The organism is Arenibacter sp. 6A1, from assembly GCF_012272855.1.
In the GTDB taxonomy this organism is placed as follows: Bacteria; Bacteroidota; Bacteroidia; order Flavobacteriales; family Flavobacteriaceae; genus Arenibacter.
On record NZ_JAAXCQ010000006.1, the window covers coordinates 173,014 to 274,793 of the forward strand.

Annotated in this window: 70 protein-coding genes, 1 other RNA gene, 1 pseudogene and 1 riboswitch (1 of these 73 running past the window's edge); of the genes and pseudogenes, 38 read left to right on the plus strand and 34 right to left on the minus strand. The window is 39.0% G+C overall.

Annotated elements, in window-relative coordinates; genetic code table 11:
• The 5 genes from HCG49_RS07300 to cmk form a co-directional block, all read left to right on the plus strand.
• Positions 1-2,306, plus strand: the 3' portion of a protein-coding gene (locus HCG49_RS07300; RefSeq protein ID WP_168468880.1) for a glycoside hydrolase family 31 protein. Its footprint begins 94 nt before the window's first position; only the last 2,306 of its 2,400 coding nucleotides appear in the window; its start codon lies beyond the left edge, outside the window; it ends in the stop codon at positions 2,304-2,306.
• Between the two features lie 139 nt (positions 2,307-2,445).
• Positions 2,446-3,252: a M48 family metallopeptidase gene (locus HCG49_RS07305; protein WP_168468881.1), complete on the plus strand. Its 807-nt coding sequence runs from the start codon at positions 2,446-2,448 to the stop codon at positions 3,250-3,252.
• A 67-nt stretch (positions 3,253-3,319) separates the two neighbouring features.
• The gene (locus HCG49_RS07310) at positions 3,320-4,651 is read left to right on the plus strand and encodes an MFS transporter (RefSeq protein WP_168468882.1); all 1,332 of its coding nucleotides are present in this window, start codon (positions 3,320-3,322) and stop codon (positions 4,649-4,651) included.
• Positions 4,652-4,949: 298 nt separating this feature from the next.
• Positions 4,950-7,400, plus strand: a complete 2,451-nt coding sequence (gene lon, locus HCG49_RS07315) for an endopeptidase La (RefSeq protein WP_168468883.1) — start codon at positions 4,950-4,952, stop codon at positions 7,398-7,400.
• A 115-nt stretch (positions 7,401-7,515) separates the two neighbouring features.
• The gene (gene cmk, locus HCG49_RS07320) at positions 7,516-8,211 is read left to right on the plus strand and encodes a (d)CMP kinase (protein WP_168468884.1); all 696 of its coding nucleotides are present in this window, start codon (positions 7,516-7,518) and stop codon (positions 8,209-8,211) included.
• Positions 8,212-8,255: 44 nt separating this feature from the next.
• Here the strand turns inward: cmk and HCG49_RS07325 are convergent, their stop codons facing one another.
• Positions 8,256-8,636, minus strand: a complete 381-nt coding sequence (locus tag HCG49_RS07325; RefSeq protein ID WP_168468885.1) for a LysM peptidoglycan-binding domain-containing protein — start codon at positions 8,634-8,636, stop codon at positions 8,256-8,258.
• A gap of 267 nt (positions 8,637-8,903) precedes the next feature.
• Between HCG49_RS07325 and rpsA the strand changes: the two genes are divergently transcribed.
• From rpsA to HCG49_RS07370, 9 genes are all read left to right on the plus strand, one after another.
• Positions 8,904-10,745 (plus strand): 30S ribosomal protein S1, encoded by a 1,842-nt coding sequence (gene rpsA, locus HCG49_RS07330; protein WP_072762902.1) that lies wholly within the window; start codon positions 8,904-8,906, stop codon positions 10,743-10,745.
• 206 nt (positions 10,746-10,951) lie between these two features.
• Positions 10,952-11,491, plus strand: coding sequence for a bifunctional pyr operon transcriptional regulator/uracil phosphoribosyltransferase PyrR (pyrR, locus tag HCG49_RS07335; protein ID WP_168468886.1), 540 nt, complete (start codon positions 10,952-10,954; stop codon positions 11,489-11,491).
• Positions 11,492-11,494: 3 nt separating this feature from the next.
• Positions 11,495-12,421, plus strand: a complete 927-nt coding sequence (locus tag HCG49_RS07340) for an aspartate carbamoyltransferase catalytic subunit (protein ID WP_168468887.1) — start codon at positions 11,495-11,497, stop codon at positions 12,419-12,421.
• 7 nt (positions 12,422-12,428) lie between these two features.
• Positions 12,429-12,761 (plus strand): ribonuclease Z, encoded by a 333-nt coding sequence (locus HCG49_RS07345; protein WP_072762900.1) that lies wholly within the window; start codon positions 12,429-12,431, stop codon positions 12,759-12,761.
• 297 nt (positions 12,762-13,058) lie between these two features.
• Positions 13,059-13,964: a ribonuclease Z gene (locus HCG49_RS07350; RefSeq protein WP_168468888.1), complete on the plus strand. Its 906-nt coding sequence runs from the start codon at positions 13,059-13,061 to the stop codon at positions 13,962-13,964.
• Positions 13,965-14,547: 583 nt separating this feature from the next.
• Positions 14,548-15,195 (plus strand): pyridoxamine 5'-phosphate oxidase, encoded by a 648-nt coding sequence (gene pdxH, locus HCG49_RS07355; RefSeq protein ID WP_168468889.1) that lies wholly within the window; start codon positions 14,548-14,550, stop codon positions 15,193-15,195.
• An 81-nt stretch (positions 15,196-15,276) separates the two neighbouring features.
• Positions 15,277-15,762, plus strand: a complete 486-nt coding sequence (locus tag HCG49_RS07360; protein WP_168468890.1) for a SixA phosphatase family protein — start codon at positions 15,277-15,279, stop codon at positions 15,760-15,762.
• The gene (gene ppk1, locus HCG49_RS07365) at positions 15,763-17,841 is read left to right on the plus strand and encodes a polyphosphate kinase 1 (protein ID WP_168468891.1); all 2,079 of its coding nucleotides are present in this window, start codon (positions 15,763-15,765) and stop codon (positions 17,839-17,841) included.
• Positions 17,842-17,853: 12 nt separating this feature from the next.
• Positions 17,854-18,741 (plus strand): exopolyphosphatase, encoded by an 888-nt coding sequence (locus HCG49_RS07370; protein WP_168468892.1) that lies wholly within the window; start codon positions 17,854-17,856, stop codon positions 18,739-18,741.
• 86 nt (positions 18,742-18,827) lie between these two features.
• Here HCG49_RS07370 and HCG49_RS07375 read toward each other — a convergent pair whose 3' ends face one another.
• Complete coding sequence (locus tag HCG49_RS07375; protein WP_168468893.1) at positions 18,828-19,409, minus strand: tRNA-(ms[2]io[6]A)-hydroxylase; 582 nt, start codon at positions 19,407-19,409, stop codon at positions 18,828-18,830.
• A gap of 180 nt (positions 19,410-19,589) precedes the next feature.
• On the opposite strand from HCG49_RS07375, the gene HCG49_RS07380 reads away from it, so the two are divergent.
• Complete coding sequence (locus HCG49_RS07380) at positions 19,590-20,447, plus strand: EboA domain-containing protein (RefSeq protein WP_168468894.1); 858 nt, start codon at positions 19,590-19,592, stop codon at positions 20,445-20,447.
• 77 nt (positions 20,448-20,524) lie between these two features.
• On the opposite strand, the gene HCG49_RS07385 is transcribed toward HCG49_RS07380, so the two are convergent.
• Together HCG49_RS07385 and HCG49_RS07390 are read right to left on the minus strand one after the other, a co-directional pair.
• Entirely contained in the window at positions 20,525-22,468 is a 1,944-nt protein-coding gene (locus HCG49_RS07385) for an auracyanin family protein (protein WP_205764356.1), read from the minus strand.
• 5 nt (positions 22,469-22,473) lie between these two features.
• A complete protein-coding gene (locus HCG49_RS07390) occupies positions 22,474-24,363 on the minus strand; it encodes a family 16 glycoside hydrolase (RefSeq protein ID WP_168468895.1) in 1,890 nt (629 codons plus the stop codon).
• A gap of 424 nt (positions 24,364-24,787) precedes the next feature.
• On the opposite strand from HCG49_RS07390, the gene HCG49_RS07395 reads away from it, so the two are divergent.
• The 7 genes from HCG49_RS07395 (at position 24,788) to HCG49_RS07425 (ending at position 34,338) form a co-directional block, all read left to right on the plus strand.
• Entirely contained in the window at positions 24,788-28,138 is a 3,351-nt protein-coding gene (locus HCG49_RS07395; RefSeq protein WP_168468896.1) for a ThuA domain-containing protein, read from the plus strand.
• Positions 28,139-28,400: 262 nt separating this feature from the next.
• Positions 28,401-29,309, plus strand: coding sequence for a TatD family hydrolase (locus tag HCG49_RS07400; protein ID WP_168468897.1), 909 nt, complete (start codon positions 28,401-28,403; stop codon positions 29,307-29,309).
• Entirely contained in the window at positions 29,310-30,212 is a 903-nt protein-coding gene (eboC, locus tag HCG49_RS07405) for a UbiA-like protein EboC (protein ID WP_168468898.1), read from the plus strand. It begins immediately after the preceding gene.
• Between the two features lie 14 nt (positions 30,213-30,226).
• Positions 30,227-31,402: a 3-dehydroquinate synthase gene (locus HCG49_RS07410; protein WP_168468899.1), complete on the plus strand. Its 1,176-nt coding sequence runs from the start codon at positions 30,227-30,229 to the stop codon at positions 31,400-31,402.
• A complete protein-coding gene (gene eboE, locus HCG49_RS07415; RefSeq protein ID WP_168468900.1) occupies positions 31,402-32,595 on the plus strand; it encodes a metabolite traffic protein EboE in 1,194 nt (397 codons plus the stop codon). Before HCG49_RS07410 ends, eboE begins: the two co-directional genes overlap by 1 nt.
• Positions 32,596-32,598: 3 nt before the next feature.
• A complete protein-coding gene (locus HCG49_RS07420) occupies positions 32,599-33,975 on the plus strand; it encodes an alkaline phosphatase family protein (RefSeq protein WP_168468901.1) in 1,377 nt (458 codons plus the stop codon).
• Between the two features lie 3 nt (positions 33,976-33,978).
• Positions 33,979-34,338, plus strand: a complete 360-nt coding sequence (locus HCG49_RS07425) for a transmembrane 220 family protein (RefSeq protein WP_168468902.1) — start codon at positions 33,979-33,981, stop codon at positions 34,336-34,338.
• Between the two features lie 14 nt (positions 34,339-34,352).
• Here HCG49_RS07425 and HCG49_RS07430 read toward each other — a convergent pair.
• Positions 34,353-36,142, minus strand: a pseudogene (locus tag HCG49_RS07430) (DNA polymerase III subunit gamma/tau).
• A 133-nt stretch (positions 36,143-36,275) separates the two neighbouring features.
• On the opposite strand from HCG49_RS07430, the gene rnpB reads away from it, so the two are divergent.
• Positions 36,276-36,619: RNase P RNA component class A (rnpB, locus tag HCG49_RS07435), an RNA gene on the plus strand.
• Between the two features lie 621 nt (positions 36,620-37,240).
• Positions 37,241-37,606 carry a DUF2200 domain-containing protein gene (locus tag HCG49_RS07440; protein ID WP_168468903.1) on the plus strand — a complete coding sequence of 122 codons (366 nt, stop codon included), beginning with the start codon at positions 37,241-37,243 and terminating at the stop codon, positions 37,604-37,606.
• A 136-nt stretch (positions 37,607-37,742) separates the two neighbouring features.
• On the opposite strand, the gene HCG49_RS07445 is transcribed toward HCG49_RS07440, so the two are convergent.
• Positions 37,743-37,937 (minus strand): cold-shock protein, encoded by a 195-nt coding sequence (locus HCG49_RS07445; RefSeq protein WP_072762884.1) that lies wholly within the window; start codon positions 37,935-37,937, stop codon positions 37,743-37,745.
• A 609-nt stretch (positions 37,938-38,546) separates the two neighbouring features.
• Between HCG49_RS07445 and HCG49_RS07450 the strand changes: the two genes are divergently transcribed.
• The 6 genes from HCG49_RS07450 to HCG49_RS07475 all read left to right on the plus strand — a co-directional run bounded on the left by HCG49_RS07450 (position 38,547) and on the right by HCG49_RS07475 (position 45,529).
• On the plus strand, positions 38,547-38,972 hold the full coding sequence (locus HCG49_RS07450) for a hypothetical protein (RefSeq protein ID WP_168468904.1): 426 nt from the start codon (positions 38,547-38,549) through the stop codon (positions 38,970-38,972).
• Positions 38,973-39,090: 118 nt separating this feature from the next.
• Entirely contained in the window at positions 39,091-40,812 is a 1,722-nt protein-coding gene (locus HCG49_RS07455; RefSeq protein WP_168468905.1) for an amidohydrolase, read from the plus strand.
• 393 nt (positions 40,813-41,205) lie between these two features.
• Complete coding sequence (locus tag HCG49_RS07460; protein ID WP_168468906.1) at positions 41,206-41,721, plus strand: hypothetical protein; 516 nt, start codon at positions 41,206-41,208, stop codon at positions 41,719-41,721.
• A 930-nt stretch (positions 41,722-42,651) separates the two neighbouring features.
• A complete protein-coding gene (locus HCG49_RS07465) occupies positions 42,652-43,080 on the plus strand; it encodes a DUF1801 domain-containing protein (protein WP_168468948.1) in 429 nt (142 codons plus the stop codon).
• 363 nt (positions 43,081-43,443) lie between these two features.
• Positions 43,444-44,439, plus strand: coding sequence for a hypothetical protein (locus HCG49_RS07470; RefSeq protein WP_168468907.1), 996 nt, complete (start codon positions 43,444-43,446; stop codon positions 44,437-44,439).
• A gap of 289 nt (positions 44,440-44,728) precedes the next feature.
• Complete coding sequence (locus HCG49_RS07475) at positions 44,729-45,529, plus strand: aspartate dehydrogenase domain-containing protein (RefSeq protein WP_168468908.1); 801 nt, start codon at positions 44,729-44,731, stop codon at positions 45,527-45,529.
• On the opposite strand, the gene HCG49_RS07480 is transcribed toward HCG49_RS07475, so the two are convergent.
• From HCG49_RS07480 to HCG49_RS07510, 6 genes are all read right to left on the minus strand, one after another.
• A complete protein-coding gene (locus tag HCG49_RS07480; protein WP_168468909.1) occupies positions 45,516-46,427 on the minus strand; it encodes an NAD(P)-dependent oxidoreductase in 912 nt (303 codons plus the stop codon). The two genes, HCG49_RS07475 and HCG49_RS07480, sit on opposite strands and share 14 nt — an antisense overlap.
• A gap of 321 nt (positions 46,428-46,748) precedes the next feature.
• Complete coding sequence (locus HCG49_RS07485; protein ID WP_168468910.1) at positions 46,749-48,314, minus strand: DUF5074 domain-containing protein; 1,566 nt, start codon at positions 48,312-48,314, stop codon at positions 46,749-46,751.
• A 28-nt stretch (positions 48,315-48,342) separates the two neighbouring features.
• Complete coding sequence (locus tag HCG49_RS07490) at positions 48,343-49,893, minus strand: PKD-like domain-containing protein (RefSeq protein ID WP_205764357.1); 1,551 nt, start codon at positions 49,891-49,893, stop codon at positions 48,343-48,345.
• A 16-nt stretch (positions 49,894-49,909) separates the two neighbouring features.
• Positions 49,910-51,061 carry a YncE family protein gene (locus HCG49_RS07500; RefSeq protein WP_168468911.1) on the minus strand — a complete coding sequence of 384 codons (1,152 nt, stop codon included), beginning with the start codon at positions 51,059-51,061 and terminating at the stop codon, positions 49,910-49,912.
• 31 nt (positions 51,062-51,092) lie between these two features.
• On the minus strand, positions 51,093-53,144 hold the full coding sequence (locus HCG49_RS07505; protein ID WP_240938650.1) for a TonB-dependent receptor: 2,052 nt from the start codon (positions 53,142-53,144) through the stop codon (positions 51,093-51,095).
• Between the two features lie 100 nt (positions 53,145-53,244).
• Positions 53,245-53,476: riboswitch (cobalamin riboswitch) on the minus strand.
• A gap of 342 nt (positions 53,477-53,818) precedes the next feature.
• Positions 53,819-59,557, minus strand: coding sequence for a chondroitinase-B domain-containing protein (locus HCG49_RS07510; RefSeq protein WP_168468912.1), 5,739 nt, complete (start codon positions 59,555-59,557; stop codon positions 53,819-53,821).
• Between the two features lie 540 nt (positions 59,558-60,097).
• Between HCG49_RS07510 and HCG49_RS07515 the strand changes: the two genes are divergently transcribed.
• Positions 60,098-62,131 carry an LTA synthase family protein gene (locus HCG49_RS07515; RefSeq protein WP_168468913.1) on the plus strand — a complete coding sequence of 678 codons (2,034 nt, stop codon included), beginning with the start codon at positions 60,098-60,100 and terminating at the stop codon, positions 62,129-62,131.
• On the opposite strand, the gene HCG49_RS07520 is transcribed toward HCG49_RS07515, so the two are convergent.
• The 15 genes from HCG49_RS07520 to HCG49_RS07590 form a co-directional block, all read right to left on the minus strand.
• Positions 62,128-63,291 carry a hypothetical protein gene (locus HCG49_RS07520; protein WP_168468914.1) on the minus strand — a complete coding sequence of 388 codons (1,164 nt, stop codon included), beginning with the start codon at positions 63,289-63,291 and terminating at the stop codon, positions 62,128-62,130. The genes HCG49_RS07515 and HCG49_RS07520 overlap by 4 nt on opposite strands.
• Positions 63,292-63,296: 5 nt before the next feature.
• A complete protein-coding gene (locus HCG49_RS07525; RefSeq protein WP_240938651.1) occupies positions 63,297-64,493 on the minus strand; it encodes a YaiO family outer membrane beta-barrel protein in 1,197 nt (398 codons plus the stop codon).
• A 92-nt stretch (positions 64,494-64,585) separates the two neighbouring features.
• Positions 64,586-66,019 carry a glycosyltransferase family 2 protein gene (locus tag HCG49_RS07530; protein ID WP_168468916.1) on the minus strand — a complete coding sequence of 478 codons (1,434 nt, stop codon included), beginning with the start codon at positions 66,017-66,019 and terminating at the stop codon, positions 64,586-64,588.
• A gap of 58 nt (positions 66,020-66,077) precedes the next feature.
• Positions 66,078-67,163, minus strand: coding sequence for a HEAT repeat domain-containing protein (locus HCG49_RS07535; protein ID WP_168468917.1), 1,086 nt, complete (start codon positions 67,161-67,163; stop codon positions 66,078-66,080).
• A 35-nt stretch (positions 67,164-67,198) separates the two neighbouring features.
• Positions 67,199-67,585 (minus strand): response regulator transcription factor, encoded by a 387-nt coding sequence (locus HCG49_RS07540; protein WP_168468918.1) that lies wholly within the window; start codon positions 67,583-67,585, stop codon positions 67,199-67,201.
• A 1-nt stretch (position 67,586) separates the two neighbouring features.
• Positions 67,587-68,306, minus strand: coding sequence for an Hpt domain-containing protein (locus HCG49_RS18735; protein WP_168468919.1), 720 nt, complete (start codon positions 68,304-68,306; stop codon positions 67,587-67,589).
• A 59-nt stretch (positions 68,307-68,365) separates the two neighbouring features.
• Complete coding sequence (locus HCG49_RS07550) at positions 68,366-71,971, minus strand: PAS domain S-box protein (RefSeq protein WP_168468920.1); 3,606 nt, start codon at positions 71,969-71,971, stop codon at positions 68,366-68,368.
• Between the two features lie 358 nt (positions 71,972-72,329).
• Positions 72,330-72,857, minus strand: coding sequence for a sigma-70 family RNA polymerase sigma factor (locus HCG49_RS07555; protein ID WP_205764358.1), 528 nt, complete (start codon positions 72,855-72,857; stop codon positions 72,330-72,332).
• Positions 72,858-73,237: 380 nt separating this feature from the next.
• Entirely contained in the window at positions 73,238-75,115 is a 1,878-nt protein-coding gene (locus HCG49_RS07560) for a mechanosensitive ion channel family protein (RefSeq protein ID WP_168468921.1), read from the minus strand.
• A 275-nt stretch (positions 75,116-75,390) separates the two neighbouring features.
• Positions 75,391-76,362, minus strand: a complete 972-nt coding sequence (locus HCG49_RS07565; protein ID WP_317167462.1) for a bile acid:sodium symporter family protein — start codon at positions 76,360-76,362, stop codon at positions 75,391-75,393.
• Between the two features lie 254 nt (positions 76,363-76,616).
• Positions 76,617-77,879: a DUF2254 domain-containing protein gene (locus tag HCG49_RS07570; protein WP_168468922.1), complete on the minus strand. Its 1,263-nt coding sequence runs from the start codon at positions 77,877-77,879 to the stop codon at positions 76,617-76,619.
• Positions 77,880-78,381: 502 nt separating this feature from the next.
• Positions 78,382-79,200, minus strand: coding sequence for an alpha/beta hydrolase (locus HCG49_RS07575; RefSeq protein WP_168468923.1), 819 nt, complete (start codon positions 79,198-79,200; stop codon positions 78,382-78,384).
• Between the two features lie 92 nt (positions 79,201-79,292).
• A complete protein-coding gene (locus HCG49_RS07580; protein ID WP_168468924.1) occupies positions 79,293-79,664 on the minus strand; it encodes a VOC family protein in 372 nt (123 codons plus the stop codon).
• A 225-nt stretch (positions 79,665-79,889) separates the two neighbouring features.
• Positions 79,890-80,129, minus strand: coding sequence for a DUF1059 domain-containing protein (locus HCG49_RS07585; RefSeq protein ID WP_168468925.1), 240 nt, complete (start codon positions 80,127-80,129; stop codon positions 79,890-79,892).
• A gap of 371 nt (positions 80,130-80,500) precedes the next feature.
• A complete protein-coding gene (locus tag HCG49_RS07590) occupies positions 80,501-81,505 on the minus strand; it encodes a hypothetical protein (protein ID WP_168468926.1) in 1,005 nt (334 codons plus the stop codon).
• Positions 81,506-81,916: 411 nt separating this feature from the next.
• On the opposite strand from HCG49_RS07590, the gene HCG49_RS07595 reads away from it, so the two are divergent.
• Positions 81,917-83,107 carry a glycoside hydrolase family 88 protein gene (locus HCG49_RS07595; RefSeq protein ID WP_168468927.1) on the plus strand — a complete coding sequence of 397 codons (1,191 nt, stop codon included), beginning with the start codon at positions 81,917-81,919 and terminating at the stop codon, positions 83,105-83,107.
• Between the two features lie 278 nt (positions 83,108-83,385).
• Here the strand turns inward: HCG49_RS07595 and HCG49_RS07600 are convergent, their stop codons facing one another.
• Positions 83,386-84,543: a histidine decarboxylase gene (locus HCG49_RS07600; protein WP_168468928.1), complete on the minus strand. Its 1,158-nt coding sequence runs from the start codon at positions 84,541-84,543 to the stop codon at positions 83,386-83,388.
• Positions 84,544-84,703: 160 nt separating this feature from the next.
• On the opposite strand from HCG49_RS07600, the gene HCG49_RS07605 reads away from it, so the two are divergent.
• From HCG49_RS07605 to HCG49_RS07620, 4 genes are all read left to right on the plus strand, one after another.
• Positions 84,704-85,156: an Lrp/AsnC family transcriptional regulator gene (locus tag HCG49_RS07605; protein ID WP_168468929.1), complete on the plus strand. Its 453-nt coding sequence runs from the start codon at positions 84,704-84,706 to the stop codon at positions 85,154-85,156.
• Positions 85,157-85,255: 99 nt separating this feature from the next.
• On the plus strand, positions 85,256-86,419 hold the full coding sequence (locus HCG49_RS07610; RefSeq protein ID WP_168468930.1) for a lactonase family protein: 1,164 nt from the start codon (positions 85,256-85,258) through the stop codon (positions 86,417-86,419).
• A gap of 61 nt (positions 86,420-86,480) precedes the next feature.
• Positions 86,481-86,975 (plus strand): YqiA/YcfP family alpha/beta fold hydrolase, encoded by a 495-nt coding sequence (locus HCG49_RS07615; RefSeq protein ID WP_168468931.1) that lies wholly within the window; start codon positions 86,481-86,483, stop codon positions 86,973-86,975.
• Positions 86,976-87,142: 167 nt separating this feature from the next.
• Positions 87,143-87,745, plus strand: coding sequence for a Crp/Fnr family transcriptional regulator (locus HCG49_RS07620; RefSeq protein ID WP_168468932.1), 603 nt, complete (start codon positions 87,143-87,145; stop codon positions 87,743-87,745).
• 218 nt (positions 87,746-87,963) lie between these two features.
• Here HCG49_RS07620 and HCG49_RS07625 read toward each other — a convergent pair whose 3' ends face one another.
• Positions 87,964-88,482, minus strand: a complete 519-nt coding sequence (locus tag HCG49_RS07625; protein WP_168468933.1) for a hypothetical protein — start codon at positions 88,480-88,482, stop codon at positions 87,964-87,966.
• A 52-nt stretch (positions 88,483-88,534) separates the two neighbouring features.
• On the minus strand, positions 88,535-91,183 hold the full coding sequence (locus HCG49_RS07630) for an MGH1-like glycoside hydrolase domain-containing protein (protein WP_240938652.1): 2,649 nt from the start codon (positions 91,181-91,183) through the stop codon (positions 88,535-88,537).
• A 304-nt stretch (positions 91,184-91,487) separates the two neighbouring features.
• Between HCG49_RS07630 and HCG49_RS07635 the strand changes: the two genes are divergently transcribed.
• Both HCG49_RS07635 and HCG49_RS07640 read left to right on the plus strand, forming a co-directional pair.
• Complete coding sequence (locus HCG49_RS07635; protein WP_205764359.1) at positions 91,488-91,985, plus strand: hypothetical protein; 498 nt, start codon at positions 91,488-91,490, stop codon at positions 91,983-91,985.
• A 200-nt stretch (positions 91,986-92,185) separates the two neighbouring features.
• Positions 92,186-93,532, plus strand: coding sequence for a Gfo/Idh/MocA family protein (locus HCG49_RS07640; RefSeq protein ID WP_168468935.1), 1,347 nt, complete (start codon positions 92,186-92,188; stop codon positions 93,530-93,532).
• 188 nt (positions 93,533-93,720) lie between these two features.
• Here HCG49_RS07640 and HCG49_RS07645 read toward each other — a convergent pair whose 3' ends face one another.
• From HCG49_RS07645 to HCG49_RS07660, 4 genes are all read right to left on the minus strand, one after another.
• Positions 93,721-95,091, minus strand: coding sequence for a Gfo/Idh/MocA family protein (locus HCG49_RS07645; protein WP_168468936.1), 1,371 nt, complete (start codon positions 95,089-95,091; stop codon positions 93,721-93,723).
• Between the two features lie 771 nt (positions 95,092-95,862).
• Positions 95,863-97,572 carry a RagB/SusD family nutrient uptake outer membrane protein gene (locus HCG49_RS07650; RefSeq protein WP_168468937.1) on the minus strand — a complete coding sequence of 570 codons (1,710 nt, stop codon included), beginning with the start codon at positions 97,570-97,572 and terminating at the stop codon, positions 95,863-95,865.
• Positions 97,573-97,584: 12 nt separating this feature from the next.
• On the minus strand, positions 97,585-100,596 hold the full coding sequence (locus HCG49_RS07655) for a SusC/RagA family TonB-linked outer membrane protein (RefSeq protein ID WP_168468938.1): 3,012 nt from the start codon (positions 100,594-100,596) through the stop codon (positions 97,585-97,587).
• A 38-nt stretch (positions 100,597-100,634) separates the two neighbouring features.
• Positions 100,635-101,780 (minus strand): Gfo/Idh/MocA family protein (locus HCG49_RS07660; RefSeq protein WP_168468939.1); only part of this gene is annotated, 1,146 nt, incomplete at its 5' end.

Sequence of the window (101,780 nt, forward strand, 5' to 3'; positions counted from 1 at the left end):
CCTCTAATGGGGTTGTATTGGAAATATCCGTCCTTAGAGATAGTGCCTTTAGGTTTAGATATGCCACGGAAAATATATTTGAACCCGACTTTTCATATGCTATTAGTGAAAGCGCTAGTATAGGGTATAATAAGTTGGAGGTAGAAGAGACTGTAACCGAGTATTTGATCATTACTGCAAAACTTAAAATTCTTGTAGATAAACGAACCTTACGGATACAAATATCAGATTTAGAAGGCACCATTATCAATGAAGACGAATTAGGGTTTCATTGGGAAGAGAATTATCAGTTTGGCGGGAATACCGTAAAAATGAGTAAGATTACCCAAAATGCCGAAAGTTTTTATGGTATGGGGGATAAAGCTACTCATTCCAACCTGAAAGGGAAGCGCGTCAATAATTGGGTCACCGATCAGTATGCTTTTAGTAAGGATCAGGATCCTTTGTACAAGGCGATTCCTTTTTATATTGGTTTGCACAACAATAGTGCTTATGGGATATTTTTTGACAATACCTTTAGGACTCAATTCGATTTTGCTCACGAAAGAAGAAATGTAACTAGCTTTTGGGCCGATGGAGGAGAAATGAATTATTACTTTTTCTATGGACCAAAAATAGCAGAGGTTGTCAATTCTTATACAGATTTAACGGGTACGCCAGAATTGCCACCGATGTGGACCCTTGGTTTTCATCAGTCAAAATGGAGTTATTATCCGGAAAATAGAGTCTTGGAAATCGCTAAAAAATTTAGGGATTTACGGATTCCTTGCGATGGTATTTACCTGGATATAGATTATATGGAAGGTTTTCGATGTTTCACTTGGAACAAGGAGTATTTTCCAGATCCTAAGAAAATGGTGCAGGACTTAAAGAACGACGGATTTAAAACCATTGCAATTATAGACCCGGGTATAAGAATAGACAAAGACTATTGGGTTTACCAAGAGGCTAAGGATAATGATTATTTTTGTAAAAGAGGCGATGGTCCTGCCATGCGCGGCAAGGTGTGGCCTGGAGAATGTAATTTTCCAGATTTTACAAATCCCGAGGTACGCGAATGGTGGGCCGGACTGTACAAGGAATTGATTGCTGAAATTGGAATTAAAGGTGTTTGGAACGATATGAACGAACCTGCTGTCATGGAGGTGCCTACTAAAACTTTTCCTTTAGATGTCAGACATGACTACGATGGACATCCTTGTAGCCACAGAAAAGCGCATAATGTTTATGGTACCCAAATGGCAAGGGCTACCTATGAGGGGGTTAAGAAGTTTTCTTTTCCAAAACGTCCTTTTGTGATTACCAGAGCGGCCTATTCAGGGGCGCAACGCTATACCTCTACATGGACAGGAGATAACGTCGCTACTTGGGAACATTTGTGGATTGCCAATGTACAAATTCAGCGTATGTGTATCAGTGGGATGTCTTTTGTGGGGTCCGATATAGGTGGGTTTGCAGAACAACCTAGTGGTGAGCTCTTTGCTAGATGGATTCAGCTGGGGGTGTTCCATCCCTTTTGTAGGGTGCATTCTAGTGGGGATCACGGCGATCAAGAACCTTGGTCTTTTGATGACGAGGTAACCGATATCGTGCGTTCCTATATTGAACTCCGTTACCAATTACTGCCTTATTTGTACACCATGTTCTATAGGTATACCAAAGAAAATGTACCCATGATAAAACCTTTGGTACACTTTGATCAGGAAGACCATCAGACACATTTTAGAACCGATGAGTTTATTTTCGGGGAACAAATATTAGTATGCCCAGTGCAAGAACCAAACGCCCAAGGAAGAAGAATGTATATTCCGAGAGGGACTTGGTACAATTATTGGACTGATGAAGTGATACTAGGTGGTATGGAAAAATGGGTGGTTGCCGGTCTAGAAAAAATCCCCCTCTTTGTTAAGGAAGGCGCTATGATTCCAAAATATCCCGTACAGCAATATGTAGGAGAGGTTGAGGTTAAGGAGCTTATTATGGAGGTTTATTATAAAAATGGGGTGGAAAGATCTTCTGTTTACGAAGACGGACAAGACGGATACGATTATAAAAAAGGAAGGTTTAGTCTTCGAAACTATAAACTGACAGGAAGGGAAAATGAACTTATAATTCAGCAGTATAAAGGTGGAAGTTATATTTCGTCCTATGAAACCATAAAGTTGAATTTCCATGGACTGCCCTTTACGATAGATACCATTGAGATCGACCACGTACAAGTGCCGATAGAAGCGGTGCAGTTGGAAGGTAATAGTAGTATAGTAGTGGATAAAGGTTTTACGAATTTGCACATTTCTGGCTTTTAAATTATTTTGTCTTCAAGAATTGTAAAGGCACTTGATCAAAATCATACTATTGTCGAGATTTCAATGTACGTATGAATCACACAAAAGGCTATCTCTGAGGTAGCGGGGAACAACAAAACGAACTCATAAAATAGAACAGATGAAAAAAATAGCAATAATACTTTTGGTTTTTCTTGGTGTAGCGGCTTGTAAAACCAATCCTTTTACAGGAAAGAAAGTTTTGAATTTTTATCCAAACAGTCAGATTTTTCCAACTGCTTTCGCGCAGTACGATCAGTTTTTAGGGGAGCATAAGGTCATCAAAGAAACTGCTGAAGCCAAAATGATCACGAAAGTTGGGCAGCGTATTTCTACGGCAGCCGAGAGATGGTTAACTGCAAATGGCTATCCTGGATATTTGAAGGATTATAAATGGGAATATAACTTGGTTGATGATAAAACGGTAAACGCATGGTGTATGCCTGGCGGAAAAATTGTTTTTTATACCGGGATACTTCCGATTTGTCAGGATGAAGCCGGTATTGCCGTGGTGATGGGGCATGAGGTTGCCCACGCCTTGGCCGATCATGGCGCCCAAAGAATGAGTGCTGGAACATTACAGCAGTTAGGTGCCGTAGCAGGGAATGTTGCGATACAGGACGAAGAGAAAAGAAATATTTTTAACCAAGCCTATGGGGTAGGTACCCAATTGGGCGGAATGTTGCCTTTTAGTAGAAGTCATGAAACCGAAGCCGATAGGATTGGGTTGCAAATTATGGCTATTGCAGGCTATAATCCTGATGAAGCTGCGGAACTTTGGAAAAGAATGAAGGCTAATGGAGGACAAGCACCACCAGAGTTTTTAAGTACTCACCCTTCCAATGATACCCGTATAGCCAACCTCACCGAATGGGCACCCATGGCTAAAAAAGAAGCCGCAAAATATGGGGTAACCTCTTTCCAGTAGTGAGTAGTAGCTAAAAGTAAAATTTAAAATAAAGAAGCTGTTTTCTCATAACAGCTTCTTTTTATATATGGTCAAAAATCCCCCAATAAAAGGTAGTAGGCAATTGTTAAATGCATGGGCATTTTATGATTGGGCAAATTCAGTATACAGTTTGGTAATTACTTCGGCAATTTTCCCCATCTTTTATGGGGCCCTGTTTCGAATGGCCGAAATAGAAAAGGTGGTAGTTTTTGGGGGTGAAATAGCAAGAGGTCCCCTGATAAGTTATGTTACTTCCGCGGCCTTTCTTTTTATAGCGCTCATAACTCCAATTTTGTCAGGTATAGCCGATTATTTGGGGAACAAGCGCCTTTTTATGAAATTTTTCTGCTATGTGGGGGCTATATCCTGTGTTGGGTTGTATTGGTTTTCCCTAGAACAAATTTATTTTAGCCTAGGCTGTTACTTTTTTGGCTTGGTAGGGTTTTGGGTAAGCTTTGCCTTTAATAATTCCTATTTGCCAGATATTGCTTTTCCAGATCAGCAAGACAGGATAAGTGCTAAGGGGTTTTCCCTAGGGTATATCGGGAGTGTTCTTTTGCTGTTGGTGAATTTAGCGATGGTAATGTATCCAAGTTTATTTGGGATAGAGACAGATGCCGCTGGAGTAGCTGAAATTAAAGCGATGAGGTATTCTTTTTTAACCGTAGGTGTGTGGTGGGCATTATTCGCCCAATATACCTTTTTTAAACTGCCTAAAGGGTATAAAAAAGAAGGCGAAAGAAAACATATTCTGCTAAACGGGTTTAAAGAGCTTAAAAGTGTCTGGCATCAATTGGGCGACCAAGTGCAATTGAAGAGATATTTGGGGGCCTTCTTTGTATACAGTATGGCAGTACAGACCGTAATGTTAATTGCTACTTTTTTTGGGGAAGAAGAAATACAATGGGGATCTGATGGTGAAAGAACCACTGGGTTAATTGTTAGTATTTTGGTAATACAGTTGGTGGCAATTTTAGGAGCGACTGTAACAGCAAGGGCTTCCAAAATGTTTGGAAATATAAAAACCCTGATCGTTGTAAATGCTCTTTGGGTATTGATCTGTATTTATGCCTATTTTGTGGTTACTCCCATAGATTTTTATATTGCAGCAGGCTTTGTTGGAATAGTAATGGGAGGTATTCAGGCGCTTTCCCGATCTACGTATTCCAAATTTATTCCAGATACCACCGATACAACCTCCTTCTTTAGTTTTTTCGATGTTGCCGAAAAAATCGGGATTGTGTTGGGGACATTTATGTACGGCTATGTGGCTCAGGTCACGGGGAATATGCGAAATGCAATTATATTTCTAGGCCTTATTTTCGTGGTGGGTGCCCTAATGTTGACTAGAGTGCGTCAAACTAATAAAGAGGTATAAAAAGTACTGCAATATTTTATTGGTTAAGAGTGGTTTTTAATCAATGAAATACCTTCGCTTAGGCTCCTTGTAGGTATAAAACTCTTACCGTTATTACTGTACTATTCCTCCTAGTGAAAATTGGGGCAGGATTTTTTCTAAAAGTTTTTCCTTGTTGGCACAACAATTGCAAAAACAGAGTGGAAAACAAAGTAAGAAGTTGTCAGCCCCTATGGTTATAGGAGGTTAGCACAATGTGTCTTGAATAAATAAAAATAGTTGTACTGTCTTTCTATGACAGAATGACTGAATAAATAATATGAGTAAATTGAAGAATATAAATTTTGACAGTATGTCACTGCAAGGGCTTGATGAGGATTCGGAGCTAATTCCTTTGATGACACCGGAAGATGAGGAGGAAATAAACAATGAGGCCTTACCGGAAACCTTGCCTATTTTGCCATTGCGCAATACCGTTTTATTTCCCGGTGTCGTTATTCCGATCACTGCAGGAAGGGATAAATCTATCAAGCTAATAAAAGACGCCAATAATGGATCTAAGGTTATCGGTGTAGTTTCTCAAAAAGATGAAGAAACTGAAAACCCTGGTGTTAACGACATTAATACCTTGGGTACAGTAGCCAAGATTCTTAGGGTGCTTCAGATGCCCGATGGGAATACTACCGTTATCATTCAAGGAAAAAAACGATTCGAAGTAGCTGAGGTTCTTACTGAAAAACCTTATTTAACCGCTACGGTTAGAGAGGTGAATGAAGAAAGGCCTATGAAGGATAATAAGGAGTTTTCGGCCATAATAGAGTCTATTAAAGAGCTTTCTTTACAGATTATAAGGGATAATCCTAATATTCCTAGCGAGGCTTCTTTTGCTATTAAAAACATCCAAAGTGATTCGTTTTTAATCAATTTTGTGTCTTCTAATCTCAACTTGAGTGTTAAGGAGAAACAAGAACTTTTAGAGATTCCGAATCTTCAGGATAGGGCATTGGCAGCCTTGAAATATATGAATGTTGAACTTCAAAAATTGGAATTGAAAAATGATATTCAATCCAAAGTAAGAAGTGATATGGATCAGCAGCAGCGCGAGTATTACCTGCACCAACAAATGAAAACCATTCAGGAAGAACTGGGGGGCTTGTCTTATGAGGAAGAGGTTGAGCAAATGCGCGCCAGGGCTAAAAAGAAAAAATGGTCCAAGGAGGTTAAGGAGCATTTTGAGAAAGAATTGACAAAGATTCAGAGAATGAATCCCCAAGTTGCGGAATATTCTATTCAAAGGAATTATTTGGACCTGTTTTTAGACCTGCCTTGGAACGAGTTTTCTAAGGATAAATTCGATCTGAAAAGAGCTCAGAAAATATTGGATAGGGATCATTACGGACTAGAGGACGTAAAGAGAAGGATTATCGAATATTTGGCGGTATTGAAACTGAGAAACGATATGAAATCGCCTATATTGTGTTTATACGGACCTCCAGGAGTAGGGAAAACTTCCTTAGGGAAATCGGTAGCCGAGGCCTTGGGAAGAGAATATGTACGTATTTCATTAGGAGGGTTGCGCGATGAAGCAGAAATTCGAGGGCATCGTAAAACCTATATCGGGGCTATGCCTGGAAGAATAGTTCAAAGTCTTAAAAAGGCAGGGAAATCTAACCCTGTGTTTATTTTAGATGAGATAGATAAACTTTCCAATAGTCATCAAGGAGATCCTTCTTCGGCTATGTTGGAGGTCTTGGATCCAGAGCAAAATTCTGAATTCTATGACAATTTCCTGGAAATGGGCTATGATTTGTCTAAAGTGATGTTTATTGCTACAGCTAATAACCTTTCTGGAATTCAGCCTGCTCTTAGAGATAGAATGGAGATCATTAACGTTACCGGATACACGATAGAAGAAAAGGTAGAGATCGCCAAAAGACATTTGTTGCCTAAGCAATTAAAAGAACACGGCCTAACGGTGAAGGATCTGAAAATAGCGAAGCCACAATTAGAAAAAATTGTGGAAGGTTACACCAGAGAATCCGGAGTAAGATCCCTAGATAAACAAATAGCGAAAATGGTGCGTAATGCAGCAAAATCGATCGCTATGGAAGAAGAGTACAATCTTAAGGTGACTTTTGAGGATGTAGAAAAAGTATTGGGGCCATCGCGTATGGAACGCGATAAGTATGAAAATAATGATGTAGCAGGAGTCGTAACCGGACTAGCATGGACTAGTGTAGGTGGAGATATTCTTTTTATAGAATCTATTTTGTCAAAGGGGAAAGGTACTATGACCATTACCGGGAACCTAGGGAAAGTAATGAAAGAATCGGCGACAATAGCCATGGAGTTTATTAAGTCTAATGCCGATAGGTTTGGTATCGATCCTGAGGTATTCGATAAGTATAATGTGCATATCCACGTGCCAGAAGGGGCAACCCCAAAAGATGGTCCAAGTGCTGGGATTACTATGCTGACTTCCCTGGTGTCTTTGTTTACACAAAAGAAAGTGAAGAAAAGCTTGGCCATGACAGGTGAAATTACGCTAAGAGGTAAAGTGTTGCCTGTGGGTGGTATTAAAGAGAAAATATTAGCCGCTAAACGTGCTAGGATCAAAGAAATTATCCTTTGTGAAGACAATAGAAAGGATATTTTAGAGATTAAAGAAGAGTATGTAAGTGGATTGACTTTTCATTATGTTACCGATATGCAAGAAGTAATAGATGTTGCTATTACCGAAGAGTCGGTTAAAAACGCAAAAAGTCTCTAATAGTTTAAAGAAGGTGTCTCCATAGGATTTTCGAGACACCTTTCTTTTCATTCAGTAACCATTGGATTTATAAGGAATCCTTCGAAAATTCGTTTATTCTTTTTATTTTAACTGCATGGGAAAAATTACAATTGCAATTGATGGATTTTCATCAACGGGAAAAAGTACTATTGCCAAACAATTGGCTAAATCCTTAGGGTATATTTACGTCGATACAGGTGCTATGTACAGAGGGGTGACCCTTTTTGCGATGCGCCACGGATATGTAGGGGGTGAAGAAGATAATATTGACGGACTGATAGAGGCGCTGCCCAATATTAACCTGAAATTTGTCTATAACGAAGCCTTAGGGTTTGCGGAATTGTATCTTAACGGTGAAAATGTAGAGCGAGAAATTAGAACCCTAGCGGTTTCCAGACAGGTGAGCCGGGTTGCTACCATTGAAGCGGTACGCCTTAAATTGGTAGCCATACAACAAGAGATGGGAAAGGATAAGGGAGTTGTAATGGATGGAAGAGATATTGGGACCGTGGTTTTTCCTGATGCCGAGCTTAAAATATTTATGACGGCTTCCCCTGAAACAAGGGCGGCAAGAAGGTATAAGGAGCTTTTGGGGAAAGGTGAAAAGGTGACCTATGAAGACGTTCTTAAAAATGTACAACAAAGAGATTATATAGATTCGCACAGGGAGTTTTCTCCCTTGAAAATTGCAGAAAACTCCATAGAATTCGATAATAGTGATATGGGGCTAAAAGAGCAATTAGACAGGATCCTCAATTTTGCGCTCCGTATTATTGAAAAAGAAAAGTAACAAAAAAGGCCTCTTAAAAGAGGCTTTTTTTATTTATACACCCCTTATAAATTGGGGATTACTAAAACCTGATCAGGATGAATAACATCTGGGTTTTTTAGAATGTTGCTGTTGGCCTCAAAAATTTTATGATATTTCATAGGGTCGCCATAGTAGTGTTTGGAAATCTTACTTAAGGACTCGCCTTTTTGTACGGTATGCCTGTGATACACGCTTTCATCGGCAACAGTTATGTTTGCTTTGATATCCGAAGGCTTTTCGCCTCCGATTTCCTTTATTTTATCCCACAATAAGTTTTTTTCGTATTGGGTGTTGGCTTCTCCTTTAATCTTTAAAACACCATCTTCCTCTTTTACGTCGCCATTTTTAATCTCCAAGGCTTGGCCTAGGTTTAAAACTTCCTGATATTTTGTTTTTATGCTCATAATCGAACTTTTTTAACGGTTAATTCTTCAGTAATCAAGATAAGTAAAATTCAATTCTTTCCCGTTACATTCTACGAAATAGTTAAAATATTAATTATCAATAGGTTTTAGAGTTTGTTAAATCATTTTAAAGTTGTATTTTTGCACACCTTTTTTAAACAAAGCATCAAGAGGAGAAAGGGTATTAAAAAAAAATCTAATATAACATCTTTCACAGGTATTGTTTAACTCTTGCATCTCCGTGGAATACAAATTATTTATCAGCAAATGGCTGAAGACAAAAAAACGGCGCAGGTAGAGGAATCTACTGAGGCCACACAAGAAACAAAGGTTGCGGCCCAAGTACAAGATCCAAAAGAATTTTTGGAAAACTTTAACTGGGACAAGTATGAGCAAGGAATTGAGCGTGTAGATGATTCTAAATTAAAGGAATTTGAAATCTTGGTCGCTGAAAACTTTGTAGATACAGCAGACGAAGAAGTGGTTCAAGGTACAGTAGTATACTTAACCGAACGCGAAGCTATTATTGATATTAACGCAAAGTCTGAAGGTGTAATTTCACTGAACGAATTTCGCTACAATCCTGACTTAAAAGTTGGTGATAAAGTAGAAGTATTGATAGATATCCGTGAGGATAAAAGTGGTCAGTTAGTGCTTTCTCACAGAAAAGCAAGAACTATCATGGCTTGGGATAGAGTGAATGCTGCTCACGACAATGAAGAAATTGTTAGTGGTTTTGTAAAGTGCAGAACAAAAGGTGGTATGATCGTAGATGTTTTCGGTATCGAAGCATTCTTGCCAGGTTCTCAAATCGATGTTAAGCCTATTCGCGATTACGACCAGTATGTGAATAAGACTATGGAATTTAAGGTGGTGAAAATCAACCATGAGTTCAAAAACGTAGTTGTTTCTCATAAAGCGTTAATCGAAGCTGATATTGAAGAGCAGAAGAAAGAAATCATCGGTCAATTAGAAAAAGGACAAGTATTAGAAGGTGTTGTTAAAAACATTACTTCTTACGGTGTCTTTATCGATCTTGGTGGTGTTGATGGTCTGGTACACATTACTGACCTTTCTTGGAGCAGAATCAACCATCCAAATGAGGTGGTAGAATTGGATCAGAAGTTGAACGTTGTTATCCTTGATTTCGATGAGAACAAATCTAGAATCCAATTAGGTCTTAAGCAATTAGAGAAACATCCTTGGGATGCTCTTAGCGAAGACATTAAAATTGGTGATAAAGTTAAAGGTAAAGTAGTTGTTATTGCAGACTACGGTGCGTTTATCGAAGTTGCTGAAGGTGTTGAAGGATTGATCCACGTTTCTGAAATGTCTTGGTCTACACATTTACGTTCCGCTCAGGATTTCGTAAAAGTTGGAGATGAGGTAGAAGCTGTAGTATTGACCTTGGATAGAGAAGACCGTAAAATGTCTCTTGGAATTAAGCAATTGACTCCAGACCCATGGACTGATATTACTGATAAATATCCTGTAGGTTCTAAGCATAACGGTATCGTTAGAAACTTTACTAACTTTGGTGTATTCGTAGAATTGGAAGAAGGTATTGATGGATTGATTTACATCTCTGACCTTTCTTGGACTAAGAAAATTAAACACCCATCTGAATTTGTAACCGTAGGTGATAAATTAGATGTTGAGGTATTGGAATTAGATGTTGAAGGTCGTAAGTTAAGCTTAGGTCACAAACAAACTACTGAAAATCCTTGGGATAAGTACGAAAACGAATTTGCAGTTGATACTTTACACAAAGGTACCATTGCTGAATTAGTTGATAAAGGTGCTACTATTGAATTTAACGAAGATATCGTTGCATTCGTACCAGCTCGTCATTTAGAAAAAGAAGATGGCAAGAAATTGGTAAAAGGTGAAGAAGCAGAATTTAAAATCATTGAATTCAATAAAGAATTCAAGAGAGTTGTTGCTAGTCACACTGCAATCTTTAGAGAAGAAGAACAACGTAATGTAAAAGCTGCTGCTAAAAAAGCTGTTGCTTCTGCTGATGAGGCTAAACCTACTTTAGGGGATGCTAACGAAGCATTACAAGCGTTGAAAGAAAAAATGGAAGCTAACGACAAGAAGAAGAAATAAGCTTTCGTTAATTTTATTGGAAAAGCCTGGACAACCGTCCAGGCTTTTTTTTTGCTTTTTGTTTCATGTCTTTCAGAAGGTTAGATCGTAATTACTCTTTTGTTTAGAATAGATTGTATATTTTAGTTGCTATATTTGATAGCAAACGATTTTTTTTAGTTAGAAATTCCTATTTTTGTGAATCAAAAGCGTTGGCCAAATTGTCTATGAGTCAAAAAATATTACTCTCCTCGAAAGAAATAAATATCATCCTGCATCGCTTGGCTTGTCAGTTATTAGAAAATCATTTAGATTTTAAGGATACCGTACTAGTTGGAATACAACCCAGAGGTACCTTTCTGGCGGCAAGACTTGCAAAACTCCTAAAAGAAGAATACGGGGTAAAAGAAATAAATCTAGGCTTCCTGGATATTACCTTTTATCGGGACGATTTTAGAAGGGGAGAAAAACCCTTGGAAGCCAATAAAACCAAAATAGATTTTCTGGTAGAAGATAAGAAAGTGGTTTTTGTAGACGATGTCCTGTACACAGGACGCAGTATAAGGGCAGCTCTAACGGCAATCCAATCTTTTGGAAGACCATTGGAAATAGAGCTGTTAACGTTAATAGATCGTCGTTTTAGCAGACATTTACCAATTCAACCTAATTATAGGGGGCGTCAAGTCGATGCCATTAATGGGGAGAAAGTAAAGGTCTTGTGGCAAGAGAACGATGGGGAAGATGTTATATATTTAGTAAAAAATTAAAACATGGCTGAATTAAGTGTAAATCACTTGTTGGGAATTAAATATCTTAAAGAATCGGATATTCAGCTCATTCTAGAAACAGCAGATCATTTTAAAGAGGTTATCAACCGATCCATAAAGAAAGTACCTTCATTACGCGATATTACCATTGCAAATATCTTTTTTGAAAATAGTACGCGTACAAGACTCTCTTTTGAATTGGCAGAAAAAAGATTATCGGCCGATGTGGTCAATTTTTCTGCAGGACAATCTTCTGTGAAAAAAGGGGAAACCCTTATCGATACCGTTAACAATATTCTTTCTATGAAGGTAGATATGGTGGTGATGCGTCACCCCAATCCCGGAGCAGGAATATTTTTGTCGAAACATGTAAAGGCCGCTATTGTAAATGCTGGAGATGGCGCCCACGAACACCCTACCCAAGCCTTATTGGACTCTTATTCTATTAGGGAAAAATTAGGCGATGTCGCTGGGAAAAACGTAGTGATCGTTGGCGATATTCTACACTCAAGAGTAGCGTTGTCCAATATTTTTGCCTTAAAATTGCAGGGAGCAAACGTAAAGGTTTGTGGGCCTAAAACTTTAATGCCCAAATATATTGAGTCTTTGGGAGTGACGGTAGAAACAGATTTGCGAAAAGCTTTGAATTGGTGCGATGTTGCCAATATGCTGAGGATCCAAAATGAAAGACTCGATATAAGTTATTTTCCGACCACAAGGGAATATACCCAACAGTATGGGGTAAACAAGGCCTTGCTAGACAGCTTGGACAAGGAAATAGTGATCATGCACCCTGGACCCATCAATCGCGGTGTGGAAATAACCAGTGATGTGGCAGATTCGAAACAATCCATTATTCTAAATCAGGTAGAAAATGGTGTAGCCATTCGTATGGCAGTGATTTATTTATTGGCATCAAAAATTAAATAATGTTATTATGATTCTGACTAAAGAAGGGAATACCACAGTTGTACTTCAAGAGAATACCTCATTAAATAGTTTTTTGAGTAATCTAAATGAAGCGTATCCAAAAATTAAAAACGATCATATCGTTTTAAACCTTTTTTCATTTTCTAAACTTACTCCGGATCACGTATTAGAATTTTTGGAAATTTCCGATACCCATCGCAAATCAAAAAAATCATTTGTTTTGGTGACCGATAAGGTTTCTTATGAGGAGGTTCCAGACAAGATCTGTGTGGTGCCAACCTTGCAAGAGGCGATGGATATTATAGAGATGGAAGAAATAGAAAGAGATTTAGAGCTTTAAGTTAAGGTACTTTAATCTAACACCAATATTTCTATAATTATTTTGGTGGCCGTAGACGGCCTAAATGATGCTTGCCTTTCAACGTATGCCCTAGACCCACAAGCTGGTTTCTAAACAGAAATCAGTTGTTGATTTTCTAGTACGGGTAAGGGAAAAATATGTGTTCAGCGGAAATAATAATCGCAGTCTTTACAATTTACCTACCTTATGAAATGAGCACGACCGAAAACTGGTCGCAAATACGAATGAAGATTTGTGAATTACATATGACCGTTATAAAACAATAAATATACATAGATGAAATTAAATATACTGGGTTGTTATGCGGCTACACCAAGGTCTTTAAATAATCCGACAGCCCAAGTTCTCGAAATTAAAAATCACTTGTTTTTAATAGATTGCGGGGAAGGTACCCAAGTACAATTACGCAAGAGTAAAGTCAGGTTTTCGAGGATCAACCATATTTTTATTTCACATTTACATGGAGATCATTTTTTTGGACTACCAGGACTAGTCTCTACTTTTCGTTTGTTGGGAAGGAAGACGCCATTGCATGTATACGGCCCCAAGGGCATTAAGGAAGCTATAACCTTACTTTTAAAACTAGGGGATTCATGGACCAATTATCCGCTGTTGTTCCATGAATTGACATCTTCGGAATCAGAACTTGTTTTTGAGGACAATACAGTAACCGTTTCTACTATTCCACTACAGCATAGAGTCTATACCAATGGTTTTTTGTTCAAGGAAAAGCCGGGGCAAAGGCAATTGAATGTCGCGGCAGCCGAAAAATATAGTATAGACCGCTGCTATTACCAGAATATAAAGAATGGCAGAGATATTAGGTTAGAGGATAATAGGCTTATCGCTAATGCCGAGCTTACCTTTGATCCGCCAAAGCCAAAGAGCTATGCTTTCTGCAGCGATACAGCTTATACAACATCAATTGTTCCGCTGATTAAAGATGTAGATGTATTGTATCATGAGGCTACATTTTTGGAGACCGAAAAAGATTTGGCGCCAAAAACAAAACATGCTACGGCAAAGGAAGCAGCTAGTATTGCAAAAGCGGCCAATGTGGGGCAGCTTATTCTAGGGCATTTTTCAACCCGCTATAAATCTATAGAGCTGTTTAAAGAAGAGGCTCAGACAATTTTCTCCAATGTCGCCCTAGCCGATGACGGCAAGGAATTTCAACTGTAGGTTTGTAATCGTGCTAAGTCTTGTTAAAAGGTTTGGACGCAATTAGAAATTGTGAATTCGTAGAGTCTTTAGCATATTACTTTGGGCGTTCCCTCCTTCGTCGGGCGGGCCCTTGGCTATATCCCTTGCGGTGCTGCGGGGATGCCGCCGCGGTCCCTAACGCATAATAATCTGCAAATGTACTAAGGTCCTTAGGTGAGATAGAATGGAATTAAATTGAAATATAGTAAGGTAGATGTAACTTGTAAGCAAGGTATATAAGAGGAGGGTAAATAGGAGAAACCAGTATGCCGACCCAAGAAAAATTTGCGGCAGCTAGCAACAGATCAAATTTTAGGATAGAAGAATGTATTTTCGTGGGTTGCTCTTGCATAATGCAGCGATGAAAAAATAAAAATTATTCCCGATTCCATCTGTTAAAAATATATTCTATATCTTCTTCGTTAAAATCTTATCCTATTAATAATAGTTTGTTTTAATTAGGAAACATATCTAAAATAAACCGACGTACTTTTCGTGATTAGGTTTGTTTTGCGCAAATTTGTGTAAATACAGGTATAGTTTAAAATATTAAAGATTTCGCATGCAAAAAGACCTAGGGAATTATCGAAAATCCTATGAGAAAAGTGCCCTGACAGAAGGCACTATTTCTGCTAATCCTATGGAGTTGTTTCAAAAGTGGTTTTATGAGGTAGAGGCTTCGGAAGGAGTAGATGAGCCCAACGCTATGACGGTATCAACGGTAGGTTTAGATGGTTTTCCTAAAAATCGGGTGGTATTATTAAAGAAATACACCTATGAAGGCTTTATATTTTATACTAATTACGAAAGTGAAAAAGGAAAGGCCATCGCGCAAAATCCTAAAGTTTGTATTTCATTTTTTTGGCCTAATATGGAAAGACAAGTCATCATAAAAGGAAATGCCGAAAAAATTGCCGAAAATTTATCCGATGGCTACTTTGAGTCTAGACCGCTAGGGAGTAAATTAGGGGCTATTGTCTCTGATCAGAGTTCCGTGATTCCGGATAGGGAGTTTTTAGAGGAGAAATTAAAAGATTTGGAAAAATCTTATGAAAATAAGGAGGTAGAACGACCCTTGTATTGGGGCGGCTTTATCGTAAAGCCCGTTTCAATAGAATTTTGGCAGGGACGCCCCAACCGTTTGCACGATAGGATCCGTTATAGCCTGCAACCAGATTTTGACTGGAAAATAGAACGACTGGCACCCTAATAGTAGGTCGGTACCATCCTTGTTTCTCACGGGTGTTTTGGGAGGGAATTAGTGAATCAATAGAACCATAAAATTGTACACATGAAAACCTTAATTTTAATGAGACACGGTAAATCTTCTTGGGAATACAAGGTGTCCGATAGAGACAGGCCTTTATTGGAAAGGGGAATAAAGGATGCAGGATTGGTGGCGAGTACCTTTAGTGCTTCTCCCGTGAAAATCGATGCCGCATATTCCAGTCCGGCCAATAGGGCATTGCATACGGCCATAATTTTTTTAAGGACTGTCAATGTGCCGTTTTCGCAGTTGGAGGTGGCCCACCAACTATACGATTTTTCGGGTGAGGATGTATATCAGTTTGTAAGGAATTTGGACAATAAGTTAGAGACAGTTATGATTTTTGGTCATAATGAGGCCTTTACACATATTGCAAATTCTCTTGGAAACCAATATATAAACAATGTTTCTACCAGTGGTTTGGTGCAGTTGAAATTTGATACAAATGATTGGAATACCGTTAAAAAAGGAACTACGGTTCGAACGTTATTTCCGAAACAATTAAAATAAATGAATAAAAATAAATTCCAATATATTAACCGAGAAATCAGTTGGTTAAGTTTTAATGCTAGAGTACTGCAGGAGAGTGCAGATATAAATGTTCCCTTAATAGAGCGACTTCGTTTTTTGGGGATTTTTTCAAATAACTTGGACGAATTCTTTAAGGTGCGCTATGCAACGGTAAAAAGAATCGTAGATGCCGGTAAAACGGGAAAAAGTGTTCTGGGAGGTGAAAAGGCAAAAGATCTGTTAGAAGAAATTACCAACATAGTAATTAATCAACAAACTAGAAGTTTAGAAATACTAGGAGATATCGAAGCCGAATTGGAGACCAAGAATATTTTTCTGATCAACGAAACGGAAATATCTGAGGGGCAATCCCAGTTTATAAAAAACTACTTTCTACAAAGGGTGAGTCCTGTTTTAATGACCATTATTTTAAATGATCTTACAGAATTCCCTATGCTGAATGATACCGCGGCATATTTGGCAATAAAACTGATCTTGAAAAATTCGGATGGTGAGAGCTCGGAAAATAAAGAAAAACGCTATGCCCTTATTGAAATTCCTAAAGAAATAGACAGGTTTGTAGTCTTGCCAAAGGAGGGGGATAGAAGTTATATTATTATGTTGGACGACGTGATCCGGTATTGTTTGGGAAGTGTCTTCAATATGTTCGATTATGAATCTATATCGGCACATATGATCAAAATTACACGGGATGCCGAGCTCGATATGGATAATGATCTAAGTAAGAGTTTTATTGAAAAGATATCCTCGAGTGTTGAGCACCGTAAAATAAGTGACCCCGTACGGTTCGTTTACGACAAGAATATAGGGGAAGATACCCTAACCTTTCTGAAAGATAAAATGGACGTAGAGGATACCGATAGTATAATTCCGGGAGGAAGATATCATAATCGGCGCGATTATATGGGGTTCCCTAGTTTGGGTAGGCAAGACCTGATGTACGAGAAAATATTGCCTTTGCCGGTAAAAGGGATTTCTATGGAAGGAAGTCTTTTTGAGCGAATTGCAGAAAAGGACTTTTTACAATACACCCCTTTTCAAACCTTTTCCTATATTATTAAATTCCTGAGAGAAGCGGCCTTAGATCCCAAGGTTCGGAATATTAAAATTACGGTATATAGACTCGCTAATAATTCGCAAGTCGCCGCTTCTTTGATCAATGCCGTAAAAAACGGAAAGCATGTAACAGTGCAGATAGAATTGCAAGCAAGATTCGATGAGCAGGCAAATATTAAATATGCCGAGCAATTGCAAGCAGAAGGCGTGAAACTGATCTTTGGTGTCCGTGGGCTTAAAGTTCACAGTAAAATATGTTTGGTAGAACGCGAAGAAGGAAACGAAATAAAACGATACGGGTTTTTGAGCACTGGGAATTTTAACGAGTCCACGGCTAAAATATATACCGATTATACCTTGTTTACAGCCCATCAAGGAATCTTGAAAGAACTGAACAAAGTCTTCGATTTCTTTGAGACGACCTATAAAATCAACAAATATAAACACCTTGTTGTTTCTCCTCATTATACTAAGAATGTTTTTAAACGCTTAATAGATAAGGAAATTCGGAACGCGAAAGAAGGGAAAGAGGCCTTTATAAAAATTAAAATGAACAGCTTTACTTCTTATAAAATGGTCGATAAATTGTACGAAGCTAGTCAGGCAGGTGTAAAAATCCAATTGATTATAAGAGGAATCTGCTGTTTGGTGCCTGGAGTAAAGGGAATGAGCGAGAATATTGAAGCAATCAGTATTGTCGATAAGTTCTTAGAGCACCCAAGAGTTTTTATTTTCGGGAATGATGGCAATCCAAAAGTTTATATATCATCAGCAGATTGGATGACTAGAAATTTAGATTACCGTGTAGAAGTGGGAGTGCCTATTTATGATCAGGATGTGAAACAAGAGTTGTTGGATACTTTCGAAATATGTTGGCAAGACAATGTAAAAGCCCGTGTTTTTTCCGAAAAACAGGATAATGCTTATAGGGAAAATGACGAAAAGAAAGTCCGTTCTCAATTTGCGATGTACGACTATTACCTAAATAAATTAAATTCTTAAAATTGTTGACTATTGAAAGTACGTAAATTTGCCGCTATAGATATAGGATCCAATGCAATCCGTTTATTGACCCATAACGTTATCGAGGAAGAAGGCAAAAAAACACTCTTTAGAAAGAGTGCTCTAGTGAGGCTTCCCATTCGTTTAGGGGAAGATGTCTTTGTGAACGGAAGGATTTCTGATAGGAACACCGATCGTTTGGTCAATGCAATGAAAGCCTTTCAGTTATTGATGAAGGTACATGGGGTAGAAAAATATATGGCTTGTGCCACTTCTGCAATGCGCGAAGCTGCGAATGGAGAAGAGGTGATTTCCGATATATTTGAGGCCTCGGGCGTCAATATAGAAATCATAGATGGTGAAAAAGAAGCTTCTATTATAGCGTCTACAGACCTAAAAAATGTCATTAAAAAAGATGAAAACTACCTTTATATTGATGTAGGAGGAGGCAGTACAGAGTTTACCGTTTTTACAGAAGGAGAAATAAAAATCTCCCAGTCCTTTAAAATAGGAACCGTACGATTGTTAAATGATATGGTCGATGATGCCCTTTGGAAGGAGTTGGAGCTTTGGCTGAAAAATAATGTTAAAGGACTGTCAAACCTATCAATAATCGGTTCAGGGGGAAACATCAATAAACTGCACAAAATGTCGGGCAGAAAATTAGGAGATCCCTTATCGTATGTATGGCTAAAGGGGCAGTATCATTTTTTACAAAGCCTTACCTTCGAAGAAAGGGTATCAGAATTGGGCTTAAATCCAGATAGGGCCGATGTTATTATCCATGCGACCCGGATTTTTATAAATGCCGCCAAATGGTTGGGGGTAAAAAAAATCCATGTACCAAAAATTGGGCTTTCCGATGGGATTATAAAGACCCTGTACTATACGGAAAATTAAGAGGGTATTATTGATTAGATAACCTTAAAAAGTTTTATAAAGGTATTGTTAAAGCATATACAACGCTTTGTCAATACCTTTTTTCATTATCCGTGTACCGATTCTTTGTTTCCAAGATCCTTCATTATTTCGGCTTCATAGGTCAGCAAGGCTTCCCACTTGCTATCTACCTCTTGGCGATCACCATATTGTCTGGCGAACTTTAAAAACATTGTGTAATGGCCCGCTTCGCTAATCATGAGTTTGTGATAAAAAGATGCCAGTTCCTTGTCTTCAAGTTGTTCCGATAGTAATCTGAAACGTTCACAACTACGTGCTTCTATTAAAGCAGCATATAGTAATCGATGAACGAGCTGTGTGGTTCTACTGCCTCCTTTTGGGAAAAACTTCATCAGAGCAATAACATAGTCGTCCTTGCGGTCTCTTCCCAAGGTTTTTCCTCGTTCCAATATCCGGTCGTGTACCATTTTAAAATGGCCCATTTCTTCCCTAGATAAAGCTATCATTTCTTGGATAAGGTCTGTGTATTCTGGAAAACTAACAATTAACGAAATAGCAGTACTGGCCGCTTTTTGCTCGCAATAGGCGTGATCCGTCAATATCTCATCGATATTTTTTTCTACAATATTGACCCATCGAGGGTCTGTGGGTAATTTTAAACCTAACATAATTCCTTAATTCTATCTCAAAAATAGAAAGAATAGCCCTAAGGGCCATAATATATAATGATATAGTTTTATATTTATTCTTTGGTTTACAACAAACAAGCCTTTTTGTGGGCTAAGTTGCTGTTATTTAAGAAGTAAGTTGGATGTTGTGTCGTTGAATTTAAAGATTTAAAAAAGAATATGTTGTTTAAAAATGTAAGTGAGCAGTTGTTTAAAATATTGGAGCATAATTTGGCCGAGGAGGAGAAGCAATGGCTGTTGTCTAAAATAATTCACATTCTGGAAGCCGAATCCACCAAAGACTTATATTTGACCTATAGTCTGATTCCTTCGAAAATAAAATTAAATGAACTTTCCATAACTATAGGAGATGCAGAATTAAGTGAGTATCTAAGGACTCAGAAAGCTACCATCCATGAATTGGGCCGAATTTATCTTTTGGTACGGGTATTGGAAGAAAATGCTACTTTTTTCAAAACTAAAGTCGCTAATATTATCCAAGTGGCAGACAAAAGTGAATTGGAAACTTTTTTAAAGTTTTTGGTCCTTTTACCAAATCCGTCAGATTATAAAAATCAGGCTGTCGAAGCCTTGAGGACCAATATAGCGACGGTCTTCGATGCCATTACGATGAATAATCCGTATCCGGCATTGTTTTTTAATGATCAGCAATGGAATCAAATGTATTTAAAGGCCGCTTTTATGCAACAAGATTTAAAGCAGATCTTATCGGTAGATCAAAGGGCCAATGCTGAACTCGCTAGGATTATATCAGATTATGGCCATGAACGTTGGGCAGCTTCAAGAGAAGTGGATCCCTATTTTTGGAGGCCTGTGGGCAAGTTTTTGGACGATGGGCTTTTATTGGATATGGAGCGTTTATTGCACAGTGAAAAGACCGCTGAGAAAAAGGCGGGAGCGCTATGCTGTTATGTTTCAGACAATGCTAGGGCAAAGAATATGTTGGCAGCCTTTCCGGAGCTGGTAAAAGATATAGAAAACGGATCCCTGTCTTGGGAAACCTTAACTGCTCCGTAAGAATTAAAATGGTATAACAAGAAAGGCCTCAAATCTATCATAGATTTGAGGCCTTTTTAATAAGGAATAGGGTGAGATTATTTTTTCAATGAATTTATCCAAGCCGCTATTTTTAATGCCTGATCTTTTGGAACATGGGGCATAGGTGCCATCGGAGTAGCGTATTCTGGCCAGTTCTTAGGCTGTGGATTGTAAATTAAATCTACAATTTTTTCGTCTGTATAATTGCGTTTGGCAATTTCTTTAAACGACGGGCCAATTACCCTTTTGTCCTTGTGATGACAGGCAACACAGGTGTTATTTGTTAAAAATGGCTGAATTTCGGTATCCGTTAAAACCTTAATATTGGTCGCTATTTGTTTAGGAGCGGCCTTTTTAGGGGTTACTTTTTTTCTAGCACTAGATCTTTTGGTAGAAAGTTCGGAAACCGATAATTTGTCCCCATCAGGAATATTGTTAAGTGTGTAGTAAAAAGTAGGATGCAATAGTTGGTTGGAAGATGTTTTTGCCTTGACACCAGCGAGCATAATTTCATGCACGTAATACGGTCTAAGGTTATCGGTAACCACGCGAACTTTCATCCCGTCTTCACTAACCTTTACTCCTTTAATTTTAATTTCTTCTATATTGGTCTGTGGACTACCATAGGCGGCGTGGTATTTATAGATGTAGCTTTTTCCTGTATAGGAATCTAAGTCTTCGGCAGAAGCCTTGTCAACAGGAAGGGTGAATTCTAGTTCAAACCCGTCTGGCATCGCTTTTACCGTTTTCATCTCAAATGGCATACGTCCGGTCCATGTAAGGAATTCTAATCCAGAGTTGGTAGTTCCGGCAGAACCCCAACCTCTATTCGTTTCTCCTACGAATAGCCGTCCTTCGTTATCAAAATCCATTCGCATTACACCCGATTGGAATCCAGATCTAAAATCGAAGGCTACCCCTTGGTATTCGCCTTTTACCTTTTCTAGGACTACTCGCATAATTTTACTTTGTCCCATATCACCCACGAGTAGCTGACCACTAAAAGGTCCGAATTTCCCCTTGGTTTCGTCTACTTTTAATTCCGAGTTCGAAATCCCTAAAATCCCATGGGGAAGAATAACTGCAGGAAGTTTTAAACCGGGGAAATCTTCTAAAAATTGATAGGCAAAATCCGGGTTTTTTTCATCGTTGATATTCTCGGGCTTCACGTAACGACCATTTACCTTTACCTGTCGTATGTCAATTTTGCTATAGAACTGCTCTTCGGTAAGGGTTATAGGAGAGTTTTTATGCCCAGACCACCTTAGTCCCGCAGGGTGTCCGGCAAAAGTTCCTTTGGAAAGGTGCCAAATGGCGCCAGAGCCAACCCAATCGCCTTGGTTTTCGGAATAGAATAATTCGTTATCTACCAATCCGTAGCCCGCCGGAGATCGCATTCCCGTTGCCCATGGCTCCATTTGACCATCTTCGGTGATTTTCATGGTCCATGCTCTCCAAGGCTTTCGGCTTTCCCCGCGCCACCATTCCTCATTGCCAAAGGCAACATTGGCAGTGACAAAAAAGCTGTTATCGGGAGCTAATACAGGACCAAAAGAATATTCGTGGTAATGGGTAGAAAGCGGCCATGCATAAATGGTCTTGTACTCATCGGCAATCCCATCGCCATCAGTATCTTTTAACCTGGTCAATTCTCCTCGCTGCGCCGTATATAAGGCATCGTTTTTATAAGCAAGGCCTAAAGGCTCATGAAGACCTTGAGCGAATTTTTTAAAAACAGGCTGCTGGCCGTTGGCCATAGAAGGGTTTTCTATGGTCCATACGTCCCCCCTTCGGGTAGATACCGCCAAACTTCCATTAGGAAGTGATACGACACCACCGCCTTCTACCAGAATTCCTTCTGGAGTGGGGATAGTAGTGATCCTATAATAATCGTCCTCTGTAGGAGCGTTTTGTGCAAGTAGGGCATTTGTAGAGGCAAACAAGCTGATAAAAGCCAATGTTTGCATCTTTTTTAAAGTGTTATGTATGTAGGTTCTCATGTTTCTTACCAAATTATTTCATATTTAATAGTACTGCCATCGGCTAATACCAACAATTCTGTCTCTCCATTTATTTCTCGAACTATAGGCTGTTGTCCCGAAAGAATATTGATGTAGTATTCCTTATCGTTGATGGTAAAGGAGCCATCGGCTTGTTTTTCAGCCTTGCCCGATGCTATTTTATAATACCAATTGGCATCCACGGTACCCGAAACATTGATCTCATGAATTAAATGGGTATTGTTGTTATTAGGATATATTTTATTGGTGATGGCAGCTCCCTTATAAGTATGCTTAAAAATAGGTAAGCCGTCTGTCGTATCCATGGTATAGCCTTCTGGTTTAAAGTCAGGGGTTGTTCCTGTGGCAGGGAAGGCAACATTTAAGTCCTCGAGTTGGGCTAATGGCTGGTTCAAAAAAGTCCATTGTACAGCACCATCAGGATTAAAAGAACCGTCACCACGGCTATGCCACATTGGAGTAGCGTTCACAAAATTGCCTCGCCATACGCCAACAAGGTTGGCCGATTCCAAATCGTAAACAAAATTAAGTCCCTCATTAGTGCCGACACCTATCGTATGGGAAAGACGTTGTTCGTTGCCTTTAAAACTAACAAATCCTCTGAGCATTCGTGGCTCTGCCTCGGCAGAAACATATATGGGAGATACGGAATTTACACTTGGAGGATAAGAATCGAATACATGAAAACTTTTTGGGTTGGTTTTAGCACTGCTTATTGTAAATCCTAATCGTGGTGCTCTCCAGGCGGCCGTTTTAATATTGGTAATCGTAAAGGAATGTGTGCCGGCTCTTAAAGCAATTTCTTTAGAAAGTACGCCTTCGGAATCTGAGGAATTGTTAGAAGCTATGGTGTTACCATCAATGGTAAAGCTTGCTCCTCCGGTATATCCAATTTCAAAGGTATAGTTGTCATCTTCAGGGATAGCGATAGAACCGGAATAAGTAATACCGTAGGCATCCTCTTCATCCGTAACATGCACATCGATACTTTTAGCAGATGCTTGTTTTACAACTTTTGCGGCTTCCAGGTCTTCCAAACCTTTAAAATCGCCCTTATAAGTTTTATAGGAAAGATCGTTAAGGGTCACTTTGGAGTTGGTCAATAATTGGTATTTGATATTTCTAAAAGCAATAGGACCGTGGTCCCCTTGGATCATCAAAGGTCCGGTTGCAACTTCGGTATTGGAAATAGGGCCTCCGGTAGGCAAAGGTATTTCTACATTACTATGGATTAAAACACCGTTTAAGGTCGCAGAGATTAACTTGGCATTGGCTATTTTTTCACCAGCATCATTAAATCTTGGGGCTTGGAAATGAATGGCAATTTTTTGCCATAAGCCTGGAGCTTTGGTAGGGTTGCTCAAAGGATTGATTCCCATAAATATCTTTCCTGGTGTTGTTTCCCAATTTCGATGAATACCACCAATATCACTGGAAGTTGGGTTTTTAACACCCCAGCTGTCCTTTAATTGTACTTCATAGCGACCTTGTAAGTATATACCAGAATTGGAGCCATTTGGAATCAGTACTTCCAATTCTAATTTTAGGTCTCCGTGTTCCCATGTTGTCAATAAATGGTCTTTTTGGGTCTGGCTATAGTTGTTATATAGAATTCCAGTTCCTGCTTGTGTCTGTACAGCAGCCAATGCTGGGGCAGACTTCCTGTTTTTGCGTTTACGGCGTTTAGAAGCTTTTTTTGATTCGGGCTCTGGCTCCGGATGTACCGAAATGTTCCGATTGGCTAAAACACTGCCAATAATTTGCCAATTTCCTGATTGATTTCTGAAATCATTCATGTTTTCTAATGATAGTCGCTCTTGAGCAAGCATGCTAAAACCAGAAAATAGTAGGAGAATAGATACTTTGATTTTCATTTGATTATACTTGGTTTTTAAAAGGGTAAATTCTTAAAAGTATCATAAAAAGGAAAGATGAATTATAATACTTTATGATTTTAACAATTAATTTATGTTTGTGATATTTTTTAGAATGAAACCTTAGGCAGTTTTTTCCGTAGAGGAAAGAAAGACGACTGGACTCATGGATATTGGGTTGGTTTGCGATTTTACAATTTTAAACGTCCTTTTGTTGTAAGATTTCATCTAATGTTTTTAATAGTTAAATGCCCAATATTTTGGTGTTTTTTTATAAGAGATTGCAATAATAAGCGCAAAAATTATAAATTGTAGCACTATTTTGGATAAAATTAAGATAAAAAGCAAAAAAAGTATCAAAAAATGGTAAAATGCGATTTCCTAATTAATTAGGATCTAATTGTTAAAAACTAATAAAGGGAATATGATAAATATGTTTAAAGGCATTGTAACGCTTGTGCTAATAGGTGTCTTGGGAGCTTGTACTTCAAAGAAAGAAAAGTTGTTGGTGTTCAGTAAAACGGAAGGTTTTAGACATGGTTCTATTGAAGCCGGAATAGAAGCCTTTAAGAAATTAGGGGCAGAGAACAATATAGGTATGACATTAACGGAGGATGCTTCTGATTTTACAGAGGAAGTATTGCGAGAATATACGGCAGTGGTTTTTTTAAATACCACCGGGGATGTTTTAAATGATGTTCAGCAAGCAGATTTTGAAAGATATATCCAGGCCGGAGGTGGGTTTGTAGGTGTCCATGCGGCCACAGATACCGAATATAATTGGCCTTGGTATAATAAATTGGTAGGGGCTTATTTCGATGGACATCCAAAAGTTCAAGAGGCAACATTAAAGGTGGCCAATAAAACCCATCAGGCCACAAAATCATTGGAGGATATTTGGGTCAAAACTGATGAGTGGTACAATTTTAAAAATATTAATCCCGATATAAATGTATTGATAGCTATTGATGAAAATAGTTATGAAGGTGGTACAAACGGGGATAATCATCCAATTTCTTGGTATCATGACTACGATGGGGGCAGGTCTTTTTATACGGAAATGGGGCATACCGATGATACCTTTGCAGACCCTACTTTTTTGGCTCATTTGCTGGGAGGTATAAAATACGCCATGGGAGAAAATGTATTGGATTATACTAAAGCCAAGACAAAAAGGATTCCAGAAGAAAACAGATTTGTTCGTAAGGTGCTGGATTTTAATTTGAACGAACCTATGGAGCTCGACGAATTACCTGGAAGAGGTATTTTGTTTGTGGAGCGCAAAGGAGTATTAAAACTCTATGATTTTGAAGCCGAAGAAACTAAGGTCATCGCTCAATTAGAGCTGTTTTACGGCAATGAAGATGGCTTGTTGGGATTGGCAGTAGATCCAAATTATAAGGAAAACAACTGGATTTACTTATTTTATTCCGCTGCAGGGGAAGAATCCAAGCAGCATGTTTCCCGATTCGACTTAGTGGGCGATTCCTTGGTCCTAGAGTCAGAGAAAAAATTACTGACCATTCCAACTTTAAGAAAATGTTGTCACAGCGGGGGAGCTTTGGAATTTGGTGCTGATGGCAACTTGTATATAGGATTGGGAGATAATACCAACCCTTTTGAGTCCTCAGGATTTGCTCCTATAGACGAGCGTGCGGGAAGAGCCTTATGGGACGCGCAAAGATCGGCAGGAAATACCAATGATTTAAGAGGTAAAGTTTTAAGGATTAGACCAGAAGATGACGGTAGTTATTCTATTCCTTCAGGAAACTTATTCCCGGAAGGCACACCAAATACAAAACCAGAAATATATGCGATGGGACTTCGTAACCCATTTAGGTTTTCTGTAGATAGTAAAACAGGGTATTTGTATTGGGGAGATGTAGGTCCCGATTCCGGAAAAAATGACCCGCAACGAGGTCCACACGGGATGGGCGAATTTAACCAGGCAAGAGAGGCTGGCAATTGGGGATGGCCGTATACAAGAGGGAACAACCAGTTGTATAATGATTATGATTTTGCGACCAAGACCCCTGGCGACAAGTTTAATCCGAAAAAACTGATCAATGATTCTCCCAATAATACCGGACTAAGGGAATTGCCAGCGGCTCAGGAATCCATGATTTGGTTTTCCTATGGTGCCTCGGAAGAATTCCCTTGGCTAGGAGCTGGTGGGGTGAACCCTATGGCCGGGCCAGTTTTTCGTGCTTCCGATCACCCTAGTGCAACCAATTCCTTTCCAGACTATTTTGAAGGGAAATTGTTTTTGTACGAATGGATGAGAGACTGGATATATGTTGTAACCTTAGATGAAAATCAGAATTATGTGAAGGCAGATCCATTTATGCCTAATAGTGAGTTCTCCCATCCCATGGATATGATCTTTGGTTCTGATGGCAACTTATATGTTTTGGAATACGGACAAAAATGGAATTCCCAAAACATGGATGCCCGTTTAAATAGAATTAGTTATGAAGGGGGAAATCGTAAGCCGATAGCAAGAATTACAGCCGATAAAATGGTGGGAGCTCATCCTTTTACCGTGCAATTCTCAGGGGAAGCATCGGAAGATTATGACAAGGACGAGTTGCAATACGAGTGGTCTTTTACCGAAGAGTCCGTACAAGATAAAAGTGTAACCCCTTCCTTTACTTTTACCGAACCCGGAAAATATACAGTACGTTTAAAAGTAACTGATAAAGCAGGCAATAGCAGTGAAAGTACCGAGGAAATATTGGTGGGTAATGATGAGCCAGTGATAAAAATAACCTTGGACACCGAAAATGTCACCTATTGGGACAACCGTCAAGTAAAGTATAAAGTAAGTGTGGTAGATGCGCAGGACGGAAGTAGCGAGGAGGGGAGTATTTCTTCTAAGGATGTAAAAGTGACTTTTGATTATATCCCGGAAGGTGAAGATATGGTTAAGGCTACCCTTGGGCATCAGCAAAACACGGTTCCTGTGGGGAAGACTCTGATAGATGGTACCGATTGTAAGGCCTGTCACGCTGTCGATGTTAAAGTAAATGGTCCTAGTTATCAGGAAATATCCCAGCGTTATTCAGTGACCGATAAACCATATTTGATTAGTAAAATTATAAAAGGAGGATCTGGTGTTTGGGGCGAAGGAATGATGTCGGCCCATCCTCAGTTAAAGGTTGAGGAAGTTGAAAAAATGGTAGATTATATCTTGTCCTTGGAGAATGGCATGAATAAAAAAGAAACGCTACTCCCCTTAGAAGGAGTCCTTAGTTTTAAAGAACATATGGTAAATAAGACCGAGGGGAAATATGTTATCATGGCGTCCTATTTGGATAAGGGAGCCTCAGATTTAGAAGATTCAAAGTTACAAGGGAGGGCCCAAGTGATTTTTAAATTTCCAAAATATGAGGCCGAAATGGCCGATGAAAAAAGCGAGGGGCTAAGTGTTTGGGATGCCATGGGAGATAATATGGTGGGTGATATAAAAAATAAGTCCTTCTTAAAATTTAATAAGGTGTCCATGGCCGGACTAAAAGGAGTTCGCTTGTCCGTGTTTTTTGGGCCAGATACCCAATATTCGGGAAAAATTGAAGTCCGGGAGGGAAGTGCTGTCGGAAAGATAATGGGAACCCAAATTATTGATCATTACGACAAGAAGGAGGGGCGTAAAAAGGAAATTTTTATTCCTTTAAATCCTACTTCCGAAATCGGAACTATTTATTTAGTCTTTGTTAATGAACAGGATAAGGATCAGGTGATTGCTAACTTGGATTGGATGGCTTTACAATATTAATGATTCCATTAATTTTGTGATATTTGCCGTTTCTAAGGTTGTTTTAGAAATGGCAAGCCTATTTTGGGATTGTTAAAAGCGGTTTAAAAAAGCGTAAAGGTTGGCCTTATAACCTATTAATTCAGTAATTTTAGCCGTTAGAGAATTTCCTAATTTTATACCATGAATATCTGCTGCTTTAGGGGGGATGTTGTTTAAAGGAAGGAAGTAAACTATTGCATTGACAATTAAATATTAAAAAAAAACAATATAGAAGTATACTATGGAAGAGAAAATGATGATAATAGATCCTCACGTACACATGACGTCTAGGACTACCGATGATTATGAGGCTATGGCGGCAGCAGGAGTGGTAGCCATCATTGAACCTTCTTTTTGGTTGGGACAGCCACGGACGCAAGTGGGTTCTTTTCAAGATTATTTTAGCAGTTTAGTAGGGTGGGAGCCCTTTAGAGCGAGCCAGTTTGGTATAAAACACTACTGTACCATCGGATTAAATTCTAAGGAAGCTAATAATGAAGCTTTGGCAGAACAAGTACTAGAATTGCTACCCTTATATGTTCATAAAGAAAACGTAGTGGCCATTGGAGAAATTGGGTATGACGATCAGACCCCTGCGGAAGATAAATATTTTAGGGCGCAATTAGAATTGGCCAAAGAATTGAACTTACCGGTACAGGTACATACCCCGCATAGGGACAAGAAGGCCGGTACGATTAAAAGTATGGAAGTATGTCTAGAGCATGGTTTAGATCCTTCCATGGTGGTTATTGACCACAATAATGAAGAAACGGTAAAAGAAGTTTTAGACCGTGGATTTTTGGCAGCTTTTACCATTTACCCTAAAACAAAGATGGGGAATGAACGGATGGTTGAAGTGGTTCGTAAATTTGGAAGTACCAATATTATCGTGGACAGCTCGGCGGATTGGGGTGTTAGCGATCCATTAGCGGTGCCAAAAACAGCGTCTTTGATGTTAAAAAGAGGTATTTCTAGAGAAGATGTGAGAAAGACATGTTACCAAAATGCCTTGGATATTTTTGGAATGAACGGAAAAATGAAGGAGTCGGACTGGTTAAAGCCATCAGGAATCAATCAGACCCAACTCTTTAATGATAATAGTGTTTTACGAGGGCAAGAGCCTAAGATAGATACTGATAAGATAGTATAAATGAATCCTGTAACTAAAGGATATTTAAGACTTACTAGACCTGCAAACCTACCTACTTCAGCGGCCGATATTTTAGCCGGTATTGCTATCTCAGGAGTTTTTATGCACTCTTCATTAGGGGAGTCATCTAGCGCCAATAATATAGAAGATATTCTACTATTGATAATGTCTTCGGTGCTTTTATATGCAGCAGGAGTGGTCTTAAACGATGTCTTCGATTATAAAATAGATAAAACAGAACGTCCAGAAAGACCTATTCCCTCTGGTCTGGTACCTTTAAGATCGGCCGCTATATTTGGAGGCGTATTAATGGCATTGGGGGCAGGGATAGCTTTTTTGGTAAACCCTTTAAGTGGCTTAACGGCTACCGCCCTAGGATTGGTTATTCTTTTGTACGATAGTTTGGCAAAACATCACGGTTTTTTTGGTCCTCTGACCATGGGGACGTGTAGAGGCATCAATTTATTATTGGGAATAAGCATTCTGGGTACTTTTAATTATTGGTGGTGTGCATTTATTCCTATAGTATATATTGCCGCAATAACCCTTATAAGTAGGGGGGAGGTATATGGGAATAACAAAAAGCATATTCTTTTTGCCGCGATTTTGTACGCCAGTGTAATTCTTGGCATTATGTTGCTGTTCGTTAGCGCGGACCTAAACGTACTACAGACATTGCCCTTTCTTGTGTTATTCGCTATTTTGGTATATAGGCCATTGGTGAAGGCTTATAAGATTAATTCACCCGAAAATATAAAGAATGCAGTGGTTGCCGGGGTACTTTCTATAATAGTACTAGACGCAACCTTGGTTGTAGGGTTTTCCTATTGGTGGGTAGGTTTACTAACCCTACTATTATTGCCTTTATCCAAATTTTTGTCCAAACTGTTCGCAGTTACCTAAAGTTAAAAAAACAGATGCAACATTATAAAGCTATCGCCCAGTCGTTTAAAGTTCCCTTTGAGTATAAACTTCATTTCACGGAACAGCTGTTTCAGGCGAATAATCCCCTATTTAAAAATATAATTTCCGATTATAATGACAAAGGAAACGTAAAGGTCCTTTTTGTTATAGATGATGGTGTTGTGAAAAATCATCCTTCTCTACAAGAAGATATAAAAGGATATTGCGAAACCTATAAAGAGACTATTGCTTTAACAGAGCAATTAATAATAGCAGGTGGGGAGCAGTGTAAAAACGACTACGAAAATGTGGAACGTATTTTGGAAGCGGTCAACGAAAACCGTATTTGCAGGCATTCTTTTGTTGTGGTTATTGGCGGAGGTGCTGTTATAGATATGAGTGGTTATGCCGCCGCTATAGCGCATAGAGGTGTGAAACTTATCAGGATTCCTACTACGGTATTATCCCAAAATGATTCGGCCGTAGGGGTTAAGAATAGCATTAATATTTTTGGAAAGAAGAATTTCTTGGGGACTTTTGCCCCTGCATATGCCATTATTAACGACAGTCACTTTTTAACGACCTTGGAAAACAGGGATTGGATTTCCGGTATTGCCGAAGCGATAAAAGTGGCACTGATAAAGGATGATGTTTTCTTTAAGTATATAGAAGAAAAAAGTGTTTTGTTGCATGCTAGGGAGATGGATAGCATGCAGTATTTAATATATCGCTGTGCAGAAATGCATATGGAACATATTGCCCAAGGAGGAGATCCTTTTGAAAGTGGTTCTTCTAGGCCGTTAGATTTTGGGCATTGGGCGGCTCACAAACTTGAGTATATGACCAACTATCAATTGAGGCACGGTGAAGCCGTCGCTATCGGTATGGCGTTGGATTTAACATATGCCCATTTTATTGGATTAATAGATAAACCAACCCTTGATCGTACTCTTAAAGTGATGGAACAGATCGGCTTCGATTTGCATATCCCTATCAAGGGAGAACAGGAATTGGACGAACTACTTGCGGGAATTGAAGAGTTTAGAGAGCATTTAGGAGGAGAACTTACTATTACGCTAATATCTAAAATCGGAAAAAAACACGACGTTCATGAAATCGATATGGCATTAATGCGAAAATCGGTAGTTTGGCTCAATGAAATGTTCCAACCCAAAATGTCCCAATTCTAATGATTATCAATAATAAGTATCACCTAAGTTACTGCACTAATATACATCCAGGGGAAAACTGGCAGCAAACCTGGGAGAGTTTAAAGAAATATCTCCCTAGAATAAAAGCAGAAGTTGCAGCAGGAGTGCCCTTCGGTGTCGGTTTGCGATTGTCTAATATAGCTAGTGAAGAATTGCAAGAGGGAGATCGCTTGCAAAAACTGAACGATTGGTTAGAAGAGAATCAAATGTACGTTTTCACCATGAACGGGTTTCCTTATGGCAATTTTCATAACGAACGGGTGAAAGATCAAGTACATGCGCCGGATTGGACCACTACAGATAGATTGACTTATACCAAAAGGCTCTTTGATCAGTTGGCATTTTTAGTGCCAAGAGGAATTTCAGGAGGAATTTCGACTTCTCCTATAAGTTATAAGCATTGGCATAAGACGGAATCGGCTTTGGAAGAGGCATTCTTAACCGGGGCCAAAAATATGGCTCAGGTAGCTCTGCATTTATATGAGATAGAAAAAAATACCGGTAAACACCTGCATTTAGATATAGAACCAGAGCCAGATGGTATGCTCGAAAATAGCGATGAGGTATTGCATTTTTTTGAGACTTATTTACTTCCTCAAGGCAGTACACTGCTGATGGAAGTTCTGGGAGTGGATGCAGCAACGGCTAGGGAACTAATATTAAAATATATCACCGTTTGTTACGATGTATGCCATTTTTCTTTGGCATATGAAGAACCGGAATATACCCTTACAAAGTTTAGGGATGCTGGAATTAAGGTTGGGAAGATTCAAGTTAGCTCAGCCTTAAAAATAGTATTCGACGAAGGCGATACGGAGAAGGTATGGGACTCTTTGGCGCAGTTTAATGAAGGGGTATACTTGCATCAGGTGACCCAAAAAGTTGACGGTAGGGTGATTACGTATAACGACTTACCTAAAGTGTTAGCAGAAAAGCCTGATGCAGACGAGCTAAGAGCCCACTTTCATGTCCCTATATTTTTAGAGAAATACGATGCTTTATTATCTACCCAAGACCAAATTATCAAGGTGGTGGAGTATCTTAAAAACAATCAGGTTTCCGAGCATATAGAAATAGAAACGTATACCTGGGATGTATTGCCAGCTGGTTTGAAAACGAATCTGACCGATTGTATCGTTAGAGAAATACAATGGTTAAAGAATAAGCTTTAAATAATGAAAAAGACTGTAGTAATTAATGTTGTTGGCTTAACGCGTAGTTTAATAGGGGAACACACTCCGTTTATTAAATCGTTTTTGGAAAAAGGAAAGTTGGCAACCATAAGGCCACAGTTACCTGCGGTTACCTGTGCGGCCCAGGCCACTTATTTAACGGGTAAAACCCCTTCCGAACATGGAATCGTAGCCAATGGCTGGTATTTTAAGGAAGAGCACGAGGTGAAGTTCTGGAGACAGTCCAATACCTTGGTGCAGCAAGAAAAAATATGGGACAAGCTAAAAAGACAGGATGAAAACTTTAGCTGTGCCAATATGTTTTGGTGGTATAATATGTATTCCAATGCCGATTATAGCGTAACACCTAGACCCAACTATTTAGCCGATGGAAGAAAAATACCGGATATTTATTCTTATCCAGCTGAACTGCGCGATCATTTACAGGGCGAACTGGGGACTTTTCCGCTGTTTCATTTTTGGGGACCAAAGACCACTATTAAATCGAGTCAATGGATTGCCGATGCCGCGATGAAAACCGAGGCCATGCACGACCCGACCTTAACTTTAATATATCTCCCTCACCTAGATTATAACCTTCAGAGGTATGGTAACGATTTTAACGTTATATCCAAGGATCTAAATGAAATAGATGGGGTGGTAAAACAATTGGTAGACTTCTATGAAAGGAAGGATGCGCATATAATCCTGCTTTCCGAATATGGAATTACCAATGTTAATAATCCTATACATATTAATAGGGAGCTAAGAAAAGCTGGCTATTTAAAAGTAAGGGTAGAACGGGGATTAGAATTGTTGGATGCAGGACAAAGCGAGGCCTTCGCCGTTTCTGATCATCAGTTGGCTCATGTGTATATTGACAATGTTGCGGAAAAGGAAAAGATAAAATCTATGCTCCAAAATGTGAAGGGAATAGAAAAAGTTCTTTCTGGCGATGACATTGTTGCGATGGGCCTAAATCATGAACGGAGTGGGGATTTGGTAGTGGTTGCCGATAAGAACTCTTGGTTTACCTATTATTTTTGGCTTGATGATGCCAAGGCTCCCGATTATGCGAGGATGGTAGATATTCATAAAAAACCTGGTTATGATCCTGTAGAAATGATGACCGACCCCAAGGATAAATTTTTGATGCCTAAAGTATTATGGAAATTAGCAAAGAAAAAGATGGGCTTTAGAACTGTTTTGGACATTATTCCTTTGGATGCAAATTTAATAAAAGGGTCTCATGGCCGTATTCCGGAAGATGCTAACGATCACCCAGTATTCATAACAAATAATGTCAGTTTAAATCCTAAAGATACTTTGCTAGCGACCGAAGTATGTGGGCTTATAGAAAGTCATGTTCTAAAATCTTAATTCATGAAATTGTTCTCCAACCTTGTTGCGGCAATTTTTACTGTGTTGTTTATATGGGCGGCATCCATGCAGTACAATGATCCGGATGCAGCCCTGTGGTATGTTTTATACGGTATTGCTGCTTTAGCTTCAGTCTTGTTTTTATTTCAAAAACTACCAAAGCTAATAGGGCTCTTCCTAGGAGTTTTTTATGGGATAGGAGGAATTTTATTTTGGCCAGAGCAGTACCAGGGTGTTGCTATTTCCGGAGGGGATATCGATAATATAGAGCACGCCAGGGAATCTTTGGGGCTTTTCGTAAATGCTATCGTAATGTTGTTTTATACTTGGCGGATCTCTATGCGAAAAAAGGAATCCCTTTAAGCACCCATACCCTTTTACATATCCAAATCGAATTCTTGTCGTAGAAAATCGATCACAGGATTCTTTTCCCTTAGTTTTTGGTACTTTTCCTCGGGTGTAAAAGCAAACTTTTTGGCAGTAGCTTCGTTGACGCTTATTTCTAAACTAATAAAATGGTTGTTCAGTTTTAGTTTTAAGAACTCCATTAAATCGTACTTATCCCTTTCTACCTCTTTTTTCATGGTATCGTTGGGCAATTCTATACAAAGTGTAAAATTATCCTTTAATTTTGGAAGATCGGCATTGAGGTTAGAAGCCAATATTTTACGTCCCCCCTTGTCTAAAACCTCTACAAATTCTGTCCACAATTCTTGCATGGCCTTTTCTGTAAAAGGGCTCTTTGGTAATTGGTTTTCATCGGCAACATCTTCTTTTTTACTAAGTTCATGTTCCTTTTTTGCCTTTAAGCTAGATAAGGAAAGACCAGAAACTCGCTTGGGCAATGATTTTAGGTTTATTTTGGTTGCTGCGGCTGCAGAGGCAGTCTCTAGTTTTTGGCTTCCAATGGGCGCATTGCTGCCGTTCTGCTGCCCTGCTACGGTTTGTGGACTTTTGGCAAGGGTAGGAGTTGCTGGAGAATCTGTGGTGACGGTAGGTTTTTCTAGAGTTTCTTGTGCTTCAACACCGGTCTTATAATAAGAAGCAGGGATTATAAAATTGAGATGGCTAAGGCTATTTCCTAGGGATTTAGACTTTTTTTTTTATCTCCATCGAAACCGATGGATGCCAATTTCATTAAGGTAAGCTCTACTAAAAGACGTTGGTTTTTGCTAGACTTATAGTGAATGTCACAATCATTGGCGATTTCAATGCCATCAAGTAAAAAGGGCCCTGAAGTTTTTTTGGACTGCTCTAAGTAATTCCTTTTGGCGTCATCACCAACCTCTAAGAGAGCTATTGTTTGTTGGTGCTGGCATACCATAAGATCTCTAAAATGCGAAGCCAAACCACTCATAAAATGATGCCCGTCGAACCCTTTGGCAAGAGTGTCGTTAAAGAGCACTAAAAGTCCAGGGATATCATGATCTAATATTAGGTCGGTAGCTTTAAAATAGGTGTCGTAGTCCAAGACGTTTAAGTTCTCGGTCACGGCTTTTCGAGTCAGTGATTTTCCTGAAAAACTCACCACACGGTCAAAAATAGAGAGGGCATCGCGCATCGCGCCATCGGCCTTTTGGGCAATGATGTGCAAGGCGTCGCCATCTGCTTCTATACCTTGATTTTCTGCAATATATTTTAAATACTCTACGGCATCACTAACAGTAATACGCTTAAAGTCGAATATTTGACAACGCGACAAAATAGTCGGGATGATTTTGTGTTTTTCGGTAGTCGCCAGAATAAAGATAGCATGTGCTGGTGGCTCTTCCAAGGTCTTTAAAAAAGCGTTGAAGGCCGCTTGGGAAAGCATATGCACCTCATCGATAATATATACCTTGTATTTTCCTACCTGAGGGGGTATACGTACCTGGTTCGTTAGATCCCTTATGTCGTCTACCGAGTTATTGGATGCGGCATCCAATTCAAAGATATTAAAGGCAAAATCTTCATCTCCATAATCTCCGGTAGCCTGGTTGATTTGCTTGGCCAAAATACGGGCACAGGTAGTTTTTCCTACGCCACGTGGTCCGGTGAATAAAAGTGCCTGCGCCAAATGGTTGTTTTCTATGGCATTTACTAGGGTATTGGTAATAGCCTGCTGGCCCACAACATCTTTAAATGTTTGGGGTCTATATTTTCGTGCAGATACTATAAAAGGCTCCAATAGATTGACTTTAATATTGGTGTAAAAATAGGGACCAATAGATTATTCTACAAATATAAAAATAGCTTGGCATTCCATGGCTTAATTAATGCTCTTTAGTAGTTTATTTATCAACAATTGAATTACCTTTGCAGCAGCAGGTCGCCTTATCGCTGAAAAGCAAACTTGTTTTGTGAATCAGAGGAAAGTCCGGACACCATAGTGCAGTATAGCGGGTAACGCCCGTCCATCGAGAGATGAGGACAAGTGCAACAGAAAGCAGGTACAGGTAATGCTGTAGTGAAACCAGGTAAACTCTATACGGTGCAACGCCATGTAAATCAGTGTTTGAGGGTGCACGCCCGAGCTGAAGGGTAGGCGGTTAAAGCTGTTGGGCAACCAATAGACGAGATAAATGATAAGGACATTCTTATTTTTTAGGAGCAATTCTAACATAGTAACGACTGAACAGAATCCGGCTTATGACCTGCTTTTTTATATGAATTGAAAAACTAATTTCGGTTAGATTTCTTTCCCTTAACAGAGACCGTAGTTACATTGGTTGGTCCGATTATCCCCAAAAAATATAAAATTGTATTACTTTTTGTTGAAAAGTTGTTTCTATAATTCCTCCTTTTGTAGATATTCCTTCAAGAATGAATTCTGAAATCATTTTCTATTTTTATTGTCCGAAATTCAAAATTTAAGGATAATAAAGACATATGGGTGCTTTGTTCGATTATGTGTCTGTGTTTGCGCTACTTTATTAATGGTTTCCTTTGAAGGGGGAGTGTTTTAAAACTGTAATTAAAGCAGTGGTTTTAAAAATACTCTAGTCATGTCATTCATGGAGGAACTTAAATGAAATGAGAATGATCGAAAACGGGGCGCCAATATGAATGAAAAAAAATGATGTAGATAGTACCGTTAAAAAAAATCTACAAATGAAATTGGTGACAACCTAATGTATTATATTTAATAATTAGATATATTGTTGATAATTAATTGAGTAAGATGATCTGAACAGCGGAAAGGGTAGTTTATTGTTTGGGTCTTTGATTTAATAGCGTATATAAAACGGATTAAATAGTTAATTTTAGGAGTAATAAAATATAACCAATGAAAACAACACCTGAGCATAATGAGCGTATAGCAAAAATGACTTTTGCCTCTGTTTATCCTCACTATATTACAAAAGTTGAGAGTAAAGGCCGGACGAAAGAAGAATTGCACCAAGTAATTGAATGGCTGACAAGTTTTGATGAAAATAAATTAGAAGCACTGATCAAGGAGAAAGCAACGTTTGAAACCTTCTTTGAGAAGGCAAAACTACATCCTAATGCTCATCTTGTTAAAGGTGTAATCTGCGGTTACCGGATAGAAGAAATTGAAAATCCCTTAACGAAGCAAGTAAGATATTTAGATAAGTTAGTAGATGAATTGGCTAAAGGCCGAAAAATGGAAAAAATTTTACGTGAAGTCTAATCTTAAAAGACAATACTGCCAATCTCTAAATCTACAGTTCGAATAACAATTATAGACAAAAAAAAGACCGTTTTTTCAAACGGTCTTTTTGGTCTTTAATAAGATGTTATCCATAAAGGATAAATATTATTGAGAATTAATCTATAACTTGAACGTTAATAGCGTTTAATCCTTTTTTTCCTTGTTCAGTATCAAACTGTACTTTATCATCTTCTCTGATTTCGTCAGTTAATCCAGAGATATGAACAAAGATATCTTCGCCTGTATCTGCTGATTTAATGAATCCAAATCCTTTTGAGTCGTTGAAAAATTTTACTGTGCCTTCTTGCATCTTTACTTAATTTTAATCTATTAATTATTTTTTTACAAAAAAAGCTTCCTATTTAAGATAAGCATATCTAATGAATTAATATTGAAATTGTAAAAACAATTCATATAATTTAAAAACGCTATTGTAAAAGTGATTGTAAAAATAAAATTGGAAAGAAGAGAAAACTCGTAAAACTAATTGTATTATATACTACCTTAAAACTCTATAGGAGTCTGTTTTTTGTGGTGCAAATATACTACTTAGTTTTAACAGAACCTAATCATTTGGTCAAAAATGTTAGTTTTAATACTTCAAATAGTGGTGTTGTTTAAAACAGTAGGTTTACTTATTAAAAATAATAGCCAAGATTATAATTGAATTATGGATTTTGTTCTATCAATAATTTCCAGCATAAAGGAATATTAAAATCAATCTGATCGAAAAAACTATGGGGAGTTGGAGTAGAAGCTTAAGGCCTTGGACTGGGGATAGTTACTTTATAGGTCCCATCGGATATTGTTTTCAGTTTTTATGTCTTGGCAAAAGTCCAAATTCTTGGAAGAGTACATAGTAGGGCATTAGAATGCAACCAAATGAAGAAAAATTCATCTAAAAGGAAAGCCACTTGTTATGAAAAGAATACTCTGCCTAATTCTAATTGGACTAACGAATTTAAGCTGTTCAAACGATGACAATCAAGGAAAGCAAAATAATTGTGATTTTGAGGTGTTGGTAAGTGCTAAACAATATATGAATGCGCCTTCGGGCCAGTTAACAATTAATAGATTGGAAATAATCGACCATTGTTTAAAGATAAACTTTAGTTCGGGTGGATGTGGTGGAGCTACTTGGGAATTGAAATTAATTGACTCAGAAGAAATATTAGAATCCTTTCCTCCTCAAAGAAATTTACGGTTATCATTAAAAAACGAAGAATTATGCGAAGCGTATATCACAAAAGAATTGACTTTTGATATTTCAAATTTACAAGTTGATGGAAATCAAGTTCAATTGAGGATCACCAATTCTGATCAAAGTATTTTATATGAATATTAAATAACGACACAACCATAACCATGGGGCAGTCATTCTGGTCCTTTTAGCTCGCCGAATTCTTCTGAAGTTTATATTCATATAATTAAATTGTAAATTCCATTTCCTAAAACGAACATATATGCGATTACGTAATTTTCTTTACTCGGGGGTGGCCATGGCCTTCTTATTCTTATCAGCCTGCCAAAGTCCTAAAAATGAATCCGCGACCATGCTTATTTATGGTGGTACTATTTATACTGTAGATACAAACCAACCACTAATAGAAGCCGTAGCCATAAAGGACAATATCATACTTTTTGCCGGTAGTCTTGCTGAAGCCGAAAAATTTAAAACCGACCAAACGCAACTGATAAATTTGGAAGGTAAAACTATGACCCCAGGGTTAATAGAAGGGCATGGGCATTTTATGGGATTGGGGTACAATGAGTTGAACCTAGATTTGATGCACACTACGAGCTATCAGGAAATAGTAGCTGCCGTAGCGGAGAAAGTTAAAACGGCAGCACCGGGAGAATGGATTACCGGTAGAGGATGGCATCAAAACAAATGGAAAGAAATGCCTGCCGACATGGTTAATGGTTTTCAAACACATGATATGCTTAGTGCGGTTTCTCCAGACAATCCTGTCTATTTACGCCATGCCAGTGGGCATGCAGGTTTTGCCAATGCAAAAGCCATGGAAATAGCGGGTGTCACAGTAATGTCTAAGGAAGGAATCAACAAATTTGAGGTAGAGGGCGGTGAAGTAATGCGCGATGCGATGGGAAGGCCGACGGGTATTTTCAACGAGCGTGCAGAATACCTGATCACAAAACATATTCCGGAGAGCACCCCAGAGAAGGATATCAAAGCATTTGAACTAGCCGTTGCCGCTTGTCATAGAAATGGCATTACTGGCTTTCATGATGCTGGGATAGGGAGAGAAACCATTGCCCTTTATAAGGAAATGAAGACCCTGGATAAAATGAAAATCCGACTGTATGGCATGCTTACCGGTTGGGATAAGGAATTGCTAAGCGAGTGGTATGAAAAAGGTCCGGTGATAGATCCTGATAACTTACTGACCCTCCGTTCTGTGAAATTGAACTGTGATGGTGCTTTGGGGTCTAGGGGAGCTTGGTTATTGGAACCCTATACCGATAGACCCGGACATTTTGGTCATGAAACCCTTCCCATGGAATTTGTAAAGGAGACTGCCTTGAATGGATTGCAAAAAGGATTTCAAATTTGCTCGCATGCCATAGGCGATCGGGCCAACAGAGAAATACTCGACCGCTACGAGGCGGCTTTTACCGCTTTACCGGACTTAGCAGTCGACCACAGGTTTCGAATAGAGCATGCACAACATTTACACCCAGATGACATTCCTCGTTTTGCCGAACTAGGGGTAATCCCTGCCATGCAAGCGATTCATATGTCTTCCGATAGGCCTTGGGCTATTGACCGTTTGGGAGAGCAACGAATCAAAGAAGGAGCCTATATGTGGCAAAGTTTACTACAAAGTGGTATTCCCATTGTCAATGGCACCGATGTACCGGTGGAACCAATGAATCCAGTTGCTAGTTTTTATGCCAGTGTAAGTAGGAAAACTTTAAAAGGAAGTCCAGATGGCGGTTATGAGCCAGCAGAGAAAATGACAAGGGAACAAGCCCTACGGTCTTATACCTTGGATGCGGCCTATGGGGCCTTTGAAGAAGACATCAAAGGGTCTATTACGGTTGGCAAACTGGCCGATTTTACTATTTTCAACCAGGATTTAATGAAGGTAGCTGAAAAGGACCTCCTAAATACAAAAGTAGTCATGACTATTTTCGATGGAAAAGTGGTGTATGAGGAGTGAGGATAATTCTAAATATAGGCCAAGATTCATTCCTACATAATTACCTAAAATTAAGATTTTTCTTATATTTAGCTGTGAATAAACATTTAAACATTTTGGCGTCGGTCTCGAATCATAAGAAAATAACACGGGGAGAAGTAAATTGTTATCTGGCCAACAGACGGACCGAAATCAATGTTTGTAATGTTGAAATGCTTTAAGATGAATCAAGTGCTCACTTTTCTATTTTGTTTTTTTATTTTGTCTTGTCAATCCAAGAGGGAGGAACAGAAGGATGAAAAGATAAATGAAAACCAACCTCCAACCTTCACGGAAGATACGCAAACAATTGGCAGAGTTGATACGCTCCTTAATTCCAATGAATATTTATTATTGGGTAAAAAAACAGCTAAAGTGAAAGTTGTAAAGGAAAACGAAACCGCCCATTTTCCGACCTATAACATTCTAATTACTTATAAAGATGATGTAATTATCGGAGAAAACATAGTCTTGGATGAGGTTGAAGTTTATAAGAAATACAAGCCTAAGACAACATTTGAAGATTATAAGGTAGATTTATATGAAGGAGATTTGGCCGACCCAGATTTTTCAACAGCCCCAGCGGCAAAAGCATTTATTTCTCGAATGACCAATGAGTGTAAAAAAGGAATCAACTTCGCTGGTCATTATACTTTAGTTATCTGGGGTTGTGGTACCGCTTGCCAGAATGGCGTGGTCGTTGACAGAAAAACGGGGAAAATATTTGAAGGGTACGGAACAGCGCTAGGTTCGGAATTCAGAAAAGACAGTAATATGATCATTAAGAACATTGGCGCCATTGACATGGAAACTAACTTAATTGAAGTTTTTGCTCCTAGCGACGTCAGCCACCAGGTGTGGACAGGAACGGAATTTAAAGAAATAGAATAAAAAGAAGGTTAATAATCAACACCATGGCTGGCATTTGATGTCGGCCTTATAACTCACAGATTGAAATTAATAACAAATGAAAAACTGTCCTAATTGTACCTCTGAAACTGAAGATAACTTTGAAATATGCTGGAAATGTAATTACAGTTTCACGGAAGGGAAAATAATAGAATTTAAAGACGAACTACCTGGCGGGAAAGAAATAGACTGTTTACGATGCAAGGTACCGATGCATTATTCTGGGATATATAAGTTTCACGAAGGAAATAAAACAGGGTTATGGGGGAATGTTTTCGAAATTTTTGTCAATCGGGAATCTTTTGACCTTTATTTATGCCATAAATGTGGAAAGGTAGAATTCTTTTCTCCCTTTAAAAAGCCTTGAGATTTCTACTCCAAAATTCTTTTTTGCAACCAATTATAAGAGAAACGATGAACATCTCACCGATTAGAATTCAGGTGAACTAAGCAAACTACAGCATAAAGCAAACCAAATGATAAAATAGGAAGTAATAATTGCAGTAGCACACGTTGGAAAAAGCTCTGTATGGTATCAAAAGCTGCTAAACTGTAAAAGTGGACACGGTGGAAATACATTTGAAATTTTGACCAATGAAAACAACGAACAAATATTGTCTTTGCACAAATGGGAAACTCATGGACATCCAACCATGTCCGACAAAAAAAAACAGCAGGGAACGGACTGATATTATATTTTGTAGTTGACGATTTTAACCTGATTTGGGAGAACGCTCAAAAAATTGAAGGCAAAAATAGAAGTAGCACCTCGTTTGAATAATAATTCGGGTCGAAGAGAGTTTTCTATTCGTGACTTAGATGGTTATTACGTATCCATTTGTACAAACATCATACATTAAAAAAAGCTACAATCTATAAATATCTATAAAATTCCCTGTAGTTTTGGATAGGATGAAGGATTTTAAGACCATAACGAACCCAGCAGTTGAAGTAGTTTTTAATAATTACCCCGATTTTGTGCGTGACAAAATGCTGCATCTTAGAGCACTAGTAATAGAGGCCGCCAAAGAAGTGGAAGGCTTAACGGAATTGGAAGAAACCTTAAAATGGGGCGAACCGAGTTTCTTGACAAAAAATGGAAGTACCATTCGAATGGATTGGAAGCCAAAATCGCCAAAGCAATATGCCTTGTACTTTAAGTGTACCAGTAGATTGGTAGAAACTTTTAAAATTGTATTTCATGACACTTTTGTTTTTGAGGGAAGAAGAGCTATAGTTTTTCAACTAGATGATCGGTTACCTAAAGAGGAGTTGAAATATTGTATGAAGGCTGCGTTGATGTATCACAAGGTAAAACAGTTGCCAACTTTGGGAATCTAAAAATTTACAAAGGCCTATAATAATTGCGGAATATCTGCCATTTAATATCACTTAAAAATAGATAGTTTACCGTATGCTTCTTATAGGAACCATGAATTAATCGGGCATTTCCGAAACCTCCTCTGACCGGCCCCATGGAGTTCTAGACACAAAAAGACCTTGGATAAAACTTAGGGATCTTAGTTGCAATGCTGTTAAAAAGAAGTAGTTCATTATAGTTACCTATTTTAGTTTTTATAGTGGTGAGAATCGCTTTTTGGTTTATTGTATTAGTGCTTGGGGAGGGATAAAACGGATCGTGATAAAAATAAATCCGGTAAAATTCCGTTATTCAACCTATTAGCCATTTTAAAACTAAGAAATATGCGAAATAAAATTACACTTTTAGTATGTTCATTCTTAATAATTTCAATAGTCAAGGCGCAAGAAAAAATTACGGATGACATGAGGGAATTGTATTCTAAAATCTTGTACGCTAATAAAGAGCCCATTTTTAAGGAAGATATATTTCAATATAAAACAGTTGGTTATATAGCATCGGACCACTTTCATCCGGTTCCTCCAAATCGGATTATTGAGGAATGTATCAGTAACATAAAAAATACTGGAGAGATTACTGTAACCACCTATTCCGAAGACAGTGATCTGTATTTTAAAGCACTATTGTCCGAGAATGTGGCTTCTTATTTAAGCAAGGAGCTTACTTTAACCTTAAAGGAAAGCGGTTTAAAGTATATAAATGGAAAACCAATTGTCCTGAACACTATAAGTAAGACGGCATTGAGCCCCGGAGAGCTAAAGTTAAAGGTTCGCACCAAGGAAAATATAGATGCGTCCCAAGATATTTTAGGAAATATCACCTTTGATCTGGAATATTTAACCAACTATGTAAGGGTACGGTTATCCAAGTCTGACATTGGGCAGATTTTTAACCTTGGAAGTTGTGATTTTAAACTAATCGATATTTTCAAAAATAAAATTGTATTAGAGAAATTATGCGAGGAAGAAGATGATCAGTTAGATATAAAGGTCATAAATTTTACAAGCAATGGACAAGCGATTAAATCATATTCTTATTTGGAGTTGGTTAAGTTAAAACACGAAAATGAAAACATTAATCTCGATAGTTCCCATATAAGAAGTATGATCATCTTGTATAAAACTATCTATGATATCTTCGTGGCCAAACCCGAAATTACTTCTGAAGCGTTTGATGCATTAATGACAACCGACCTATTGGAAGGGTTAAAGGATTCTACAAAATATATCATACTCAAAAATGTCGCAGATTTTGAAAGTGATTTTATCTTATACTCCCCAAAATACGGCAATAAGGAATTTAAAATGGAATTTGACTAGGGATGTGTGTTCCTGTAGAGCGTTTATTTTATGGATGACTTATCTCAAAGACGGCTTTTTAAGGCCGTTTTTTGCTTTTGGAAGAATATGATGTTTATGTGAATTTTTTGCGTTAGGGATAGCGGCGGCATCCCCGCAGCGGAGCAAGGGATATAGCCAATAGCCCGCCCGACGTAGGAGGGAACGCCCAAATTATTATTATTATTATTATTTTAATGGTCAATTGGCATTTTTTAAAAGCAATTACCAAGGGTTGTTTTGGGTAAAAAAAGGCAGTATATTAGACCGTATGAAAACACATACACTTGCCATTGTAGGCTGCGGAAAACTTGCACAAATAGTTACGGAAGCCTTAAATTCCGGACTATTGCCCCATTACCAATTGATAGGAACTTATTCTCGCTCCTTTGAAAAAGCATCACATATAGCCAACCTGGTATCCAATGTACAACCCGATGTATCCTGCACGGCCTGTACATCTATAGAAGCCTTATTGGCCCTAAAACCGGACTATATTATTGAAGCGGCATCCCCGGATTCCCTACGCGAACTAGCCTTGCCTGCTTTAAAGAACGGATCTAATATTGTAACCCTTTCCATAGGGGCCTTGGCCGATACGGAATTCCATGAAGCGGTGAAGAAAACCGCCAGTGAAAACAATACTCGCCTGCATCTGGTATCTGGCGCTATCGGTGGTTTTGATGTTATGCGAACAATTTCCCTAATGGAGCCTTGTACTGCTTCTTTTGATACCGAAAAGAGTCCAAATTCCCTGAAAAACACTGCTGTATACGACGATTCGCTACAAACAGAACAACGAAAGGTTATGGAGGGGAATGCAAAGGATGCCATTGCTCTTTTCCCCTCCAAAGTAAATGTGGCCGTTGCCGCTTCGCTTGCTACGGTAGGTCCTACAAACATGAAGGTTTCGGTGACGTCTACACCAGAGTATGTAGGGGACAGGCACCGTATAGAGGTGAAAAGCGAACAGGTGCACGCCGTGGTGGATGTATACAGTAAAACCTCTCAGATTGCGGGTTGGAGCGTTGTGAATACCTTGCGAAATATTATTTCGCCTATCGTTTTTTAAGATACGACTCAATATTGGCCAGCACTTTTTTGCTTAGTCTGTCAAAGGCCTGTCGCGTTCGACCGACTGAAACGTTCATGCAATAGACATTGGGGTGGTTTAAAAAATCTTCGTTGCCCAGAGCCCCAATGGTATCGGCGTAAATTCTATTGTCGTTGTTAATCCATGTGGCAAAAGGAGTTTCGTCCCAAGCAGGGGACAGGCCGGTATTGATTAGGATTTTGCGGTTTCCCAATTGTTGAAATTCGGCTTCGTGTAAGAGGACCGTATTTTTATTGAGGCAGGTGATCACTACTTCACTTTCAGAAAGCAAGGTGCCCAATGGCAAAAAACGATATCCTTTTGCTTGGGCGTCTTGTTTTTCACTGCGCGAATAATAGGCAATATGGGCACCAAAGAAATGAAGGGCATCGGCCACCATGCCACCGGAGGCTCCCAAACCTACAATCCCTACTTTGGTACCTGTAATTTCCCTGGGTACGCCGTCCCATGGGGTCTCTGGGCTTCCGTTGGGCTTAGTGCCAAAACCGTGTAGGCAGCGAACCAGCTCACTAACGACATATTCTACCACTCCTTCATCGCCATAATCGCGAATTCCGGTAACGGTGATGCCTCGTTTATTGGCATACGGAATATCTACATTGGCACTTTCTGGAGAATACAAAGAACAGCACATTCCTATATACGCTACATTTGGACAGTTTTCCAAGGCACCGGAACCAAGGTTGGAAGTGTAACTTAACAACACCGCGTCTGCATCGCCAATGCGCAATGCCATTTCTTCATCGCTTTTAGGGATGTCCTGGTACAATACCACTTCTTTTGCGTAGTGGTGAAGTTCTCTTTCTGCCGAGGGAATTAAATTTAACGGCTCTATGGCCACAAGTTTATTAAACATATTGTTACGCTTTTTGTTGAATCTGGTTTAATCAATGAGTATAAACTAACTTTTTGGGAATTACAAGTTTAATGTCATTAAAACCTATATCGTTCTTTTATTGGGATAGCCCCGGATCTTATTTTTCTAAGCCCAGGGTTGATGTCGTCTTATTTGGGAGTTGATCAACGTAATTAGTAGGGTTGTAGAAGTGCTGTATTTTAAATATGGATTGGCGGTGAGACGTAAGGATAACGGTTTATGCCCAATAAAAAAGGCATTAACCACGGAGACTGTTCCGTGCTTAATGCCTTAGGTTTTTCTGTTTTTTACTTCTTAATTCTAAGTAAAAACGATGATTGCCGGGAACCAATAGTGTTCATAAAATATATTTTTCTTCAACGCCCCTGTAGTACCATCATAAAAATAAAGGTTGTTTTTGGCGGCAGAAGTTCCCCAACCGTCTATAGTGGTTACCACAACCTGATTGTTCCTTGGGTCTACATTAATACCCGCACCATAGATCATTCTGCCCGAAGGTACCGTAAACAAAGGCGAATTAAGGGAATTTGGATCTCCGATAACATATTTATAAACCTTTAACCCATTGACAAAATAAAGGGCATTTTCTTGTTTAGAGGCCGAAAGGGAACTAGCGGTCCAAACCCAAGCGTTGTGGGAGACACTTACACCTGTAGGCATTGCGATAGTTTCCATTTCTAAGGTGTAAGGGTTAATCTTCAATAGGGAATTGCCATTAGCACTCCATACCATGCCATCTTTGCTTACTGCCAGTCCGCCTTTGGCGCCATCGTAGGTTTTATCAATTGCCCAGGTGTCGGTATTAATAACATAAATTTTACCCTTTGCAACGGCAAACACGTACTGTCTGTATTGTAGTAACTCTCCAACCTCTCCGGTAATACCATCAATTTTATCTCCTAAGCTAAGGGGATTTAAGTTTAGCTTGTAGATGCCATTGGCAGTGCTGACCAATCCAAGATCGGCTGTTACCCCGCAAAACGCTCGTCCGTCGCTGGCTAGTTTGTTAAAGTTATCTATTCGACCGGTCTCTTTCATGGTTTTGGCATCGGCCACTACCAAAGCCCCTTGTTTAGAAATTATATACAATTGTTGGTTGTATATAGCGGCGTATTGCGTAGTATTCCCTAGCGTACTTCCCGGATTGGCATTCGCAAACACTTTTGTTTCTATGTCATTTGATCCGTTTCTAAAAAAGTTTACACTTCCTGTTTCCTGTCCAAACCAACCTTCATTTACAATAAAGAGACCGCTAGTATATTCTATGGTGGCTGTTTCCTCCATAGGTACCGTAATTTGGGTATCATTACTGAATTTAAATATCATGTTACCGTCCTCAACAACGATTCCGGTAATAGAGGGAGCATTTTCTCCATCATTTCCATCTGCACCGTTATTTCCGTTGGTGCCATCCGTCGCTTCAGCCTTAACTCCTGTATTTTCGCCATTGATATACCAATATCCCTCTACAATGGTAATTTCGGGCGTTTGGCCATCCAGACCATTTTCTCCTGTTGCTTTTATTCCGCTATCCTTGCCGTCTATCAACCAGTTACCATTATCAGCCAAGCTAAAAACAGGGGTGTGGCCGTTGGTAAGGTCTACTGTACTTCCATCGGAAAAAATAATAGTGTAACCATCGACATTGTCCTCTACCGAATCGACGGTTAATTTATTTTGAAGGGCATTAAGAAGGGTTTCATAATTTTTTAATAGGGCTGCCTGCAGTTCTTGTTCTTCCTTTAGGGCTTGTTGCTCTTGGGACAAGAGCTCATACTTGCTGTTTAGATCGTTAATGTCTTCTTGGTTGCACCCCGTTAATAGAATTAGTGATGCAAATACTAATAAGGATAATAATTTTCTCATTTTACTTACTGTTGTTTATATGTGTGGTTTACTCTAAATTCAAATCTTTAAATCCGGATACCTCCGTAGAAACTTCTCCCAGCCAGCCTGCTTCGGCACGATTGGCGGTATATACCTTTATAAAATCGATGCCTTGTAATGCGACACTTTCGCCATCTTTGTCTACGGCCCAACTGATATCAATATGTCCTTTTGCGTCGTTATTGCCCCAGTTGTCCGTATAGCCATACTCATAGGCCGGGTTTGCCCAATTGGTGCCTTGGCCGGATTGGTCAACTACGTTCGATTTTAAGAAGGTCCCTTTTAAGGTTATCCTATCGCCTTTCCAAAGGGGGTAGTATGACTGTTTATGAAAACTGTTTTTGGAGACATAACCGGTTTCCCCTTGGTTATCGGTCCATTTTATATAGTTGGGCTCATTGGGATCCTCGGGTTCGGTCGCTGGTTTATAATATGTAATCTCATAGTTTTTGATGGTGCTTGGTTTTTGGTGTTCCGAACCTTGAATTTCGAACCATTGGTCATCTGGTTTTCCATTGCCATTGGCATCGTAAGAAACCATTACAATACCTGGTTCTGCCCAGTTGGAATAAGCATTGCCCAACACTACAAAATCATTTCCTTCCCTGTTTACGATAGTATGGTCAAAGCCCATAACCACATAGCCTCCATAGCCACCCAGGGTTATGATGTTGTTACTGCTCAAGGCGGTTTCTGCTTTTATTCGCATAGATTCGTCCGTGTCCTGGTCGGTAGCCGCTGGCATGCTATTTATAAACTGTCCTGGAGCAGGAAAGTAATCGAATACTTGGGTGATTTTGTTTTCGTAGGTTTTTGCCTCTACCGTTAGGGTGAAGGTTTCTGAATTTTCGCCCACTCCGTTTTTTGCCCTGAATTCTAGTGTATAGCTGCCTGTTTCGGCAAATACATAATGTAGCTCTAAGGATTTTGAAACCTCCGTACCATTTACCAACCAGATATAGCTGGCCCCATCAGGATTTTTTATCTGTGGTAGCAGTCGAAACCACTGCCTTTGGTCTATTGTGTAGCCTTCCGCAGGTTGTGATAGGGTTATTTCGGGAGCGCTTGCTTGTATAGATAGGGTACGGCCATCGGCAAAAGTGAAGGTCATCATGCCATTATCTAATGCTATAGCAGTAATGTTCGAGGCATCTTTGCCATACTGACCTGTGGCCGAAGCTTGAGTATCGACCCCATTAATCCACCAATTGCCATTTTCTCCGATGACAATTTCCGGGGCTTTTCCAGGCTCCCCTTGTGCCGATTTTCCGGTGTCGACCCCATCGATATACCAATTTCCGTTGGCTCCAATTTCTATAAAGGAAGAAGTGTTGCGGACATTTAATTTAGAGCCATCGCTCATACTGATGAGGTATCCACCGTTTGTTGATTCGTAACCAACGATATACAGTCGCTTGTTTAGTACCTCTAGCAAGTTTTCGTATTGAGCCATTCGCTCCTTTAGTTCGGAGATATCTTCCTTTAGGCTCTTGATATCGTCTAAATAACATCCTGACAAGAGTAGGATGGCAGCTACTGCAAATAGTATTTTTCGCATGATAAATGAATTGAGGTTATTGTTGTGTAGTAGTGGTTACTTTAAAGGCCAAATGTGCGGGAATATCTCCTGTTGTTACTTGAAATTTAATGTCACCGTTTTTATCGATACAGTATAAGGTGCCCGGGGAAACATAATCGCCGGCATCGGTAACATAAATATTTTGTGATACTGGATCTACCGCAATGCCATAGGGAGTTTTTATAGCATCTATCACAGATTGAGGAAGAAAGCTGTCTACTAACAGGGTTTCGTTCTTTACATCTATTAGGGAATAGTTAATTTTCCAATCAAAGGTTTCGTAACTAAATTCGGAACCAATAATATAGGCGGTATCCCTCACAATGGTAAAATTGGATGTTGCTAGGTCGAAGCTCTTTTTTACCGAATCGGTCTTGGTATCGATTACAAAAAGCTTGGACGGGGTTTGGTAATAATCGCCACGGGAGCTTACATATAAATCCCCGTAGTCATCTGCTTTGAGTCGGTTCAGGTTAATGGCAACATCAATATCCTTGGTTTTTGTAAAACTCTTAAGATCTATAACAGAAACTGTTCTTTCGTAGTTAGGCGGGCTGTATCCCCCTGAATTGGCCACGTACAATTTATCGCCCACTACGGCCATTTCTTCAGGCTGTCGGCCTACCTTAACGCTGCGTTTTATATCTAGGGAGAGGGTGTCAATTTCCGCAATAAACCCATTAGGGGAGTTATCGCCCAATTGCGCCTCGCCATCATAGGCGCTAACATAAGCATTGCCCTTGGCAAAGGTTATATAGCGAGCGTTTTTTACATCAATGACCTGTAGGCGTTTGTTGGTCTTAACATCCATAACCTCTACCTTGTTAGAGTTGTTGATGACGGCGTAGAGTTTGTTTCCATAAATGCCAATATCGTTCCCTACATCGCCCAAGCCTAGGGTAGCCCCTGGGTTTGCCTCCCCATAAACATTACGGCGATAGCTTCCGGTAGCGTAATCATAATAATCCAAAGAAGCCTTGTTCATATTCATATTGCCTTCGTTCAGCAGATAAAATCCTTCTACCGTGGTTACGGTTTGTGGAGGCAATATTTCTTCTTCTTCCGGAATAATATAGTCGTCTTTTCTACATCCGGTTAGGGTAATGGTAGCGAAAGCCAATACCATGGATAATTTGTTAGTGTTCATATTTGCGTTGTTTAATTTTAGTGATGGTAAGCTATAGTTCAATAGATAGATTGACGTTGTAATTCCTTCCAGGCATGGGGAAGTTCAATACTACGTCATAGTATTGATTAAAGAGGTTGTTCACTTCCGCGCCTACTTTTACGGGGAGTTTTAAAAATGTACCCTCCCAATTCAGTGCGAGATCGCTGGTATACCAGGGCTGTACATAGTTGACGGGGATGTTGGCTTTTTGACTGTATCGTTCGCCCGTATATATAAAACTGTAGTTGATTTGCCAGTTTTCCCAATTGATAGAGGAGGTGAGGGTTGCAGTATGTTCTGGGGCATACGGAATTTGATCCCCGTGGGTGCTGCCGTTTGGCGTTATGTCTATGGCTTCCTGGTAGGTATAGTTAAGACCAAGGTCTACAAATACATTTGATGACAGTTTAAAGCCAAGATCTGTAGTTGTTTCCAGGCCCCTGATATCTACTTCGCCTAGATTCAGCATGGTCCAACGGAATAAATTTGATGAAGGCATGGCTACGATTTTATCTTTCACACGATTGTAGTACACATCGGCTTGTACAGCGGCCGATTGTAAAAACCCAGCTGTTTCCATCATCCATGTTGCTCCTATATCGTATTGGGTAGTAAATTCTGGGCGTAAGGAACTATTGCCAATAAAGGTGTAATACAGGTCGTTGAAGGTAGGCATGCGGAACGATTCTTTGTAGAAGGCCCTGAACCTAAAGTCTTTCGTGTTAAAGGGCTGTGCCGAGGCCGATATGACGGGGCTTAAAATACTTTGGTTATCGCCCTGTTGATAGTGTTTTACCTCTTCTTTTATATATCCGGCCAAAAGGTTGGTCTGTAGTTCTAATCGTTCCCACTTCAAGTGGCTAGACAGCGCACCCAAATAAGAATAACGGGTGGGGTAGGGAAAACGATAGAGATTGGCCGTAAGCGTATTTAGGGAAAAATCGGTTGCCAAAGATATATCCCACCATGGTCTTAGGGAGTATTGGTTCACTAAGGAAGCGTAGAGTTCTTTTTGGTAATATTTGTTGTCAAGGGCCCCTTCATTGGTTTTGTAATCGGGGTCTAGATACCGGCTGTAATCCCTACTAAATTTGATATTGGCAAGCAGGTGATGTTTCTTAGAGAAAGAATTGTACAAGGAACCGTGTACAAAGAAGTTTCTGTCCCATTGGCGCTGCACATGATGGTAACGGTTGGCCACTATGGCCCCGGGGAGTCCACGCTCTGAATCGTAGTAATAGGTTTTTAAATGTGCCTGTCCCGTTTTTCCCAATGTTGCGTGAAGGGTCACCTCGGTACGGAGGGAGGTAATATCGCCATTTTGTCGAATGGCAGTGGTATCATAACCCCCTTCTTTTCGATAGTTATAGGCATAACGTCCGTGTGCCTTTACCCATTCTGAACTGGCAGAAAGGGAAAGGCTAGGGGATAGCTTTTGTTGATATAGTAGGGAGGGATTGACCAGTCCGAAGGAACCCGTTTTAAAGGCTGTTTTTAGACGATGGCTTTCGCCTTCGGAAAATTGTGGTGCCTTGCTTTTTAAAAAAAGGGTATTGGAAGAGAAAAAACCTCGTGCAGGCTGAAAAATAGTAGCTTTTTGTCCGTTATAAAGTTCGATGGATTCAATATTGTCCAGAGAAAATTTCCCAAGATCTACCTGTCCGTTTTGGGCGTTTCCCACACTCATGCCATCATAGAAAACTGCCGTATGGGCACTTCCTAGGCTGCGGACGTTTATGGTTTTGATACCACCAATACCCCCATAATCCTTGAGTTGTACCCCAGAGAAATACCGAATAGCATCGGCAACGGAAAGACTGTTCAGTTTCTCGAGTTTCTTCCCGCTTAAAATCTGGACGGGCATGGGCGATGCTAAAGCAAACTTGGCTTTGGTGGCGGTAACAATAACCTCACCCAAGGCAAAGCCCTTAATAGTGTCCAAGCTGTCCTTGGAATTGCCAGGGATTTCCTGGGCAAATGCCGGATTCAAAAATGAAAATATCATCAGAGATAAGAGCATAGAAACCCTTACCCATAAACGTTTGTGTTTATAGAAATACATAAAAAACTATTTGATTAGTACCAAATAGCTTCAATGGAGAAAATGAAATCAAATGTATGCAATAACTGCATTTGGTTTCAAAGCCTTATTCCACGAAAGCTTTAAAATTGTACGCATTGGCAGGTATCCTGACTTATTCCCATTTTGAACGGCCTTCCCACATCTAACAGATGCAGTGGCAAAAGATAAACCTCGAAAAACTTTGTGAGCATCGGGGCTGTCAAAATGTTGCATGGAACTTACAGTAACGGGATTGTTCAGGATTTTCACCTGATTCCCTCTTAGTCGACTACACCGAAAAGTGCAGCTGAACCATTGCGGCTGCAAACATACTTAAACTCTTTATGATTATGGGCTTGTTTATGGAATGAATTTTAGTTAAGATTTTTTACGATTCTGAGAAATTTGATCAACATCTGCACATTCCATATTCGGATGGGTTTGGTTCCATGGAAATATAGAGAACAAGAGAATTACTCTCAGCTTTTTGAACGTCTCACAGTTAATTAGAAAAGAAATGACCGGTCTTTTATCTCAAAAGGCTGGTCATTTCCAGTAGCAATCTCAAAAACAAGTTTTGAGATATAAATATTATAGGATGGCTATTTCATGAGCTAAGATTTTACTTGTTTTTCTGGAACGGGGTATATGTTTACATTCTTTAATCCGCTGCATTACTCTTTAATAAACTGTTCGGAGTACTTTTTTCCGTATTCATCCCAAATATTAAGGATATAAAACCCTTCCATTAATTCTTCTACTATAATCTCTATTTCCTGGGAGTTTAGATCTGACTCTGAAAGCTTTACCTGATTCCCATAGTCATATATGGTGTAGCTGTTTATTTTTTTATTTAATTGAACGGTAAGGGTATACGTTGTAGGGTTCGGATAATAAACTATTCCAGATTTTCTTTTAGTAGAAGGGGTAGAATTCTGGTCATTTTTTGAGGTAACTACAACATTGACGCTATCCGATGCTCCTGTTCCCTCATCCTTCAGTGTTATGGTTGCCTTGCCAACAGCAACAGCTGTCGTTACGCCTTCCTGATCTACGGTGGCTACTGACTTTTTATTAGAGCTCCAAACCAAGTTTACATTTGCGGCATTGTTTGGTGTTGCAAACCCGTTAAAATCATAAGTTTCCCCTACTGCAATTTGTCTATTGGAATGAGGGGTTATATGCACCTTTTTAACTTTTTTAGATTTTAATAAAGTAACCTCTACTGGCATAGCGTTCTTTACGGTAAACTGATAAGTAGTTGTACTATCCGTGATATTTAGTTGGGACACTTCCGAACTAGGTTTGTCGAGCGTCCATGCTCCATGCAAGGTCAATACTATATTCTTGATCAATGCCGGTTGGTTAGATCTGGATTCAAAACCAAGGTCTGGATCGGTTATGGCCAGTAAAATATGTTCCGAATCCAATTCTTGGTACATTACTAAACAAGGTGCATCGTTACCCTTTATAAGTCCGTTTTCGTGATTTAGCGCTGTGGATGGCTGGAATAGGGAATACCCCCATACAGCACTTTCATGGTGTTTAACCACATGGCGATCTGAAGATTTTTCCAATACCATGTACGGCTTTTTCCGGGCAATGACCTGCATATCGGAGGCAGTGGCATTGGGCCGTATCACATATTCATAAGCTGCATTGGCAGGATTGGTGCCATGGTCTATAAACCCTAATGTATACGTATCTATGGCATTGTTGTGATATGCACTAGGGTCGGTCTGGTTTTCGTTGGGTGTTTGTTGATTCCCTTTTCTTATTTTTAACTCCCCACTACCAGATACCACATAAAAACCGGTGTTGTAGTCGCTTATAACCCAGTTGTCTTGCGTTCCAGAAAAGCTATTGTCACCAGTATTAAAGAAGCTAGAATTTACGGTGGCACCGCTCTGGGTATTTGCCAAACGTTGGTATAAAGTGGTTACGGTTGAATGCGTATTATCGTTATTGGATATACCCGATCCTAGACATACGATGAAGTCATCAAAGGCAAAGTTCGATTTCTTAAATGTAAAACTAGCATTATGGGAATTGGGGCCAAAAGTGGTTCCGAAACCTTGGTTTTCCATTTCTTGAAAGTCCATCGTGAAGATGCCATAGGTGCCGTAATTTTTTTCTAGAGCACCCACTTCTTTACCTTTATTCTTTAAGGCTAGGGCTCCTACAAAGCGTTTGTGCTGCAATTCATCTATACGCGATCGTTCCCCATGTAGTTTATCCCAAGGTAGAACTATTGTAGTAGCCCCGGGATTGTAATTCCAGTTCCATGTATCGGCATCAAAACCATTTTCACCAAGAGCGGTGCCTTTAGGATATATTATCTCCAACGTCCCATAGCTTTGATACCGTCCATAACGGTTATTGGTAGGGTAAAGTTCCGAGCCCCACATATAGTTGCTGAAACCATTCATTACCGCAACCCAATTATCTTTTCTGTATACACCAAAATGACCATGGTTAAATTGGATAAAACCCTCTTCGAAAGGGGTGCTATTAACGTAATTGAATGCTGGCTTACTGCCCCATACCCTGTTGTGATACCCGGCTAAAAGTGGATCGGCAGTAGCAAGACCCATAATTTTACCGCCACTGATCGCTAGTTTAGATATTTGCTCTTTTCCTGTGGTTACCTTCCTTAGGAACGGTTTTCTGCCGGCCATAGATAATGCCCTGGTCTGTGTGTCATTAGAAAACATTTTTTGCGCATAAATAGCATTCCTGAGTACTAAGTAATACTCCTCTTCTATTTGAAAGCTTGTATCGTTAAATGCCTCGATGATGTTAATGGCGGCAGTTAAGGCATACATATAACCGTCGTAGGCAGTCCAATGATGAAATCCAGTTCCATCGGGTTTAACACCATCCTCAGTACCATCGGAATAGGTAAGAAAACGCTCCATAAAACGTTTCCCGCCTTTCATGTAACGTACTTTTTCCTCATCGTTATCCGGATATCTAAAAATCCCATACAAGATCATTTGCTCCCCCATATTGTACATCCAATCGGTATTATATCCTTGCCCTTTTTGGAAGTCGCCCCAAAACCCTTTAAAATTTCTTGTTTGAGCATCAAGAACATAAGCAAATTGATCCTTTATAGAATCGGGGAGATGGTCTTTGAGATACATAGTAGGACGAGAAAAATATTTAAAATCATAGGCATTTTTATCTAATAATATGGTTCCACGACAGAATTGCTGGGAGACTAGCGCTACTACATTGGATGCTTTTTCCGCTATGTCGGTATCGTTAGAATCTATGAATTTAAGGTATCTGGCAAAAGCCAATACTATAGGTCCTGCCTCCTTAAACGATGTATTATTTCCATTGACGACATAGGCATCTGTTGTAATATTTAGATTGTCATAATCGATCAATGCTTGTTTCATTTGTTTTTGAAATTGTCCTGAAGGTATCGATCCTAAATAGGTGTCAGATAGTGTATTGTAAACCTGTTCGGCCGCTGTTCCTTCCTGCGCTGTCACAGCAGATAAAGGGATATCGGGGGTTACATTGGCACCTTGTGCACATTCTGGATCTAAGGCTGGTGGGACGACTTCCCTATTCAAGAATACACCGTTTATAGTGGCCCAATCTATGCTAAACCTCCGAACGGGATTGCCGTCGTCTGCTCTTAGATAACGTAGTTGTAACTGATCTCCTTCATCCCTAGGTCCTGTTATATGTGATAACGTTATTGTAGTAGATGAATTTGGAGGGATTAGAAGGGCATCGGTGCTAGCCAGTATCAAATTGTCTATACTATTAAAAAGTTGAATTTTTACCTTTACATAAGAGTTTTTACTGTTAAAAACAGCCGTTTCGATCTCCAGAGATTCTTCTAAGTTCATCGAACAATCAAACGCATAGAAGATGCCCTGATCTACTTCAGTGCCATAGGTTAGGGAAACGACTTCCAAACCACCGTCATTTTGACCGTCCCCGTTATCAACATCCTTGGTCACGGGATTTATGGTTACATCCCCAATGCGGTCCCATCCCGGTTCGCTACCGGTTTGGTTGAAACAGGAAGTGACCTGAGGTTGGCCAATAGTTATGTCATCAATATGGAAATTTCTGGAGGCATTTGTACTACCATCGGAAGTGGCTTTAAAGGCAATTCTGGTACCAGCCTTTCTGTAAGGGTTTAGGTCAATACTTTCCGAAGAATATCTTTGATAATCGGCGGTAGAAGGTAGTGTATAATCTAACTGGGTCCACTGGGTGGTGGTTACATCGCCGGTAAAAGCTGTTGTTATCCAAAGGGTCATCTCATTAGCATTAACAGTACCATATCTAAAGGCAGACAGGAAAGAGAGTTCTATATCATCGGTGGTTTCCATATCTAGAGAAGGAGAAATCAACCAGTTTTCCGTTGTACTACCATAATCCTTATTACTGACAATCCTAGCGTATTTTCCATTGACATCACTTCTATATTCCCATTTACTAGCCCCTCCAGCAACCTGTACGGAGGTCCATTGGCCCAAACTCCCTGCTTCAAAATCTTGTGAATGGGGGAGGCTAAGAAGTTCAATTATTTTAATGGAATCTATTCGCCAATTTCTAGAAGCGTTATTAGTACCATTGGCCATAGCTTTAAAAGCAATCGTGATTTGTCGGTTTTTATAGCTGGTCAGATCCAAGGTGATAGTACTGCTGGGAACTTCCCAAGAGGATGCTGGAGAAGGTAGTACAAAAGGTAACTGCGTCCAATTGGCGCTTGCAAGGTCCCCATTATAATCGGTAGAAACCAATACCTGTAGCTCGTTGGCGCTATTGGTACCATACCTATGTAGAAGGTCGAAGGACATTTGAATATTGTTCGTCGTCGTCAGATTTATTTTTGGGGATAATAGCCAATCTTCATTGGTTTCCTTATTGCCTTTGAATTCTGCAAAACCATTACTATTGTAAATTTGATGTGACCAATCGCTATTGCCCGAAACACTTACTGGAATCCAAGTGTCCAATCCATTTTTGAAATCCTGTTGCAATGGAATGCTAATAATTGTAGGTTCTGTACTTGCGACTATCCAAGATGGTCCTACGTCATTAATGTTGAGCGGATCTACAGCAGGTCCTTTTTCAGTAGCACTATATATGGTATATCCGTTTTTAGAAACTGGAGTTAAATTTGGATCAATAGCCGAGATGCCATTGGGTATAGGGGTAATACCAATATTCTGATATACCTTATTGGAGGCATAGGTTACGGTGGGTGTTCCGCCAAAAAACCCTATCTGTTCTTTATTGGAATTTTCATAAATGTAATTTCCCTTAATGGTAATATTGGAGGGTATAATATTTTTTGTGTTGCCCTGGCTGTCGGTTTCCCCATAATTGGTTCCTAAAGCTAAAGCATTATAATTTTTATTGGTTTGATAAATAATATTATCGGTAATGGTAATATTGTTGACTCGCTCGTGCAAAGAAGAATCAAGATTTCCCGAACCAGCAGTAAGACTAATAGCACCACCATCGGTTTCTTTTGGTTTTGTTTGATGAAAGTAATTGTTCAGAATTTGATGATCTTCACCCCAAATGCGAAGGTCAACCCCATAGGGCAATGAACTGTCCGTATTTAAAAAGTAATTATCCTGAATCGTATTGTTACTATAATGTCGACAGGTAACACTACCATGACAATTTAAAAAGGTATTGCCTTCTATTATATTGTAGCTGCTTTTAAGGGAGATAATTTCGTCCTCCCCATTATATTCATAAAACAAATTACCGCGAATAATATTAGATCCCTTGAGGTTCTGTGGTCTTAATCCGGAACCAAAACGAATGGCCGATGAGCCGTTTCCAACTCCTTGATCTGACTTGAAAAAACAGTTTTCAATAAGATTAAAGGTGCCTGTACTGCCATCTGGAATATTACCATAAACTTTAATGCCGTCGTTTTCAGGACCTTTCGATTCTAGCCAACACGCACGTACGATACAATTTTTGGCTTCAGCCGTTCTAAAATAAATATACCGATGCTTTGAAACGCTTCCATTACTGATATTAATCATTCTGACATCTTCTATGGTATTGTTTCCTTTTTTTATTAAGATAACCGTATCCTCATTCGAAGCATTGATGGAACTACCATTGAAATCGAACCCGACTAATTTTACATAACTAGCGTTTAACACTATTCCTGCCGAACCGGTAAATATTGCTTTACCGGGATTTAAAGCTTTTATGGTAATAGGATTATCAGCAGTTCCCGATTGGGAAATATTTAAAATAAAATCGTCAGAATAGGTTCCGTTTTCCAATTCAATGACATCACCGGGTTGGGATGCTGAAATCAGGTTTTGTAATAGATTGATGTTGTTTACAGTTTGACCGTAACTATTGTAAAATAAGAGTAGAAGTAGTAGGTTTATATAGTTTTTCATAATAGGTTGGTTTAATCTTTTAAATTTTCTGCTAATACAATTTCTTGTTGGTAGGCTTTGTGGTAGGATGGAAGATAAGCCTTTTGTAGGCCGACCGAAATAGTGGCTTATTCAAGCTTTTAATTGGGAAAAGAGCTTTAACTATTGTTAAGAAACAGGGTCGTAGATCAGTATTAAGATAAATGATAGGATGAAGTTTTTCATGGTGTTCTAATATTATGGTTAGCATTGTTTTACACTTTTTTTGGACAAACCTATTTGATTATAAAATTCCTGTTTTTTTTATAAATAAAGGGGGGGTATGGGGTGTTAAAAGAGGGGGATGTTGTTCTATTTCAGGTAGTTTTTAAAAAATAAATGGCAGAAGCGTTGTTTGTTTTACAAGTGACACTGCCCAGAAGATATTTTAAGAATACAAACTATATTTGTCAGATTAGATATCCTTAGGGCTTTAATGCTTTATAGCAATTATTTATATTGTAAATTTCAATCGAAAAATTAGCAGGCCTTACTGTATTAAGTCAATAATTTAAAGTTCCCATGACCCTACATAATTTAAAATCTACCCTCTTAAAAGCTGTTCAATCCTTTAGTGTTTATGCTCTTATTGCGTTGTTTTATTTAGGGGTGGTTAGCGCACTAGAACTCCTTTTGTATAAGCTAAGTCATTTTTTGCCGGAGGGGTACTTGAGCCTGTTGAGCGCTAGTTTAATTATTGATAGTGTATTTTGGTTGCAATGGATTTTTATCCCCGGTCTTATTTTTATATTGATGTATGTGCTGCATCAAAAAGTAGCCAGGATCTTGATGGGTACGGTAATAGTATTGTTTTTCGCCATCCACATAGGGCTGATAAGTTACTATAATACATCTCTTGTTTTGCTTGGAGCCGACCTCTTTGGGTATTCTATGGAAGACATTGAACAGACAGTAGGAGCTTCTGGAGGGGTGTCTTTAACTTCTGTATTGGGCTTATTAGTAATCCTAGGCCCGCTGGTGTGGGGACTTTATTTTATTCCTAGAAAATGGAAGGCTCATAACGCCATTGCTATTGCTTTACCTGTACTTTCCGCCCTGGTATATGTTACCGGAATTTTTAAAGTAGCAGCGAATCCTAGATTAAGCTCCGATTTTGCCAATAACTTGGTGACGAATAAATCTGAACATTTTTATAATGAAGCGTCATCATATTTTTTTGATAATGGTTATGAGGTCGATATTTATGCCGATGACTATTTAGGAGGTTTTGAAGATTCGCATTTGGCCGGCTTAAAAACGATAGATTACACAAATGAAGCCTATCCTTTTTTACATTCTAGACCCCAAGACGATGTGCTTACGCCCTTTTTTAAACCAACTGCAAAAGCTCCTAACATTGTTTTTATGGTAGTAGAAGGCTTGGGTAGGGCCTTTACAAATGAAGGGGCCTATTTGGGGAATTTTACCCCCTTTTTAGATTCTTTGTCACAAAAAAGTCTCTATTGGAAGAATTTCTTAAGTAACGGAGGAAGAACCTTTGCGGTTTTACCCTCTTTAGTAGGGTCACTTCCCTTTGCCGAGAACGGGTTTTTAGAGCTTAGGGATAAGATGCCTAAAGAGGCCTCCTTATTGAGCATCTTAAAAAACCATGGGTATGAAACCGCTTTCTATTATGGCGGAGATGCTAGTTTTGATGGAATGAAAGGCTACCTTATAAAAAACGGGATAGATCATATCTATGACGAAGGGACATTTCCTAACACCTATAAAAAACTGCCTGCAAACAATAATTTCAGTTGGGGGTATAGTGATGGGGAATTATACCGCTATTATTTAAACAATCAGAAAGAAGATACTATAGGAAAGCCCCAGCTCAATATATTACTGACCGTTACTACACACAGTCCGTTTTTATTGAACAATATGCAGTTCTATAAAAAGAAATTTGAAGAACGCTTGGATGTATTAGGATTCAATAAAGAAAAAAAGCAGCAATACGGCGTTTATGCAAAGCAGTATGCTACTATACTTTATGCAGACGATGCTATAAGGAATTTTATGGATGCCTATAAAAAACGGGACGATTATGAAAATACTATTTTCCTAATTACCGGTGACCACCGTATTCCGGAGATTCCTATGAGTACCAAAATAGACCGCTATCATGTACCTTTACTGATCTATTCCCCTATGTTAGAACGAACTGCAGAAATAGCCTCGGTTTCCAGTCATTTTGATATCGCACCGAGCCTGTTAAATTATTTAGATAATAATCACCGTCTACAACTTCCTAGTCAGGTGAGTTTTATGGGTAGTGGTTTAGATACCATCCGAGATTTTAGAAATATACATCAAACCCCCTTAATGCAGACAAAAACCGATTTGGTCGATTTTGTAATGGGGAACTACCATCTGAATGGAAACAACTTATTTGAGCTGGATGAGAATATGGGGGAGGTTTTAGTTGAAAATCCTGCAAAAAAGAAGGAGTTACAAGCAGCCTTTGAGGCCTTTAAAAGGCGTAACCGAAAAATCATAGAAAGAGCACCTTTAGTGCCCGATTCTATTTATAAAAAGTACAACGCCAATTATTAATTCTTTTTAGCGAATTCCATTTCGTTTTCCAAAATCTCGGTAACCATTGGTTTGTAAAAATTCCAAAAGAAACTACCGCGTTCCAAAGGGTCCCGATCATCAAAGAAAAATCCTTTAAAAAATCCGACCCCTTTAAAATAAGAGCTGTTTAAGTTAATGGGATTATCGCTAAAGTCGCCCGAAAAGTAGAAAAAACGATAGTCGTCTCCTAAATGTCGGGTAACTGCTGGAAAGGTTTCCGGAATATTATAGGCAGCCAATTCTTTTTTTCCTTCGGGTAATAGGCTTATTTGAAAAGAGGCATCCACAGTATTCACTTCTAAATTAGGCACCATAACGTCGAACCAAAAGGGGTACTTTGTTTTTTCGGGCAAATGCCAATTTGCTTGTCCCTGGGGAGTAGCGTGTATGTAGGGTAATGCATTCTCTACATGTCTTCCCTCTTCTAAAACAACTACTTGATCGCTATCATTAACAAAAACCAGGCCGGCACGGGTAAAGGGCCATTCTCCGTTATGGGATTTTTTGTAATTAGCAATTAACCAGCTAGGGATTTCTAAGTTTATACTAGGGTCCAGATTATTAAAGTACCTGCCTGTCCAACCAGTCCATTGTAATTGGAACAATTTTTCGAACTTCCTGCGGTTTTCGTTACGGGTAGGGGAGCCTATGGTATTAAATTCGGTGATTATGAGTTTATGACGTTCTTTCATAGCCTCTAAAAAACTAAGGTCCTCATCACTTAACCCTCCATAAAGCATCCCGGAACGGGCACTGATTTCTCCTTCCTTATACCATTCATTATTATATATTCCATAAGTATCCGTAAAATAAGCCAAATCGGCATCGGCGCTCAATTTTTTTAATTGTGCCTTTGAAAAACGCTCTAGCCCCTTTAGCTGAAACTCTTCATTTTTTAAGGGAAAAAATCCAAAATAGTCTTTGTTTATCTTATAGGGTTTATCGGTGGTTTTAGTATATCGGTTATTGTTTAAAACCCAATTTAAAGATATGTGCTCTTGTCCTTTGGAGGTTAAAACGGTTTTGTCTACAACGGCTATCACCAACTTTTTTTTAGGCGTAACTAGCCAACCTACCCACATGGCGATGGGAGTTACAATAACTAGAATAAGTAATATACTTAAGATTTTTTTTGCCATAATTTTTAAAATCGCTTACTATATCCAATGCTTAGAGATAGTTGGTTGCCTCTGGTTTCTGGAGCGTATTCCTGGTTTTCTAAAGAAGCCTGAAAACTAAATACATTAGTGTCCCAAAGCAGTTTTCGGTAGCCTAAGGCCATATTGATAGATTTCAGTTTATAAATATTCTCCGGATCAAAGGAAACACTGTTGGCGTTATCGTCTGGTGAAATCCCTGTGCCTATTTTAAAGCTAAGGTAGTCGTCTGCCCCCCCTAAATAATAGCGGGTTGTGAAGGAATAGGAGTGTGAAATAGCATTGGGAGAAGGTGTTAGGTAGGTTCTTAAATTAAACCAATAACTTTTATAATATTTACCGACTCCAACCGTATAGATCCAAGTACTTCCCGAAAAGGCTAAAAAACGAAACCCTGCGTCAGCTTCAAAGGCAGCAGGAAGATTGGCATACAAGGAGAAGCCAGCTCGGTAGCGAGGAAAAATACCCTTGTTCTCAGAAATCCCACCACTGACATAAGCATAAAACAGATCTGATATTCTCGGGTATGCATCCACCTCAAATTGTGCGCCGTTAGTCGTAAATCTATTGGCATAATTGAAACGGGCAGCCACAGAACCGAGTTTGGTCTGCCTGCCATAATTGATACTGGCCATATGCCATGGATCATCAAATCGCTTATCGAAATAAATGAAATCATAGCTAAGACCAAAACTGTTTTTGGCAGCGGAACTATTCACACTGCCCAATAAACTTCGGGCCTCGGTGAATTTAGGGTTGACTTTAAGTAATTGGTCTATGACGCCTCGAGATTCATCAAAACGTTTTAAATCTTTTAAAACTTTAGCCTTTAAAAGCCCTAGTTTCTCGGATTTTGGATGTTTTTCTAAGCCCGTGTTTACAATGGATAAGCTTTTCCGGGAATCGGAATTCCAATATTCAAGGTTAGCATAAGCAAGGGAGGCGTCTTCATGACCAGGTTCTTTTTGTAAAATTTCCTCAAAAACCATTCGTGCCTTAGGAAGGCTATCGCTAAAGGTGTACAGTCTGCCTAAAAAGACACTGACTTCTAAATAATCCGGACTTTTAGCCAAGGCTTGTTTTAGTAAGGCGATGGCTTTTCCATAATTGTCTTCATCAAAAGCAGCTGTCCTGGCTTTGGTGTACAATTCATCAGTAGATAGTTCCGTTTGTGCAGTCAACATTAGAGAATTGAAGACAAATAGAAAAGGTAAAAGAATTTTAAGTTTTAAATGTTGTTTTAGCATATCTAAGAATAAAAATCGTTGAAATCGAATTAAGGTTTTGTTTTTGTGGGATTGGATAATCCTGTACGGGTCATTTTTCCCCAAGTTGTTTTTCCTCGGATCAAATCTATATTTCCTTTCACAGCGGCCCACATGACAAACGGATGATACAAAATAGGCTCTAATAAAGCAGTCCGTAGCAAGCGAATCATGTATTTTGGTTTTTTGTATTGTTGAAATGAAAATTCTTCAAAAAATAAAGCCGTAATAGAGAACAAAATAGAAAAGCTATAGATTACTCCGAAAAATATTAGGAAGACATACCAATTCAGCTGGCCAAAAATGACCATAAAAATTAAAAATAGGATGCCGAAAAATTCAATGATGGGAGCCAACCATTCAAAAAACATCCAATATGGGGTGCTAAGGAGTCCTAATACTCCATATTTGGGGTTAAAAATCATCTTTTTATGCAAGTCAAGGGTTTCTATGGTGCCACGGGTCCAGCGGTTTCGTTGCCTGTGTAAAACCTTCCAGCTTTGGGGGACTTCGGTCCAGCACAATGGATCGGGGACAAAACTTACGGTATAGGGGATTTTTTGTTCACGCATTAAGCGTCTCATACGGACAAGTAGCTCCATGTCTTCTCCTACGGTGTTATGGTTATAGCCCCCAGCTTCAATAACTATTTTCTTGTCGAACATGCCGAAGGCACCCGATATTAGCAGCAAACCATCAACTCGAGACCACGCCATTCTCCCCATTAAGAAAGCTCGGAAGTATTCTAGAATTTGAGCACGAGCTATAAAAGTATCCGGCAGACGAACTTCAATGATTCTACCATCTTCGATAATACATGAGTTGGCAACCCGTATAATTCCGCCCGAAGCAATCACTTTTTTAGTGTTGTTTAGAAATGGTTTTACAAGCTTTAACAGAGCATCCCTTTCTAGAATACAATCGACATCGATACAACAAACAATATCATGATTACAACAGTTAATCCCCGTATTCAGTGCATCTGCCTTACCGCCATTTTCCTTGTCTATAATTTTTAAATTTTTGTAGGCTTTGTTTCGTGAAGAATAAACACCTCTAACCTTTTGAGTAGAAACGTGATTAAAATAGATCATGTCATCCAAGAAGAGGTCAAATGTGCTAACCAATGCCCGTAAGGTATTATCTGAACTCCCATCATTGATAATTACTATTTCAAAGGAAGGGTAGTCAAGTGTGAGCAAGGATTTTACGTTTTCAATAACATTGGCCTCCTCATTATAAGCGGGTGCAAGTACAGAAATTTTGGGAAGATGGGAAGATTGCAACAAGGCAACTTCATCCTTAAAATTATGCTTACGCTTATAATCTCTAAGTTCAAATAAAGAAAATATGGCCAAAAAAACATAACCGGTAAGGATAATTAATCCATAGGCCAAAAATAGCAAACTTGCGATGTCAATAATTTCGAAAAAATTAATATTCAAAAGGAGCTGTTATTTATTTTTTAGTGAAACAGATTTAAAAACCGATGACTAGATTGTGTTAGGTACCATGGGACATATTAATAGTGTCACTTTGTAAATTATTGGTATAGTTGGTGTTTTCTATTTTAGATGATTTTGGGTTAAAATAACGGTCTAACCTTTGGAGCTCTACTTTAAGGATACCGTCCTCTTTGTTGATAAACGGCGCAACAGCTTGAAGGTGTTTTTCAAGGCCTATTTTGCCAATAGTTTTCAGGATTTCTTGCTTTAGGACGATGTTTTCATTTGGGAAATTATCTATTAAGACTTCCAGTAAGACTTCTAATGTTTCAGAAATTTCCATGTCTCGCAACGATAAAATGGCCTGCTGGCGTATTTCGGGATTCTCGTGGTTTAGAAGCTTTAATAATAAGGGAATGTGTTCAAACTGATCATAATCGGCTATCATTTTCATACAAAAGATTGCTACGCTTGGAAATTTATGATCTATCCACCGTGAAAAATCAGGAGTATTTCCCTTGTAACTTTTAAGGGCGTTTTTTATATATATCTGTTCCCACAGGGTTAAGGGAGTATTTATTTTATCTAGAAAGCCTAAAGGATTTTCCGTAGAGCTATGAAGAAGGTATAAAAATGCTTGCTGTCTTAATTCATTGCGGCTTGAGTTGATCGAAGGCTCAACCAATGACATTGGAATTTTGATGTTTAGTTGATAAAACACAAATAGTGCTTTTGCTTTTTTAAACCATGCATTCTTTTTTAAATCCGATATCAGAAAATGATACAGCCCAAGTCCCAAAAAAATTTCTTGAATTACAGCCGAGGATTCTCCTTTTAAATTTTCGGCGAACACTAATATTTGGCTAATCGCTACTCGTTTGTCTAAGGAGGTTTTTAGTTGGCGCTTTTTAAAAACGGCCATTTCTTTTACCTTGTTGAATTCCTCATTGAACAAATAGTTGTTGATAAAATCGATTAACAAAAGATCTAATTTTTCTTTTCTGCGGTTTGCAATGTTTTTATGAACTCTCAGATATAATATCAAGCTTATTAATAATAGGGTGAACACAAAAAAAACAATAGTCAACACCAGGTTTATTTCAAGAATTGGAGGCAATTCATGAATGTCAGATGCTAAATTCATCTTTAAATAAATTGGGCTGACCATAAGTTGCACGCTTATTTATGTGAGAGTTGATTTTTAAAAGAACCTATGCTTCTTTTGACCCGCAAAGCCAATTCATTTGGACTAAAAGGCTTGGTTATAAAATCATCGACGCCCATATTAAAAGCATCCGTAATAATATCTTCCTGGGTGGCCGTAGATAATACGATGATAGGGATATTAGGATGATTTTTCTTTATATGTTCTATAAGTTGGCTTCCAGAAATAAAAGGCAACATCAAATCGGTTAAAATCAAGTCAAAATTAGTAGCTTCCAATTGTTGCATAGCGCTTCTTCCGTCCATTGCAATAGCAACGTCATAGCCTTCTTTTAAAAGCTTAAATTCAAGGGATTTAACAACCATCGGGTTATCCTCTATGACCAATATCTTTTTTTTCATTTTAAATGTGTGCTGAAGGGAAATCTAAAGCAATTTGTTTTTTAATTCTATTATATTCTAGTTTCAATTCTTCCACCAATGTCTTTAATTCTTCGGGCTTGGTGGCAAACTCCATCGTTTGACAAAGTTCCTTCCCATGATCGTTTAAAAGCATTTGAAAAGACGGTTTTATGCTATGGGCAATTGTACGGATTTCTGCGAATTCCTGCTGGTCTAGAGCTTCTTGGAGATGGGTCAGTTTTTCGGAAATAGAATCGTTAAAAAGCGCCAGTGATTCCATTATAAATTCTAAACTTCCATCAGATAATTCGTCTAGATAATCTAGAGAATAAAGTTTTGGGAATTCCTCCGATTCCTTGATGTTTTGATCATTGTATAAGAATTCCTCGATTTTTACAAGGGTGTCATCCGAATAGGGTTTGGTTAAAAATCCTTGTGATTTCTTTGCGGTGATCTCAGTGTCTGTTTCTATAGTAATCAAGACAGGGCTCTTAACCCCAAGCTCTGTCCGTAAATATGCCAAGGTTTGCCACCCGTCAAGGGGACTCGATAATTCTTCCAGGATGAATAATTTAGGATTGCCATTCTCCATAACCCACTGAATAGCACTCATGCTATTGTCAAAGTCTACGACCTCAAATGAACTTTCAACAAGCTTTTTTTTTAGAATGGCCCGCTCGTCGGCCTGTCTTTCTATTAATATTATATATTTATTATCCACCTGAATTTTAGGTTTAATGGGTTTGTATTCTCTTTGAAAATGTCAAAAAAATCATTTTATTATGCTAAAGCTTTGTCTTTTACGATTAAAAATTTGATAAAAATTTCTTTTAAGGTCTCGAATACTACAGGTTTGGATACATATTCATCCATACCGTATTTTAGGCATCTCTCGCGTTCACCTTTTACCGTTCTAGCCGTTAAGGCTATAATAGGAATGCGACTTTCATTGTTCTCTAGTATTCTTATTTCTTGTGATGCCTCAAAACCACTTAGAATAGGCATTTGAATATCCATTAATATTAAATCTACCTCCTTATTCTTAAAGGCTTCTACCGCTTCTTCTCCATTGTCTACTTCTATCAGTTCTACATTGGGAAGTAGTTTTTTGATAATGGTACGAGTCAAATATTTATTTATCTTATTGTCCTCCGCGACCATAATCTTAAAGTTATAGACAGAAAGATCTATTTCTTGTATCATTTTAGGGGCGGGATTTTTTGATATTGCTGGATTTTGAATTTGATCAATAAGTTTATATAGCGCATTCATTTGAATGGGCTTTACTTCATTAAATTGCACCTGGTATTCATGGCATTTTTGTTGTACCTCATTGTCGTCGCCAGAACTGTGTAATAGGATGATTGGAAGCTGTTGTTCTGATATTTTAAGTACGGTTCTTATATGTTTAATTAGATCAAGACCATTTAGATAAGGCATGTGGTAATCGATGATGGCCAAATCAAAGCTCTCTCCTTTTTGTAAAGTGTTAATGGCATCAATTCCATTTGCCAATAGGGTAGTACTTATTTGTTCTACGGCGAGCATTTCTTTTAATATAGTACGGTTGTTAAGATTGTCATCTACCACCAATACATTTTTTACATTGCGGGTGAGGGCCTGATTAGGGTTTTGATCCATTTCAGTTTTAAAGGAAACATTAAAATAAAACACACTGCCTTCATCCAGGGTACTGTTTACTTGAAGCTTACTGCCCATGATTTCTAACAAGCGATTACTGATGGTTAGGCCTAGTCCAGAGCCACCATATTTACGGGTGGTTGATGCGTCTTCCTGATCAAAGGCATAGAAAATTTTGTCCATATTTTCAGGCGCAATACCAATTCCGGTATCTCGTATAGAAAAGGTATAAGGTATTTCACCTGCGCTTAGATCCGATGAATTAGCCTCTACTTTAAGTTCTATTTCGCCATGGTGTGTAAATTTTACCGCATTTCCTAAAAGGTTAATAATAATTTGCTTCAGGCGTACGGTATCGGCATAAATGGAACGCTTTATTTGTGGGGAAATATTCAACAGTACTTCTAAACCCTTGTCATGGGCCTGTTGTTTGATAAGGTCAATAGCCTGGCCGCAGACCTCTACCAAATCGGTTTTCTCTATGTTCATCTCTAATTTACCAGCCTCAATTTTGGAGAAATCCAAAATGTCATTTATTAAATCGAGTAGCGATATGGCCGAGCTGTAAACAGTTTTCATATAGTTTTTTTGGCTATCTGAAAGTTCTGTTTTCATCAAAAGGTCTGTAAAGCCAATGACGCCATTTAGCGGTGTTCTGATCTCATGGCTCATATTTGCCAAGAAATCTGACTTCGATTTACTGGCCATTTCAGCCTTTTCCTTAGCTGTGATCAGAGATTTTTCCATCGCTTTTAATTCAGAGATGTCTGTCCCAACCCCCAAATAACCAGTGGTAGTACCGTCCTGATCTTTTACGGGAGTGATCACTAGCTGTACAGGGAACCTACTGCCGTCCTTTTTTATATAACTCCATTCCTTGGGTTCAAAATTTCCCTGGTCGGCATCAAAACTGAAAGCATCTTCCTCGGCTATAGTGGTACCATATTTTTCCGAAAGTACTTGTGCATGATCAGTTATTTCATGCTTAACATGAAATAAGCCTGGACTGGTTTTTCCAACGACTTCATGGGCGGTATACCCTAGTAGGTTTTCTGCGCCTTTATTAAATTTTCTTACCGTATGGTTAAGATCTGTCTCTATAATAGATATCTGAGTCGTAGCATTTAGCAAGCCTCGTAAATCATTTAAACTGCGCTGTAGTGCCTTCCGGCCTAAAATGGTCTCGGTCATATCTACGACCTGACCGATAAGGGAAGTTACTTTTCCGTGTTCATCATAAATACCGGCAACATGAAATTGACAATGGACAATACCTCCATTTTTATGAATATATCTTTTTTCAATGCTATAGTTTTCGATCGCTCCATTAACAAGTTGTTCTATTAAATGGCTGTCATTTTTATAGTCATCAGGGTGTATGATGTCCCTAAACCTAAGCCCGCGAAACTCCTCCTTAGAATAGCCTATAATTTCAGCTAGCTTGTTGTTGAACATCACCCAGTGGCGATCGAGGCCTATGACACCCATCCCGTTGGGAGAATTGTCAAACGCCTTGATAAACTTGTCAGCGTTTTCTTTGGCCACACGCTCTAATTCCTTTTGCTCTGTAATTTCTTCAATCTGGGTGATAATAAGGTCTTCATGATTGTCAGATCCTGGTAGTAGGGAAGAATTAATGTTGCACCAAACGATCTGACCATTAGAATGGATACATTTTACTTCTAGTTTATAGCTTGGAAGTTCTCCCGCGATTAATTTTTTACGAAAATCAACGGCAGTGGCAAGGTGATCGGGATGAATGACATCTTTAAAAGTTAGCTGCAAAACTTCTTCCATGGGAAGATTTTCGAAACCAAAAATCCGTAAACTGGCCGGGTTAATATCAATTACATTATTCTCTTTGTCAGCCAAGAGGATCCCGATAGGCGAACTGTCAAAGATTTTTTCGAAACGGCTCCTAGTTTCCTTTAATTCAATTTCTCGTTTCTTTTTTTCGTCTATATCCTGAAAAGCACCATAGGCACGGATACACTTTCCCAATTTAAACACGGGTTTTCCAATGGCTCGGACCCAAATATCCCTGCCTTTTGCAGTAATTATTTTGCATTCAACATCATAAGTGGAGCCATTAGAAATGCAATCATTAAACGAGGAGGTAATTAAATCCCTGCTCCAACCTTCTTTAAAAAAGTGTATCGATTCTTCAAATTTAGGTTGGTAGTCAGAGGCAACCTCATGAATAGCTTTGGTTTCCTTGGTCCAGTTTATTTTGTTGTTTAATAAATCTATTTCCCATCCCCCAATGTGGGCAATTTCATTGGTTTGCTCATATACGCCCGTAAGCGTATTTAAATCATCGAGTTGTTCATCAAACCAGATTTTAGATTTTTTAAAGCGTACTAAATAATATACATTTTGCTGTGCATCGGTAAGAGAAAAGGCTTCTAACTCATAATTGAACGGCTTGCCCAAAGCATCCGATACCAAAAGTTGTGCCGGTCGGTTTTTAAAAGTATCCTTACCAAGAGATGTTAGAAATAGTTGGAGGTCTTCAATCGTTTTTGGGCCTAGTTTCTCATTTAAAAAATGACTGTTATAATCAGCTTCTATGAGGTCAAACTGTAGACTCTTCCAAAACGATTGGCTGACCCAGAAACTATCGGTGTTTCCTTTTTCAAAAAACCATAATCCATCAATTGGTTTTTCGGTAATCCAATTAAAAATAGCTGGGTTAACTTGAAGTAGCTTTTGTAATTTATTTTTTAAAAAGGAAGAAGTTATCATAAAAATGAAGTTGGGGAAACTTCAACGAATATACGAAATTCTTACTGTTTATCGAAGGATTGTGGTTTTAAACGATGGAAGATCAAAGACTTTTGAATTTATGTCCTTTGAGAGGATTTTTAACTAATAATAGTCTAGGAAATATTTTAGGATGAGATGGCTATAATGGATTTTCGTAAGCGAACTTTATATTGATTTTTTTAAAGATATATATAAAATATTGTTTTTAAGAAGTTTGAAGAATTAAAAGAAGGTATAAGCTTACTTAAAATTGGTGAGTAAGCTTCTTATGTATAAAAAAAGTATTATTTATATATTGTTTTATAAACTACAAATAAATAAAGATTTTTCTTCATTATTAATTGCATTGTGCACAGTTTTCTTCTCCTACAAGTTTACCTTCCTTATTAATTTCAAATTTACAACACTCGTTAAAATTCTTTTTTAGAATCGATTTTGCACGTCTAATTCTTGCTTTTACATTCGGTAAACTGATTTTTAGAAATTCAGCGACCTCAATTTGTTTCTTTCCTTTTATAAAAACCATATCAATAACTTCCTTATATTCTAAAGGTAAATTGGCTATGAATTTATCAAAACAACAAAATTTTTGATAGTATTCAGCGTCTTTTAAGAGGTCGTGATTTAGACCGGTTCTTGTATTTGACGAGTCCCTAAAATGATTTGCGATCTCATTTCTAACAATTTGATAAGTCCAAGCTTTTACCTTTTCCGGGTTTTTTAACTGTTCAATGTTTTGGTGGATTTTTAGAAAGGAATTTTGAAGAATTTCATCAACGGAATCCTTGTTTTTCACCTTTTTTAGAATAAAAAAATAAAGCTGGCTATTGTAGGTATTCCATATGGTGATAGTGTCAATTTTCATTTGTAGAAACATATTGTTTTTTATCGGTCATACTTCGGCTGGGCTGAGTACAGGTATGTAATTCTTGTATCTTAATTCATTTTTGCGAACAGTTAGCTGCCTGGCTCATTTCATATGATAAAATTTAAGGTTGGCCGAAAGACCAACCTCTTTTTTAACAACATTCGCATTTGCTACATTCACATTTTGTGCACTTGCAATTATTATCCTTACAATTTACACAATTACATTTTGTGCATTCACAGTTTGTACATATACAGGTATTCATGGTTTAAGATTTTTAAGTTCACTAAGGAGACTAGATGTTACCCAAAAAGATACAAAATAATTGAGTTTTTTTAAAATGTAAGGATCTAACTCTCTTAGGATCATCTGAAGGTCTAGGCATTAGGATCTCTATTTACTGTAACATTAAATTTGGGCGCCTTATAGTCCTTTGGCAAATAGTTTTCTGGAATAGTGGTCATACTACCATCTCTGGCAGCTCTGTAGTGAGGCGAAAGAATTTCAATCCCTCTCTCATTAAATACATCTTGTATATTTTGATGTAGGTTAGAATAAATCAAACCTTGTTGACTAGACTCTTTTGTATGGGCATTAATTTGATAAGCAACATAAAAATCCTCAAGTCCGGTTTGTAATACAAAAGGTGATGGGGCCTTCAAAAGTAGATCGGTCCTTAGAGCAGCATCTATTAAGGCCTTATGTACCTGTATCCAAGGAATATCGTAGCCAATGGTAACCGTGGTGTGTATTATAAGACCTTTCTCCAAGGATTCACTGGTATAATTTGTAGTGTTTCCAGAAAGTACGGAAGAGTTTGGAATGGTGATTACTTCGTTTTTAACGGTTTTTACCCTAGTAACCAAGAGGGTTTTTTCGACCACATCGCCGGATACCTCCCCAATCTTTATACGGTCGCCAATTTTAAAAGGGCGCATATAGGTAATGACCAAACCGGCAACCATATTGGCAATAGCTGTGGAAGATCCCAGCGAGAAAAGTATCCCGATAAACACCGATACTCCCTTGAAAATATCGGAATCTGACCCAGGTAAATTGGGAAAGATCAATACAAACATAAAAGCATACAACAAAAATTTAACGATACTAAATGTCGGCATTGCCCAATCTGTATGGAATCCGGAAATTTTTAGTTTTTCACTTTCAATTTCAGAAAAAATGTAGCGTACAAAACGGATTACATTCTTCATCACGAAAATGATCACCAAAATACTGAACAGTTTGGGAAGGTAATCCCATACAGCAATTAATATACCTTTAAAAGGAGACCAGAATAATTGAAAAAGAGCGTCGGCCCAATTTCGTGAGAAAGGGAAAATGCTAAAAATTATAGGGAGTGATATATAAAGGATTATAGCATATAATAACCAGCGGAAAATTTTAAACAAGAACAGGATAACCGTTAACTCTTGGTCTGCCGTTAAGAAAGTATAATCCTTATAAGATAAATTTTTAAGCCATTTTTCCTTGGTCTTATGAATATAGTCTAAGAGACGGATGTTACCCTTGCCGATAAGCCAAATAATTAGCCATCCCAGAAAAATAACTAAAAGAACCAATCCAACCCGAAGAAGCAAAGTGATTAAATTATTCTCTTTTTTACCATCAAGAATAGCTTTTTTAATAATTTCCCTAAATTCATCGGCTACCTCATGGGGGCTTTTATCATACCACATGGCATCTGTCTCGGAAATACTCATGATGACGGTATCCTCATAAACCAAGTCGACGGTGTTTTCGGATTTCAATACGGTGATAGCATCGATTTTTAAGAAATCGTCTTCCGACAGAGCTTTAATTTTCTTATTTATTCTAACGGCTCTTTCCATGGGAGTGAATGCTCCAAATTTAGAATAGATGGTGAACAATGTATCTCCCAATATACTGATAACAGGATAACCATGGGCTGTATTTCGCAAGGTGTCTATACGTGCTTTTTTATTGGCTATCCGCAGATTTTCCTCATCCTCAATAGATTTTAATTGAATAAGAAGCGCTTCCTTTTGTAAATTATCCGTGGTTTTTAAAGATTTTAGTTCAATTTCTAGGGCAGCCTTCTTAATAGAATCTGCAAGACGTTGGTTTTCGATCTCTACAATACGTTTGTTATAATCCGCAATTAATACCGTGTTTACAGAATCGCTGTCGGTTTTGGTAGTGTCGGTTTGGCTGTTAACTGGGGTGTTAAACAGTAAATTTGATATTATTAATAATACTGGTATAAATGCTTTCATTTGGTTTCTATTAAGGAGGAAAAATAGAAAGAAAAAATTCAGCAAACCAGTTTTATTTTTTCCTTTTATAAAGGCACTAGATTAAGCTTTTTATTTGTTGTGTACTAGTGGATTAGGTTGATATTAGAATTCTTAGGTTACCGTAATTTGTCAATAAAGGTGCATGTTACAAAGGGATGGGCGTTAAGGATTTTGGTAAGGCCCAAGGAGTTTTTCTCTATGGCACTTTAGAGCATAAAATACATGTCAGGTAAAGATGCGTTGCCTTTATAGGATTATGCTGGCTTAAGGCAGCGTTTTCCTAGCTTTTGGGCGATATAGGCAACAATTAATAGTTGACTGATATGGTATAGCATTACGGGTAATATGTAGATGCTTGCGTTGGCACTATGTCCGAACATTATTTTAGCCATTACAGAACCGTGGACCAAAGATTTTTTAGACCCACAGAATATAGCCGTTATCCGATCTTCTGTAGAAAACCCTAACTTATTAGAAATCGCGTTTATCAAGAGTAACATAAAAAAGAACAGTGCCAAAATAGCAAGGCAAAGCATGAATAGGACCGTAATATTTAATCCAGAAAAAAGATTGGCAAGGAACGAAAGACAAAAGCTAGTGTAAACAATAAGCACAATAATGGTTTTATCAAAATTAGCGATCAATGTACTGTTCTTAAGTGCTAGTTGTCCAAATTGGCCATGTAAAAGAATCCCTAAAGTCAATGGTAATACAATTTGCAACATTAATTTACTGATAACGGACAGTGCAGAAACCCCTTGGGCATCATCTACGAGCAGTCCGAGCCAAAGTGGGGTTAGTGCCACCCCAAGAAGTCCAGATAGACTTGCATTAAAAATGGCTGCTGGGATATTTCCTTTGGCAATGGAGACCATTACTACGGAAGAAGAAACGGTAGAGGGCAGTACAGATAAAAAGAACATACCTACCCATAACAACTCGGCACTTTCACTTACCATCAAAGATTTAAAGGGCAATACCAGTAGGGGGAAAATTATAAAGGTGCTAAGGTGAATCAAGAGGTGTAACTTATAATTACTCACTCCGGCCCTAAAGGTGTGCATCGATAGTTTTAAGCCGTAAAAAAAGAAAATAAGGCCAATCCCCACATCGGTAACCTGGTTTAAATGGAGAAAATTAGCACCAGTTGGCCAAACATAGGCAACGGGAATCGCTGTCAGCAGGGCCAGAATAAAGCCATTGAATTTAATTTTCCTTTGAAGCACAATACTATTTTTAAAGGGTTACATAAAATATGAACCGAGGGCAAATGTATGGTATTTATATGATTGGAATGAATAAGGTTTGTCAGGAATTCAGTTTTTGATGTTCTGGTTAGATAAAAAAAAGTGGAGGCTTGTGAAGATATAAAATAGGGGCAAAGGGCAGAAAGAAAGACTTTTATATGGTCCTTAGTAAAGCCCTATATTGGTAGGAATGTAGTGTGTTCGAAGATTGACCGAAGAAAGAAAAAAGTGTTTTAAACAGCTTTGTTGATTAAGCATTCTTCTTTTAAATTCTTAAGGTCTTCCTCAAATTTTATGTGTTGCTCAGCTCTTTTATAAGCCATTTCTGAATGATACATGGCTGCTGAGGTAATATCGGCTCGTTCCATGGCGGCTAAGGAACAGAATGCTTTTTGGAGTTTTATCATTACTTCAATATTAGTTGCACCGTCTCGAGCAATAGGCCTAAAAGCATCTTCAAATAAATCGGCCATCGAAATTTCGGGTACTTCAATGCGGTCATAGGAAACGGAAGTAGTCTCCTCTTTGTTTTCTGGTTCGGCCCAGAGGTGAAAGAGGCGAGTAAGGCTTCCAATAATTTGAATGGCAGTGCCAGGATCGTTGATACCGGGAGATAATGCTCGACTGGCAATTTCACTTAAAGCGATGATGCCAAAGCGAGGGTCTTCATCAAAGATTCTAGTTTCATCACAACTAAAAGCCTTGTCTATTTTACGGCTAATCTCATCCATATCTTCCGCTATATGTCCGTGCAGAAAAGCGATGGGGGTACTAGGCTCTATAAAGCTCCCGGGAAGTCGGTTTAGGGTAATGGTGGCATCTAAATCTTCTGCTATTGCTTGTAAAAAATCTAAATTTATACGGTTTAAATACCCGATGTTATGGGACAGGATAGGGTATCCTAGTTTTTTTTTCGGTGTTAAAGCAATGCCTTTTAAAGTGGGACTTTTAATTCTTTCTTTGATGGCTTTCGCAGCAGCGACTTCAATTTTTTTGATCGTATTGGTAAGACGTCCTAATCGACTTATTCTGTTTACCCATTGTAAAAAAGTTAAAATAACAATGGCAAAGAGGCCTAGGGTAATAACAAACAGCACAAAGTTTCCTGCTTTTCCGTAAAGTCCGTTTTGTAAAGCAACCTTGGCAATAATGCTAAAAATAAAGGATCCAATAAATACCGATAGGGCATTTTGAGAGACATCGTCTACTATGATTAACTTAAAAGATCTTGGTGTGGCAGAGTTACTGGCTGCCGAAAAAGCAGACAGCATGGAAGCTACCGAAAAAATAGAAATTACAAGCATACTGGCCGAAATTGTCGACAGTAATTCTTCTAAGGAATCCGTATTGATACTAGGAACAAAATCTTTTAATACCGTAGCATCTGCAAGATGAGCTATAAAAGCGGCGATGACCGAAAAGAAGCAAAAAATAAAAGGTCTGAACCATAATTGTTCTCGAAGTCGATAAAAAATAGCTTTAATTTTATTTTTCATATGCTGATATTTATTGATTTTTAACGGTCATACTTCTGCTGCGCTCAGTACAAGTATGTAATTCGCATAGCTGAATTAGTAATTGCGACCAATATTTGGTCATGCTTATTTCATGGTCTAAAAATTAAATGAACTCATAATTTAATCAATCGTATTTGGGCTATTGGAAATGTATTGGTAGCTGTTTTTTAACTGCTTATAACTATCAAAATTTAATTAGGTTATAAATGAATTTTTTGGGATCTACCTCTATAATTGGATGTGGATTTGTATGATATTTTCTTAGGCTCGGTATTCACTCTATCGGTATTCTAAAACAGTGCCTCTATTCCTTAAATATAATATAATTAATGCTAATTCTATGATATACGAACCTGAAATTTATGGGGAGACCTATTGCCGTAATATTAAGGTAAACTACGTCTTAGGGAGTTGCTGCCGCCTGAACGATCTCCTCCCTGTACTGTTTCTAGGAATTACCATTCTTGTTTTTTTTAATAGTTTATTTTGAGGAATTAAAATAGTTTTTAAAAAACAGCAGTTGGTATTGTATGGCGTTAGACCAGTATTCCCAATTGTGCTGCCCAGGGCGTTCTGTATATTCGTGGGGGATATTTCTTTCGATCAATATTTCGTGGAACCGTTTGTTGGCATCATAAAAGAAATCAGCAGTCCCACAATCAAAGATGAGTTTTAAATCATTTCCATTCAACAAATGAACCATATTGATCACGGTATTCTTTTCCCAATGTTCCCGATTTTCGGAATATAGGCCCAAACGCTTGGGCAGGTCCCAATTGTTAGGAAAAGGACGAATGTCTAATCCGCCGCTCATGCTTCCGGCGGCACCCCATATATCCTGATGTTTAAAAGCCAAGTAAAACGCTCCATGACCGCCCATGCTTAAACCAGTAATGGCCCTTTGTGTCTTGTTTGCGATAGTTTTGTATTTGGTGTCCATAGCGGCTACCAATTCCTTTGAGATATAGGTTTCATAGCGCATTTTATGATCAATGGGGCTGTCTATATACCAGCTAGTACCGCCACCATCGGGACAAACAATAATCATACTATGAGTGTCGGCATAGGTTTTTATTTCAGGGACATTCGAAGCCCAATTTGTATGATTTCCCCCCGCGCCGTGAAGTAAATACAAAACCGGAAAAATTGCTTCTCCCTGTTCGTAATTCGCTGGTAAGATGACAAGGTTGGGAATAGATTTGTTCATTGCCTTACTTGGAACCATTAGCGTATCTATTCTGGCCGCTAATAGTGTTGTGGTGTTGAAAATTAGAAGCAGCCAATATAATTTTAATCTCATAATGGAATGGGTGTTTTAAGGAGGGTGGTGGTATGGTTGTTCAAAGAGGATTCTTATTTTAGTAAAAAAAAAGCTTGATTTGTGGACGAAAGCTAAATATGCTGGTCTATTAAAATAGTATTGCCGTCAGGATCTGTAAGAACTAAACTCGCAGGGCCAGTGCCCGATTCCTCAGTTTCCTGGACCAAGGAAATGTTATTGGTCTTTAGGTGTTTTTGAATATCTCTTATGTCATCAAAAGATTCCAAGGTAGTGCCACTTTCGTCCCAGCCCGGATTAAAAGTGAGGATATTGTTCTCAAACATCCCATGGAACAATCCTATTAAGGAATTTCCATTTTTCATGATGAGATAATTTTTTTCCAAATCCCCTGCCAAAACTGAAAAGCCAAGAGTTTCATAAAATTTTTTGGAGGCCTTAATGTCCTTGACATTGAGGCTGATGGAAAAAGCGCCTAATTTCATACGTGCTTGTGTTTTTGGTTAGTGGTAGTAAAATAGCATTCCTAAATTTATAAATATTTATTCGGTTAGGCTAAAAAATCCGGAGTCGTATTTGATTGTTAGGATCTGAGTTTTCAGCCATAGCAGTAGTGGCTTATTTTATAAATAGGTGCTTAAACATTTTTCCCTGGGTGGGAAAATAGAAATACCGTCAACGGCATCTATCTTTCAAAGGTCCGTTTAAGTCTACTCAACTTCGGGCAAAGCATCAAATGCCTTTTTCTTAAGTTGAAGCCATGCTTTCATTTTTTCATCCGTTGTCATTATTTCTTGCATTTTTTTCATGGCTTCCAGGTGTTTTTTGTCTCCTAAACGGAACATTTTCTTACCATGCTGCTTGCTTAATTCGGCTATTTCCTCAAAAGTATCGGCATGAAATGTTTCGTCACAGCAGCCACCCAATTGTTTGCAGGTCATTGTTTTCATGTATTCGCGATTTCTGAATGAAGTGAATAGATGTATTAAAGTTAGAAAAATAATTTGTACGAACATCAGGTAAGTAAAAGAACCAAGAAAGGTTATGGGGTATTAAAACGCAATTGCAAAGTCATCGGGGAGGATAGTTCATAGATAAAAGGGAAAGAGGGATTTATTTTAATCTTGTAAATAATAGGGGCCTAAAATTAGGAAAGAGTTTTGGAACTTTTTTTGTCAAAGGGGAAAGCAGCTTACGGAAAATGACACCCCTTCACCTAGGAACGTTGCCTTTAGATTAGGGGTTTCCATTAGTTAGTAGTGCTAGAATGGCATATTTTAGTACTGTTGATTACTGGAGTGGGGTTGGGGAGAGGCCTGTCTTAATAAGCCAGGACATCTATTATTTTGTCCAACACAAACTGTTTAGACCCTCCTACATCTTTAAGTTTGTACTCGATCTTTCGTAAATTCCCCGTGGGGCTGCTGTTGGTGTCCCCCTCTTCATAGGTTTTATAGCGTTGTACCAAGATGTTATCGATGATGTTAAATTGATCGTGTCCCATATAGCCTTCTTTGGCATTTTCATTTTCGGAAATATCAGGAAAATAAATAGGGGTCAAAAATTTTCCGCCGTTTACCGAATAACCAATTACATCGCCATAACTGCCGCTTCCGGCTGAGGTAGTGTAAATTAATAGTTCTGGAAACCCATCGGCATTTAAATCTCCTAATTCGGCCTGTGTCACCCTAGCGTCAATGTCTATCAATATTTCTTGGTTATCTATTGTTAATCCATAAGGCTTAATATGAAGTTCCTGTATGGAACCTCTACCTGTGGTACTAATTTCGAAACCGATGTTGTTATAGCTAAGGTTTTTGACGAAAATCCTTGGGTCTATTTGATTTTTGTCTAGGGGCTCGTTAATTTTTTCATAATCACCGGCTACACTCGATCCGCCAGAACAGTAATAGGAAAGAAAGCTGCTTTTTTCTGTCTCCCTAGACTTAATTGAAATTATATCGTTTTTAAAAACGAATAAAAATTCACCCTCATTAGAATGTACAGTGTAAGTGCTATCGTTCACTCTGTTAGCGATGGCATCAAAAGTACAGCTAGGTTTTTTCTGGTCATTTCGGGAACGTATAGAGATATGTAGGTTACTGTCCGAGCTCTCTCGAACCGATACGGCTACCCAGTCATAACCTTTATCACGTCGGGCATAATTATCAGATACGTAATCCCCTATGAGGGTATTTTTTGTGTTGAAAGTAAGAGTGGCCTGTGTAGTGTTGTTGCTGAAGTCCTTAGAAATGTCATTTTCTTTATGGTTTTTACAGCTAAAAATCAAGGTTAGCAATAGGGTGGCTAATAAGTGTTTTTTCATGGGTCAAAAATATTCACACTTCTCATCACAATAACTGTACCACTGTTAATAAAATCACAATTTCGATGTGATTTGAGTACTGTGAATAAAGCGTAGGACTAATAGGGCTGTTGCCGGCCTCCTTAAAAGGATTAAAGTATGTTTTTTATAATCATACAATCGATTGTATTTTTAAAGCGAATGTTTATATTTGTTTGTATATGGGCATTATATCCATAATTAAATGAGTGCAAATATGAATCAAGATATACGAATTACATACCTGTTCTGAGCCCAGCCGAAGTATGACCATCAAAAAACAATAAATATGCGCAAATGGAAATCTAATAAACAGCTTAGCCATCTGCGATGTGAAAAGAAAATAACGAACCAGATGCCTTTAAATTTATAACAACCATAATCCTATACCTAATGAACCTAAAACCAACTATTTTAATTTTAAGTGTTGTACTATTTTCAAGTTGCTCTTTTAAAACCAAGAATAACGCTGAGATTGCCGCTGTTTTGGATATTGCCGAAGCGCAGTACGACTTGATGAATACCGCCATCAGTCCAGCTTTTTCCGATAAAAAATTTATGCCAAGAACCATTGAAGACGGCAAAAGGCGATTGGTGCATGTGAAGGATTGGACCAGTGGTTTTTATCCAGGGTCTTTGTGGTATCTGTACGAACTGACCAAGGATGAAAAATGGAAGGAAAGGGCGGTGCGTTATACCGAGAAACTCGATACCATTCAGTATTGGGAAGGGAACCACGATGTTGGGTTTATAATGGAATGTAGTTATGGAAATGCTTTAAAGGGCCATAAAACTAAAGCATACGAAGATATCATAGTGCAAACGGCAAAATCCCTCTCGGCACGGTTTAGACCGGCAGCGGGCGTTCTTCAGTCCTGGGATGGCAACGAGAAATGGGCATGTCCGGTGATTATAGATAATATGATGAATCTAGAACTCCTGTTCAACGCTACAAAAATATCCGGAGATTCTCTTTATTATGATATTGCGGTGTCCCATGCCGATAAAACAATTGAAAATCATTACAGGGACGATTATAGCTCCTATCATGTTGTCGAGTATGACACTATTAGCGGTGCTGTCGTCCAAAAAAATACACATCAGGGATATAGCGATGGCTCTGCCTGGGCACGTGGACAGGCCTGGGGATTATATGGCTTTACCATGAGTTACAGAGAAACGAAGGACCCTAAATATTTAGAGCAGGCAAAGCATATTGCAAATTTTATCAAGCAAAATCCAAATTTGCCAACGGATCAGGTACCTTTTTGGGATTATGATGCCCCTAAAGGACCGGATACTCCTAGGGACGCTTCCGCTGCGGCCATTACTGCATCTGCCTTGTATGAGCTTAGTGGTTTTGTCAATGAGGACGAAAAGAAGGCCTATTTAAATTGGGCCGAAAAGATTATGAAAAGTTTAATGTCTCCCGATTATTTGGCGGCAATAGGAACGAATGAAAATTTTCTTCTGAAACATTCTGTGGGGAGCAAACCTCATGAGGTGGAAATTGATGTGCCCTTAAATTACGCCGATTACTATTTTTTGGAGGCCTTATTTAGAAAGCTTAATTTAAAGGATTAAATAAAGCTGTAATGCCCATGGTATGCATTTAATAGTGGCATGGACAATAACAAAACTGGTTTAAAGCAGCAGGGGCCAACTATTAAGGATGGGTCGATTTTAAATGATGATTGGCATTGGCATTATATTTTGGGCGTTCCCTCCTTCGTCGGGCGGGCACTTGGCTATATCCCTTGCGGTGCTGCGGGGATGCCGCCGCGGTCCCTAACGCGAAACTAGTTGTCCTTGATCGACCAAGCCGATCTGGAAGGATATTCATTTAAAAATGAGGCGATAGGTCAAAACTCAAATTCAAATGCTTCCTCTTCCACCGGGCTGGTATTTTTCATATCGTGTACAAACTCGTCTATCTGTGCCTTGCTTACATTGGGCATGCATATGATATGGGAAATATCGTCCTCGGTGGCCAATTGCCATTTTAATTTAATTTCTAAGGGTGTTTTGGGTAAAACCACCGTAATAGCGCCGGGGTTTCGCCAAGCAGCGATACCAATATTATGTAGTTGGTCTAAACAGTATTGAGCGGTTTCCAAGCAATGCTGGTAACGTGCTCGTAAGCCTTCTTCGCCCAATTGTTTTAGAGCGTACCATAGAAATAAAGGGCTATGGCCATTTCGGGAACCGGTAATGGTAGTGTCTAAAGATCCTATATAAGAAACGCCCTTGGCTATCCTGTCCCTATTGCTTCGTTTGGTGACGATAACCCCTGTAGGAATAGGGGAGCCTATAAATTTATGACCGCTTATAGAGATACTGTCGGCCCCATCTTTAAAATCAAAGGGCAAACAAGGTTCCATAAATGCGCCATAGGTGCCAGATAAGGCCGCGTCGCAATGAATGTAATGGTTTTGTATGGCCAAACGTTTTAAAATACTTTTTATTTTAGATACATCGTCCTTGGCTTCCTTCATGGTAGTACCAAAAGTAGCTAGGACAAGGGCAGGCTTGTGACGGTTGAGCTTTACCGTGTTTTTAAAATCCTCATAATCTATTTCGCCATTCTTTTGGGCGCGGATGACAATGCTGGGGATACCTAACAAATGAATGTTTTTTCGTACACTATAATGGGTCGACTCTGAGTAGTATACCATGGCATTGGGATATAGTTCCCGTGCCAAATAAAGTCCGTACAAATTACTTTCAGATCCACCATTAGTAACATACCCCCAATAGTCATTGGGTTGTGCTCGGAATAGTTTGGCAAAAAAACCTACGACCTCACGCTCCATTTCATGGGTTTGAACCTTATAGGTGCCATCTTCAAAAGGATCCCCTAAATTATTAATAGGATATTTTAGGAAATCGTTTAATTCAGAATAATCAAAATCCTTGGATACAGGATACCCTAAAAAAGTATCTCTAGCCTGTGCTATTTCCTGTCTAAGCAGTTGTAAACGATGGCTGTCTTTTGGCGATAATCTTTTCTTTAAGGACATGTTATAAGGATTTAATTATTAGGTCAAATATACAATTAGAAGGTTTTTATATTGCACAATCAATGTAAATCAAAATATAAACCTTTAAATATGTATATTTAAAGTATTTTAGTGTGGTCGTAATAAAAAGGATCTTTGAAAAAACGAAAAATATTCTGCCATGGATGACATAGACAAAAAGATATTAATGCTTTTGCAGCGCAATGCGAAACAGAATACCAAAGAAATAGCGGAGAAAGTGGGCTTAACGGTATCGCCTACTTTTGAGAGAATAAAAAAATTGGAACAACAAGGGTTTATTAAAGGCTATGTAGCCCTATTAGATGGTCCTAAAGTGGGAAAATCTATTGTTGTATATAGTCAAATTTCCTTGTCCGTACATTCTAGGGAATTAATAGATGATTTTAAAACCAATATTGCCAATCTTCCAGAAATTTTGGGATGTCACCATGTTTCCGGGAACTATGACTTTTTGTTAAAGGTTGCCGTGAGGGATATGAACGAGTACCAACAATTTGTAGTCGATAAGCTTTCTGTGATAAAAGGAATAAGCAATGTGCAAAGTTCCTTTGTGATGGAAGAAATTAAAAATGATACCGCTTATATTTTGTAGTTGGTCACGTGAAGGCTTACGAGTCTTGGTGCTCCTATATCTGCAGTCCTTCTGTACGCTATAAATTGTTATCTTGCCATAAATTATACGCTAGGTCTTATGAAATTATTTGTTGTTCCGTGTTCTATAGTACTTCTATTATTTTCTGTTAGTAGTTGTAAACAAACCTCTAAGGAAAATCAACCAGCTATAGATAGTAGTAGTGTTTTGGATATAAAATCAGATAAGAAAATGGAATTATTGGTGGGTACCTATACCCAAGAGGAAAGTCAGGGGATTTATAGATTGAAATATAACCCTGTTAACGGGGAATTGTCTGATCCTAACTTAGTAGTAGAAACTGAAAATCCGTCTTATTTACATATTTCAAAGGACCGTAATACGGTTTTTGCAGTCAATGAAAACAACAAAGGTACTGTTTCTTCCTTCAGCTGGAATGCCGATAGGACAAACCTGAGTCTTATTGGGCAACAGTCTAGTGAGGGGCAACATCCTTGTTATATAACCCTTAATGAAGCCGAAAATCTTTTGGCCGCGGCTAACTATTCTTCAGGAAATATTGTAATGTATAAGGTTTCGGAGAACGGTCGTATAGAAGGAGACGCTCAAATTAAAACGCATGAGGGAACAGGTTCGGTGATGCCCAACCAGGCATCGGCACGCGCACATTGTGTGCAGTTTGGTGCAGATGGAAAATATTTGTATGCCGTAGATCTAGGAATAGACCAGGTATTGGTATATCCTATTGATGCTCAGGGAAAATTAGGAGCTTCACAATTGGCTTTGGCCTTGGAGAAAGGCGATGGTCCACGGCACCTTACCTTTCACCCGACCAAGAATTTGGTTTTTATTATAAATGAACTTTCCAGTAGTGTGGTTACTGCCCAATTGAACCCTGAAAACGGTACGATGGTGGTGGTCGATAAAAAGAGTACGTTGCCAACAGCTTATAAGGGGAAAAATGCCCCCGCCGATATACATTTGAGCAGCAACGGAAAATTTTTATATGCCTCTAATCGTGGGCATAACAGCATTGCCGTTTTTAGCGTATCGGAAGATGGAAGTCTACAATTGCTAGACAATACTTCGGTAGAAGGTGACTGGCCTCGAAATTTTGTTCTTTCGCCAGATGAGAAGTTTTTATTGGTCGCCAACCAAATTTCAAATAATATAACGGTTTTTAGTGTCGATGCCAAGAGTGGACTTTTGAGTTTTACGGGGAATCAGATAGCACTTTCTAAGCCTGTTAGCCTAAATTTTTAGGGGGTAGGAAGGTCTTTTTACATCAGGTCACTCATTTATTCGAATTAATAATGCCAACGATATGAACATTCTTTACTTACATGGATTAGAGAGCACCCTTAGTGATGCCAAACGAAGTCTTTTGGAAAAGTACGGTAGGGTGGAGGCACCTTTGATGGATTATAAAGAGCAGAATCAGATTTTTGAGACCCTCTTTGAAAAATATAAAAATTCCGATATTGATGTGGTTATGGGGAGTAGCATGGGCGGTTTTATGGGGTATTATTTGGCCAAAGCCTTAAAAGTGCCGGCCTTATTGTTTAATCCAGCCCTCACATCCAGGTCCATAGTACAGGAAATTCCGTCTAAATTAGAAAACAGTAATAAATACCATCAGGTAGTTTTAGGATCACAGGATGAGGTGGTCAACCCCATGGATACGATTGCTTTCTTGTCACAGTTGTCCAAGGAATTCCCTTTGAAAATTCATTTAAACCATCAATTGGGCCATAGGATTCCTGAGACTGTTTTTAAACAAGAATTATCCGCTTTTTTTACCAGTTATAAGGAATACTAAATAAGATGTGGTACTTCTAAGAAAGAAGGACTATCATTTTTAGAACAAAAACCGTGGTTTTTTAAGGAATAAAGCGATAGGGACTTGTGTGGCAAAATCCTTTGTAATACTTTTAGAACACACAAAGCGCATTATGTGGCTCCTCTAATAGATAGCTATTCTTGTTTATGACTACAAATAACGATTTACATAAGAACCTTTTTATTATTATTTACCTCAATGCCATTGTTCCTCTTTCTTCTGAATTGAAACGTGCTTTGGGCGAAAGGATAAAAAAAGTAGGGTATTCCAAAGGAGAGGTTATCAATAGGGAAGGGGAGTACTTTACGAAACTATGCGTGATTAAGAAAGGTATTGTCCGAGGTTATTTTATGGAAGATACACTCGATATTACCACTTGGATAAGTTCCGACAATGAAATGTTCACTTCTATTACTGGTTTTTTTAGAAATAGGCCTGCCAAGGAGAATATCCAATGTTTAGAAGATATATATTGCGAATATTTGGAGTATGATGATCTGCAGTACTGTATCGATCATTTTCCTGAAATGGCAAGGCTATACCGGATCATGATAGAGGAATATTACCTGCACGCAGAGCATCGAGCATTTATCGCTAGGGTGCCCAGTGCCCAAAAAAGATGGAAACTCTATATGGAAAATCACTCCTTGGATGTCATCAATAGAATTCCTAAAAAATATATCGCCTCCTTGTTGGCAATGCGTCCAGAAACCTTGTCCAGAATAATGAGACAAGAGGTAAATGTTTAATAGATTATTTACAATTAGGCATATGTATCAATGGTTATAGAGGTCTCTTGGGAGGGTTTTTTCTGCGTTAGGGACCGCCGCGGCATCCCCGCAGCTACGCAAGGGATATAGCAAAGGGCCCGACCGACGAAGGAGGGAACGCCCAAGTGAAAAGGCTACAGTCTATACGAATTAGTCACGCTTTAGATACCCCAAAACTTTTTTAACACTGTCCTTTTTTATGGTCTAGGTTTATAATGCCCGTCAAAAATTTTCTTCCATGTTTTCCCTCCATTTGGGCTCTGTTCCCATTCTTGTCTTACGCTAGCATCGGATAGCTTGGTCCAAACAATACGATTACAAGGGGCCGTAGTTTCACAATCTGACAACAGCATTTTATCCTTATTAAAGCTGCCTTTTAAATGCAACCGCAGGCCGCTATTGTCTACCCAGAATTGTTCCCACTGATCGGTTTTGGGTACGTATATATTGAAACTTTTACCTTCGTATTGGGAAGCCCTGGCCGTATATTTTTCTTCTATAGCGCTATGGTTTAAAATTGGAGCAATAGCGCTGACACCAATAATGGTATCTGTTTCGAATTTATAAACGTTCCATTCCCCGATCCAAAAATCGAACTCGTGATTTTTAGTCGGGGTTTGGGAAAAAAGAAGGTTGCCCATCACCAGCAAAGTCAAAAGACCGAACATTTTAATCCTTATGGGTGCACGTCTATTGGACTGTTTTCTTTGCATCATTTGTCGTCTTTTTTTCTAGGCGATGGAATGGGGAATAGCCTAAAAATTTAAATTATTTAATTCCAGAGATCAGATTGGTGACCAAGGCTGTCCAGCCGGTTTGATGGGAGGCACCTATCCCTCTTCCGTTGTCACCGTGGAAATACTCATAGAACAAAATATAATCTTTAAAGTGAGCGTCTTGATACGTTTTTTGATGCAAGGCATTGACAGGTCTGTTGCCCTGTTTGTCTTTCTCGAAAATGTTGATCAACCGCTTGCTTAAGGCATCGCTTATCTCTTTTAGGCTTAAGTGTTTTCCACTGCCGCTAGGATATTCAAAGGTCGTATTGTCACCGGTATAGGAATAATACTCCCTGATGGCTTCAATAAATAAATAGTTCATGGGGAACCAAATGGGGCCTCTCCAATTAGAATTTCCGCCAAACATGGCAGTGGTAGACTCTGCCGGTTCGTAATTAATACTGTAATTAACGCCGTTAATGACTATGTTATAAGGGGTCTCGTGAATTTTAGACAGGGAGCGAATGCCATAAGGGCTTAAAAACTCCTTTTCGTCCAAGAGGGTTTCCATCAACTTTTTCATCCTATTCTTGGGGACTAAGGATAAGAGAAAATCATTGTCTTCTGTGTAATTTTGAATTACTGGAAATTTAAGGTTTTCCATGCGGTACTTTTTAAACCAAAGCACACTTTCCTTAAATTTAGGCAAGCGGTCCAAGGTCTCTTTTTTAATACAAAGGACTGCTGCCAAAGAAAGCATTCCGGCAATGGAACGAACCTTAATGGGAATAAACTGTCCTGTAGGCAATACCAATTGATCGTAGAAAAAATCTTCTTGGGCATCCCAGGTACATACATCTCCCAAACACCTAGTATTTAGAGTTTCGGCAATAAAGACAAAATGGCCAAAATATTTGGTGGCCATATCCTCATAGGAATCGTCGTCCATGGCGATTTCCAAACTTATTTCTAACATGTTCAGGCAATAGAGGGCCATCCAGGAGGTGCCATCAACCTGTTCTAAAATCCCGTTACCTGGAATTCCGTGACTTCGGTCAAAAACTCCAATATTATCCAAGCCCAAAAATCCGCCTTGGAAAACGTTGTTCTGATGGCTGTCCAATCGATTCACCCACCAGGTAAAATTAAGGGCCAGCTTATTGAATATTCTTTTTAAGAACTTAATATCGCCACGGCCTGTTTTTTTTCGTTCAATTTTATAGATATTCAAGGCTGCCCAAGCCTGTACAGGAGGGTTAACGTCGCTAAAATTCCATTCATAGGCTGGGATCTGCCCATTAGGGGCCATATACCATTCCTTGGTAAATAATAGCAATTGTTTCTTGGCAAACTCAGGGTCTATTAAAGCAAAACTGGTACAGTGAAAAGCAGAGTCCCAAGCAGCATACCATGGGTATTCCCAAGCATCGGGCATGGAAAGAATATCGTGGTTCCTCAAAGTTTTCCATTCACTGTTTCGTCCATGTTGCCGCTCTATAGGAGGAAGGGATAGCTTAGAATCTCCATTTAGCCAAGTTTCAACCTCATAGTTATAATAGTTCTTAGACCATAACAAGCCTGCAAAAGCTTGTCTTTGAATGGTCGATTCTTCTTCCTTGCAATCGGTGATGGTTTTATAGAATTCGATGCATTCTTTTTCCCTAGCGGTAAAGGTAGCCTCGAAACTGCTGTCAAAAGGCGTTTTCTCTTGGTTTTTTGTCAGCCGTAATTTAATAACTCGTTGCTCGTTCCCTTTTAACTGTAAATGATATAAAGGGGCAAATTTAGTACCCTCACTTCTCTTGGTAGCCAAGCTATAATCATTTGAAGTAACGGCCTTATGAAACAAATCTTTTTTATAAGGATGATTATTGGGCTGACTGTAAATGACCTCCATATTGGTTTCGTTTTCCGTAAACAACAGTTTGTCGGCTTCTTCAAAATAAAGGTTATAATTCCCAACATAATGATGGGTTATGGAAACATAGGTCTGTTCATCCTTTTTTTCCGCTTTAATAAGGGGTTTTTTAACCTTGTCTTTATAGCTCCATATATTACGAATGCACAAACTGGGCAGTAAATGTAAGGAAGCAGGACTGCTGGCCCTATTGCACACGGTTATTTTAATAAGTATATCTTCATTATCGGCCTTGGCGTATTCCGTAAATACATCAAAATAAGCATTTTGATTAAATATTCCCGTATCTAAAAGCTCGTATTCCGTTTCATTTCGGTTGCGTTCCTTGTTTTTTTGTACCAAAGCCGCATACGGAAATTCATTTTGGGGATATTTATAAAGATGCTTCATATAGGAATGGGTAGGTGTATTTTCTAAGTAATAATACAATTCCTTTACGTCTTCCCCGTGGTTTCCCTGAGGCCCGGTTAAACCAAACAAACGTTCTTTTAAAATGGCATCCTTTCCGTTCCACAAGGCAAGGCCAAAACATATGTTTCCGAAATTGTCCGATAGTCCTGCTATCCCATCTTCCCCCCATCTATAGGCACGGCTACGGGCATGTTCGTGAGGAAAATACTCCCAAGCGTTGCCATTAGCACTATAATCCTCTCTTACGGTCCCCCATTGGCGTTCACTTAAATAAGATCCCCATTTTAACCAATCTTTGGTAGTAGTCTTATTTTCTTCTAAACGTTTCTCTTCTTCGGTATGCATTCTGTTCTTAGTTATGATGGTCATTGTTGGTGAAATCTCAGGTAATATACCGTTGAAAACAGCTGTTGTATCCAATCTAATTTGTCCTTAAAAATACAACTAGTTAGGCACATTAATAAATTGTTAATCACTTATTTAATATGGGGACAAGATTTTTTATTAATAATCAAATAGAACTAAAGTTGTAGCTTCCCAGTACGATTTTAACGCCCTTCCTCACTTTATGTTAGCTGTTGTAATATCGCCTAAAAAAACAGAAATAGATAGTGATAAAATGCTTTGTTTTTATTAAATTATTAGAAGTCTGTTCTTTGTGAAATTAATAGATATGAAAGCATTGTTGTATATAATTTTGTCGGTCATGACCATGGTTGTTTCTTATGGTCAGGTAATCCATTCCGACTCTATTAAAGTGGCCGTAAGAGACACTAGCGATAGCACTTTAACGGTCCAATCCAAACAACCTTTAAACGTGTATAAAATAATTGATGGGCATGGCAAAATCATCGAATACGACTCTATTGAGATGCATTCCTTGATTAAGGGCAATATGTTACCGTACAATATGGATTTTGACAGCCTCATGAACGCAAAGGGGATTTTTTCCAAAAACAACTATTCATGGAATATGGAAGATCAGGATTTTCAAGATTTTTTTGGGACAGATTCTATTTTTTCGGGAAATAGATTGTTACAGCAATTCTTTAAACAACAGGGGGAAGATAGTTTTTTGGGCATTCAAAATTTATTGGAACAAATAGACTCCCTTCAGCAATTAATGATGAAAAAACAACCCAATATTCCTATTGTGTCAAAGGAAAATTAAATTGATATATTTTTAATAATCTGGTGTTATTTGTTTCAATTAGTTAATTAATAACATGATTGAGAAGGAATAGAGGGCTTTTTGTGTTTTAAAATTAGTAATTTATAATTTGTGTTTGGGTATTATTTTATATATTAACCTCTTATAACTGTAAGAAGAAATTTAACCTATCTCGAACTAAGATTGCCAAATTTTAAATTATGAAGAAAAATAATCAACCTAAATCCGTTAAGGCGCCTTTAAACAATTCCCGCCGGGATTTTTGTAAGAGTAGTGCCTTGGTCACTGGTGCCATGATTTTACCGACCCTTCCTATGGATGCCATGGTAAATGTGCCGAAAAATAAAGTATTAAAAATTGCATTAATTGGTTGTGGGGGACGTGGTACTGGCGCTGCTAGCCAAGCTCTGCATGCCGATGCCAACGTAGAATTAGTAGCGATGGCCGATGCTTTTGAAGATAGGCTGCAAGGGAGTTTAATGAACTTAAAAAAAGAGTTCGAGGGAACAAAAAAGATTAATGTAGCCAAAGAACATCAATTTGTTGGATTCGATGGTGCCGAAAAAGCCATGGCGATGGCCGATGTAGTTATTTTGGCTACGCCACCAGGATTTAGGCCGCAGCATTTTGAATTTGCCGTCAATGAAGGGAAACACGTGTTTATGGAAAAACCTGTCGCAACCGACGTCCCAGGAGTAAGAAAGGTATTAGCAGCGGCAAAAACAGCAAAAGAAAAGAAATTAAATGTAGTAGTGGGGCTTCAGCGCCATTATCAGGATAGTTATTTGGCAGCCTTTAAAGAGATAAAGGATAATAAAATAGGAAAGATCGTTTCTGGTCAGATATACTGGAATAGTGGAGGAGTGTGGGTGCGAGAAAGACAGCCTGGACAATCGGAACTAGAATACCAAATGAGGAACTGGTATTATTTTAATTGGTTATGTGGCGATCATATTCTAGAGCAGCATATTCATAATATAGATGTGGCGAACTGGTTTTTGGGGGAATACCCAATATCTGCACAAGGAATGGGCGGTAGGCAAATAAGAAATGGGAAGGACCATGGCGAAATTTTTGACCATCACTTTGTAGAATATACCTATCCTAGTGGTGCCGTGATTTCTAGTCAATGCCGCCATCAGCCAGAAACCATGAGTAGGGTGGCCGAAGTATTTCAAGGAACGAAAGGAAGTATTGAAACCTATGGCGACAATACCTTTATAAAAGACTTGGAGGGAGGGGATGTTTTTTCCCATCGTGGGAAGGACGATCCTAACCCATACCTGGTAGAGCATATAAAGCTTTTTGAGGCTATACGAAATAAAGGACTGATCAGTGACGCCGAGAATGCAGCAAAAAGTACTATGAGTGCCATTTTAGGGAGAATGGCCACCTATTCCGGAAAAGTTATAAAACTGGAAGAAGCCATGAAGTCCGAGATTAAATTGGTGCCCGATCAATTAAGCTGGGATTCACCAGCTCCGGTGCAGCCCAATCCGGACGGTACTTATAATATTCCTACCCCAGGAAAAAGTGTTGTTATTTAAAATAGGGTAAAAAACAGGAATCTCGAATCCTAGGTGGTGTAACCTAGTTCCAGGTTTTTATAGATGCCGTAGCAATTCATATTGATAGCGGTCATTATAAAGCCATTGTTTGGAAGCTACAAAAAAGGGTACTACTTATAATGTAAAAGTAGTACCCTTTTTAAAGTATAAGCTATTGTTAGAAAGTCCTAGTAGGTGTCCTTCATCCAATTGTAAGGCGCTCTTTTTATCCAGTTTCCTCTAGTGAAATCCGGGAAATCCTGAGGTGCTCCGTTGTTTTCTATAGACAATTCGGATAATGGGGTAACGGCACTCCATGCTGCTGCATCATAGACATCCATTGGAGGGGCAAGGTTTTCCTTGGCCGATTCTACAAAAGCATTGATCACAAAGAAATCCATCCCTCCATGTCCAGCACCTTGGGCATCGTTTCCATATTTTTTCCAAAGTGGATGGTCGTACTCTTTTAGGTAATTATCCATGTCTTCCCAACCATGACCTTCGGTTTTTCCTTCAATATGGATTCTTTTGGTATGGTAGTCAAACTCAGAAATTCCGCTTACACCCTGTACTCTAAAGCCTAATGAGTAAGGTCTTGGTAAATTACAGTCGTGGGTTACGATAATGGTTTCGCCTTTTGCGGTTTCGATAGTGGTGGTTATCACATCGCCTTGTTTCCATTTTATTTTAGCGTTAGGATGGTCCGGACCACCTTGAGGATGGTTCACGATATAATTGTGAAGTCCTAATGGTTTAGAAGCGTGGGAGGTAAGGGATACAAATCTGTTTCCACGGTTTATATCGGCCATAACAGCAACAGGGCCTAAACCATGTGTAGGGTATACATCGGCATTTCGCAACAAGGAATGTTGGGTACGCCAGTGAGCTTCAGAAAATCCTTTTTCACCAAATTCAACACCACCACCATAGGGCTGTTTACCGTTGTTGAATTTTACTGCTCTAAGATCGTGCTGGTAACCACATCTAAAATGCGACAGTTCACCAAAAAGGTTTTGCTTAACCATATTTACTACTGCCAATACATCTTGACGGTAATTTACGTTCTCCAAGATCATTAGGTGAGCACCTGTTTCTTCATGTACGTTTACCAAGTCCCAACATTCTTCCATCGTATTGGCGGCCGACACTTCCAAGCCTGTATATTTTCCGGCGCGCATAGAGTCTACTGCCATTTTGGTATGCCATAGCCATGGGGTAGAAATAACCACTGCGTCAACTTCTTTTAATGCCAACATATTTCTGTAGTCCATGTCGTTTTTACCAAAAACCTTCGCCTTCTTTTGACCTGCCTTTTCCATGTTCTTTTGGGCAAGGGCAATACGTGCCATGTCTACATCACAAATAGCGGTAACATCCACATCATTTCTTTTTATAAGGTTGTTTAGGTGCATTATTCCTCTTTCTCCAATACCTAAAACTGCAACCCTTAATTTTTGAGTGTTCTTCCCTAAAGTACTCCCCATAGAGAGATTTGGTAAAATGGCTATCCCAGCTGAGGTGATAGCCGCTTTTTTAATAAAGTTTCTTCTATTATCCATTGGTTCTTTGTTTTATGTAAATTGATATCAACAAATATGGACTTTGTAGGGCACATTTGGGGCGACAAAATTTCCGATTTAGGGGGTGTTTTTTGTAAACAGACAATATTTTTAGGAATGTTTGAGGTTTGTGGTAGATTGAAGAATTAATTTTAATGGATTAAAAGACTTTAATGGGTAATTCCTAAAGGCTATATGAAGTGGCTAGAGAAAGGGATAAATGTCCTGGTTATGGTTGGGCTTCATCCTCCATTTTGCCATTTTTTATTGCCGTCTTTTCCAAAACTTTCTGATAGAGCGTGCTTTAAAATAGGAAGGACACCTTTTGGTATACTAAGGTTTTTTTTCGGAAGTAGACCCCACTTGAATTGAAATGATGCTAAAATAGAAATGGTTTGCCAAGCACTAAAAGTAGTGCCGGCCAAACCATTACAGCTATTAAATGGATCCATGGCCCCAGAGGGGGTAGCTGGAATTTTTATGCTTCTTTTTGTTACGGAACTAGTTCACTTTAATAAGGGAAGTTCATTTCGAAATTTAGAATATATTTTTTTTGGCTTATTGAATACATAAAAAAAAGACTCCCGTTAAGGAGCCTTTTTAGTACAATAAATTTTTGAATAAGGGAGGGGTAGAAAAGTACTTGTTCCTCAAGTATAAAGTCGATTATTCTCTAGTTTGCCAGTGAAATCTCTTTTATTATTACAAGGTTCTGAATTCTATTCTTTTTTCCCTTATTCAGAGCAGGATGTCCCGAGCATCCTCCTTCTACTACTGCACAGGATTTTGCGTTAATGTACCAGGGTACGAGTTAATGGCATCCTGCGGAATATAATACACAACACGGAAGTCAGTAGCGGAGATAATCTCAGATTGATTGTGAGGACCCGGATAATCGCGTGTTAGTTCTTTTCCATTACGGAATACGTCGTAGCTTCGTTCTGCCTGATAGGCAAGTTCTAATTGACGCTCCTTGTCAATACGTGTACTTGCGTTGGAAGCATCCAAAGAACTATAACCTCCGCCCACAATAGCACGCTCTCTGATAGTGTTAAGATCTGCTAGGGCTGCTGCATAATTTTCCAATTTGGCATACGCCTCTGCACGGTTCAGGTAAATTTCGCCCAAACGGCTGATTACCGGAGAATGCAAGTGAGAGTCTTCTCCTTCTAGGGAAGCTTTAGTTATATAAAACTGGGGATATGCACGGTTTAGTGTAATGTAGTTGTCTATAACACCTGTATAGGTATTCCCATCTTTATACTGAATAGAGTATATCTCCTGATCGGTATCAACAGGGATAAGCGTATAGGTGTCGTTTCCTTCCTTACAGGTGATTATACCTCCATTACGGGTAGTCTCTGCCTGTACATAATTTAAATCACTGCCATCTTCCTTAATAAAACGGAACACTTCGGTATACTCTCCTGTAGTGGCATCTTGTGAATAGGTGGGCTGAATAAAGGCAGCACGTGCATCTACTATATTATAACTGTCCGATCGCCAGTCATTACGACCGGTTTCGTTCAACAAGTCAATATATTTAGCACTGGCATACATTTCGCCCCAGCCCATACCGCCTAGGTTAGCATACATACCTCCAACGCCATAGTAGTGGTCATACCCTGAATACTCAGAGGCTACTCGTTTTATGGCAAATATAGTCTCTGCGTTGTTTTCTGGAATAAAAGTATTGTACTTTAGAAACTGTTCCCTTGGCAACAACGAATACTTCCCGGAATTGATCACCTTGTCAGCGTAATCTACGGAAAGTTGCGCATATTCTGTATTAGGAGATGTATACGTACCACTCATATAGAGATAGATTCGAGACAACATGGCCTGGGCAGCTTCTTTTGAAGCGTATATCGCATTCATGTCTATCGTAAGTAGTTCTTCAGCCTTTTTTAAATCGCTGATGGCTTGCTCATAGGATTCTTTTACTGTTGCACGATCTGCCAGCTCCAAATTAATGACATCTTCTGGAGTACCATTAACAATGGGAACACCTAGATTTGTTTCTGGGTTTTGATAGTAAGGACGGCCAAATGCACGGGTCAGATAAAAGTACATCATACCACGAACGTAGTAAGATTCTCCTAAACTATGATCAATCGCTACACTTTGTCCCTCTTCAATCATGTCAATGATATTGGAGGCTTGTGCAATGGCCTTATACCCCGAATTCCAAAATTGAGTTAAACGGTAGTTATTTGGTGTACGAGAATACGAGATAAATTCGAAAAAAGGATCTGTAGACGATCCGCGGATCATCATATTATCTCCCGCATACTCACCCATACGGTGCATGGGATCTGACCAAGCCTTTAATTGGGCATACATTCCGTTAAGTAATGGTTCTAGGGAAGCATCAGGATCATTGACGATGGTCTCCGAGTCCATACTTCCATAAGGAGAGCGATCAATATCACAAGAAGAGAATGCGACCGTCGCCAATATGGCTATAAATATTTTTTTCATGTTTTTTTCAATTTAAAAATTTACATTAAGACCAAGCATAAATTTACTTGTTGCTGGGTAAACAGCAGGACCTGTTGATCCAAGGATGGCACCACTGTCACTGACAGGGATTTCTGGGTCTACTCCAGAATAATCAGTGATAACGAACAGGTTTTCTCCTGTAAAGGATATGCGTAGGTTATCAATATTATATTGGCTTACGTCAAGATTGTAGCCCAAAGAAAGCGAACGCAACTTTAAAAAGTCACTTTTTTCCAGAAAACGCGTAGAAGTGGCGTTCCCCTTATCTTGGTTATTATACCTTGCGATAGGGTGTGTAGCAATATCGCCAGGCTTCTCCCAACGGCTCCACCCTGGTCTCAATACCATTTGGTTACGATCTGTATAAGTTCCGTCCGAGTCGTATTCCTGACGGGAATAGTTGTAGATCTTACCTCCGATAGCATATCCAAAGACAGCACTAAGATCGATGCGTTTATACGATAATGCCGTGGTAAAGCCTCCAAATAGATCAGGAGATACTTTTCCGGTTTTTTCGAAGGTGGCTTCCGAGTAGTTAGAGGTAGTGGTTCTTGACAGTTCATTTCCTTGATCATCCCTATCCACAGTGTACCACATCGGTAATCCGTTGTCGGGATTAACGCCAGCCCATTCCTTTAAGTAATAGGTGTCTACTGGGCGACCGGGCTCTAGCATTCTTTGTGCAGAACCTGCAATTCCCAACCCATCTCCAACGATAATAGGTCTGACAACATAATTTCCGCTAGCATCTTTTGTCTTATAAAGCTTTGTCAAGTTGTTGACGTTATGTCCTAAGTTCACATCTATGCTCCATGTTAAATCTTGGGTACGGATAATATCGCCTCCAATGGCAAGCTCAATTCCCTTGTTTTCCATTTCACCGATGTTCTGCCATATGCTCGTAACTCCTGTTAAGCCAGTAACCGGAACTTGGTATAGGATATTATCAGTATTTTTTTGGTAATAATCGAATGTAAGCCTTGCACGGTTATTAAGTAATCTGGCGTCTAACCCAACACCACTGGTATAGGTTTTTTCCCAGGTTAGGTCTTTGTTTCCTATTTGACTGATCAATGCACCTGGATTTCCATTATAGGCTGCTCCCGAAGAAACGGCATAAAGGTCATATTGCGGATAAAGAGAGCTTGGACGATTCCCTACAGAACCATAAGCGAGGCGAAGCTTCAAAGCATCTACCCAGTCGGCTTTAAACCAATCTTCGCGGTCGATATTCCATCCCCCACTGAGAGAAAAGAAATTACCATACTTGGCATTATCACCAAAATTCGATGCGCCATCCCTACGGAAAGAGACTTGAGCCATATACTTATTGTCATAGGAATAATTTGCATTGGAAAGAATAGACTGTACGGCCCACTCATTGATCCCTCCCTTGGTACGCTCGGGTTTAGCAACAACATCCAAAACCTCAAACCCAGGAATAAACCCAGTGCCATATACGTCTAGCGTCTCACTGCGGTAATCATTAAATTCATAGGCTAGCAACCCGTTCAGGTAGTGCTTATCCCAACTTTTATTGAATCGCAAAATCTGGTTGGTGTACTGGCGTGTATATTCAGATCGGTAGTCCGTTATTCGTCCACCGACACTTTCACCTCCACTAGAACGGGGATCGGTATAGCCCTTTGCCTTATAACTATTGTAACGAAGGTTGTTAACAGAAGAAAAAGTCAACCAATCGGTCAATTTAATGTCGAAATCAAGATTTCCCATAAACTCATAGTTCTTATTGGAAGAGTGATTCCACTGAAGATCGTACAGATAGTTGGTACTGGCACTATTTACCCAACTGCTGGAACGATGGCCAACTAGGTTGCCGTCTTCGTCGTAAGGGCTGTCCCACGGTAAGTTAGAGTACATGGCGGTAGTAGAGTACTGACGATCCTCCACATCGCGGAGCGAACCTACAAGAGAAGGCTTTATCGTCAACCATTCATAGGGTTTGTACTCAGTTTTGAAACGAAAATTGTAACGTGTATAGTCATAGCCCTTTACAGCTCCTTCTTCGTCGTATAATCCTATAGACATAAAAGATCTAAGTGTTTCGGAACCTCCTTGAATAGAGACATTGTAATTTCTTGTAAAACCACTTTTGGTAGCAACATCCCACCAGTCGAAATTACTATTGCGAAGATCCGGGCTCCATCGTGGAAATGATATTTGATCGGCATTGGCAAACGAACTGTAAGTGTCATACAATTCAGCTCCGTTCATCATTTCAGTGTTTCCGTTATTGAGCTGGTTGAAACCTAATTTCGTAGAAAAGTTCACAGTAGTTTTACCAACTTTAGCTCTTTTTGTTGTCACAACAATAACCCCGTTGGCTCCCTGAGAGCCGTAGATAGATGTTGATGCTGCGTCCTTCAGGACAGTTATAGATTCAATATCGTCCGGGTTCAGTTCTCCTGCTCCAGATCCAACTATCACACCGTCAATGACCCAAAGCGGACTAGTAGTTCCACTTAAAGTAGCCTGTCCACGGATAACTACACCACCTTTGGAACCAGGCTTTCCTGATCCAGGAGAAACAAATACCCCGGGAGCCTTTCCGTTTAGCATATTTTCAACCGAAGGCGTTGTTACGTCCCTAAGATCATCGCCTTTAACAGTCTGTAAGGAGCCTGTTAAGCTCTCCCTTTTTTGTGTACTGTATCCTACAACTACTACTTCTTCTAGTTGTGCGGCATCTTCTTCTAAGGCTATGGTGTAAGTACTTTCACTACCCACTACCATCTCCTTAGTTTTATATCCTAAATAACTGATGACAAGCGTTGCATTGGTAGATGCCTGAATAGTAAAAAGACCATCGAAATCTGTGGCCGTTCCTATTGTTGTGTTTTTTATAACAACACTGGCTCCTGGAATGGGGCCGTTGGTAGCAGCATCTATAACCGTACCTGTAATACTCCGTTCTTGTGCTCGTACAGAAAACGAGAGTACTAACATAAGAAGGAATAATCCTTTTGTAATTAGTTTTTTCATTGATTTAGTTTGAATTAATATTAAGTTGTGTTTATAGTTTAAAAGGTTTCTTTCATCCAGTTGTAAGGCGCTCTATTGATCCAGTTTCCTCTGGTAAAATCCGGGAAATCCTGCGGGGCTCCGTTGTTTTCAATAGAGAGTTCGGATAATGGTGTAACTGCACTCCATGCTGCCGCGTCATAGGCATCCATAGGAGGTGCTATATTTTCCTTGGCCGATTCTACAAAGGCATTGATCACAAAAAAGTCAATACCACCATGGCCTGCTTCGGTAGCTCCTTTGCCGTGCTTTTTCCAAAGCGGGTGGTCGTATTCCTTGATATAAGAGTCCATGTCTTCCCAACCATGCCCTTCGGTCTTTCCTTCAATATGAATCCTTTTGGTATGGTAGTCAAATTCAGAAATACCGCTTACACCTTGTACTCTAAAGCCTAAAGAATAAGGTCTTGGTAGGTTACAGTCGTGGGTTACGATAATAGTTTCTCCTTTTGCGGTTTCGATGGTAGTGGTAATTACATCGCCCTGTTTCCATTTTATTTTGGCATTAGGATGGTCTGGCCCTCCATTAGGGTGGTTTACGATATAGTTGTGCAGTCCCAATGGTTTAGAAGCGTGAGAAGTTAGGGATACCAACCTATTGCCTCGGTTTACATCGGCCATTACTGCTATAGGCCCTAAGCCATGGGTAGGGTATACATCGGCATTTCGCAATAAGGAATGTTGGGTACGCCATCTGGCTTCCGAAGTTCCCTTTTCGCCAAATTCAACACCTCCGCCATAGGCTTGCTTGCCGTCGTTGAATTTTACGGCCCTAAGATCGTGTTGGTAACCACATCTAAAATGCGACAGTTCTCCAAAAAGGTTTTGTTTTACCATATTAAGCACCGCCAATACATCCTGACGGTAATTAACGTTTTCCAGGATCATTAAATGAGATCCGGTTTCTTCGTGGGTGTTCACCAGGTCCCAGCACTCTTCCAAGGTATTGGCTGCCGATACTTCCAGTCCGGTATATTTTCCAGCTCTCATAGAATCTACCGCCATTCTGGTATGCCATAACCATGGAGTAGAGATCACCACTGCATCAACATCTTTCAAGGCCAACATGTTTTTGTAGTCCATGTCGTTTTTTCCAAAGACTTTAGCCTTTTTCTGTCCAGCTTTTTCTATTTTTTCTTGAGCTAA

What these genes read in the sequence shown, in the direction of transcription:
- HCG49_RS07620 (WP_168468932.1), top strand. Translation starts at nt 87,143, where the DNA reads ATGACTACAAATAACGATTTACATAAGAACCTTTTTATTATTATTTAC.
- HCG49_RS07305 (WP_168468881.1), top strand. Translation starts at nt 2,446, where the DNA reads ATGAAAAAAATAGCAATAATACTTTTGGTTTTTCTTGGTGTAGCGGCT.
- HCG49_RS07420 (WP_168468901.1), top strand. Translation starts at nt 32,599, where the DNA reads ATGAAAAAGACTGTAGTAATTAATGTTGTTGGCTTAACGCGTAGTTTA.
- pyrR (WP_168468886.1), top strand. Translation starts at nt 10,952, where the DNA reads ATGAGTCAAAAAATATTACTCTCCTCGAAAGAAATAAATATCATCCTG.
- HCG49_RS07570 (WP_168468922.1), bottom strand. Translation starts at nt 77,879, where the DNA reads ATGAAAAATAAAATTAAAGCTATTTTTTATCGACTTCGAGAACAATTA.
- HCG49_RS07440 (WP_168468903.1), top strand. Translation starts at nt 37,241, where the DNA reads ATGAAAACAACACCTGAGCATAATGAGCGTATAGCAAAAATGACTTTT.
- HCG49_RS07535 (WP_168468917.1), bottom strand. Translation starts at nt 67,163, where the DNA reads ATGAATTTAGCATCTGACATTCATGAATTGCCTCCAATTCTTGAAATA.
- HCG49_RS07485 (WP_168468910.1), bottom strand. Translation starts at nt 48,314, where the DNA reads ATGAGAAAATTATTATCCTTATTAGTATTTGCATCACTAATTCTATTA.
- HCG49_RS07515 (WP_168468913.1), top strand. Translation starts at nt 60,098, where the DNA reads ATGACCCTACATAATTTAAAATCTACCCTCTTAAAAGCTGTTCAATCC.
- HCG49_RS07540 (WP_168468918.1), bottom strand. Translation starts at nt 67,585, where the DNA reads ATGAAAAAAAAGATATTGGTCATAGAGGATAACCCGATGGTTGTTAAA.
- HCG49_RS07510 (WP_168468912.1), bottom strand. Translation starts at nt 59,557, where the DNA reads ATGAAAAACTATATAAACCTACTACTTCTACTCTTATTTTACAATAGT.
- HCG49_RS07610 (WP_168468930.1), top strand. Translation starts at nt 85,256, where the DNA reads ATGAAATTATTTGTTGTTCCGTGTTCTATAGTACTTCTATTATTTTCT.
- HCG49_RS07465 (WP_168468948.1), top strand. Translation starts at nt 42,652, where the DNA reads ATGAAGGATTTTAAGACCATAACGAACCCAGCAGTTGAAGTAGTTTTT.
- HCG49_RS07520 (WP_168468914.1), bottom strand. Translation starts at nt 63,291, where the DNA reads ATGGCAAAAAAAATCTTAAGTATATTACTTATTCTAGTTATTGTAACT.
- rpsA (WP_072762902.1), top strand. Translation starts at nt 8,904, where the DNA reads ATGGCTGAAGACAAAAAAACGGCGCAGGTAGAGGAATCTACTGAGGCC.
- HCG49_RS07490 (WP_205764357.1), bottom strand. Translation starts at nt 49,893, where the DNA reads ATGCGAAAAATACTATTTGCAGTAGCTGCCATCCTACTCTTGTCAGGA.
- HCG49_RS07505 (WP_240938650.1), bottom strand. Translation starts at nt 53,144, where the DNA reads ATGTATTTCTATAAACACAAACGTTTATGGGTAAGGGTTTCTATGCTC.
- HCG49_RS07550 (WP_168468920.1), bottom strand. Translation starts at nt 71,971, where the DNA reads ATGATAACTTCTTCCTTTTTAAAAAATAAATTACAAAAGCTACTTCAA.
- cmk (WP_168468884.1), top strand. Translation starts at nt 7,516, where the DNA reads ATGGGAAAAATTACAATTGCAATTGATGGATTTTCATCAACGGGAAAA.
- HCG49_RS07645 (WP_168468936.1), bottom strand. Translation starts at nt 95,091, where the DNA reads ATGGATAATAGAAGAAACTTTATTAAAAAAGCGGCTATCACCTCAGCT.
- HCG49_RS07580 (WP_168468924.1), bottom strand. Translation starts at nt 79,664, where the DNA reads ATGAAATTAGGCGCTTTTTCCATCAGCCTCAATGTCAAGGACATTAAG.
- HCG49_RS07525 (WP_240938651.1), bottom strand. Translation starts at nt 64,493, where the DNA reads ATGTTGACTGCACAAACGGAACTATCTACTGATGAATTGTACACCAAA.
- HCG49_RS07395 (WP_168468896.1), top strand. Translation starts at nt 24,788, where the DNA reads ATGATAAATATGTTTAAAGGCATTGTAACGCTTGTGCTAATAGGTGTC.
- HCG49_RS07350 (WP_168468888.1), top strand. Translation starts at nt 13,059, where the DNA reads ATGAAATTAAATATACTGGGTTGTTATGCGGCTACACCAAGGTCTTTA.
- HCG49_RS07605 (WP_168468929.1), top strand. Translation starts at nt 84,704, where the DNA reads ATGGATGACATAGACAAAAAGATATTAATGCTTTTGCAGCGCAATGCG.
- HCG49_RS07560 (WP_168468921.1), bottom strand. Translation starts at nt 75,115, where the DNA reads ATGAAAGCATTTATACCAGTATTATTAATAATATCAAATTTACTGTTT.
- HCG49_RS07325 (WP_168468885.1), bottom strand. Translation starts at nt 8,636, where the DNA reads ATGAGCATAAAAACAAAATATCAGGAAGTTTTAAACCTAGGCCAAGCC.
- HCG49_RS07385 (WP_205764356.1), bottom strand. Translation starts at nt 22,468, where the DNA reads ATGAGAACCTACATACATAACACTTTAAAAAAGATGCAAACATTGGCT.
- HCG49_RS07595 (WP_168468927.1), top strand. Translation starts at nt 81,917, where the DNA reads ATGAACCTAAAACCAACTATTTTAATTTTAAGTGTTGTACTATTTTCA.
- lon (WP_168468883.1), top strand. Translation starts at nt 4,950, where the DNA reads ATGAGTAAATTGAAGAATATAAATTTTGACAGTATGTCACTGCAAGGG.
- ppk1 (WP_168468891.1), top strand. Translation starts at nt 15,763, where the DNA reads ATGAATAAAAATAAATTCCAATATATTAACCGAGAAATCAGTTGGTTA.
- HCG49_RS07475 (WP_168468908.1), top strand. Translation starts at nt 44,729, where the DNA reads ATGAAAACACATACACTTGCCATTGTAGGCTGCGGAAAACTTGCACAA.
- HCG49_RS07650 (WP_168468937.1), bottom strand. Translation starts at nt 97,572, where the DNA reads ATGAAAAAAATATTTATAGCCATATTGGCGACGGTCGCATTCTCTTCT.
- HCG49_RS07480 (WP_168468909.1), bottom strand. Translation starts at nt 46,427, where the DNA reads ATGTTTAATAAACTTGTGGCCATAGAGCCGTTAAATTTAATTCCCTCG.
- HCG49_RS07575 (WP_168468923.1), bottom strand. Translation starts at nt 79,200, where the DNA reads ATGAGATTAAAATTATATTGGCTGCTTCTAATTTTCAACACCACAACA.
- HCG49_RS07655 (WP_168468938.1), bottom strand. Translation starts at nt 100,596, where the DNA reads ATGAAAAAACTAATTACAAAAGGATTATTCCTTCTTATGTTAGTACTC.
- HCG49_RS07375 (WP_168468893.1), bottom strand. Translation starts at nt 19,409, where the DNA reads ATGTTAGGTTTAAAATTACCCACAGACCCTCGATGGGTCAATATTGTA.
- HCG49_RS07615 (WP_168468931.1), top strand. Translation starts at nt 86,481, where the DNA reads ATGAACATTCTTTACTTACATGGATTAGAGAGCACCCTTAGTGATGCC.
- HCG49_RS07450 (WP_168468904.1), top strand. Translation starts at nt 38,547, where the DNA reads ATGAAAAGAATACTCTGCCTAATTCTAATTGGACTAACGAATTTAAGC.
- pdxH (WP_168468889.1), top strand. Translation starts at nt 14,548, where the DNA reads ATGCAAAAAGACCTAGGGAATTATCGAAAATCCTATGAGAAAAGTGCC.
- HCG49_RS07455 (WP_168468905.1), top strand. Translation starts at nt 39,091, where the DNA reads ATGCGATTACGTAATTTTCTTTACTCGGGGGTGGCCATGGCCTTCTTA.
- HCG49_RS07470 (WP_168468907.1), top strand. Translation starts at nt 43,444, where the DNA reads ATGCGAAATAAAATTACACTTTTAGTATGTTCATTCTTAATAATTTCA.
- HCG49_RS07310 (WP_168468882.1), top strand. Translation starts at nt 3,320, where the DNA reads ATGGTCAAAAATCCCCCAATAAAAGGTAGTAGGCAATTGTTAAATGCA.
- eboC (WP_168468898.1), top strand. Translation starts at nt 29,310, where the DNA reads ATGAATCCTGTAACTAAAGGATATTTAAGACTTACTAGACCTGCAAAC.
- HCG49_RS07400 (WP_168468897.1), top strand. Translation starts at nt 28,401, where the DNA reads ATGGAAGAGAAAATGATGATAATAGATCCTCACGTACACATGACGTCT.
- HCG49_RS07340 (WP_168468887.1), top strand. Translation starts at nt 11,495, where the DNA reads ATGGCTGAATTAAGTGTAAATCACTTGTTGGGAATTAAATATCTTAAA.
- HCG49_RS07585 (WP_168468925.1), bottom strand. Translation starts at nt 80,129, where the DNA reads ATGAAAACAATGACCTGCAAACAATTGGGTGGCTGCTGTGACGAAACA.
- eboE (WP_168468900.1), top strand. Translation starts at nt 31,402, where the DNA reads ATGATTATCAATAATAAGTATCACCTAAGTTACTGCACTAATATACAT.
- HCG49_RS07380 (WP_168468894.1), top strand. Translation starts at nt 19,590, where the DNA reads ATGTTGTTTAAAAATGTAAGTGAGCAGTTGTTTAAAATATTGGAGCAT.
- HCG49_RS07345 (WP_072762900.1), top strand. Translation starts at nt 12,429, where the DNA reads ATGATTCTGACTAAAGAAGGGAATACCACAGTTGTACTTCAAGAGAAT.
- HCG49_RS07425 (WP_168468902.1), top strand. Translation starts at nt 33,979, where the DNA reads ATGAAATTGTTCTCCAACCTTGTTGCGGCAATTTTTACTGTGTTGTTT.
- HCG49_RS07640 (WP_168468935.1), top strand. Translation starts at nt 92,186, where the DNA reads ATGAAGAAAAATAATCAACCTAAATCCGTTAAGGCGCCTTTAAACAAT.
- HCG49_RS07445 (WP_072762884.1), bottom strand. Translation starts at nt 37,937, where the DNA reads ATGCAAGAAGGCACAGTAAAATTTTTCAACGACTCAAAAGGATTTGGA.
- HCG49_RS07635 (WP_205764359.1), top strand. Translation starts at nt 91,488, where the DNA reads ATGAAAGCATTGTTGTATATAATTTTGTCGGTCATGACCATGGTTGTT.
- HCG49_RS07555 (WP_205764358.1), bottom strand. Translation starts at nt 72,857, where the DNA reads ATGAAAATTGACACTATCACCATATGGAATACCTACAATAGCCAGCTT.
- HCG49_RS07600 (WP_168468928.1), bottom strand. Translation starts at nt 84,543, where the DNA reads ATGTCCTTAAAGAAAAGATTATCGCCAAAAGACAGCCATCGTTTACAA.
- HCG49_RS07630 (WP_240938652.1), bottom strand. Translation starts at nt 91,183, where the DNA reads ATGACCATCATAACTAAGAACAGAATGCATACCGAAGAAGAGAAACGT.
- HCG49_RS07625 (WP_168468933.1), bottom strand. Translation starts at nt 88,482, where the DNA reads ATGATGCAAAGAAAACAGTCCAATAGACGTGCACCCATAAGGATTAAA.
- HCG49_RS07390 (WP_168468895.1), bottom strand. Translation starts at nt 24,363, where the DNA reads ATGAAAATCAAAGTATCTATTCTCCTACTATTTTCTGGTTTTAGCATG.
- HCG49_RS07590 (WP_168468926.1), bottom strand. Translation starts at nt 81,505, where the DNA reads ATGAAAAAACACTTATTAGCCACCCTATTGCTAACCTTGATTTTTAGC.
- HCG49_RS07410 (WP_168468899.1), top strand. Translation starts at nt 30,227, where the DNA reads ATGCAACATTATAAAGCTATCGCCCAGTCGTTTAAAGTTCCCTTTGAG.
- HCG49_RS07360 (WP_168468890.1), top strand. Translation starts at nt 15,277, where the DNA reads ATGAAAACCTTAATTTTAATGAGACACGGTAAATCTTCTTGGGAATAC.
- HCG49_RS07500 (WP_168468911.1), bottom strand. Translation starts at nt 51,061, where the DNA reads ATGAACACTAACAAATTATCCATGGTATTGGCTTTCGCTACCATTACC.